Annotated in this window: 108 protein-coding genes, 1 pseudogene and 1 riboswitch (1 of these 110 cut by a window edge); of the genes and pseudogenes, 59 read left to right on the forward strand and 50 right to left on the reverse strand. The window is 67.1% G+C overall.

The window, feature by feature from the left end; all coding sequences use genetic code 11:
- Positions 1–85 precede the first annotated feature (85 nt).
- From CK944_RS04915 to CK944_RS04930, 4 genes are all read right to left on the reverse strand, one after another.
- Positions 86–709: a sulfite oxidase heme-binding subunit YedZ gene (locus CK944_RS04915; RefSeq protein ID WP_103171938.1), complete on the reverse strand. Its 624-nt coding sequence runs from the start codon at positions 707–709 to the stop codon at positions 86–88.
- Positions 709–1605, reverse strand: coding sequence for a protein-methionine-sulfoxide reductase catalytic subunit MsrP (gene msrP, locus CK944_RS04920; protein WP_103171939.1), 897 nt, complete (start codon positions 1603–1605; stop codon positions 709–711). Before msrP ends, CK944_RS04915 begins: the two co-directional genes overlap by 1 nt.
- 87 nt (positions 1606–1692) lie before the next feature.
- Entirely contained in the window at positions 1693–3738 is a 2046-nt protein-coding gene (gene recQ / locus CK944_RS04925; RefSeq protein ID WP_103171940.1) for a DNA helicase RecQ, read from the reverse strand.
- Entirely contained in the window at positions 3738–4031 is a 294-nt protein-coding gene (locus CK944_RS04930; protein WP_103172122.1) for a YggT family protein, read from the reverse strand. Before CK944_RS04930 ends, recQ begins: the two co-directional genes overlap by 1 nt.
- Positions 4032–4168: 137 nt before the next feature.
- On the opposite strand from CK944_RS04930, the gene CK944_RS04935 reads away from it, so the two are divergent.
- From CK944_RS04935 to CK944_RS04960, 6 genes are all read left to right on the forward strand, one after another.
- Complete coding sequence (locus tag CK944_RS04935; protein ID WP_103171941.1) at positions 4169–4729, forward strand: acyl-CoA thioesterase; 561 nt, start codon at positions 4169–4171, stop codon at positions 4727–4729.
- A gap of 44 nt (positions 4730–4773) precedes the next feature.
- A complete protein-coding gene (locus CK944_RS04940) occupies positions 4774–6144 on the forward strand; it encodes an MFS transporter (protein ID WP_103171942.1) in 1371 nt (456 codons plus the stop codon).
- Positions 6141–7004 (forward strand): penicillin-insensitive murein endopeptidase, encoded by an 864-nt coding sequence (gene mepA / locus CK944_RS04945; protein WP_103171943.1) that lies wholly within the window; start codon positions 6141–6143, stop codon positions 7002–7004. Before CK944_RS04940 ends, mepA begins: the two co-directional genes overlap by 4 nt.
- Positions 6977–7870 carry an esterase-like activity of phytase family protein gene (locus CK944_RS04950; protein ID WP_103171944.1) on the forward strand — a complete coding sequence of 298 codons (894 nt, stop codon included), beginning with the start codon at positions 6977–6979 and terminating at the stop codon, positions 7868–7870. The genes mepA and CK944_RS04950 overlap by 28 nt, the downstream gene beginning before the upstream one ends.
- Before the next feature lie 91 nt (positions 7871–7961).
- Positions 7962–8564: a queuosine precursor transporter gene (locus CK944_RS04955; protein ID WP_103171945.1), complete on the forward strand. Its 603-nt coding sequence runs from the start codon at positions 7962–7964 to the stop codon at positions 8562–8564.
- A 320-nt stretch (positions 8565–8884) separates the two neighbouring features.
- Positions 8885–9787 (forward strand): DMT family transporter, encoded by a 903-nt coding sequence (locus CK944_RS04960; RefSeq protein ID WP_205049006.1) that lies wholly within the window; start codon positions 8885–8887, stop codon positions 9785–9787.
- A gap of 1 nt (position 9788) precedes the next feature.
- Here the strand turns inward: CK944_RS04960 and CK944_RS04965 are convergent, their stop codons facing one another.
- The gene (locus CK944_RS04965; RefSeq protein WP_103171946.1) at positions 9789–10967 is read right to left on the reverse strand and encodes an acetyl-CoA C-acyltransferase family protein; all 1179 of its coding nucleotides are present in this window, start codon (positions 10965–10967) and stop codon (positions 9789–9791) included.
- A 121-nt stretch (positions 10968–11088) separates the two neighbouring features.
- On the opposite strand from CK944_RS04965, the gene CK944_RS04970 reads away from it, so the two are divergent.
- From CK944_RS04970 to CK944_RS04985, 4 genes are all read left to right on the forward strand, one after another.
- On the forward strand, positions 11089–11448 hold the full coding sequence (locus CK944_RS04970; RefSeq protein ID WP_103171947.1) for a winged helix-turn-helix domain-containing protein: 360 nt from the start codon (positions 11089–11091) through the stop codon (positions 11446–11448).
- Positions 11445–12920, forward strand: coding sequence for a glycerol kinase GlpK (glpK, locus tag CK944_RS04975; protein ID WP_103171948.1), 1476 nt, complete (start codon positions 11445–11447; stop codon positions 12918–12920). Before CK944_RS04970 ends, glpK begins: the two co-directional genes overlap by 4 nt.
- A 70-nt stretch (positions 12921–12990) precedes the next feature.
- Positions 12991–13572, forward strand: a complete 582-nt coding sequence (locus CK944_RS04980) for a lytic transglycosylase (RefSeq protein ID WP_103171949.1) — start codon at positions 12991–12993, stop codon at positions 13570–13572.
- Positions 13573–13628: 56 nt separating this feature from the next.
- Positions 13629–14039 (forward strand): PaaI family thioesterase, encoded by a 411-nt coding sequence (locus CK944_RS04985; RefSeq protein ID WP_103171950.1) that lies wholly within the window; start codon positions 13629–13631, stop codon positions 14037–14039.
- 6 nt (positions 14040–14045) lie between these two features.
- On the opposite strand, the gene CK944_RS04990 is transcribed toward CK944_RS04985, so the two are convergent.
- The 6 genes from CK944_RS04990 to CK944_RS05015 all read right to left on the reverse strand — a co-directional run bounded on the left by CK944_RS04990 (position 14046) and on the right by CK944_RS05015 (position 20167).
- The gene (locus tag CK944_RS04990) at positions 14046–14264 is read right to left on the reverse strand and encodes a hypothetical protein (RefSeq protein ID WP_103171951.1); all 219 of its coding nucleotides are present in this window, start codon (positions 14262–14264) and stop codon (positions 14046–14048) included.
- Positions 14265–14350: 86 nt separating this feature from the next.
- Complete coding sequence (locus CK944_RS04995; protein ID WP_103171952.1) at positions 14351–15559, reverse strand: TIGR03862 family flavoprotein; 1209 nt, start codon at positions 15557–15559, stop codon at positions 14351–14353.
- The gene (gene holA, locus CK944_RS05000) at positions 15556–16581 is read right to left on the reverse strand and encodes a DNA polymerase III subunit delta (RefSeq protein ID WP_103171953.1); all 1026 of its coding nucleotides are present in this window, start codon (positions 16579–16581) and stop codon (positions 15556–15558) included. Before holA ends, CK944_RS04995 begins: the two co-directional genes overlap by 4 nt.
- A gap of 7 nt (positions 16582–16588) precedes the next feature.
- Positions 16589–17080, reverse strand: coding sequence for an LPS assembly lipoprotein LptE (gene lptE, locus CK944_RS05005; protein WP_103171954.1), 492 nt, complete (start codon positions 17078–17080; stop codon positions 16589–16591).
- On the reverse strand, positions 17067–19604 hold the full coding sequence (leuS, locus tag CK944_RS05010) for a leucine--tRNA ligase (protein ID WP_103172124.1): 2538 nt from the start codon (positions 19602–19604) through the stop codon (positions 17067–17069). Before leuS ends, lptE begins: the two co-directional genes overlap by 14 nt.
- Positions 19605–19693: 89 nt before the next feature.
- Complete coding sequence (locus CK944_RS05015) at positions 19694–20167, reverse strand: DUF3576 domain-containing protein (RefSeq protein ID WP_103171955.1); 474 nt, start codon at positions 20165–20167, stop codon at positions 19694–19696.
- A gap of 255 nt (positions 20168–20422) precedes the next feature.
- Between CK944_RS05015 and CK944_RS05020 the strand changes: the two genes are divergently transcribed.
- The 7 genes from CK944_RS05020 to hspQ all read left to right on the forward strand — a co-directional run bounded on the left by CK944_RS05020 (position 20423) and on the right by hspQ (position 26821).
- Positions 20423–21457 (forward strand): porin, encoded by a 1035-nt coding sequence (locus CK944_RS05020; RefSeq protein WP_103171956.1) that lies wholly within the window; start codon positions 20423–20425, stop codon positions 21455–21457.
- A 69-nt stretch (positions 21458–21526) separates the two neighbouring features.
- The gene (locus CK944_RS05025) at positions 21527–22180 is read left to right on the forward strand and encodes a YggS family pyridoxal phosphate-dependent enzyme (RefSeq protein ID WP_103171957.1); all 654 of its coding nucleotides are present in this window, start codon (positions 21527–21529) and stop codon (positions 22178–22180) included.
- An 87-nt stretch (positions 22181–22267) separates the two neighbouring features.
- On the forward strand, positions 22268–23416 hold the full coding sequence (locus CK944_RS05030; protein ID WP_103171958.1) for a phosphoserine transaminase: 1149 nt from the start codon (positions 22268–22270) through the stop codon (positions 23414–23416).
- 108 nt (positions 23417–23524) lie between these two features.
- The gene (gene serA, locus CK944_RS05035; protein WP_103171959.1) at positions 23525–25114 is read left to right on the forward strand and encodes a phosphoglycerate dehydrogenase; all 1590 of its coding nucleotides are present in this window, start codon (positions 23525–23527) and stop codon (positions 25112–25114) included.
- 57 nt (positions 25115–25171) lie between these two features.
- A complete protein-coding gene (locus tag CK944_RS05040) occupies positions 25172–25909 on the forward strand; it encodes a metallophosphoesterase (RefSeq protein WP_103171960.1) in 738 nt (245 codons plus the stop codon).
- Positions 25900–26364 (forward strand): CreA family protein, encoded by a 465-nt coding sequence (locus CK944_RS05045; protein ID WP_103171961.1) that lies wholly within the window; start codon positions 25900–25902, stop codon positions 26362–26364. The genes CK944_RS05040 and CK944_RS05045 overlap by 10 nt, the downstream gene beginning before the upstream one ends.
- A 124-nt stretch (positions 26365–26488) precedes the next feature.
- A complete protein-coding gene (gene hspQ, locus CK944_RS05050; RefSeq protein WP_103171962.1) occupies positions 26489–26821 on the forward strand; it encodes a heat shock protein HspQ in 333 nt (110 codons plus the stop codon).
- Here the strand turns inward: hspQ and CK944_RS05055 are convergent.
- Complete coding sequence (locus tag CK944_RS05055; RefSeq protein WP_239985964.1) at positions 26818–27240, reverse strand: ATP-binding protein; 423 nt, start codon at positions 27238–27240, stop codon at positions 26818–26820. The two genes, hspQ and CK944_RS05055, sit on opposite strands and share 4 nt — an antisense overlap.
- A gap of 70 nt (positions 27241–27310) precedes the next feature.
- On the reverse strand, positions 27311–27637 hold the full coding sequence (locus tag CK944_RS05060) for an STAS domain-containing protein (protein ID WP_103171964.1): 327 nt from the start codon (positions 27635–27637) through the stop codon (positions 27311–27313).
- Between the two features lie 274 nt (positions 27638–27911).
- Between CK944_RS05060 and CK944_RS05065 the strand changes: the two genes are divergently transcribed.
- From CK944_RS05065 to CK944_RS05085, 5 genes are all read left to right on the forward strand, one after another.
- Positions 27912–29321, forward strand: a complete 1410-nt coding sequence (locus CK944_RS05065) for a circularly permuted type 2 ATP-grasp protein (RefSeq protein ID WP_103171965.1) — start codon at positions 27912–27914, stop codon at positions 29319–29321.
- Between the two features lie 11 nt (positions 29322–29332).
- The gene (locus CK944_RS05070; protein WP_103171966.1) at positions 29333–30289 is read left to right on the forward strand and encodes an alpha-E domain-containing protein; all 957 of its coding nucleotides are present in this window, start codon (positions 29333–29335) and stop codon (positions 30287–30289) included.
- Positions 30289–31131: a transglutaminase family protein gene (locus CK944_RS05075; protein ID WP_103171967.1), complete on the forward strand. Its 843-nt coding sequence runs from the start codon at positions 30289–30291 to the stop codon at positions 31129–31131. The genes CK944_RS05070 and CK944_RS05075 overlap by 1 nt, the downstream gene beginning before the upstream one ends.
- A 134-nt stretch (positions 31132–31265) precedes the next feature.
- Positions 31266–31991, forward strand: coding sequence for a peptidase (locus CK944_RS05080; RefSeq protein WP_103171968.1), 726 nt, complete (start codon positions 31266–31268; stop codon positions 31989–31991).
- Between the two features lie 95 nt (positions 31992–32086).
- Entirely contained in the window at positions 32087–34366 is a 2280-nt protein-coding gene (locus tag CK944_RS05085) for an NADP-dependent malic enzyme (RefSeq protein WP_103171969.1), read from the forward strand.
- Between the two features lie 6 nt (positions 34367–34372).
- On the opposite strand, the gene CK944_RS22815 is transcribed toward CK944_RS05085, so the two are convergent.
- Both CK944_RS22815 and CK944_RS05105 read right to left on the reverse strand, forming a co-directional pair.
- Positions 34373–35521, reverse strand: a complete 1149-nt coding sequence (locus CK944_RS22815) for a calcium-binding protein (protein ID WP_146038606.1) — start codon at positions 35519–35521, stop codon at positions 34373–34375.
- Positions 35522–35563: 42 nt separating this feature from the next.
- Positions 35564–36475, reverse strand: coding sequence for a rhodanese-related sulfurtransferase (locus tag CK944_RS05105; RefSeq protein ID WP_103172126.1), 912 nt, complete (start codon positions 36473–36475; stop codon positions 35564–35566).
- A gap of 97 nt (positions 36476–36572) precedes the next feature.
- On the opposite strand from CK944_RS05105, the gene pncA reads away from it, so the two are divergent.
- Positions 36573–37169, forward strand: coding sequence for a bifunctional nicotinamidase/pyrazinamidase (gene pncA / locus CK944_RS05110; protein WP_103171972.1), 597 nt, complete (start codon positions 36573–36575; stop codon positions 37167–37169).
- Between the two features lie 6 nt (positions 37170–37175).
- Complete coding sequence (gene pncB, locus CK944_RS05115; protein ID WP_103171973.1) at positions 37176–38468, forward strand: nicotinate phosphoribosyltransferase; 1293 nt, start codon at positions 37176–37178, stop codon at positions 38466–38468.
- Between the two features lie 5 nt (positions 38469–38473).
- On the opposite strand, the gene CK944_RS05120 is transcribed toward pncB, so the two are convergent.
- From CK944_RS05120 to CK944_RS05145, 6 genes are all read right to left on the reverse strand, one after another.
- Positions 38474–39913 (reverse strand): inorganic phosphate transporter, encoded by a 1440-nt coding sequence (locus CK944_RS05120; protein ID WP_158247960.1) that lies wholly within the window; start codon positions 39911–39913, stop codon positions 38474–38476.
- 10 nt (positions 39914–39923) lie between these two features.
- Positions 39924–40376 carry an NUDIX hydrolase gene (locus tag CK944_RS05125; RefSeq protein WP_239985965.1) on the reverse strand — a complete coding sequence of 151 codons (453 nt, stop codon included), beginning with the start codon at positions 40374–40376 and terminating at the stop codon, positions 39924–39926.
- Positions 40373–40795 carry an alternative ribosome rescue aminoacyl-tRNA hydrolase ArfB gene (gene arfB, locus CK944_RS05130; protein WP_103172128.1) on the reverse strand — a complete coding sequence of 141 codons (423 nt, stop codon included), beginning with the start codon at positions 40793–40795 and terminating at the stop codon, positions 40373–40375. Before arfB ends, CK944_RS05125 begins: the two co-directional genes overlap by 4 nt.
- A 64-nt stretch (positions 40796–40859) precedes the next feature.
- Positions 40860–41717 carry a carbon-nitrogen hydrolase family protein gene (locus tag CK944_RS05135; protein ID WP_103171975.1) on the reverse strand — a complete coding sequence of 286 codons (858 nt, stop codon included), beginning with the start codon at positions 41715–41717 and terminating at the stop codon, positions 40860–40862.
- On the reverse strand, positions 41714–42298 hold the full coding sequence (locus CK944_RS05140; protein WP_103171976.1) for a GNAT family N-acetyltransferase: 585 nt from the start codon (positions 42296–42298) through the stop codon (positions 41714–41716). Before CK944_RS05140 ends, CK944_RS05135 begins: the two co-directional genes overlap by 4 nt.
- A complete protein-coding gene (locus CK944_RS05145) occupies positions 42295–42696 on the reverse strand; it encodes a ketosteroid isomerase-related protein (protein ID WP_103171977.1) in 402 nt (133 codons plus the stop codon). Before CK944_RS05145 ends, CK944_RS05140 begins: the two co-directional genes overlap by 4 nt.
- A 140-nt stretch (positions 42697–42836) precedes the next feature.
- Between CK944_RS05145 and CK944_RS05150 the strand changes: the two genes are divergently transcribed.
- Positions 42837–44225 carry a phosphomannomutase gene (locus CK944_RS05150; RefSeq protein ID WP_103171978.1) on the forward strand — a complete coding sequence of 463 codons (1389 nt, stop codon included), beginning with the start codon at positions 42837–42839 and terminating at the stop codon, positions 44223–44225.
- On the opposite strand, the gene CK944_RS05155 is transcribed toward CK944_RS05150, so the two are convergent.
- The 8 genes and pseudogenes from CK944_RS05155 to cysQ form a co-directional block, all read right to left on the reverse strand.
- Positions 44222–45619: a hypothetical protein gene (locus CK944_RS05155; protein ID WP_103171979.1), complete on the reverse strand. Its 1398-nt coding sequence runs from the start codon at positions 45617–45619 to the stop codon at positions 44222–44224. The two genes, CK944_RS05150 and CK944_RS05155, sit on opposite strands and share 4 nt — an antisense overlap.
- Positions 45616–47304, reverse strand: a complete 1689-nt coding sequence (locus CK944_RS05160; protein ID WP_103171980.1) for a beta-1,6-N-acetylglucosaminyltransferase — start codon at positions 47302–47304, stop codon at positions 45616–45618. The genes CK944_RS05155 and CK944_RS05160 overlap by 4 nt, the downstream gene beginning before the upstream one ends.
- A pseudogene (locus tag CK944_RS05165) lies at positions 47301–48300 on the reverse strand (glycosyltransferase family 2 protein). The gene CK944_RS05160 and the pseudogene CK944_RS05165 overlap by 4 nt, the downstream one beginning before the upstream one ends.
- Positions 48301–48420: 120 nt before the next feature.
- Positions 48421–49470, reverse strand: coding sequence for a glycosyltransferase family 2 protein (locus CK944_RS05170; RefSeq protein WP_103171981.1), 1050 nt, complete (start codon positions 49468–49470; stop codon positions 48421–48423).
- The gene (gene galE, locus CK944_RS05175) at positions 49467–50453 is read right to left on the reverse strand and encodes a UDP-glucose 4-epimerase GalE (RefSeq protein ID WP_103171982.1); all 987 of its coding nucleotides are present in this window, start codon (positions 50451–50453) and stop codon (positions 49467–49469) included. The genes CK944_RS05170 and galE overlap by 4 nt, the downstream gene beginning before the upstream one ends.
- A gap of 3 nt (positions 50454–50456) precedes the next feature.
- A complete protein-coding gene (locus tag CK944_RS05180) occupies positions 50457–51353 on the reverse strand; it encodes a UTP--glucose-1-phosphate uridylyltransferase (RefSeq protein ID WP_103171983.1) in 897 nt (298 codons plus the stop codon).
- A 184-nt stretch (positions 51354–51537) separates the two neighbouring features.
- Positions 51538–52338 carry a 3-deoxy-manno-octulosonate cytidylyltransferase gene (locus tag CK944_RS05185; protein WP_103171984.1) on the reverse strand — a complete coding sequence of 267 codons (801 nt, stop codon included), beginning with the start codon at positions 52336–52338 and terminating at the stop codon, positions 51538–51540.
- Position 52339: 1 nt separating this feature from the next.
- Positions 52340–53137, reverse strand: coding sequence for a 3'(2'),5'-bisphosphate nucleotidase CysQ (gene cysQ, locus CK944_RS05190; protein WP_103171985.1), 798 nt, complete (start codon positions 53135–53137; stop codon positions 52340–52342).
- Between the two features lie 129 nt (positions 53138–53266).
- Between cysQ and CK944_RS05195 the strand changes: the two genes are divergently transcribed.
- From CK944_RS05195 to CK944_RS05230, 8 genes are all read left to right on the forward strand, one after another.
- Complete coding sequence (locus CK944_RS05195; RefSeq protein ID WP_103171986.1) at positions 53267–54088, forward strand: ABC transporter permease; 822 nt, start codon at positions 53267–53269, stop codon at positions 54086–54088.
- Positions 54089–54254: 166 nt separating this feature from the next.
- On the forward strand, positions 54255–56171 hold the full coding sequence (gene dnaK, locus CK944_RS05200) for a molecular chaperone DnaK (protein ID WP_103171987.1): 1917 nt from the start codon (positions 54255–54257) through the stop codon (positions 56169–56171).
- A gap of 80 nt (positions 56172–56251) precedes the next feature.
- Entirely contained in the window at positions 56252–57409 is a 1158-nt protein-coding gene (gene dnaJ / locus CK944_RS05205; RefSeq protein ID WP_103171988.1) for a molecular chaperone DnaJ, read from the forward strand.
- Positions 57410–57457: 48 nt separating this feature from the next.
- Positions 57458–58225, forward strand: coding sequence for a DNA repair protein RadC (gene radC / locus CK944_RS05210; protein WP_103171989.1), 768 nt, complete (start codon positions 57458–57460; stop codon positions 58223–58225).
- Positions 58226–58499: 274 nt separating this feature from the next.
- Positions 58500–59060 (forward strand): ubiquinol-cytochrome c reductase iron-sulfur subunit, encoded by a 561-nt coding sequence (gene petA, locus CK944_RS05215; RefSeq protein ID WP_103171990.1) that lies wholly within the window; start codon positions 58500–58502, stop codon positions 59058–59060.
- Between the two features lie 12 nt (positions 59061–59072).
- On the forward strand, positions 59073–60395 hold the full coding sequence (gene petB, locus CK944_RS05220; protein ID WP_103171991.1) for a cytochrome b: 1323 nt from the start codon (positions 59073–59075) through the stop codon (positions 60393–60395).
- 679 nt (positions 60396–61074) lie between these two features.
- Positions 61075–61836: a cytochrome c1 gene (locus CK944_RS23945; protein ID WP_229665092.1), complete on the forward strand. Its 762-nt coding sequence runs from the start codon at positions 61075–61077 to the stop codon at positions 61834–61836.
- 109 nt (positions 61837–61945) lie between these two features.
- Positions 61946–62821, forward strand: coding sequence for a ribokinase (locus CK944_RS05230; protein WP_103171993.1), 876 nt, complete (start codon positions 61946–61948; stop codon positions 62819–62821).
- Here CK944_RS05230 and phoB read toward each other — a convergent pair.
- From phoB to mutS, 8 genes are all read right to left on the reverse strand, one after another.
- Positions 62818–63507, reverse strand: a complete 690-nt coding sequence (phoB, locus tag CK944_RS05235; RefSeq protein ID WP_103171994.1) for a phosphate regulon transcriptional regulator PhoB — start codon at positions 63505–63507, stop codon at positions 62818–62820. The two genes, CK944_RS05230 and phoB, sit on opposite strands and share 4 nt — an antisense overlap.
- Positions 63508–63512: 5 nt before the next feature.
- Entirely contained in the window at positions 63513–64235 is a 723-nt protein-coding gene (gene phoU / locus CK944_RS05240) for a phosphate signaling complex protein PhoU (protein WP_103172129.1), read from the reverse strand.
- Between the two features lie 19 nt (positions 64236–64254).
- A complete protein-coding gene (gene pstB, locus CK944_RS05245; protein ID WP_103171995.1) occupies positions 64255–65052 on the reverse strand; it encodes a phosphate ABC transporter ATP-binding protein PstB in 798 nt (265 codons plus the stop codon).
- Positions 65053–65072: 20 nt separating this feature from the next.
- On the reverse strand, positions 65073–66431 hold the full coding sequence (gene pstA / locus CK944_RS05250; protein ID WP_103171996.1) for a phosphate ABC transporter permease PstA: 1359 nt from the start codon (positions 66429–66431) through the stop codon (positions 65073–65075).
- Positions 66428–67633, reverse strand: coding sequence for a phosphate ABC transporter permease subunit PstC (gene pstC, locus CK944_RS05255; RefSeq protein ID WP_103171997.1), 1206 nt, complete (start codon positions 67631–67633; stop codon positions 66428–66430). Before pstC ends, pstA begins: the two co-directional genes overlap by 4 nt.
- Positions 67634–67702: 69 nt before the next feature.
- A complete protein-coding gene (locus CK944_RS05260) occupies positions 67703–68731 on the reverse strand; it encodes a substrate-binding domain-containing protein (RefSeq protein WP_103171998.1) in 1029 nt (342 codons plus the stop codon).
- Between the two features lie 124 nt (positions 68732–68855).
- A complete protein-coding gene (gene aroC / locus CK944_RS05265) occupies positions 68856–69971 on the reverse strand; it encodes a chorismate synthase (RefSeq protein ID WP_103171999.1) in 1116 nt (371 codons plus the stop codon).
- Entirely contained in the window at positions 69968–72604 is a 2637-nt protein-coding gene (gene mutS / locus CK944_RS05270) for a DNA mismatch repair protein MutS (RefSeq protein ID WP_103172130.1), read from the reverse strand. Before mutS ends, aroC begins: the two co-directional genes overlap by 4 nt.
- Positions 72605–72663: 59 nt before the next feature.
- Positions 72664–72760: riboswitch (TPP riboswitch) on the forward strand.
- 31 nt (positions 72761–72791) lie between these two features.
- Between mutS and CK944_RS05275 the strand changes: the two genes are divergently transcribed.
- The 3 genes from CK944_RS05275 to thiQ are packed head-to-tail and all read left to right on the forward strand — an operon-like array spanning position 72792 to position 75980.
- Positions 72792–73772 (forward strand): thiamine ABC transporter substrate binding subunit, encoded by a 981-nt coding sequence (locus CK944_RS05275; RefSeq protein WP_103172000.1) that lies wholly within the window; start codon positions 72792–72794, stop codon positions 73770–73772.
- Positions 73748–75295 (forward strand): thiamine/thiamine pyrophosphate ABC transporter permease ThiP, encoded by a 1548-nt coding sequence (locus CK944_RS05280; protein ID WP_103172001.1) that lies wholly within the window; start codon positions 73748–73750, stop codon positions 75293–75295. Before CK944_RS05275 ends, CK944_RS05280 begins: the two co-directional genes overlap by 25 nt.
- A complete protein-coding gene (thiQ, locus tag CK944_RS05285) occupies positions 75288–75980 on the forward strand; it encodes a thiamine ABC transporter ATP-binding protein (RefSeq protein ID WP_103172131.1) in 693 nt (230 codons plus the stop codon). Before CK944_RS05280 ends, thiQ begins: the two co-directional genes overlap by 8 nt.
- Here thiQ and truB read toward each other — a convergent pair.
- Genes truB through rbfA form a run of 3 tightly spaced genes read right to left on the reverse strand, consistent with a single transcriptional unit; the run spans position 75968 to position 78082 of the window.
- The gene (gene truB, locus CK944_RS05290; RefSeq protein ID WP_103172002.1) at positions 75968–76870 is read right to left on the reverse strand and encodes a tRNA pseudouridine(55) synthase TruB; all 903 of its coding nucleotides are present in this window, start codon (positions 76868–76870) and stop codon (positions 75968–75970) included. The genes thiQ and truB overlap by 13 nt on opposite strands.
- Before the next feature lie 53 nt (positions 76871–76923).
- Positions 76924–77679, reverse strand: coding sequence for a phosphodiester glycosidase family protein (locus CK944_RS05295; RefSeq protein ID WP_103172003.1), 756 nt, complete (start codon positions 77677–77679; stop codon positions 76924–76926).
- Positions 77669–78082 (reverse strand): 30S ribosome-binding factor RbfA, encoded by a 414-nt coding sequence (gene rbfA, locus CK944_RS05300; RefSeq protein ID WP_103172004.1) that lies wholly within the window; start codon positions 78080–78082, stop codon positions 77669–77671. Before rbfA ends, CK944_RS05295 begins: the two co-directional genes overlap by 11 nt.
- Before the next feature lie 70 nt (positions 78083–78152).
- Here rbfA and dapB point away from each other — a divergent pair, with 70 nt between their 5' ends.
- Positions 78153–78989: a 4-hydroxy-tetrahydrodipicolinate reductase gene (gene dapB, locus CK944_RS05305; protein WP_103172005.1), complete on the forward strand. Its 837-nt coding sequence runs from the start codon at positions 78153–78155 to the stop codon at positions 78987–78989.
- 27 nt (positions 78990–79016) lie between these two features.
- Here the strand turns inward: dapB and CK944_RS05310 are convergent, their stop codons facing one another.
- Complete coding sequence (locus CK944_RS05310; protein ID WP_103172006.1) at positions 79017–79619, reverse strand: COG3650 family protein; 603 nt, start codon at positions 79617–79619, stop codon at positions 79017–79019.
- Positions 79620–79721: 102 nt separating this feature from the next.
- Here CK944_RS05310 and tsaE point away from each other — a divergent pair, with 102 nt between their 5' ends.
- The 6 genes from tsaE (at position 79722) to hslV (ending at position 89192) form a co-directional block, all read left to right on the forward strand.
- Positions 79722–81122: a tRNA (adenosine(37)-N6)-threonylcarbamoyltransferase complex ATPase subunit type 1 TsaE gene (tsaE, locus tag CK944_RS05315; RefSeq protein WP_103172007.1), complete on the forward strand. Its 1401-nt coding sequence runs from the start codon at positions 79722–79724 to the stop codon at positions 81120–81122.
- Positions 81110–81778 (forward strand): nucleotidyltransferase family protein, encoded by a 669-nt coding sequence (locus tag CK944_RS05320; protein WP_239985966.1) that lies wholly within the window; start codon positions 81110–81112, stop codon positions 81776–81778. The genes tsaE and CK944_RS05320 overlap by 13 nt, the downstream gene beginning before the upstream one ends.
- A complete protein-coding gene (gene addB, locus CK944_RS05325) occupies positions 81771–84719 on the forward strand; it encodes a double-strand break repair protein AddB (protein WP_103172008.1) in 2949 nt (982 codons plus the stop codon). Before CK944_RS05320 ends, addB begins: the two co-directional genes overlap by 8 nt.
- The gene (addA, locus tag CK944_RS05330; RefSeq protein WP_103172009.1) at positions 84706–88107 is read left to right on the forward strand and encodes a double-strand break repair helicase AddA; all 3402 of its coding nucleotides are present in this window, start codon (positions 84706–84708) and stop codon (positions 88105–88107) included. The genes addB and addA overlap by 14 nt, the downstream gene beginning before the upstream one ends.
- A 59-nt stretch (positions 88108–88166) precedes the next feature.
- Entirely contained in the window at positions 88167–88487 is a 321-nt protein-coding gene (trxA, locus tag CK944_RS05335) for a thioredoxin (RefSeq protein WP_103172010.1), read from the forward strand.
- Positions 88488–88634: 147 nt separating this feature from the next.
- Positions 88635–89192, forward strand: coding sequence for an ATP-dependent protease subunit HslV (gene hslV, locus CK944_RS05340; protein WP_103172011.1), 558 nt, complete (start codon positions 88635–88637; stop codon positions 89190–89192).
- 78 nt (positions 89193–89270) lie between these two features.
- Here the strand turns inward: hslV and CK944_RS05345 are convergent, their stop codons facing one another.
- Both CK944_RS05345 and CK944_RS05350 read right to left on the reverse strand, forming a co-directional pair.
- Positions 89271–89762 (reverse strand): pyridoxamine 5'-phosphate oxidase family protein, encoded by a 492-nt coding sequence (locus CK944_RS05345; protein WP_103172012.1) that lies wholly within the window; start codon positions 89760–89762, stop codon positions 89271–89273.
- A 73-nt stretch (positions 89763–89835) separates the two neighbouring features.
- Positions 89836–90366 carry a GNAT family N-acetyltransferase gene (locus CK944_RS05350; RefSeq protein ID WP_103172133.1) on the reverse strand — a complete coding sequence of 177 codons (531 nt, stop codon included), beginning with the start codon at positions 90364–90366 and terminating at the stop codon, positions 89836–89838.
- Between the two features lie 114 nt (positions 90367–90480).
- Between CK944_RS05350 and hslU the strand changes: the two genes are divergently transcribed.
- From hslU to CK944_RS05365, 3 genes are all read left to right on the forward strand, one after another.
- On the forward strand, positions 90481–91788 hold the full coding sequence (gene hslU, locus CK944_RS05355; RefSeq protein WP_103172013.1) for an ATP-dependent protease ATPase subunit HslU: 1308 nt from the start codon (positions 90481–90483) through the stop codon (positions 91786–91788).
- A gap of 47 nt (positions 91789–91835) precedes the next feature.
- Complete coding sequence (locus CK944_RS05360; protein ID WP_103172014.1) at positions 91836–92021, forward strand: PLD nuclease N-terminal domain-containing protein; 186 nt, start codon at positions 91836–91838, stop codon at positions 92019–92021.
- 67 nt (positions 92022–92088) lie between these two features.
- Entirely contained in the window at positions 92089–93156 is a 1068-nt protein-coding gene (locus CK944_RS05365; RefSeq protein WP_239985967.1) for an alpha/beta hydrolase, read from the forward strand.
- A gap of 17 nt (positions 93157–93173) precedes the next feature.
- On the opposite strand, the gene CK944_RS05370 is transcribed toward CK944_RS05365, so the two are convergent.
- On the reverse strand, positions 93174–93755 hold the full coding sequence (locus CK944_RS05370) for a Smr/MutS family protein (protein WP_103172015.1): 582 nt from the start codon (positions 93753–93755) through the stop codon (positions 93174–93176).
- Entirely contained in the window at positions 93755–94411 is a 657-nt protein-coding gene (locus tag CK944_RS05375) for a Tim44/TimA family putative adaptor protein (RefSeq protein ID WP_103172016.1), read from the reverse strand. The genes CK944_RS05370 and CK944_RS05375 overlap by 1 nt, the downstream gene beginning before the upstream one ends.
- Before the next feature lie 110 nt (positions 94412–94521).
- On the opposite strand from CK944_RS05375, the gene CK944_RS05380 reads away from it, so the two are divergent.
- From CK944_RS05380 to CK944_RS05390, 3 genes are read left to right on the forward strand one after another with little or no spacing between them, the layout of a single operon-like run.
- Positions 94522–95058, forward strand: coding sequence for an FxsA family protein (locus CK944_RS05380; RefSeq protein WP_103172017.1), 537 nt, complete (start codon positions 94522–94524; stop codon positions 95056–95058).
- 57 nt (positions 95059–95115) lie between these two features.
- The gene (gene secB / locus CK944_RS05385; protein ID WP_103172018.1) at positions 95116–95631 is read left to right on the forward strand and encodes a protein-export chaperone SecB; all 516 of its coding nucleotides are present in this window, start codon (positions 95116–95118) and stop codon (positions 95629–95631) included.
- Between the two features lie 6 nt (positions 95632–95637).
- Entirely contained in the window at positions 95638–96246 is a 609-nt protein-coding gene (locus tag CK944_RS05390) for an HD domain-containing protein (protein WP_103172019.1), read from the forward strand.
- Positions 96247–96288: 42 nt separating this feature from the next.
- On the opposite strand, the gene CK944_RS05395 is transcribed toward CK944_RS05390, so the two are convergent.
- From CK944_RS05395 to CK944_RS05405, 3 genes are all read right to left on the reverse strand, one after another.
- The gene (locus CK944_RS05395; RefSeq protein WP_103172020.1) at positions 96289–96600 is read right to left on the reverse strand and encodes an H-NS family nucleoid-associated regulatory protein; all 312 of its coding nucleotides are present in this window, start codon (positions 96598–96600) and stop codon (positions 96289–96291) included.
- Positions 96601–96677: 77 nt separating this feature from the next.
- Entirely contained in the window at positions 96678–97238 is a 561-nt protein-coding gene (locus CK944_RS05400) for an ActR/PrrA/RegA family redox response regulator transcription factor (RefSeq protein WP_103172021.1), read from the reverse strand.
- 67 nt (positions 97239–97305) lie between these two features.
- Complete coding sequence (locus CK944_RS05405) at positions 97306–97935, reverse strand: SCO family protein (RefSeq protein ID WP_103172022.1); 630 nt, start codon at positions 97933–97935, stop codon at positions 97306–97308.
- 89 nt (positions 97936–98024) lie between these two features.
- Between CK944_RS05405 and CK944_RS05410 the strand changes: the two genes are divergently transcribed.
- Positions 98025–99326: an ActS/PrrB/RegB family redox-sensitive histidine kinase gene (locus CK944_RS05410; RefSeq protein WP_103172023.1), complete on the forward strand. Its 1302-nt coding sequence runs from the start codon at positions 98025–98027 to the stop codon at positions 99324–99326.
- Between the two features lie 61 nt (positions 99327–99387).
- Positions 99388–100962, forward strand: coding sequence for a PAS-domain containing protein (locus CK944_RS05415; protein ID WP_103172024.1), 1575 nt, complete (start codon positions 99388–99390; stop codon positions 100960–100962).
- A 3-nt stretch (positions 100963–100965) separates the two neighbouring features.
- Here CK944_RS05415 and CK944_RS05420 read toward each other — a convergent pair whose 3' ends face one another.
- A complete protein-coding gene (locus tag CK944_RS05420) occupies positions 100966–101613 on the reverse strand; it encodes a GntR family transcriptional regulator (protein ID WP_103172025.1) in 648 nt (215 codons plus the stop codon).
- Between the two features lie 267 nt (positions 101614–101880).
- Here CK944_RS05420 and CK944_RS05425 point away from each other — a divergent pair, with 267 nt between their 5' ends.
- The 5 genes from CK944_RS05425 to CK944_RS05445 are packed head-to-tail and all read left to right on the forward strand — an operon-like array spanning position 101881 to position 107980.
- Complete coding sequence (locus CK944_RS05425) at positions 101881–103113, forward strand: NRAMP family divalent metal transporter (RefSeq protein WP_103172026.1); 1233 nt, start codon at positions 101881–101883, stop codon at positions 103111–103113.
- A 13-nt stretch (positions 103114–103126) separates the two neighbouring features.
- Positions 103127–103894: a LamB/YcsF family protein gene (locus CK944_RS05430; protein WP_103172027.1), complete on the forward strand. Its 768-nt coding sequence runs from the start codon at positions 103127–103129 to the stop codon at positions 103892–103894.
- Entirely contained in the window at positions 103894–104676 is a 783-nt protein-coding gene (locus tag CK944_RS05435) for a putative hydro-lyase (protein WP_103172028.1), read from the forward strand. The genes CK944_RS05430 and CK944_RS05435 overlap by 1 nt, the downstream gene beginning before the upstream one ends.
- 2 nt (positions 104677–104678) lie before the next feature.
- Positions 104679–106220, forward strand: a complete 1542-nt coding sequence (locus tag CK944_RS05440) for an urea amidolyase family protein (RefSeq protein ID WP_103172029.1) — start codon at positions 104679–104681, stop codon at positions 106218–106220.
- A complete protein-coding gene (locus CK944_RS05445; protein WP_239985968.1) occupies positions 106217–107980 on the forward strand; it encodes a biotin carboxylase N-terminal domain-containing protein in 1764 nt (587 codons plus the stop codon). Before CK944_RS05440 ends, CK944_RS05445 begins: the two co-directional genes overlap by 4 nt.
- Positions 107981–108023: 43 nt before the next feature.
- On the opposite strand, the gene CK944_RS05450 is transcribed toward CK944_RS05445, so the two are convergent.
- Complete coding sequence (locus tag CK944_RS05450) at positions 108024–109283, reverse strand: Nramp family divalent metal transporter (RefSeq protein ID WP_103172030.1); 1260 nt, start codon at positions 109281–109283, stop codon at positions 108024–108026.
- A gap of 279 nt (positions 109284–109562) precedes the next feature.
- Here CK944_RS05450 and CK944_RS05455 point away from each other — a divergent pair, with 279 nt between their 5' ends.
- The 3 genes in view from CK944_RS05455 to CK944_RS05465 are tightly spaced (at most 32 nt apart) and all read left to right on the forward strand, a layout consistent with a single transcriptional unit that may run on beyond the window.
- The gene (locus CK944_RS05455) at positions 109563–111437 is read left to right on the forward strand and encodes a TRAP transporter large permease subunit (RefSeq protein ID WP_103172031.1); all 1875 of its coding nucleotides are present in this window, start codon (positions 109563–109565) and stop codon (positions 111435–111437) included.
- A 32-nt stretch (positions 111438–111469) separates the two neighbouring features.
- A complete protein-coding gene (locus CK944_RS05460; RefSeq protein WP_103172032.1) occupies positions 111470–112486 on the forward strand; it encodes a TRAP transporter substrate-binding protein in 1017 nt (338 codons plus the stop codon).
- Positions 112486–112756, forward strand: the start of a protein-coding gene (locus CK944_RS05465) for an IclR family transcriptional regulator (protein WP_103172033.1). Its footprint extends 518 nt past the window's final position; the window shows 271 of its 789 coding nt (coding positions 1–271); it begins with the start codon at positions 112486–112488; the stop codon falls past the right edge of the window. The genes CK944_RS05460 and CK944_RS05465 overlap by 1 nt, the downstream gene beginning before the upstream one ends.

Here is a 112756-nt window from a genome sequence, read left to right on the forward strand (position 1 = left end):
GAGAGAGAGGGAGGGCAAGAGGGTCAGGCGAAGTTTTTTCGCAGAACGGTCATATTTCATGCAACCATCTGCTTTTAGAGGATAATTATTTCACCGCCGCGGCTTGGCCCCAGCGGATCGGCCGAGGCACGGCGACTCGCAGGCCCAGAAGAACCAGAATCGCCGACAGCCACAGGACCGGCTCCAACGGAAAGGTCTTCAGCGCCCAGATCCAGTGCAGCGTCACGAGGGGGGCTGCGACATAGGCCAGCTTGTGCAGCCTGCGCCACGCCGCCCCGCCCATCCTGCGGATCGAGGCGTTGTTCGAAGTGACCGCAAGCGCCAGAAGCATCAGGAAGGCCGCCATGCCGAAGACGAGGTAGGGCCGCTTGACCACGTCGCGCGCCATCGCCCCCCACAGCAGCGCCATGTCCATCACCACCCAGGACAGCACATGCAGCCCCGCATAGGTGAAGCACAACAACCCGAGGGCACGGCGGAACCGCATGAAGATGATCCCCGTGATGCGCAGGACCGGCGTCACGGCAAGGCTGGCGACCAGGAAGTACAGCGCGGTGCGTCCCAGCCGGTGTTCGATATCGCGGATCGGGTCGATGCCCAGGCCGCCGTTCAGCGTGTCCCAGAGCAGCAGCGCCAGCGGCACCAGCCCACCCAGCCACAGCGCCCAGACCGGGATGCCTCGCAGCCATCCGTTCACGGCGGCCCGCATCAGTAATCCCTTGCCAGATCCATCCCGGCATAAAGCGAGGCGACCTGATCCCCATAGCCGTTGAACATCTGCGTTTCCTCTCGTCCGCCGAACAGGCCCGCGCCGATGCGGCGTTCGGTGGCCTGGGACCAGCGGGGATGGTCAACCTGGGGGTTCACGTTCGCATAGAAGCCGTATTCAGACGGCTGCATCGCCTGCCAGGTCGAGACCGGCTGCTTGTCGGTCAGCGTGATCTTGACGATCGACTTGATCGACTTGAAGCCATACTTCCACGGCACCACCAGCCGGATTGGTGCGCCGTTCTGGTTGGGCAGCACGTCGCCGTAAAGACCGGTCGCCAGGATCGTCAGCGGATGCATCGCCTCGTCGATGCGCAGGCCTTCCTTGTAGGGCCAGTCCAGAAGCGGACGCGACTGGCCGCGCATTTCTTCGGGGCGATAGAGGGTCTCGAAAGCCGCGAATTTCGCGCCGGGCTGCACCCCGGCCTTGTCCAGCACGCCTGCCAGCGGCACGCCGATCCAGGGGATCACCATGGACCAGGCCTCGACGCAGCGCAGGCGATAGATCCGCTCCTCGAGCGCGTTGGCGGGGGCGAGGTCATCGACGCCATAGCTGCCGGGGCGGTCCACCATGCCGCCGATCTCGACCGACCAGGGATCGGTGGTCATGGCGCCCGCGTGACGCGCGGGATCGGTCTTATCCAGGCCGAATTCGTAGAAGTTGTTGTAGTTGGTGATCTCTTCCAGCGTGTTCGGCTTTTCCACGGTGGAATAGGCCGATGGCTTGCCGGTCAGGGCCCAGGCGGGCGCGGCCATCGCCACGGCGCCTGCCGCGATGAAGGTCCGGCGGTTGAGGTAGTCGGCTTTCGGGGTGACGTCGGACCAGCGAAGTTTCATGACTCTCTCCCAAGGATGCCGCATCAGGATAGTGACGCAGAAACGCCCCGGGCAGGGCATCACGTTCACTTTACACTGACACTTCCATCAAGCCGCTGCGATTTCGCGCAGGAAGGCCGCGCCGAAACGGTCCAGGCGCGCCTGATCCAGATGCCGCGCCAGACCGGCCTGATCCAAGGGCCTTGCCTCGGCGATGCGGCGGATCTGGGCGGTGGAACAGGATAGCGGCTTTTCCGTCCCGTCCGGCCCGCGCAGAAGGTCCGCCTGCACCGCAACCAGCCGGTCGAACAGCGCGCCTTCCGGGCGGCCCGCCAGCTTGCGGCGCTGCGGGTGCATGTCGGGCACCTCGCCTGCGATCACCGACAGGAAGTCGCGGCCATAGCTTTCCAGCTTCTTCGCGCCCACCCCGCCGACCTGGGCCATCTGGTCCAAAGTCTGAGGGCGCTTCTCGGCCATCTCGATCAGGGTGCGGTCGGGGAAGATGACATAGGCAGGCACGCGCGCGGCCTCGGCAAGCGCCCGGCGCTTGGCCTTCAGCGCGGACAGCAGCGGCTCGTCCTCCTCGCTGACCTGGGTGCGCAGGACGGTGGCGGGCTTCGACGCGGTGGTGTCCTGGCGCAGGGTCACGCTTTCCTCGCCGCGCAGGACGGGATGGGCGGCCTCGGTCAGGTGCAGGGCGCCGTGGCGTTCGGGATCGGGCCGGCAGAGGTCGCGGCCCATCATCTGCCGGAAGATCGCCTGCCATTGCGCGCGGCTGTGGTCGCGCCCCACGCCGAAGGTCGGCAGGTTGTCATGGCCGCGTTCACGCACCTTTTCGGTGGTATTGCCGGTCAGGATGTCGATCAGATGCGTGGCGCCGAACCATTCGCCGGTCCGAACGATGGCCGACAGCGCCTTGCGTACCGCCTGGGTGGCGTCGAACAGCTTCGGCGGCACCTGGCACAGGTCGCAATTGCCGCAATCCTCGGCCAGATCCTCGCCGAAATAGGCCAGAAGCTTGCGGCGGCGGCAGCCGGTCGCCTCGGCCAGGCCCAGGAGCGCGTTCAGCCGGGCGTGGTCGGCGGCCTTGCGGGCAGGCTCGGCCAGACCCTCGTCGATCTGGGTGCGGCGCAGGCGGATGTCGTCGGGGCCGTAAAGCGTCAGCGTGTCGGCGGGATCGCCGTCGCGGCCGGCGCGGCCGATTTCCTGGTAATAGCCTTCGATGGTCTTGGGCAGGTCGGCGTGCAGCACCCAGCGGATGTCGGGCTTGTCGATGCCCATGCCGAAGGCCACGGTGGCCACGACGATCAGCCCGTCCTCTCGCTGGAAGCGGGCCTCGGCCTCGCGCCGGGCATCGGGATCAAGGCCCGCGTGATAGGCGATGGCGGGGTGGCCCGCCTCGCGCAGCGCCTGGGCCAGGGTCTCGGTCCGGGCGCGGGCGCCGCAATAGACGATGCCGGACTGGCCGCGCCGCGCGGCGACATAGGCCAGCACCTGGCGGCGCGGGCTGTCCTTGGGCTGGAAGGCCAGGCGGATGTTCGGGCGGTCGAAGCCGCGCAGGAAGCTGACCGGTTCCCGCCCGTCGAACAGGCGCGCCACGATCTCGGCCCGCGTTTCCACATCGGCCGTCGCGGTGAAGGCCGCCAGCGGCACGTCCAGCGCGCGCTTCAGGTCGCCGATGCGCAGGTAATCCGGGCGGAAGTCGTGGCCCCACTGGCTGACGCAATGCGCCTCGTCCACGGCGATGGCGGTCACGCCCGCGCGCCGCAGCAGGGACAGCGTCCCGCCCGAGGCCAGCCGTTCCGGCGCCATATACAGGAGTTTCAACTCGCCCCGCGACAGGGCCTGGAAAACCGTGTCCGTTTCCTCGTCCGTGTTGCCGCTGGTCAGCGCGCCTGCCGCCACGCCCGCCTCGCGCAGGGCGCGGACCTGGTCGCGCATCAGCGCGATCAGCGGGGAAATCACCACCGTCACCCCGTCGCGCATCAGCGCGGGCAACTGGAAGCACAGCGACTTGCCGCCGCCCGTGGGCATGATCGCCAGCACGTCGCGGCCCTGGGCCACCGCCTCGACGATCTCTTGCTGGCCGGGGCGGAAGCCGTCGAAGCCCCAGACCTGTCGCAGCAGGTCGCCAGATGGATCAGGGGCGGTCATCAGAACCCGTAGAAGAAGCCCGCGTTGTTCGCCAGGGCGCGCTGCAGGATGATGATGATGATGAACAGGACCAAGGGTGCCAGATCCAGCCCGCCGGTGTTCGGCAGCACGCCCCGGATCGGGCGATAGATGGGTTCCAGAAGACGGTTCAACCCGTCCCACAGTTGCGCGACAAGCGGCTGGCGCAGGTTCAGCACCTGGAAATTGATCAGCCAGGACATGATGATATGGACGATCATCACGAACCACACCACCTGCAGGATCAGTTGCAAGGCCTCGTAAAGCGTTCCCATCACGTCCCTCTTTTCGTGTTCGGGCTTGTTATGGGGATGCGGGCGGTGCTTCGCAAGCAAGTTGCCGCAGCGTTCCCGGTTGACGATCGCGTGGGCCGGGGCCACGCCCATGGCCCAGTCAACCCGAAGGATCCGCGATGTATCCCCTGTTCCGCTTCGCCAAGGAGATGGTCAAGTTCCGCAACGCCCCGAAGCTTGGGGTGACGGGGACGCATGTCTCGACCCATGTCTGCTGGCCCTGGGATCTGGACCCGTGGATCGAACTGAACAACGGCCGCACCCTGACTCTGTTCGACCTGGGCCGCATTCCGATGGCGCAGCGCAGCGGGCTGATCCCGATCCTGCGCGACCGCAAATGGGGCATCACCGTGGCGGGCAGTTCGGTGCGCTATCGCCGCCGGATCCGCGCCTTCGAACGCTTCACGATGATCTCTCGCGTGGTGGGATGGGACAGCCGCTTCATCTACATGGACCAGTCGATGTGGAAGGGCGGCGACTGCTGCAACCAGGTTCTGATCCGTTCGGCCATCACCTCGGCCCAGGGGATCGTTCCCCCGGCCGAGGTGATGGCCGCGCTTGGCGCCCCGCCCGAAAGCCCGCCCCTGCCCGACTGGATCGGCGCCTGGATCGAGGCTGACGGACAGCGGCCCTGGCCGCCCGTGCTTCCCCCTGACGCAAAAGCCCACTTGCCAGCCTGACGCCGCTTCGGCCTTATGGCCGCGAACGGCGCGCGCGAGGGGGGATGGATCGCAAACGGATCTGGGGCTGGTGGTTTTTCGACTGGGCCAGCCAGCCTTTTCATACGCTTCTGCTGACCTTCGTCTTCTCGGTCTATTTCGCCGAGGTCGCGCAGCGCCATTTCCTGCACATCAGCGGCGACCTGCGGGTGGCGGGGGCGCAGGCGCAGGCGCTGTGGGGATATGGGCTTTCCGTCACCGGCATCATCATCGCGATCTGCGCGCCGGTCCTGGGGGCCATCGCCGACACCTCGGGGCGGCGGATGCCCTGGATCTGGGTCTTCTCGGTCCTTTATGTCGCAGGCTCCGCCGGGCTGTGGTTCCTGATGCCGCAGCAACCGGCCCTGGTGCAGGCGGTGGTGCTGTTCGGCATCGGCCTGATCGGGGTCGAATTCGCGACGATCTTCACCAACGCCCTTCTGCCGGGCCTCGCCCCGCGGGATGAGATCGGACGCCTGTCGGGATCGGGCTATGCCTTCGGATATCTGGGGGGCGTGCTGTCGCTGGCCGTGATGCTGGCGCTGTTTCAGGAAACGCCGGGCGGCAGGACGCTGATCGGGATCAACCCGCTGTTCGGCCTGGACCCCGCGCAACGCGAGGGAACCCGCTTTGTCGGTCCCTTCGTCGCGATCTGGTATGCCCTGTTCATGATCCCCTTCTTCCTGTGGGTCCGCGAACCGCGCGGGCCGCGACAGCCGGTCCGCATCGGCGCCGCGATGGCGGATTTATGGACGCTGATCCGCAGCCTGCGCCACCGCCACAGCCTGGCGGCCTGGCTGGCATCGTCGATGCTGTCGCGCGATGCGCTGAACGCGCTTTACGGCTTTGGCGGGGTTTATGCGGCGACCGTGCTGGGCTGGCCCGTGTTCCTGGCAGGCGTCTTCGGCGTGGTCAGCGCCATCGCGGCGGCCATCGTCAGCTGGGCGGGCGGGCGCGCGGACCGTGCCTGGGGTCCCAAGCCCGTCATCATCGGCACCATCCTGATCCTGACCGGCGTCTGCATCGTGGTGGTCGGCATGGACCGCCAGACCCTGTTCGGCCTGGCGGTGCCCTCGAACCCTGTCTTCGGGCGATTCTATGTCCCGGATCTGGTCTTCTTCGGATGCGGCGCGCTGATCGGCGGCGCGGGCGGCGCGCTGCAGGCCGCCAGCCGCACGATGATGGTCCGCCACACGACCGAGGCACGCGCGACCGAAGGCTTCGGCCTTTACGCCCTGTCCGGCAAGGCCACCGCCTTCCTGGCGCCCCTGCTGATCGCCGTGGTCACCGACATCAGCGGGAACCAGCGTCTGGGCATCTCTCCGCTGATCGTGCTGTTTATCCTGTCGCTTGTTCTGCTAGTCTGGGTCAAACCCGAGGGAGAGGTAGAGCAGTGATCCGCAAGTTCCTGACCGCCGCCGCCATCGTGGCCGGCCTTGTCATGCCCGCATCGGCCGACCCGCTGGCCAAGGACGTCTTCGGCAGCTTCCGCAGCGCCTCGCAGGGGCCGGCCGTGTCGATCGGCTTCTATTCCAAGGGCTGCGGGCAGGGATTCGTGCAACTGCCCGAAAGCGGGCCAAGCTGGCAGGCCATGCGCCTGTCGCGCAATCGCAACTGGGGCCACCCTGACCTGGTGAATTTCCTGATCGGCCTGTCGCAGGCCGCCCAGCAGGCAGGCTGGCGCGGGCTTTACATCGGCGACATGAGCCAGCCGCGCGGCGGGCCGATGACATCGGGACACGCCAGCCACCAGCTGGGGCTGGACGCCGATATCTGGATGCTGCCGCCCTCGTCGCTGAACCTGTCGCCCGCGCAGCGCGAAAGCATCTCGTCGGTGTCCATCACCGACCGGCGGGGCGTGGGCCTGACGAATGTCTGGAACGGCGGGCACATGTCGATCATGCGGGCCGCCGCCCGCGACCCGCGCGTGGAACGCATTTTCGTCGATCCGGTCGCCAAGGTCGCCATGTGCCAGATGGAGCGCGGAGACCGCAGTTGGCTGCGCAAGGTCCGCCCGATCAACGCCCATAACTATCACTTCCACGTCCGGATGGCCTGCCCGCGCGGGTCGATCTGCGACCGCCAGGATCCGCCCCCGCCGGGCGACGGTTGCGCCGAGGCCGCCGAATGGATCAAGAACCGCATCGACCCCAGCCGGGTCCAGCCGACGCCGCCCGATCCGGACTATCGCCATCCCCGGACCTTCCGTCTTTCCGAATTGCCCAGCCAATGCCGAACCGTCGCCGGCGCGCCCTAGGCGGGCTGTTATCGCTGTTGCTGATCGCGGCCGGCGCCCCTGCGCCGGCCGCGTCGCTGGAATATGTCGGCACCTTCGTCTGGACCGGCGACGACGACCGTTTCGGCGGCTTTTCGGGGATCGAGATCAGCCCCGACGGCACGGGCTTTCACGCCCTGACCGACCGCGCCCATCTCTACTGGGGCAGCATCGACCGCGATTCGCAGGGCGTGATCCGCGCCATGAACATCGGCGGGCGGGCGCATCTGAAGGATCGCCAGGGCGTTCCCCTCCAGCCCGGCTATCACGGCGACAGCGAGGGGCTGGCCATCGGCGAAGACGGCCGGATCTGGATCAGCTTCGAAGGGCTGAACCGCATCGCGCTTTACGAAGACCCCGATGCGGTGCCCAGCCGCAGGCGCCTGCCGCCCGAACTGCCCTGGATGCGGCTCAATTCCGGGATGGAGGCCATCGCGATCCGCGGCGACACGGTTTTCGCCGTGCCCGAGCGATCCGGACAGGAAGGCGATCCCTTCCCGATCCTGACCTTCCGCGACAACCAGTGGGGCCAGGCCGGGGAAATCCGGCGCGACCCGCGCTGGCTTGCGGTCGGGGCCGATTTCGGGCCGGACGGCTGGTTCTATCTTCTGGAACGCGACTTTCGCGGCATCCTGGGATTCGCCTCGCGCGTGCGGCGGATGCAATTGACCGACGACGGCCCCGTGTACGAGGAAATCCTGCTGACCACCCGCGCCCTGCAATACGACAACCTGGAAGGGCTGGCGGTCTGGCACGATGGGCAGGGGATCCGGCTGACCATGATCTCGGACGACAATTTCCTGGCCTTGCAGCGCACCGAACTGGTCGAATACCGGCTGCGCGATTGACAAGCCCCCAAAGCTGCGCCTAAGGCCCGCGCTGTCCCGCAAGGCGCGGGGCCGAGTTGTTCCGCGACCTTGTAAAACGGAAAAAGCATAAATGACCCGCTATCTGCCCGGCATCCTTGCCATGGCCATCATCGTCGTGGCCTCGAACATCCTTGTGCAATTCACGGTAGGCCTCTGGCTGACCTGGGGTGCCTTCACCTATCCCTTCGCCTTCCTTGTCACCGAGGTGATGAACCGCGTCTATGGTCCCGCCGCCGCCCGCCGGGTGGTGCTGACGGGTTTCGTGGTCGGCGTGCTGTGTTCGGTCGTGGCCGCCGGCCTGGACAAGACCACGCTGCGAATCGCGGTGGCGTCCGGCGCGGCCTTCCTGGTCGCGCAGCTTGTGGACATCGTCGTCTTCAACCTGTTGCGCAAACGCCGCTGGTGGGTCGCGCCGCTGACCTCGTCATCGGTCGGGTCGGTCCTGGACACCGCCATCTTCTTCACGGTCGCCTTTACCGCGGCCCTGCCCCATGACGCCAATACCGGCTGGGCGAACGAGGCCGTTCCGCTTCTTGGTCAGGGGCCGGTCACCGCCCTGTGGGTTTCCTTGGCAACTGCCGACTGGATGGTCAAGATGGGCCTGGCCATACTGACCCTTGTGCCCTTCCGCATCATCGTGCGCAATTTGTTGCGAAGTGAACGAACAATCTGATTGACTCGCCCCCGATCTGTGGCAGGCTTTCCTTATACGGCAACCAATTGAAAGGAGGTGGTCCAGTGTCGAGAGTGATATTGGAGAGAGGTGTCGGAACAGTCAGGGGGGCCGTGGCCTGAGGGCAGCCCCAAGGGTCGTAAACCCTGGTTGGGACCGGATGCTTACCCATCCCTAACCGGACCATCTCCGTGGATCTCGCGGGCCGCCTTGATCTGGGGCGGCCCGTTCCTTTTGATGACCTCCTGCCGCCTCGGCTTGCCTTGGCGGTGCCGATGGGGGACTGCTTGGCCGGTTCGCCGCAGACAAGGTCCCTCCCCATGCCCCATCGCCATTCCCGCCTCGGGCCTGCCTACAACCTGCGGGGCGCCGTCTTCATGGTGCTGTCCATGGCCGGTTTCGCCGTCGAGGATTCGCTGCTGAAGCTTGCGGCCGTCAGCCTGCCGCCGGGGCAGGTGCTGATCACCTTCGGCATCCTGGGCACGGCAACCTTTGCCGCCCTGTCGGTCCTGGCGGGAGAGCCGCCCGTCACCCGCGCCATGCTGGGCCGCGCCATGGTGCTGCGGTCGCTGTCCGAGGTGACGGGCCGGCTGTTCTACATGCTGGCCATCGCGCTGACGCCGCTGTCCACGGCCTCGGCCATCCTGCAGGCGACGCCGCTGGTGGTGATGGTGGGCGCGGCGATGCTGTTCGGGGAACGGATCGGGCCCCGTCGCTGGCTGGCCGTTGCATTGGGTTTCGGGGGCGTGCTGCTGATCCTGCGGCCGGGGACCGACGGCTTCGGGCCGCTGTCGCTGCTGGCGATCATGGCGATGCTGGGCTTTGCCGGGCGGGACCTCGCGACCCGCGCCGCGCCCGTGTCGCTGTCCTTCCGGCAACTGGGCGTCGCCGGCTTTTCCATGCTGATCGTGGCCGGGCTGATCGTCCTGCCTTTCGGCGGCCCGCCGGTCGCGCCGGATGCCGCCACCTGGGCGGGCCTTGCGGCGGCCTCCGTCACGGGGGTCTGCGCCTATACCTTCCTGACGGTGGCGATGCGGACGGGCCAGGTCGGCGCGGTGACGCCCTTCCGCTATACCCGGCTGATCTTCGCGATGGTGGCAGGGATCGCGCTGTTCGGCGAAAACCCCGACCGCTGGACGATCATCGGCAGCGCCGTGATCATCCTGGCCGGGATCGCCGCCCTGCGCCTGTCGCGGCAACCCGCGACAGTGCAGCCGGCCTAGGTCACATCAATTCGATCGCAAGGGCGATCCCCTGGCCGCCGCCGATGCACATGGTCACCAGCCCGCGCTTGCCGCCGATGCGCTCCAGTTCATACAGCGCCTTGACGGTGATGATCGCGCCGGTCGCGCCGACCGGATGGCCCAGCGCGATGGCGCCGCCGTTGGGATTGACCTTCGCGGGGTCCAGCCCAAGCCCCTTGTTCACCGCAAGCGCCTGGGCCGCGAAGGCCTCGTTCGATTCGATCACGTCGAAGTCGCCCGCCGACAGGCCGGTCCTTTCCAGCAGCTTCTGCACCGCCGGGATCGGGCCGATGCCCATCACCTCGGGCCGCACGCCCGCCACGGCCCAGCCCAGGATCCGCGCGCGGGGCGTCAGGCCCGCCGCCTGCGCCGCATCCGCCCGCGCCAGCACCAGGGCCGCCGCGCCGTCGTTGATGCCGCTGGCATTGCCTGCCGTGACGCTGCCATCCTTCTTGAAGACCGCCTTCAGCCCCGCCAGCTTGTCCAGGCTGGTTTCCTTGGGATGTTCGTCCGTGTCGAAGGTGACCGGCCCCTTGCGGCCCTTCACCTCGACCGGAACGATCTGGTCGCGGAAATGCCCGGCCGCAATGGCCGCCGCCGCGCGGCGCTGCGATTCCATCGCGAATTCGTCCTGCGCCTGCCTGCCGATGTCATGTTCGGCTGCGACGTTTTCCGCCGTGACGCCCATGTGGCCGGTTCCCATCGGGCAGGTCAGCGCGCCGGTCATCATGTCCATCATCTTCTGGTCGCCCATCTTCGCCCCGAACCGGGCCGAGCTGACGGCATAGGGCGAACGGCTCATGCTTTCGGCGCCGCCCGCCACGGCGAAATCGGCATCCCCCAGCATCAGCGCCTGCGCGGCCGACACGATGGCCTGCGCGCCTGACCCGCAAAGCCGGTTCACGTTCATCGCGGGCGTGGTGTCGGGAATGCCCGCATCCAGCATCGCCACGCGCGACAGGTACATGTCGCGGGGTTCGGTGTTGATGACATGGCCGAAGACCACCTGCCCGATCTTCTCGGGGGCGACGCCCGCCCGTTCCATCGCGGCGCGGGTCACGGTGGCGGCAAGCTGGATCGGCGGAATGGCGGCCAGGCTGCCGCCGAAGGTGCCGATCGCGGTGCGCGCGCCGGACAGGATGACGATATCGGTGGACATGACGAACCCTTCCCCTTGGTTGCCCGGCCAGCATAGGCCCGGCCCGCCCCTCTGGCCAAGCGCGCCGTGGCGTCGCGCGGATGCTGCGGCTAACCTGCTGCAAAGACAGGAACCGAATCGGATGGACAGGGACGGACCCCGGATCAAGCTGCGGCTGGAATACGACGCGCCGCTGGTGCTGGGTCCGGGCAAGGCGCAGCTTCTGCGGCTGATCGGGCAGCATGGCTCGATCTCGGCCGCCGGGCGGCAGATGGGGATGAGCTACAAGCGCGCTTGGTCCCTGGTCGAGGAAATGAACGCGGCCTTTGTCGCGCCCCTGGTGGACAGCAGCCGAGGCGGGGCGGGCGGCGGCGGCGCGACGGTCACGCCCACCGGCCTTGCGGTGCTGCGCCACTACGAATCGCTGGAACGGCTGCTGACCGACAAGGGCGCGGCGGACCTGGCCGCCATCGGCGCCCTGATGAAAACGGAGGAACCATGACGATACTGGCGATGGATCAGGGGACGACCTCGTCCCGCGCGCTTGTCTTTCGCGACGACCTGACGGTGCAGGCCACGGCCCAGCACGAATTCCCGCAGCATTTCCCGCGCTCGGGCTGGGTGGAACACGAACCGGGCGACATCTGGACCAGCAGCGCCGGAACCGCCCGCGCCGCCATCGAAAAGGCCGGCGCCCCCCGCATCGACGCCATCGGCATCACCAATCAGCGCGAGACGGTGGTGATCTGGGACCGCAACACCGGCGAGCCGATCCACCGCGCCATCGTCTGGCAGGACCGCCGCACCGCCGAGATCTGCGACCGACTGCGCGACGAAGGGGTCGAGGATCAGGTGACCGACACCACGGGCCTGCTGCTGGACCCCTATTTCAGCGCCACCAAGATCGGCTGGCTGCTGGATCATGTGGACGGCGCGCGGGACCGTGCGCGGGCAGGCGAACTGGCCTTCGGCACCATCGACAGCTTCCTGATCTGGAAGCTGACCGGCGGGCGGTCGCATGTGACGGATGCCACCAATGCCAGCCGCACCCTGCTCTACGACATCCGCAAGGGCGAATGGTCGGACGACATGTGCCGCCTGTTCGGCGTGCCCCGCGAACTGCTGCCCGAGGTCAGGGACAGCGCCGACGATTTCGGCACCACCCGCGCGGATCTGTTCGGGCGGGAAATCCCGATCCTGGGCGTGGCGGGCGACCAGCAGGCCGCGACCGTGGGCCAGGCCTGCTTCCAGCCGGGCATGATGAAATCCACCTATGGCACCGGCTGCTTCGCGCTGCTGAACACGGGCGACCAGGCGGTGCGGTCGCAGAACCGGCTGCTGACCACCATTGCCTACAGGTTGGACGGCAAGACTACCTATGCCCTGGAAGGGTCGATCTTCATCGCAGGCGCCGTGGTGCAATGGCTGCGCGACGGGCTGAAGCTGATCCGAGAGGCGAAGGAAACCCAGGCCTTGTCCGAACAGGCCGATGACAGCCAGCAGGTCATCATGGTCCCTGCCTTCACCGGCCTTGGCGCCCCCCATTGGTCGCCCAATGCCCGGGGCGCGGTCTTCGGCCTGACCCGCAACACCGGCCCCGCCGAATTCGCCCGCGCCGCGCTGGAAAGCGTGGGCTTCCAGACCCGCGACCTGCTGGAGGCCATGCGGGCCGATTGGCCGCAGGCGGGCGATGCGGTGCTGCGCGTGGATGGTGGCATGACCGCCAGCGAACCGGCGATGCAGTTCCTGTCCGACATCCTGGGCGCCCCCGTGGACCGGCCGAAGAACACGGAAACGACGTCCCAGGGCGCGGCCTGGCTGGCAGGCTATCGCGCCGGTCTTTGTCCCGCGCCCGACGAATATGCCCGCGCCTGGCAGCTTGACCGGCGCTTCGAACCCGCGATGTCCGACAAGGATCGCGACCGGCGCTATTCCGCTTGGCAAAGGGCGGTGCAGGCGGTCCTGGCGGTGTGATCTTCCGGCTTTGTGATTTCACCCGGCCGTGATTTTCCGTAAGATCGCCCGAAAACGACAAGAGGGCAGGATGAGCAGGCTTCTGAAACTCGCGATTGTCGGGCTGGTCGCGTCATGCGGCGGCGGCAATTATTCCGCACCCCGGCAACTGGACAACGCCTGCGCCATCGTGGCGGAACGACCGGCCTATTACCGGGCGATGAAGGCGTCGGAGCGCAAGTGGGGCATCCCGATCCATGTGCAGATGGCCGCGATCCACCAGGAATCGAAGTTCATCGGCGATGCGCGCACCCCCCATCAATACGCGCTTGGGGTGATCCCCATCGGCCGCCAGTCCAGCGCCTATGGCTATTCCCAGGCGCTCGACGGCACATGGGAGGAATACCAGAAGGAAACCGGCAACCGCCGCGCCAAGCGCGACAACATCCGTCATGCGACGGATTTCATGGGCTGGTACATGCACAATTCCTCGCGCCGCCTGGGCATCTCGAAATGGGACGCGACGGGGCAATACCTGGCCTATCACGAAGGCCGGTCGGGATTCGCGCGCCAGTCCTATCTGGGCAAGCCCTGGCTGGTGCGGGTCGCCAACCAGGTCGGCCAGCGGGCGCAGATGTATCGCGCGCAACTGGTGTCCTGCCGCAAGGCATGACGCTTGCCCTTGCCCCCCTGCCTGGTTGATATGGCCGGGCAGCGGAAGGACATCCCATGGACGAACACATCAGGCGCGAGGCCGACGACCAACCCGAATTCGCCATCCATATCGGCGCCCGGCTGGTCAGCGCCACGCCTGAACGGGTCGAATTCGAAATGCCGGTCACCCAGGCCCTGGCCAACCGCAACGGCGTGCTGCATGGCGGCGCCATCATGGGCCTGGCCGACAATGCCGGCGGCACCGGCACCTTCCTGAACCTGCCCCAAGGCAAGACCACCACGACGCTGGAAAGCAAGACCAACTTCCTGCGCCCGATCCGCCTGGGCGACGTGGCCCGCGCGGTCAGCCTGCCCCTGCATATCGGGCGAACCACGCAGATCTGGCAGACCACGATCACCCGCGGCGACGGCAAGGCCGCAGCCATCGTCACGCAGACGCAGGTAGTGATCGACTGGAAGGACTAGGCCCGGTCAGATCCAGGAGGTGTCGCGGAACACATGCCCCACGATCCGGTCGCGCGTCAGCCCCATGCCAGCCAGTTCGGCCTCGGTCCTTGCCTCCAGCGCCTCGATCTGCGCGGATCGCGCCCGCGCTTCAAGGCAGGCACTCACGCCTTGGTCACCGCGATTGAAGAAGGCGTCGATGCGGTCGCGCGTCTCGGGTGCGAAATGGGTGATCGTATAGGCCACTGGAAACCCTTTCCATGGCAACGCGTGGCTTCCTCCCCTCCGGCCAGCATGGATCAGGCGCCCTTGGCCATCCATCGCCCGAGGGGTCAACCTGCCGACATCGCGGCCAGCCGCGCAGCCGCTGCCCGCCCGGCATGCAGCCCGCTGCCCAGACAGGCGGTCAGAAGATAACCGCCGGTCGGCGCCTCCCAGTCCAGCATCTCTCCGGCGACGAAAACACCCGGCATCGCCCGCAGTTCCTGCGCCCCGGTCAGCGAATCCCAGGTCACACCCCCGGCCGAGGAGATCGCCGTCTCGATCCTCATCGGTCCCTGGTGGCGCAGGGGCAGCGCCTTCGCCAATGCCGCCCAGCCTGGCGCATCCACGGGCAGCGGCCTGCCCCATTCCAGCAGCAAGGCCACCTTGACCGGATCGTCCAACACGCGGCGCAGCCAATTGCCAAGCGACAGCTTGTCCTTGGGCCTTGCGAATCGTCCCGCCAGGGCGCTGCAATCCAGGTCCGGCGCCAGATCGACATGACCTGCCGCGCCATCCCGCAGCGGGGCCGAGATCTCGTAAACCCCGCCGCCCTCGATCCCGTGGCGGCCGATGATCCATTCGCCCCGGCTGGTCAGATCCCCCGCCCGCAACGCGGTGCCCTTGACCGCCATTCCGAAGTGCCGGGACATCTGCGCCGACCATGCCACGCGAAACCCCATATTCGCAGGTCGGAACGGCGCGACGCCAACGCCCACGCCTTCAAGCCACGGAACCCAGGCCGCGTCCGATCCCAGGCGCGGCCAGCTTGCCCCGCCAAGCGCAAGAACCGTGACGGCTGGCCGGATCTCGCGCGGTCCTTCGGGGGTCTCGAACCGGAATCCCTCGCCGGTCCACCGCCAGCGGGTCCGCAACTCGACCCCTCCCCCGCGCAACCGCGACAGCCAGGCCCGCAGCAGCGGAGAGGCCTTCATGCCCACCGGAAACACCCGCCCCGTCGATCCCGTGAACAACTCGATCCCCAGGCCCCGCGCCCAGGCCATGACCTCGGCAGGACCAAAGGCCGCTTCTCTGTTGCCCAAATACCCCGGGGTCCGGGGCAGCGCCCCGGTCCCAAGGCTGAACCTTTGCGCAAAGGCCTCAAACGGCTCGTCCTTGGTCAGGTTCAACCCCGACTTGCCCGCCATCAGGAACTTGCGCGCAGGCGTGGGCATCGCCTCGGCCACCACGACCCTGCGCCCCGGCGCCATCAGCGCCTCGGCCGCCATCAGCCCGGCCGGGCCTGCGCCGATGACCAGCGCATCGACGGCCTCGCTCACCGCCGTCCCCGCGTCATCGCCAGGCGGATCAGCGCGCGCTCGACCAGCGCCATCTGCGGCGCGCGGGTAGAACTGCGCAGGCTCAGGTCGCAATCCAGCAGCGCGCGGACGGCTTCCTCCAGCGGGCCCATGCCCCAGGCCTGCGCCTGCCGCGCCATGCGGTCGCGCCGGGGACCGAAGACCGGCGGGCGCATCCGCGACAGGGCCGCGCCCGGCCCGGCGGGATCGGCGGCAGCCAGGTGGAGGGCGCGGAAATGGCGCAGCGCGGCAATGCACAGCGTGACGGGGTTCACCCCCTGCCCCTCGATCCGGCGCATCATGGCGCCGAACTCGGCTTCGCGGCGCTCGGCCACGATGTGGATCAACTCGTCCAGGTCGGCCTCGATCGTGGCAGGGGCCATCAGCGCGATCTCGTCGCCGGTCAGGGGCGTGTCGTCGCCGTGCTTGTAAAGGCCGATCTTCTCGATCGTCTGGCGCAGGTCGCCCGGATCCAGAGCGCGGGCCAGGACCATCATCTCGCGCATCGCGAGCGGCGGGACCTGGCGCAGCCCGGCCTCGGCCAGCCAGCGGGCAACCTCGTCCTCGCCCGGCGGGTCGTCATAGATGGGCGCGGTCACGGCGCTCGGATGCGGCTCGAACAGCTTGCGCAGCGCGGATGCCTTGCCCAAGGCACCCGCCGTCACCACCATCGCCGCATCGCCCGGCCGCCAGTCCGCCAGCGCGGCACGGATGGCATCGGCCGCCGTGTCGGGCGCATCCTCGACCAGCACGACCCGCTGACCGGGAAAGAAGCCGACCTCCTTGACCGCGTCCAGCAATTGCGCGGGATCCTTGCGCAGCCCCACGCCGGGCAAGCGGGTCAGGCGCATCTCCTCGTCGGCCTTTTCGCCCACCAGGGCCTTCACGGCCTCGGCCCGCTTCATCGCGACGCGCATGGCGTCCTGGCCATAGATCAGCAGGGCCGGGCGCGAGGGATCGGGCCGCGCCAGATAGCGCGCGATTTCCGCGCCCTTGAGAATCATGGCAGGATCATCCGGGCAGTTGGCTTGACGCCGCCAGCAGCCGGGTGACGACCTGATCGGCCAGCATCTCGGCCAGGCGGGTCCGGGCATCGCCCTCGGCGGCCAGCGTGGCGATGGTGGTGCCGGTGGTCGAATAGGAGGTGAAGTTGCTGACCCGCCCCTGCGCCAGCACCCGGCCCGCCCGGTCGGTCAGCACGAAATCGGCGGTGCCGTTCAGGGAATAGCGGTTCGTGACCTCGTCCGTGGTGATCGCCTGGGGCACGACGCCCACATTGATGCGATAGTCCAGATCGTAATCCGTCCCCTCGCCGCCCAGGCGTTCGCCAAGTCGGCGGTTGAAGGCGAAATCCTGATAGGTCTGGGGATCGCGCGGGCGGACCTTGCCGAACAGCCGCCGGCCCGCGCCGTTAGGGCCATAGACCGGCGTCAGCCCGCAAGCCCCCAGCGCCAGCAGCCCCAGAAGGGCCGCCCGGCGGGAAAGGCGGTCAGGCGACCACATTGACGATCCGCCCGGGCACGACGATCAGCTTCCGGGGGGCCGCGCCTTCCAGGAAACGCTGCACGGTCTCGTCCGCCAGCACCAGGGCCTCGATCTGGTCCTTGGGCATGTCCTTGGCCACGCTGATCTCCGCCCGGCGCTTGCCGTTGATCTGGATGGGCAGGGTGACGGTGTCATCCTCCAGCATCGCCGGATCCGCCTTGGGCCAGGGCGCATCGACCAGAAGGCCCTGCCCGCCCGCCATGGACCAGACATCCTCGGCCAGGTGCGGCACCATCGGCCCCATCAGCTGCGCCATGATCCGCAGCACCGCCCGGCGCGATTCGCCGCCCGCCTTCGACTTGCCCACGGCATTCGCCAGTTCATAGATCTTGGCGACCGCCTTGTTGAAGGCAAAGCCCTCGATGGCCTTGGTGACATCATTGATCGCGCGATGCGCCGCGCGGGTCAGGTCGGGATCGTCGGCGTCCTCGCCCGCTTCCTCGGCCAGGCGCCAGACGCGGGCCAGGAACTTGTTCGCGGCCTCGGCCCCGGCCGAGGTCCATTCCACGTCGCGTTCGGGCGGGCTGTCGGACAGCATGAACCAGCGCGCGGTATCGGCGCCGAAGGACTGCACGATATTGACCGGATCGACGACGTTCTTCTTGGATTTGGACATCTTGGCCGAGGGGATAACCTCGACCTCGGTGCCGTCGGCCAGCCTGCCGTCGGTCACGTCCTCGGGCAGGTGATAGACCGGGCGGCCCCGGTCGTCGGTGGTCTTGTAGATCTCGTGCGTGACCATGCCCTGTGTGAACAGCGCATCGAAGGGTTCCTTGGCGCTTTCCGGCAGATGCCCGGTCTTGACCATCGCCCGGGCGAAGAACCGCGAATAAAGCAGGTGCAGGATCGCGTGTTCGATCCCGCCGATATACTGGTCCACGTTCATCCAGTAGTCGGCATCGGCCCGGTCGGTGGGCGTTGCCGCATGGGGGCTGGTGAAGCGCGCGTAATACCAGGACGAATCGACGAATGTGTCCATCGTGTCCGTCTCGCGCCGCGCCGCGCCGCCGCATTGGGGGCAGGTCGCCTGCCGCCAGGTCGGGTGGCGGTCCAGCGGGTTGCCCGGCACGTCGAAGGTCACGTCCTGGGGCAGCAGGACAGGCAGGTTTTCCTTGGCCTCGGGGACGGTGCCGCAGGTGTCGCAATGCAGGACCGGGATCGGGCAACCCCAATAGCGCTGGCGCGAGATGCCCCAGTCGCGCAGGCGGAACTTGGTCACCCCCTCGCCATAGCCATTGGCCTCGGCATGGGCGATGGCGGCGTCCACGGCGGCCTCTCCGGTCTGGTCCGCCGCGCCGCTGAAGCCGCGCACATAGGTCACGGTCTCGGATTTCAGCGGCACATAGGGCGCCTTGGCGACCATGGCATCGGCCTGGTCCAGCGACATGCCGCGTTCGCCAAAGGTCGCGCGGATCGGCAGCCCGTATTTCGTGGCGAATTCGTGGTCGCGTTCGTCATGGGCGGGGCTGCCGAAGATCGCCCCGGTGCCATAGTCCATCAGCACGAAGTTCGCGATCCAGATCGGCAGGTGCCAGCCTTCGTCCAGCGGATGCTTCACGGTCAGGCCCGTGTCGAAGCCCAGCTTGGGCGCGGTCTCGATGGCTTCCTCGGTCGTGCCGATGCGGCGGCATTCCTCGACAAAGGCGGCGACCCTGGGATCGGCGGCGGCCAGATCCTTGACCAGCGGGTGATCGGGCGACAGCGCCACGAAGCTTGCGCCCATCAGCGTGTCGGGTCGGGTGGTATAGACCTCGATCGCGGCGAATTCCTCGGGGGCGTCCACGGTTTCGAACCGGAACTGCAGCCCGCGCGACTTGCCGATCCAGTTCGACTGCATCAGCCGCACCTTCTCGGGCCAGCCGGTCAGCCCGTCCAGCGCGGCCAGCAATTCCTCAGAATAATCCGAGATCTTGAAGAACCATTGCGTCAGTTCGCGCCGTTCGACCGGGGCGCCGGACCGCCAGCCCTTGCCGTCGATGACCTGTTCGTTAGCAAGCACGGTCATGTCCACCGGATCCCAGTTCACCTGGGCCGACTTGCGGGTGATCAGCCCCGCCTCCAGCATGTCCAGGAACATCGCCTGCTGCTGGTGGACGTAAGCGTCGTCGCAAGTCGCGAATTCGCGGGACCAATCGATGGACAGACCCAGCGGCTTCAACTGGTCGCGCATGGTGGCGATATTGGCATAGGTCCAGTCGCGCGGATGGCCGCCCTGTTCCATCGCCGCGTTCTCGGCCGGCATCCCGAAGGCATCCCAGCCCATCGGGTGTAGGACGCTGAACCCCTGCGCGCGCTTGAAGCGGGCCACCACGTCGCCCATCGTGTAGTTGCGCACATGGCCCATGTGGATGCGCCCCGAAGGATAGGGGAACATCTCCAGCACGTAATACTTGGGGCGGCTGTCGCGCGTGGCGGTGAAGCTGCCGGCCTTGGCCCAGGCGGCCTGCCACCGGGATTCGCTGCTGGAGGGATCATAGGGCATCGTGCGGACCTTCGTCATTCGTCGCGCCGGGTTTATACGGCGCGCCATGGCGGGTCCAGCCTGTAGGGCGGGGTTCTACCCCGCCGACGTCACAGCCGCCCGTCCTGGATCCGCAACTGCCGCGCGCGGGTCAGGATCGCGTCCTCGACCGCGCGGACGGTTCCCGGCTCGACCGCTGCGCCACCCGGCCCTTGCAGGGACAGTTTCAGGCTGCGGGCGTCCAGCGCCGGATCGGCGATCTTGATGGTGGCGCGATAGGACCGGCCCCCGCCCGGGGGCGTGCCGTATCCGGTCTGGATCACCCCGGTGAAGGGATCGACGGTCTGCACCGGCAGGAAGTTCAGCACCTCCAGGCTGGCGTTCCACAGGTACTTGTTCACGCCGACGGTGGTGTTGGGGTTTTCCGAACTGCGAAACGCGTCCCAGATGGTGGTGCGGCGAACCTCGGGGCGCATGTCAGGGCTGTCGGTCGGTCCGGCGTTCCGCCCCCCGCCCCCGCAGGCAGCCAGTCCGGCGCAAAGCCCGGCTGCGATCATCAGGCGCGCGGCGCGTGCGATTTTCATGCGGTCCCCCGTTTTTCGCGTCAGGCCACGCTTTAGCGCGGATCGCCCCTGCCCGACAAGCGCCTTGGGCCGCGGCCCGGCATGTCTCGCGCAGGGGGATCACAGAAAGGTGTGGCCCTTGTGCATCACAGAATCCGCCAAGGCTGAGGCAGGGGCGCGATTCCGTTGCATCGTGGCAGCGGACAGGGGAAACAAGCTGCATACCCAAGGCGGTAATGCCGGTTTGGGCATCAGAGAGACAAGAGGGAACTTGACATGAAAAAGGCTCTTATCGCCTCCACCGCGCTGGTCCTGACCGCTGGTGCGGCTGCTGCCGACGTCACCATCTCGGGTTACGGCCGTACCGGCGTGATCTATTATGAAGACGCGCAACAGACCGGCACCGACCTGCTGGGCCGTGGCGGCAGCGATACCCAGGTCATCTCGCGCCTGCGGATGAACATCGATGCCGCGACCTCGACCGACCAGGGCGTGGACTTCGGCGCGCGCTTCCGCCTGCAGTGGGACCAGAACAGCGGTTCGCGCGGCGATGGCGGCGTTGTCAACGCCGGCAAACTGTTCGTGACCTCCAGCGGCCTGACCGTCGAAGTCGGTAACGTCGATACCGCCCTGGACTCGGCTGGCCTGCTCTATGCCACGGAACTGGGTTCCTATGACCGTTCGGTCGGCGGCAACGCCCTGGGCTCGTTCTTCGCTTACGAATCCTCGAAATACAGCAACGTGAACCGTCTCGGCATCGCTGCAAAGTACTCGATCGCTGGTGCGACGGTTCGTGCGTCCTACGTCGACCCGGACCAGACCAACCTCGACGAAGATCTGGTCGACGAACAGGAAGAATTCAGCCTCTCGGTCGACTACACCTGGAACGAGCGTCTGGAACTGTCGGCTGGTCTGGCGCTGAACGGCGCAGGCAACGACGATCACGACGTGTACTTCATCGGTGCCCGCTATGCGGTCATGGAAAACGCCCGCATCGGTCTGAACTGGATCGACAACGGCGATGCAGGCAGCCCCGTCGGCCTGACCTCGTCCGACGCTGACTTCGACCCGCTGAATGACGACCTGGGCAACACCGTCGCCCTGTACGGTGACTATACCCTGGCCGACGGCCTGACCAACATCGAAGCCTATATCGCCAACAACAGCGGTGACTGGGCAGCGAAAGAGACCGACAACGCGTTCGGTATCGGCGTGAACTACGACCTGGGCGGTGCTCGTCTGGGCGCCTCGCTGCAGCGCGACTATCAAGAGCGCGTGACCGCCGACATGGGCGTGCGCTTCGACTTCTGATCCCCGGATCGGACGTCAGACTTGAGAGCGGGCCTTGCGCCCGCTCTTTTCTTTTTGTCTTGTCGCCTCATGGGACTGGATGACATCAAGCGCCGCATCAGCGCGGCAGAAGAAAAGGCAGGGCGCGCACCCGGCAGCGTCACGCTGATCGCGGTCAGCAAGGTGCAGCCCGAGGACCGCGTGACCGCCGTGCTGGATGCGGGTCACCGCGTCTTTGGCGAAAACTATGTGCAGGAAGCGCAGGGCAAATGGCCCGGCTGGCGCAGCCGCTGGCCCGGCGTGGACCTGCACATGATCGGGCCGCTGCAATCCAACAAGGCCAGGGCCGCGGTCGAGCTGTTCGACGCCATCCACACGCTGGACCGCATGAGCCTGGCCCGCAAGCTGGCCCAGCAGATCGCCCAGCAGGGCCGCAGCCCGCAGCTGTTCATCCAGGTCAACACCGGGGACGAGCCGCAGAAGGCAGGCATCCTGGCCGACGAATTGCCGGTCTTTCTGTCATCCTGCCGCGACCTTGGCCTGTCGGCGCAGGGCTTGATGTGCATTCCGCCCGAGGGCGAAGATCCCCTGCCCCATTTCCGCCTGCTGCGCGCCTTGGCCGCCGATCACGGGTTGCCGAACCTGTCGATGGGCATGAGCGCGGATTTCGAAACCGCCATTGCCGAAGGCGCCACCCATGTCCGCGTCGGTTCCGCCATCTTCGGGGCGCGCGACTACGGCTGATTTCTTCTTGCGCAATGCCCTGGCCCCGCGTATTCCCGGCGGTGGGACACCCTTCCCCAACGAAGGGCTTTTAGCTGGAAGGCTGACATGAAGGATCTGACGATCCCGGCTGCGCGCCCGGTCAATCCGCGCTTCTCCTCTGGCCCTTGCGCCAAGATCCCCCATTACACCCTGGACCTGCTGTCGGACGCCCCGCTGGGCCGCTCGCATCGTGCCGCCATCGGCAAGGCGAAGCTGGCCGAGGCCATTGACCTCACGCGCGAGGTCCTGGGCGTTCCCGCCGATTACCGCATCGGCATCGTCCCCGGTTCCGACACCGGCGCGGTCGAGATGGCGATGTGGTCCCTGCTGGGCGCTCGCCCTGTCGAGATGCTGGCCTGGGAAAGCTTTGGCGAAGGCTGGGTCACCGATGCCGTGAAGCAGTTGAAGCTGGACGCGACCGTCCGCAAGGCCGATTACGGCAGGATCGTCGATTTCGCGCAGGTCGATTTCGACAAGGATGTCGTCTTTACCTGGAACGGCACCACCAGCGGCGTACGCGTGCCGAACGGCGACGCGATCCCGGCCAATCGCGCGGGCCTGACCATCTGCGACGCGACCAGTGCCGCCTTTGCCATGGACCTGCCCTGGGACAAGCTGGATGTGGTCACCTTCAGCTGGCAGAAGGTGCTGGGCGGTGAGGGCGCGCATGGGATGCTGATCCTGTCGCCGCGCGCGGTCGAACGGCTTGAGAGCTATACCCCCGCCTGGCCCCTGCCCAAGATTTTCCGCCTGACCAAGGGCGGCAAGCTGATCGAGGGCATCTTCAAGGGCGAGACGATCAACACGCCCTCGATGCTGGCGGTCGAGGATTACCTGGTCGCGCTGAAATGGGCACAAGGCCTGGGCGGCGTGAAGGCGCTGATCGCGCGGGCCGATGCCAATGCCAGGGCCGTGCGGGACTTCATCGCCAACAAGGACTGGATCGCCGACCTGGCCGAGGATCCGGCCACGGCATCGAATACCAGCGTCTGCCTGCGCTTCACCGATCCGGCCATCAAGGACGGTGCGGCCTTTGCCAAGGCCGTGGCCAAGCGGCTGGAGAAAGAGGGCGTGGCGCTGGATGCCGGCGCCTATCGCGATGCGCCGGCGGGTCTCCGGATCTGGTGCGGATCGACGGTCGAGACCAGCGATGTCGCGGCGCTGATGCCCTGGATCGAATGGGCCTATCGCGCCGAATTGGCCGCGCAGGCGTAAGCGAAGCCGGGGGACTTTGCGTCCCCCGGACTCCCTGCAGGATATTTCCACACAGAAGATGAACAGCGCCCTGGGGTGAAGGGTGCCGCATGAGAAGGATGAACTGACATGCCGAAGGTTCTCGTGTCCGACAAGCTGTCGGAAACCGCCGTCCAGATCTTCCGCGACCGCGGGGTCGAGGTGGATTATCTGCCCGACCTGGGCAAGGACAAGGAAAAGCTGGCCGCCGTGATCGGTCAGTATGACGGCCTGGCAATCCGGTCCGCGACCAAGGTCACCGAAAAGCTGTTGCAGAACGCCACCAACCTCAAGGTGATCGGCCGCGCAGGGATCGGGGTGGACAACGTGGACATTCCGGCGGCCTCGAAGAAGGGCGTGATCGTGATGAACACGCCATTCGGCAACAGCGTCACCACCGCCGAACACGCCATCGCCATGATGTTCGCCGTGGCGCGCCAGCTGCCCGAGGCCAGCGCCAGCACCCATGCCGGGAAATGGGAAAAGAACCGCTTCATGGGGGTCGAGCTGTTCAACAAGACCCTGGGCGTGATCGGCGCGGGCAATATCGGGTCGATCGTGATCGACCGCGCCCTGGGGCTGCACATGAAGGTGCTGGCCTATGATCCGTTCCTGTCGCCCGAGCGCGCCAAGGAGATCGGCGTCACCAAGGTGGAACTGGACGAGTTGCTGGGCCGCGCGGATTTCATCACCTTCCACGTTCCCTTAACCGAGAAGACGAAGAACATCCTGTCGCGCGAGGCCATCGCCAGGCTGAAGCCGGGCGTGCGCATCATCAACTGCGCCCGCGGTGGGCTGGTCGATGAGGAAGCCTTGGCCGAGGCGCTGAAGGAAGGCCGCGTCGCGGGTGCCGCCTTTGACGTCTTCGCGGTCGAACCCGCCACCGAAAGCCCGCTGTTCAACCTGCCCAACGTGGTCGTCACCCCGCATCTGGGCGCATCGACCACCGAGGCGCAGGAGAACGTGGCCCTGCAGGTGGCCGAGCAGATGTCGGATTACCTGCTGACGGGCGCGGTGCAGAACGCGCTGAACATGCCCTCGGTCACGGCCGAGGAAGCCGCCGTCATGGGGCCGTGGATCAAGCTGGCCGGCCATCTGGGCGCCTTCGTGGGCCAGATGACGGACGAGCCGATCAAGGCGATCAACGTGCTGTATGACGGCGTTGCCGCGACCATGAACCTGAACGCGTTGAACGCGGCGGTGATCGCGGGCGTGATGAAGGCCACGAACCCGGACGTGAACATGGTATCCGCCCCGGTGATGGCCAAGGAACGCGGCGTTCAGGTGGCCACCACCACCCAGGACAAGGCCGGCGTCTTCGAGGGCTATATCAAGCTGACCGTTGTCACCGACACGCGCGAACGGTCCATCGCAGGCACCGTCTTCAGCGACGGCAAGCCGCGCTTCATCCAGATTCGCGGCATCAACATCGATGCCGAGGTCGGGCAGCACATGCTCTATACCCGCAACAAGGACGTGCCCGGCGTGATCGGGGCGCTTGGCATGACGCTTGGCGATCTGGGCGTGAACATCGCGAACTTCACGTTGGGCCGGTCGGCACAGGGGAACGACGCCATCGCGATCCTGTACCTGGACGAGCCGATCAGCGACGAGGCCCTGGCCACGCTGCAGAAGACCGGCAAGTTCCTGCAGGCCCGCCGCCTGCAGTTCGAGGTTTGACGATCCCGCCGCGTCCCCTTACGCAGGGGGCGCGGCTTTTCATGCAGCGGGGCGGTGATGCGGCTTTACGTCATTGGCGATGTCCATGGGCATCTGGACAAGCTGAAGGCCGCGCATGACCGCGTCTTTCGCGATGGTGGCCGGAATGCGGTCATCGCCCATGTAGGCGACCTGATCGACCGGGGGCCGGATTCGCGCGGTGTTGTCGAATACCTGATGACCGGTCAGGCCCAGGGGCGGCCCTGGACGGTGACGCGGGGCAATCACGACCGCTTTCTGCCGCAATATGTAATGCAGCCCGACTGGGTCGATCCGGGCCTCAGTTCCAGGCTGCACTGGACCCTGCATACCGCATTGGGTGCGCCCGAGACGCTGCGGTCCTATGGCGTCGATCCCACCCTGGCCCCGGATCGGATGCTGGCCGAGGCCAAGCGCGCGGTGCCGGGCGCCCATGTGGCCTATCTGGCATCGCTGCCGCTGTATTTCCTGCATCCGCTGGCCCTGGTCGTTCATGCGGGCGTCCGGCCGGGCGTCGATCTGCAAGACCAGGCCGAGGAGGATCTGGTCTGGATCCGGCAGGATTTCCTGAACAGCCCCCTGGATCACGGGCCGCTGGTCGTCCATGGCCATACCGCGATCCAGACTGCCACCCATTACGGCAACCGCCTGAATGTCGATGGCGGCGCGGCCTATGGGCGCCCCCTTTGCGCGGTCGTGATCGAACGGAATGGCGTGCATCTGCTGACCGACGACGGCCGCCTGCCCCTGGAACCGGAGAACCTGCCATGCGGCTGACCGCCCTTGCCCTGCTGATGCTGCCCACCTTGGTCGGGGCCGAGGAGATCGCCCAGGTCGGCGTCGATTGGATCGGCAACGACATCGTCATCGAGGCGGTCGCCGATCCGGTCGTCGGCGGCGTCACCTGCCACCTGGCCTATTTCGAACGCTCCGTTCTGGACCGTCTCAGCCAGGGCAACTGGTTCGAGGATCCCTCGAACAGCGCCATCCAATGTGCGATGACCGGCCCGGTCGAAGTCGGCACGCTGCGGCCCGGCCGCCCCGAGGACGTGTTCAGCGAGGGCCGGTCGCTGCTGTTCAAGTCCTTGCGCGTCAAGCGGATCTATGACGACAAGAACCGGGTGCTGATCTATCTGGCCCATGCCAGCGAGTTGAGCGAGGGGTCCGCCAAGATGTCGATGTCCACGGTGGCCCTGCCGCCCGACGCCTCCGGCGGGCCAGGGGCGAATTAGGATCCGCTTGCAGTCGCCGCCGAAGCGCGGCAGCCGCGGAAATCGTGCAAATGCTGGTGATCTGGTGGACAGAATCGCGCTGCGGGATTAAAACAGCCGGCAGGCCCGAAGCAGTGGAACATTCATGCAGCTGAACAATCGAATTGCCAAATTCAGCCTGGGTCAGGTCGTCCGCCATCGGAACCGTCCGTTTCGCGGCGTGATCTTCGATGTGGATCCCGAATTCGCCAACACCCAGGAATGGTACGACTCCATTCCTGAAGACGCGCGCCCTGCCAAGAACCAGCCCTTCTATCATCTTTATGCCGAAACGGAGGCGACCTATTACGTCGCCTATGTCTCGGAACAGAATCTGGTGCCGGACCAGTCCGGCGAACCCCTGGACCACCCCGACATGTTCGAGATGTTCGGCGACTTCGAAGACGGGCGCTATCCCTTGATGGGTCCGCTGAACTAGGCGTGATAGGGCACCGTGAATGCCAGGCAGTTGCGCTGGCCTTCGCGGTAATAGCACAGCGATTGCGTCAGCCCCTGGATCAGGCACCAGCCAAACCCCCCTTCCGGCAAGTCGAGCGGATCAAGCGCCGGCAGGGTCCGTGGCAGCAGGCAGTCGGCGGGCAGCTTGCCGCCATCGTCGGTGATGGCGCAGGACAACCCGTTGTCGTGCATGACCACGCACAGATGCATCGACCGGGCGTCCGGCGCGGGCATGGCCGTGGCGCTTGCATGTTCGGCCACGTTGTTCATCACCTCGGCCAGAACCAGTTCCAGCCGCCCCATCGCATCGGCGCTCACCTCCTTGGCGAAGCGGATGCGCAAATCCTCCAACGTCTGCCGCACGTCCTGGGGTTCGGCCTGCAGCACGCGGTGAAACATCGGCTGCGTCCGGATCGCTGGACGGGGCTTGGGTCCGGCATTCTGCCGTTCGCTGGAACTCATGAAACAACTACTCCTGTAAGGTGGTGGCCGGTCGTATGTCGAAGACGCTGTCCATCCGCGTCAGCCTGAAGACGCGTTCCACGTTGGGGGTCAGCCCTTCCAGGACCAGCGGAAGGGATTCGGGCAGGGCCTTTCGCACCGCGATCATCGCGCCAAGGCCCGAACTGTCCATGAAATCGACACGCCGCATGTCCAGGCGCACAGGCTTGCGACCGCGCAGCACGATTTCCCGCAACCGGTCCTTGAACCGCGTGGCGATGGCGGCATCGATGCGCGCTTCCTCCACGACCACGATCAACTGGGTTTCGGTTTCGTTGACGATCAATGTCGGCATGTCGTTCCCCTGCGCTTCCTGAAACCAGCCTTAAGGGCAAAAGATTACGATCCGGTAAGCGCCACGACATGTCCCGAAGGATGGGGCCGGCGCCTTCACATTGCCCGAAATCACGGCAGCGGCCGCGTGGCGGATGCCCTGTTGCCCAAAACACGGCCCTCGCCTGCGGAACTTTCGCGCAACGACCGCTATTCCTCTGTGGACTTGGAAAAAACCGTCTCCGATCATCAGCGGAAGAAGGCCTGCGAAGGGTCCGGGATCAGCGGGTGGACGAATGAGCTATTACAACGAGATGTACGAAGGATCGCGGGTCCGCGAACCCTATGCCCGGCTCAGCCAATGGGTCGAGACGATGCCCGCCGATTTCCGGCAGATGAAGCAGGCCGAGGCCGAGGCCCTGTTCCGGCGGATCGGCATCACCTTCGCCGTTTATGGCGAAGGCGGCGACCCCGACCGGCTGATCCCCTTCGACATGATGCCCCGCGTCTTTGAACAATCCGAATGGCGCAAGCTGGAACGCGGCATCAAGCAGCGGGCCCGCGCCCTGAACGCCTTTTTGCGCGACGTCTATGGCCGGGCCGAGATCGTGCGCGCGGGCCGCATTCCCGCCCGGCTGGTTTACCAGAACGACGCCTATGAGAAGGCCGTGGTGGGCGTCGTGCCCCCGCGCGGGGTTTATTCCCATATCATCGGCATCGACCTGGTGCGCACCTCCAAGGACGAGTTCTTCGTGCTGGAGGACAACTGCCGCACCCCGTCAGGCGTCAGCTACATGCTGGAAAACCGCGAGATCATGATGCGGATGTTCCCCGGCCTGTTTCGCGGCAACCGGATCGAGCCGGTGGACCAGTATCCCGACCTTCTGCGCCGCACGCTGGAATCCGTCGCGCCCGCCAAGTGCAACGACCGGCCGACCTGCGTGGTCCTGACGCCGGGCCATTTCAACAGCGCCTATTACGAGCACAGCTTCCTGGCCAACCTGATGGGCGTCGAGCTGGTCGAGGGGGCGGATCTGTTCGTGGACGGCGAATTCGTCTTCATGCGCACGACCCAGGGGCCGAAGCGCGTCGATGTCATCTATCGCCGGATCGACGACCCGTTCCTGGATCCGCTGTGCTTCCGCCCCGATTCGATGCTGGGCGTGCCGGGGCTGATGGATGTCTATCGGTCCGGGGGCGTGTCGATCTGTTCCGCGCCGGGCGCGGGCGTGGCGGACGACAAGGCGATCTATACCTTCGTGCCGGAAATGGTCCGCTTCTATCTGGGCGAGGAACCGATGTTGCAGAACGTCCAGACCTGGACGCTGTGGAAGGACGACGATTACCGATACGTCATGGAAAACCTGCCCGACCTGGTGGTGAAGGAGGTCCACGGATCGGGCGGATACGGCATGCTGGTCGGCCCGAAGTCCACGAAAGAGGAGATCGAGATCTTCCGCAAGAAGATCGAGGCCGATCCCGGCAACTATATCGCCCAGCCAACGCTGGCCTTGTCCACCTGCCCCACCTTCGTCGCCGAAGGGCTGGCGCCGCGCCATGTGGACCTGCGCCCTTATTGCCTGTGCGGCGACCGGATCGAACTGGTGCCGGGCGGGTTGACCCGCGTGGCGCTGCGCAAAGGCAGCCTTGTCGTGAACTCGTCGCAGGGCGGGGGCGTCAAGGACACCTGGGTCCTGTCGGAATAAGGGGGTCAGAGATGCTCAGCCGCACCGCCGCGAACCTGTTCTGGATGGGCCGCCACTTGGAACGCGCCGACACCGCCGCGCGCCTGCTGGACGTGGGCCAGCGGATCACACTGCTGCCCAATACCGCCTCGGGCTATCAGAACGAATGGAATTCCCTGCTGCAGGCCTCGGGCACGGCCAGCCTCTTCGCCGACAAATACGGCGAGATCAGCCAGGAGAACATCGAGGAGTTCATCTTCTTCGACCGCGACAACCCGTCATCCGTCATGTCCTGCATCGAACGCGCGCGCGAGTCCGGCCGGATCGTGCGCACCGCGCTGACCAGCCAGGTCTGGGACGCGCTGAACATGGCCTATCAGGAACTGCGCCGGATCCAGAAGATGCCGCGCGACAAGATCGACACCGCGGCGCTGACCGATGTGACGACCAGCCACACCTCGACCGTCAGGGGCGCGATCAATGCGACCCAGCTTCGCAACGACGGCTGGCATTTCATGAACCTGGGCTATGGGCTGGAACGGGCGGACGCGACGGCGCGGCTCTTGGACGTGAAATACTATGTCCTGCTGCCTCGGATCGAATTCGTGGGATCGGGTCTGGACACCTATCAATGGCAGGTGATCCTGCGGGCGCTGTCGGCGCATCGGGCCTATCACTGGGCCTATGGGGGCGACATCACGGCGGGACGGGTCGCGGATTTCCTGATCCTGAACGGGGAAAGCCCGCGGTCGCTGATCACCTCGCTTTACGAGGCGGTGTGGAACCTGGAAGGGCTTGCCAAGCGATATGGCGAAACGGTGCCGACCAATGCCCGCGACAAGGCGCGCGAGGTGCTGAGCCGTTTGCAGGCCCATGACATCGACATGGTCTTCGACGAGGGGCTGCACGAATTCCTGACCTGGTTCATCGGGGAAATCGGCACGATCTCGACCCTGGTCCATGAGGATTACCTGCTGGGGGGATCGTGATGAAGCTGCGGATCTTTCATCAGACCGTCTATCGCTATGACCGGCCGGTCCGGAACCTGGTGCAAAGCCTGCGCCTGACGCCTTCGGTGTTCGAAGGGCAGCGCACGCATGACTGGGCGATCACCGTGTCGGGGGGCACCCGCGGCCCCGGTTTCCGCGACGGGGCGGGCGACTGGATCGAAGGCTGGACCGTGCGCGGCCCGACCGAGGAGGTGACCGTCACCGTCACCGGCCGGATCGAGACGCGCGACACGGCGGGCGTCCTGCGGGGACATCGCGAACTGATCCATCCGCTTGCCTATCTGCGCGACACCGTGGCGACGGAACCGGAGGCAGGGCTGCGCGATCTGGCGGGTTCGGTGACGGACGCGGCCGATCCCCTGGCCTTAGCGCATCGGCTGTCGGCCAGCGTGTCGGACGCGATCGCCTATGCCCCAGGCCAGACGGAATTCCATACCACCGCCGCCGAGGCGCTGGCGCAGGGGCAGGGCGTCTGCCAGGACCATGCCCATGCGCTGATCGCCGTGGCACGGTTGCGCGACCTGCCCGCCCGCTATGTCTCGGGCTATCTGCGCAGCACCACGGAGGGAGAGCCGCACGAGGCAGCCCATGCCTGGGCCGAGATTCATGTGCAGGGCCTGGGCTGGGTGGGCTTCGATCCCGCCAACCGCTGCTGCCCGGACGAACGCTATGTCCGGCTGGGTTCGGGACTGGACGCGTCGGACGCGGCCCCGATCCGGGGGATCGCGGCGGGCCAGGGGATCGAGACCCTGGATGTCGCCGTGAGTGTCGAGGAGGTGGAGCGCTTCCAGAACCAGAGCCAAAGCCAGACGCAAAGCTAGGGGTCTGCCGACCCCTCTTGGCCTTCGGCCAATTCACCCCGGCGGATATTTGAGCCAAAGTGAATGGAAAGGCCGATTGCGGCCTTACCCCGTCGCCTTTAGATTGCGGCCATCATGACGGGGAAGACGCAGCCATGACCTATTGCGTCGGCTTGAAGCTGAATGCCGGACTTGTGCTGCTGTCGGACACGCGCACCAATGCCGGGCTGGACAACATCGCCTGCTATCGCAAGATGTTCTTCTTCGAGGAACCGGGCGAACGCGCCATCGTGGTGATGACCGCCGGGTCCCTGTCGGTCACGCAGACCACGCTGGCCCGCCTGAACGAGGCCATCCATGACGAAATGGCGGACGAGACGACCTCAATCATGAAGGCTCAGACGATGCTGCAGGTCGCCACGATCATCGGCGACACGCTGTCGCGCACTCGGCGCGAGATCGCCGAACAATGCCGCGACCTGCGCCAGCAGGCATCCGCCAGCATGATCGTCGCGGGCCAGCGGCAGGGCGGCGACATGCGCATGTACCTGATCTATCCCGAAGGCAATTTCATCCAGGCGACCGACGACACCCCTTTCCTGCAGATCGGCGAACACAAATACGGCAAGCCGATCCTGGACCGCGTGGTGACGCCGGACACCAGCCTGGCCGATGCGCAGAAGGCCGTGCTGCTGTCGATGGATTCGACCCTGCGGTCGAACCTGTCGGTGGGCATGCCGCTGGATCTGGCGATCATCGAGGAAGGCGCCTGCGCCGTCACGCATCGCCGCCGGATCGAGGAAGGCGACGCCGATTTCGCCCGGATGAGCGCGGCCTGGTCCGCCGCCCTGCGCGACAGCTTCGTCAGGGTGACGATCTGAATTCCGCGCCCTGCGGCAACACAGATTTGTCGCTGATCCATGTTGAGCCGGACGTGACGTAACGTTAAACGGGACCACCACCCCCGGAGGATCCCATGAGCGAAAAGACCAGCCCCCGCGCCCGCATCACCCCCGAGGAGGCGCTGGCCTATCACATGGAGCCGCGTCCGGGGAAATTCGATATCGTCGCCTCCACCCCCATGACCACGCAGCGCGACCTGTCGCTGGCCTATTCGCCGGGCGTCGCGGTTCCCGTGCAGGCCATCGCCGACCGGCCCGAAACCGCCTATGACTATACCACCAAGGGCAACATGGTGGCCGTGATCACCAACGGCACGGCCATCCTGGGGATGGGCAACCTGGGCGCCTTGGCATCCAAGCCGGTGATGGAGGGCAAGGCGGTCCTGTTCAAGCGCTTCGCCGACGTGAACGCCATCGACATCGAACTGGATACCGAGGACGCGGACGAATTCATCAATGCCGTCAAGCTCATGGGGCCGACCTTCGGGGGCATCAACCTGGAGGACATCAAGGCGCCCGAATGCTTCATCATCGAGCAGCGCCTGAAGGAGATGATGGACATCCCCGTCTTTCACGACGACCAGCACGGCACGGCGGTGATCTGCGCGGCGGGCCTGCTGAACGCGCTGGAACTGTCGGGCAAGCGCATCGAGGACGTGAAGATTGTCCTGAACGGCGCGGGCGCCGCCGGGGTCGCCTGCCTGGAACTGCTGAAGGCCATGGGCGCGCGGCATGAAAACTGCATCATGGCCGACACCAAGGGTGTCATCTACCAGGGCCGGACCGAGGGGATGAACCAGTGGAAATCGGCCCATGCGGTCGCGACCGATGCCCGCACGCTGGAGGAGGCGATGCGCGGCGCTGACGTCTTCCTGGGCGTCAGCGCCAAGGGCGCGGTGACGCAGGCGATGGTCGAAAGCATGGCCGACAACCCGGTCATCTTCGCCATGGCCAACCCCGATCCCGAGATCACCCCCGAGGATGCCCATGCCGTCCGCCCCGACGCCATCGTCGCCACGGGGCGCAGCGATTATCCCAACCAGGTGAACAACGTCCTGGGCTTTCCCTATCTGTTCCGTGGCGCGCTGGACATCCACGCCCGCGCCATCAATGACGAGATGAAGATCGCCTGCGCCGAGGCGCTTGCGAAACTGGCGCGCGAGGATGTCCCGGACGAGGTCGCCGTGGCCTATGGCCGCAAGCTGCAGTTCGGGCGCGACTATATCATCCCGACGCCCTTCGACCCGCGCCTGATCCATGTCGTGCCGCCTGCCGTGGCCCGCGCGGGCATGGAGACCGGCGTCGCCCGCCGCCCGATCATCGACATGGAGGGTTACGTCCAGGCGCTGAAGAACCGCATGGACCCGACCGCCGCGATCCTGCAGGGCATCCATGCCCGTGCCCGCCAAAGCCAGGCGCGCATGATCTTCGCCGAGGGCGACGACCCCCGCGTGTTGCGCGCGGCCGTCGCCTGGCAGCGCGGCGGCATGGGCCAGGCCCTGGTCGTGGGGCGCGAGGCCGATGTGAAGGAAAAGCTGGAAGCCGCGGGCCTGGGCGACGCCGTGCGCGAGCTGACGGTCGTCAACGCCGCCAATTCCCGGCATCTGGAAACCTATCACGAGTTTCTCTATGCCCGCCTGCAGCGCCGGGGCGTGGACCGAGAGGACGCGCACAAGCTTGCCAACCGCGACCGCCATGTCTTCGCCGCGCTGATGCTGGCCCATGGCCATGGCGACGGGCTGGTGACGGGTGCGACCCGCAAGAACGCCCCGGTCCTGGCGCAGCTTGGCAAGGTCTTCGACCTGCGCCCGCAGGACGGTGCCGTGGGCATCACCGCCGTGCTGCACAAGGGCCGGATCGTGCTGATCGGCGACACGCTGGTCCATGAATGGCCCGAGGCCGAGGATCTGGCCGACATCGCCACCCGCGGCGCGGGCGTGGCGCGCGGCCTGGGCCTTGAACCCCGCGTGGCCTTTCTGTCCTTCTCGAACTTCGGCTATCCGGTCAGCGAACGGGCCGTGAAGATGGCGAAGGCCACCGAGGTCCTAGACCGGCGCGGCGTCGATTTCGAATACGAGGGCGAGATGACCGTGGACGTGGCGCTGAATCCCGAATCGGCCGCCCGCTATCCCTTCAGCCGGCTGACCGGGCCCGCCAACGTCCTGGTCGTGCCTGCGCGGCATTCGGCATCCATCAGCGTCAAGCTGCTGCAGGAAATGGCGGGGGCCACGGTGATCGGCCCGATCCTGACCGGCGTGCCGCAAGCGATCCAGATCTGCTCGACCACCTCGACGGTGAACGACATCCTGAACATGGCGGCGATTTCCGCCGGGGGGCTGGGGAACGCCCGCTGAGGGCCCTTATACGAAGATGAAATCCGCGACCCCCAGAAGGGCGTGATCGACATTGGACAGGATGACGGTCACGTCGCCGAAGGTGATGCGGGCATCCGCACCCAGGTCGGCGATCCTGACCTGGGCAAATGTCTCGGCCCCGCTGTCGATCACGATACGGTCGATGCGATCGGTGAAATCCATGATCCTGTCAGTGCCGCCGCCCTTGGAAAACAGGAACTGATCGGCCCCGTCCCCGCCGGTCAGAACATCGTTCCCTGCCCCGCCTTGCAGGCGGTCGTTGCCCGCCTGCCCTGACAGGCGGTCATTGCCCGCCATTGCGGACAGCACGTCATTGCCCGAACCAGCGACCAGGACGTTGGCGAAGGCATTTCCCAGGATGCGGTCGTTCCCCGCGCTCGTGACCACGTTTTCCACATGGCGGATGATGTCTGTGCCCGCACCGGTGTTCTGCGCCAGAACCGTTCCCAGGTTGACGGAAATCGCGGTGTTGGTGGTGAACCTTGCCGTGTCCACCCCCTCGCCCCCGTCCAGGATGTCATTGCCCAACCCGCCGTCCAGCGTGTCCGCGCCCCCGCCGCCTTTCAGGATGTTGTTGCCCCCATTGCCGATGATCGCATTGGACAGCGCGTTCCCGGTGCCGTTGATCGATGCGCTTCCCATCAGGACCAGATGTTCCAGATTCGCGCCCAGGATCCAGTCCACCGTCGTCTTGACCTGATCGACGGGATTGGGATCGTTGTGATAACGGGGCCGATAGTGTTCCACGATCACGTCGCGCCGATGATCGACGACATAGATGTCGCCGCCATCGCCGCCGGTCATGCTGTCCGCCCCGGTCCCGCCATCCAGAACCGCGCCGCCCCATCCCGCGGTGATCCTGTCGTTTCCGGCACCGCCGCGCAGGATCGAATGATCCCCCTGCCATGCATTCAGGATGTCGTTTCCGTCCCCGCCGTCCAGCAGGTTGGTGTCCGCGCCGCCATGAAGCGTATCATCCCCCGCCCCGCCGAAAATCCGGTTCGGGTTGAGAAAGCCGCCCGACAGTTCGTCATGCCCCCCATGACCCTGCATCTGGATGACGTCGCGATAGGGAAAGACGCTTTTGGCGGTCAGCCGGTCAGCCGCCGCAGTGCCGTTGTAGATAATCGCCATTGTGGACCCGGATTGACATATCGGTCCCTGGTTACGTCGGGGTCACCCTTCTGACGAGGGTGAATTTCCTTCGAATTTTAGCTCTCCGGCCGCGATCTGCCGCTGGCGTTCGCGGAAGCGGTTGCGGTCGGCCTCGTCATATTCGCCGAGGCAGCGATGGCAACTGACGCCTTCCTCGTATTCCGGGCGGACGCGATCCTCGGGCGCCAGGGGGCAGCGGCAGGCGTGGCAAAGGCCGTGGCGGCCGGGCTGCAGGCCATGGGTCAGGCTGACGCGGCCGTCGAAGACGAAGCATTCGCCCTGCCACAGGCTGTCGCTTTCGGGAACATCCTCAAGGTATTTCAGGATGCCGCCCTTCAGGTGGAACACATCGCTGACGCCTTGGGACAGCAGCCAGTTCGTCGATTTCTCGCAGCGGATGCCGCCGGTGCAGAACATCGCCACCCGCTTGCCCGCGAAGCGGTGGGCATTGGCCTGCCACCAGCCGGGGAAATCGCGAAAGCTGCGCGTGCCGGGATCGACCGCGCCGGCAAAGCTGCCGATGGCAACCTCGTAATCGTTGCGGGTGTCGATCACGGCCACGTCGGGGGCGCTGATCAGCGCGTTCCAGTCGCCCGGTTCGACGTAATGGCCGACGGAAGCGGTCGGATCGACATCGGGCTGGCCCATGGTGACGATTTCCCGCTTCAGCCGCACCTTCATCTTGCCGAAGGGCATCGTCTCGGCCGGGCTTTCCTTCCATTCCAGCCCGTCGCACCCCGGCAGGGCCCGGATATGGGCCAGCACCGCGTCGATGCCCTGGCGCGTGCCGGCGATGGTGCCGTTGATTCCCTCGGGCGCAAGCAACAGCGTGCCGCGCACGCCATGGGCGCAAGCCACCCTGGCCAGCGGCGCCTTCAGCGCGGCGGGATCGGCAAAGCGGGTAAAGTGATACAGCGCGGCGACGGTCAGCATGGCGGCGGCCTTAGCCAGCAATGCCCGGTCTTGCAAGCCATTGACCCGGCGCGCCGCAGTTTCTAGGCATGACTATCCTTGGAGGGGGAGGAAAACGATGCCGCGCGCCCTGATCGTCATCGACATGCAGGCCGATTTCTGTCCCGGCGGCGCCTTGGCCGTGGCAGGGGGCGACGGGATCGTGGGACCGATCAATGCCATGATGCGCGACTTCGACGCGGTGGTGCTGACCCAGGACTGGCATCCCGCCGATCATGCCAGCTTTGCCGCCAATCATCCGGGGGCGGAACCCTTCAGCCTGACCCGGATGCCTTATGGCCCGCAGGTGTTGTGGCCCAGCCATTGCGTCATCGGCACGCCGGGTGCGGATTTCCATCCCGGCCTTGATCTGTCCTGCGCCGACCTGGTGATCCGCAAGGGTTTCCGCCCGCAGATCGACAGCTATTCCGCGTTCTTCGAGAACGACCGTCGGACGCCTACCGGCCTTGCCGGATACCTGCGCGACCGGGGGCTTTCGGATCTGACCTTCGTGGGCCTGGCCCATGACTTCTGCGTCGCCTGGAGCGCGATCGACGCCGCGACCCTGGGCTTCACCGCCACCGTGGTCCAATCCGCGACCCGCGCCATCGACCTGGACGGCAGCCTGGATCGCGCCCGCGCCGACATGCACGCCGCCGGCGTCAATCAGGAGTAAGGGCCGATGGTCGATATCGCCACCCGCGTTTACAACCACAAGTGGAAGATCGACCCGATCGTCCGGTCCCTGATCGACACCGACTTCTACAAGCTGTTGATGTGCCAGTCGATCTTTCGCAACCGGCCCGACACGGTGGTCCAGTTCCAGTTGATCAACCGTTCGACCGACATCCGGCTGGCCGACCTGATCGACAAAGGCGAATTGCGCGAACAGCTGGACCATGTGCGGGGACTGCGGCTGACGCGTGGCGAATCCACCTGGCTGCGCGGCAATACCTTCTATGGCAAGCGCCAGATGTTCCGCCCCGATTTCATGGAGTTCCTGGAGAACCTGCGCCTGCCCCCCTATCACCTGGAAAAGCGCGACGGACAGTACGAACTGACCTTCGAGGGCAAGTGGCCCGAGGTGATGCTGTGGGAAATTCCGGCGCTGGCGATCCTGATGGAACTGCGGTCGCGCGCCGTTCTGGCAACTCTGGGGCGGTTCGAACTGCAGGTTCTTTACGCCCGCGCCATGACCCGCCTGTGGGAAAAGATCGAGGTTCTGCGCACCCTGCCCGACCTGCTGATCGCCGATTTCGGCACGCGCCGCCGCCACAGCTTCCTGTGGCAGGACTGGGCCGTCCAGGCCATGATCGAGGGCTTGGGCGAACGCTTCACCGGCACCTCCAACTGCCTGATCGCCATGCGCCGCGACATCGAGGCCATCGGCACCAATGCCCATGAACTGCCGATGGTCTATGCCGCGCTGGCGAATACGGACAAGGAACTGCGCGAGGCCCCCTACGAGGTTCTGGCCGACTGGCACGAGGAACATGACGGCAACCTGCGCATGATCCTGCCCGACACCTATGGCACTGACGTTTTCCTGAAAGGCGCGCCCGACTGGCTGGCGGGCTGGACCGGCATCCGCATCGACAGCGGCGACCCCGCCCTGGGGGCCGAAACCGCGATCCGCTGGTGGCAGGACCGGGGCGAGGATCCGAAGAAGAAGCTGGTGATCTTTTCGGACGGGCTGGATGTCCAGAAGATCGTGGAACTGCATCACCAGTTCCACGGGCGCATCAAGGTCAGCTTCGGCTGGGGCACATTGCTGACCAACGATTTCCGCGGGCTTGTCGCAGGCGACGGGCTGGCGCCCTTCAGCCTGGTCTGCAAGGCCGTCTCGGCCGATGGCCGTCCCACGGTCAAGCTGTCCGACAACCCCGCCAAGGCGACCGGTCCGGCCGATGAGATCGCGCGCTATCGCCGGGTCTTCGACGTGGGACAGCAATCCCGGATGGATGTGGTGGTCTGAGGGCCTTACACCCCCGTCACCCACAGCATCCCCAGGCAGCACAGCGCCCCCAAGGCGGCTGTGATCGGCACCGTGACCACCCAGGCCACCGTGATCGTGGCCACATGGCTGCGGCGGATCAGCATCCGGCGGCGGCGTTCCTCGGGCGGAAGGGGGGCGGCGCGCCGGGCGTTGCTGCGCCGGTCCAGCATCTCGCGCACGAAGCCCACGCCGAAGACGCCGCCCACGGCCACATGGGTCGATGACACCGGCAAGCCCAGGCCCGACGCGAACAGCACGATCATCGCGGTGGCCAGCGTGATGCAGAAGGCCCGCACCGCGTTCAGCCGGGTGATCCCCTCGCTGACCATGCCGACCAGGCGGCGGCCGAACAGCAGCGCGCCAAGCGCGATCGTCGCCCCCGCGACGGCCAGCATCAGCAGCGGCACCTGCGACGCCCCCTCCTGCGACGGCGTCAGGATCACCAGCAGCGGCCCGGCGACATTGCCCGCATCGCCCGCGCCATGGGCAAAGCCCATCATCACTGCGGCAAACAGCAGGGGCTGGCGCAGGATCCGCTTCATGCCGGGCTTTTCGCCCGCCTCGACCAGGGTCTGGACCAGGCGGCGGCGCATCATCAGCGCCACGGCAAGACCCGCCCCCGCCCCGGGCAGCAGCGCCAGGGGCAGGCGCAGGGAAAGGCCGGGCAGCAGGGTCGCGACATAGGCGACGAACAGGCCGACCATCGTGCCGATCAGCGGCGGCAGCCATGCCTTCGCGGCACGCGCGCGGTCCGGCGCCTCGGCCACGCGGATGCGCAGCAGGGCCAGAAGGGCGCCTGCCAGCACCGCCGCCGCAAAGGGCGTGACGACCCAGGCAAGCGCCATGGCCAGGATCCCGCCCCAGGACAGGGCCGATGCCCCCGCCGCGACCAGCCCCGCCCCCGCGATCGCCCCCACGATGGAATGAGAGGTCGAGACCGGCAGGCTGGCACCGGTGGCGACGGTGATCCAGGCCGCCGCCCCGATCAGCGCGGCCAGCATCATGACCTGGCCCCGCACCCCGTTTTCCAGGACGGCGACATGGACGATGCCGTCGGCCAGCCGATGCGTGACCGCGTGGCCTGCAAGCGCCGCCCCGGCGATCTCGGCCAATCCGATCAGGACCAGGCCCGGCCCGATGGCGATGGCCCCCGCCCCCACGGCCGGACCAAGCGAGTTGGCGATGTCGTTCGCCCCGATCGACAGGCCCAGCCAGCCCGCCACCACGAAGCCCACGCCGGTGGCGATCAGGCCGGGCTGTTGTCCGGTGACACCCAGGGCCAGAAAGATCAGCGCGACCCCCAGAAGGATCGCGGCACCCAGCCGCAGGACGGGACGTATGGCATGGAACTGGGCGGATTCCGCAACGGTGATCCGCCGCAAATCCTTGTCCAGAACGTCGTATTGGCGGTCGGGTGGCGTCATGCCCCCGATGTCAGCCGGACACCTCGGGCAATGCAAGCAGGATTTCCCGCAACCCCGGTTCGGCCACAAGGCGCGCGGCATCCTGGGGCGCGAACCAGCGGCGCCGGCGCTGCCTGGATTCAGGAAAATCGACCCGTTCGCGGTCCGCATCCATCAGGAAGACCCGGACCTCGACCGGGACGGAATAGCCCCGGTCCTGTTCCTTGTCATAGCGATAGCGGCCCAGTTCGGTTTCGTGCATCCGCCCCTCGACGCCCGCCTCCTCCCAGGCTTCGGTCGCGGCGGCGGCGGGCAGGGTCTTGCCCTCCATCGGCCAGCCTTTCGGGATCACCCAGCGGCCTGTGCCCCTGCTGGTGATCAGGACAACCTCGCCCGTTCTGACGCAGCGACAGACGGCGCCGACCTGCATGGCGGGGGGACGGCGCCCGAACAGCATGCCCAGGGAACGCAGCAGGGCGGTCATTCGCCCTCCCCCACCTTGCCCCGCATCGCCTTGACCTCGCCCCGAACGGTCTTGGCCTTCAGGCGGCGCAACTGGCTGCCCCAGGTCGGCTTGGTGGCGACCCGACGCTTGACGGGTTCGGCGGCACGGCCGATCAATTCGGCCAGCCGTTCGCGCGCGATTTCCCGGTTGCGGGCCTGGCTTCGGGTTTCCTGGGCCAGGATCACCACCGCGCCGTCGCGGGTCCAGCGCCGCCCCGCCAGCCGTTCCAGGCGGCGCTTCACGGCATCGGGCAGGTTCGGGGACCGCGCGGCTTCGAACCGCAGTTCGACTGCGGTTTCGACCTTGTTGACGTTCTGCCCGCCCGGCCCCTGGGATCTGGTGAACTGCTCGGTCAGCTCCCACTCCTCGATGGTGATGGTGTCGTTGATATGCAGCATGGCCGCAGGATATGGCACGGAATGAGGCCGCGAACAGCCTTTGTCGTCCATAAAACGCAGGCGCTCAGGAAATGGTTTCTGCGCCTTCGCTTTCCGGCCAATGGGCAAAGGGCAGCACCGCGCCGTTCCGGCGGCTGTCCGCGACGCGGGACAGATCGACCTCGGCCATGACCCAGCCGGGCTGGTCCATCGGGCCTTCGGCGATGATCCCGGTTTCCGGCCAGAACCCGTCGGGGGGGCCATAGATCGCCGCCCGGCCCCGGTTCTCGTCCAGGGCGGGCATCCAGTCGCAGGCGCCGACCGTGGGCGATTGCACCACGACGCACTGGCTTTCCAGCGCGCGGGCCATGGCGCCGATGCGCACGCGGTTGAACCCCGCCACCGTGTCGGTGCAGCTTGGCACCAGAAGCAGTTCCACCCCGGCGCGCGCCAGCACACGGCCCAGCAGGGGAAATTCGCTGTCATAGCAGATCAGGATGCCGATCCGGCCAAAGGCCGTATCGAAGACCCGCAGGCCGGGGGCACCGGTCACGTTCCAGTCCTCGCGCTCGAACCGGGTCATGATCTGCTTGTCCTGGTGGCCGATGATGCCCTGGGGACCATAAAGGATCGCGCGATTGACCGGGCGCCGCCCGTCGAAGACGGGACCGGAGGCGCCAAGGATGTGGCAGCCATGCCTTGCCGCCAGACGCTCATGCACGGCCTGGATCTGCGGCCAGTGCCGCGCGACCTCGTGCAGGGACGCCTCCAGATCGCCCGCGACGTCGCGCCCGCCCAGCGAGGCAAGCTCCATCGCGCCATATTCGGGGAACACCAGCAGGTCGGCGCCCTGGGCGTCGGCGACCCATCGGGACAGCTTGGCCTCGTAATTGGCGAAGCTGTCGAACCAGTCGATCGGATAGGCGGCGGCGGCGATCTTCACAGGCTTCGCATCCAGAATTGCAGGTCTTTTTCGGTCTCGGCCTTGTCGCCCAGATCCTTCCAGGAAAACTGCGCGACGACGCCGGGCAGCGGCTGGTATCCCCGCTTGCGCCAGAAATCGTCCAGCGGACGGTAACCCGCAGGCCGGGCGGGGTGATCGGCAGGCCGGATCACACTGCAGAAGGCGCTGAAGGTCAGGCCAAGGTCGCGGGCATGGGATTCGCGGGCGTCGAAGAAGGCATGGCCGATGCCCTGGCCGCGATATTCGGGCAGCAGGACCGATTCCGCGCAATAGAAGATCTGGTCCAGCGGTTCGGGCCTGCCTTCGAAGGCGGCGGCGAAATCGGCGGCATGGTCCGCCATGGGCGCGCCGGTCGCCGCCCCCACGACCGCCGTGCCGTCAAGCGCCGCCACGACCACCGCGCCGGGCGACTGATAGGCGCGCAGGTAATCGCGTTCGTAATCGGCATCCCCATCGTAAAGATAGGGGAAATCCCGGAAGACCCGGATCCGCAGACGCGCGACGTCTTCCAGCGCGGCGGCCAGCGCCTCTCCGGTCAAGACGCGCGTCGTGACACTCATTGGCTGACCTGCCGCGTCCAGTCGGCCAGGTTGTAATAGGTGGTGACGCGCGCGATCTTGCCGTCGCGGATGGTGAAGAAGCTGCCGGCGGGCAGGCGATAGGTCTGGCCCTTCGCCTCGGGCAGGCCTTCGTCGGTCTTCAGATAGGTGCCGTTCACCACGAATTCCGCCGCCGCGCGGTCGCCCGCTTCATTGGCGAAGATCACCATGTCGGTCAGCGTTTCCTTGTAGCTTTCCGTCATGTGCCGGTTGAAGTCGGCAAACAGCGCCTTGCCCTTGCGGATGCCGCCTTCGTTGACGTGATGCTCCACCTCGTCATGCAGCAGGGCCAGCATCTCGTCGGTGCGGCCCGCGTTGAAGGCGTCGTAATAGGCGGCGATCAGGGTCTTGGTGTCCATGGGCATCTCCTTCGTCGGGAACGTTCTATCGCCCTTCGCGTTGCGCGTCACCTAGACCAGAGGGACCAGATGCGCCTTGAATTTCCAAGGCGTCCTGTTAGCGCTTGGTCAATTCGACCGTTTCAGCAAGGATCATGCCCATGAGCGACAAAGGCAATCTCGGCCATCGCGACATCACCTGCTTCAAGGCCTATGACGTTCGCGGCGAACTGGGCAAGAACCTGGACGCGGATGTCGCCTATCGCATCGGCCGCGCCTTTGCCCAGGCCCGCCAGGCCAAGCGCGTGGTCGTGGGCCGCGACAGCCGCGAATCCTCGCCCGAACTGGCCGCCGCGCTGATCGAGGGGCTGACGGATGGCGGCGCCGACGTGCTGGACCTGGGCCTGGCCGGGACCGAGGAGGTTTATTTCCACACCGGCTTCCACGACACCGATGGCGGGATCGAGGTCACGGCCTCGCATAACCCGATCAACTACAACGGCATGAAGATCGTGGGGCGCGGGTCGGCCCCGCTGGATCCGGCGACCGAACTGCCGCCCATCGTGGAACTGGCGACCGGCGGCAGCTTTGCGCCCGCGACCAAGGGCAGCGTCACCGATTTCAGCGGTGCCCGCGCGGATTACGCGCGTGCCATGGCGGATTTCGTGGACGTGTCGGTCCTGAAGCCGATGAAGATCGTGGTGAACGCCGGCAACGGCACCGCCGGCCCGACCTTCGACGCCATCGCCGCCGAACTGGAAAAGCGCGGCGCGCCACTGACCTTCGTGCGGATGCACCACGACGTGGACAGCAGTTTCCCCAACGGCATCCCCAACCCGCTGCTGGACGAGAATCAGCCCCCCACCGTGGAAAAGGTCAAGGCCGAGGATGCCGATCTGGGCGTGGCCTGGGACGGCGATTTCGACCGCTGCTTCTTCTTCGACGAAAACGGCCGCTTCATCCCCGGCGAATATATCGTGGGTCTGCTAGGCGCGGCCTTTCTTGAAAAATCGCCGGGCGAGAAGATCGTCCACGATCCCCGCGTGATTATGAACACCCGCGCCATGATCCAGGAAGCCGGAGGAGAGCCTGTGGTCAGCAAGACCGGCCATGCCTTCATCAAGCGCAAGATGCGCGACGTGGGCGCCATCTATGGCGGCGAGATGTCGGCGCATCACTACTTCCGCGACTTCTATTACTGCGACAGCGGCATGATCCCCTGGCTGCTGATGATCGAATTGCTGTCGCGCAAGGGCAAGACCCTGGCCGAACTGCTGGAGGAACGGATGCGGCTTTACCCGTCCTCGGGCGAGACGAACTATCACATCGACGACCCCGATGCGGCGATCGCCCGGCTGATCGAGAAATACGAACCCCAGGCGCAAGGCCGCGACGACCTGGACGGGGTGTCGCTGGATTTCGGCAAGTGGCGCTTCAACCTGCGCAAGTCGAACACCGAACCGGTGGTGCGGCTGAACCTGGAATCCGATGGCGATATGGCCCTGGTGCGCGAAAAGCAGGCGGAACTGGCCGCCCTGCTGCAAGCCTAGGGCATCAGGTCGAAGCCGAAGGTGACATAGTCGCGCCCGTATGCCGCCTGCGCGGCCTCGGCCAGACCGGGGTCGCGCAAGGCGTCGGGCACCTGCGGTGGCTGAACCCCGTCCAGACGGGCGTTCTTGACCCCCGCCGCGCGGGCAAGATGGTCCAGATCCTCGGCCAGCCGATCCTCTCGCACCACCATGTCTGGCAGGGCAAAACGGGCAAAGCCCGCCAGAACCTCGGTCTGGCTGGCCCAAGCGGGCTGGGTGGGCAGCGATGTCTGGCCATTCAGGTTCCGGCGCAGGAAGGCCAGGAAATCGGCAAAGACGGCGATGCGCGCGTCCCCCGCCAGACCGGGCAACGCATCCTCGGGCGGCAGGGCGACCCGGTGCAGGCGGCGCAGGACCTCTCTCTGTTCGCGATTGTCGCGTGTCAGAAGAATGTCGAAGGCTGTCCAGGCCCGCAGCAACGGATGGCGCAGGACGGTGAAGCTGCGGTGGCCCGGCCTGGCACGCTTCCACTGGCGCAGGGTCGATTGGGTGAAATCCCCCTGGGTCGCCCCCAACCTGCCCAGCCAGTCCCGCACGGTCCGTTCCGGTCCGCCCTTGACCGGCATGAACAGCAGCCCCCGCCCGCCGTCCGCTGCGACGAAGCTTGGCACCGCCGGTCCGCGCCGGGGTTCGAACAGCGGCAGGCGGTGCAGCAGGAACGGGTCAATATCCTGCAGATCGGCTTGCATGGCATCGAAATTCGCGACCTTTCGTGCCAGTTCCTGCGGGTTCTGGGGCACCTGGTCGCGGGCGGGTTCCACCCGGTCCAGATCGCTGCGGCCCAGCCAGTGCAGCAGCCCGGTCATCACGGCGGCATCGCGCAGATCGTCATAGTCCAGGTGAAAGGCCACCTGGCCCGTCGCCTGCAGGCGGCCGACGACATGGCTGCGGAATTCGCCCATGGCCGACAGCATCTGCCGGAACTCGGCCCCGTCATAGGTGATGCGCGCGGGGATCGGCGTCTCCGACTCGTTCAGCTTCCACTGGTTCGTTTCCCAGGCCAGCCGGGTCGAGACATAGCTGTCCAACGGATTGCGCGTCAGGATGATCTTGGCGCAGCGGCGGTCCTGGATGATCGGCTCCAGCACCCGCGGATCGTGGTCGTGGAAATAGCGAAAGCCCGGCAGATGCCCCGGCCGGTCGGTCAGCTTGGCCAGCAGCGGCAGGGGGTCGGCCTCGCGCGCCTCGCGCGTGACGCCCATCATCTCGTCCTTGTCGGGCCAGCCCATCATATAGGGGTTGAACGCCTCGCCAAAGCAGGTGACGCCACGGATGCTGTTCAGCGTCGCTTCCAGCAGGTTGGACCCGGTGCGCATCTCGGCGAAGATCACGAAGCTGCGGAATCTTTCGGTCATTCGGCGGCCTTCCTTTCGGTGGTCAGAAGCTCGACAGGGGGCAGATCCTCGCCCGTCAGGCGCGGGCGCAGGCCGGAATTACGCAGCCGCCGCAGCATTCCGTCCAGCCCGGTCAGGTCGCGCATGGCGGGCAGCGTGGTGATGGGCAGGGAATGAGGGTCGATCTGCAAGAGGAAATCCTGAAGGATCGTCCGGGGGTTCAGCAGGAATTCGCCCAGGTCGTGATGGTGCAGCCTGGCCCGGACCCAAAGGGAATTCAGCACGTCCAGTTGTTCCAGTTCGATCCGCTGCAACTGCGCGAAGATGCGGCGCACGTCGTCGAAGGGCATCCCGGAATGCAGCAAGGGCAGCTTCCACGCGCCGGACACGACCAGCATATGCGCGTGGGGATCGGTCGCCATGAACCAGTTCAAAGCCTGATTGTCGCGCGGGCTGAACTGAAACACCTGCATCGGGTCCGCGATGCGGATCAGGGATGTCAGGAAGCCCTGCGGGTCGCGGTCGCGGATCAGCGGATCCGACGAGATCGCCCCCGGCCCGACGCGCGGGCGGCCGGCGAATTCGGCTCCCTCGGGGCTGAACAGGTGGCCATGGACATGGCAGGACAGATGCCCCCGCAGCCAGTCCTCGAAGCCGGGAAAGATGTCGGTCAGCCCCTGGATCACCGCATAGGGGGCCGAGGTCTTGCCGTTCTCCGCATCCTTGCGGGGAAAGCGGCTTTGCATGTAAAGCCCCGGCCTGCCCAGGACGCGCCGGCGCACGGTTTGGTTGATGATGCGGGAAATCCGCGCCGGCTGGGGCGGATCGACCTGCGGGCGCCCTTCGTCGGGCAGGGGAAAATGCGACAGCAGATGCGCGGCGCCTGGCCAGACCTTGCGCGCGACGAAGCAGCGCGATTCGGCCAGCATGGCGACATGGTCGTCGTAAAGGCAATAAGGCCGGCCGGCATGGTCGAACTTGGCCATGGTCAGCGACCAGCTTTCCACCGTTGTCGAATGCAGCCGCACCAAGGTCTGGAAATAGCTTTCGTCGGGTATCCAGACAAGGCGGAAGAACCGGTCGAACTCTGCCCGCCGCGGATCCTCCAGGATCGCGCGCAGGGTCCGCGCGGTCAGGCACCACCATTGCGACCCAAGATGCGGGGACAGCCCGGCCGGCATCCGGCGGCGGATGCCGCGCCTGCGCTGCCAGGCGACGAAGCGGTCGAACAGCCAGCGGTGCCGTTTCCAGTCGAAGGGAAAGAACAGGGTAAAGCGTTCGTGGTTCAGACCGCCGACGGTCCAGCCCACGTCATGGGTGCTGACGCTTTCGATATGATCGCGATCAGGATCGGCCGCCAGATAGGCGGTCAGGTCCGATATGGGCCGCAGCGGCAGGCATGCCCCCGAGGCCAGATAGACATGGGTGGTGTCGGGGAACCGCTGCAACAGTTCGGCGGCGGCATCCTGGGTCGCGCGGACCAGGCTGAAGCGCCCCCAGGAACAGCGGTGGCGCCTGCTGAAGATGATCTGGTCGCAATCCTGCAACGACCGGCGAAGCCCGGCGACCTTGGCAGCCGACACCTTGGCATCGACATGAAGCGCCACCCGCGCCCCGCCGCTTGTCCAGATCCGCGCCAGCCGCGCCACCAGGTCCAGATCGCCATGGCAAAGCAGCACCACGCCAAGGCGCACCGCCGCCTTCATGCCCAATTCCCCCGGGAAATCAGGCCCAGATCCTCGAGCTGTTGCCAGTCACGGTATTCGCGCGATTCGCTGCACCACAACTGGACGCCGCGATGCAGGCCGGCGTGATAGGCGCGGTATTCCTGGCTGCCGCCGTAATGCTGTCGGCGGTCCAGTTCCTCGGCCGACTTGGCGGAAAAGCTGGACAGGAACTTGGCGTGCAGCAGACAGCCCGAGATCAGTTCGCCCCCATCCTCGTCATAGACAAGGTTCAGCCCGCGCGGCAGCAGCATGTGCGTGGAACTGACATAGGCATAGCGCGCTCCACTTCACCAGCGGGATCTTGTTCAGCGCCGGTCCCGCCAGGGGATCGTGGGTAAAGAATGCCCGTGTGCGCGGCCCGCCCTGGATCCACAGGTTGCCGAAATACTCGTTCTTCTGGATCGAGTAGTTGGCGGGGTCGAACCAGCGGGCCACGTCGAAAGGATCCTGGCCTTCGGCGCAGACCGCATCCTCGATCGGGCCCTTGGGATACATGTCCAGAAGCATCGCCGGAAAGGACCGGCGCCCGATCGCATCCAGCCAGCTGGTCAGCGCCGGCAGAGGGCGCCGATCATGATGCGGATAGACCAGGAACTCGTCGGGATCGACGGTCAGGCACCAGTGCCCCCGGCCATGCCTCAGCAACAGCCAGTTGATCCAGTCCATCCCGAAGCGCGCAGCCTTGTAGCCGTGATCGGTCCACCACAGCGACACATCCGGCTGGGCACGCAGATAATCGCCGCTGCCGTCTTGGCTGGCATTGTCCACGATCAGGAAATGCCGCACCCCCATGGCCCGATAATAGGACAGGAACCAGGGCAGCCGCGCCCTTTCGTCCCGCAGGGTGACGAAACACAGGATATCGCCGCGTTCGATCCGGCGCGTGCGGTCGGAGATCGCGCGCAAGGCGGTGCGGCTGCGCAGGCCCCGCGCGATCAGGCGCTGCCGTTCCGCGCGCCGGCGCAGGCGACCGATGATCGGAAGCGCCCCCAGCCTTCTTCGAATCCCCGCCCCTGTCACCACCTGTAATGCCTGCAGATCAAAAATACATTGCCGGGCCGGATACACGCCCTTGGTAAAAACACCATTAACAATTCAACCGTCACCGGGGAGCCATTGTCCCGCCCCCATCAGCCCGAGGCCAAGAAGTTGCCCCCATCCCTCGTACCTGACCGAACCTTCGTGCCAGAGGGTCGGGGCCTCGGCGATGGCCGCGTGATAACCGCGATACTCCTGTGGGGCAACGAAATGTTGGCGCCGGACCAATTCCTCGGACGCACGGGCGGGGCTGTCGGGCAGGAACTTGCCATGAAGCAGCACCCCGGACAGGCGGGGGTCGCCGGGACCGTCATATTCGTCGTTCAGCCTGGGGGGCAGCAGCGAATGGGTCGAATTGACATAAACGTATCGCCGGTTCCAGCGCACCAGCGGCAGCTTGTTCAGCGTCGGACCCCGGTCGGGGTCGTGGGGAAAGAACACCCGTTCCCGGACGCCGCCATGCAGGATGCGGTTGCGTTTCGGGGCGACCACGCGGCAGCGATAAGGGGACGGATCGAACCACGGCAGCCGTTCCGTCCACGTCGCCTGCGGACCCGCATCGGCCCGATCCAACGGCCCGCGCGGATACAGATCCAGCATCATCGCCCCCATCGCAGGGCGCCCGACCGCGTCCAGGTGGGCCGTCAGTTCCGGCAGCGGGCGGCGGTCCCAATCGGGATAGACCAGCAGTTCATCGGCATCGACGGTCAGGCACCAGTGCCCATGCCCATACCGGAAAAGCAGCGCCCCCAGCCAGGTCATGCCGAACCGTGCCGCCCGATAACCGCCTGTCGCACGCCACACAGACACATCCGGCTGATCCCTCAGGAAGCCGTCGGTGCCGTCGGTGCTGGCATTGTCAACGATCAGGAAGGCCGTGACGCCCAGGCGGCGGTAATGGTCCAGAAACTGCGGCAAGCGCAGCATTTCATTGCGGACAGTGGCAAGGCACAGGATGTCCCCCGGCCGGATCGCTGCCGTGCGGTCGGACAGCGGGGCAAGGTCGCGCGCGGCCCGCAGGCAGCGCCACAACAGCTTTCGCCGCTTCCAGCGCAGGCGCCAGGCCGACCAGGCCCGGCGCCATGCGGGGGGCCTGTCGGCAGTCACGCCTGATAGGATCCGTTCTGATGCCACCGCCAGGCATCCCCGATCATCTGCTGCATGGTGGACCGCAGGGGTTGCCAGCCCAGTTCGGCCTTGGCCCGCGTGCTGCCGCAGACCAGCTTGACCGCATCGCCACCCCGGCGCGGGCCATCGACCATCGGCACCGGGCGGTTGGTGACATGGCGGGTCGCGTCCACCACCTCGCGCACCGAAAAGCCGTCGCCGGTGCCCAGGCAGAAGACCCGGCTGCCCTTGCCGGCACGCAGCCATTCAAGGCCCCTCACATGCGCATCGACCAGATCCATGACATGGACGTAATCGCGGATACAGGTGCCGTCGGGGGTGGGATAGTCGGTCCCATGAACCGTCAGCGCCGCGCGCTTGCCATCGACCGCATCCAGGATCAGCGGGATCAGATGGGTCTCGGGGCGGTGATGTTCGCCGACCTCGCCCTCTGGATCAGCGCCCGCCACATTGAAATAGCGGAAGATGACCGAGCGCAGCCCATGCGAGGCGCCGAAATCGACCAGCATGTCTTCGATCGCGCGCTTGGAGGCGCCATAGGCGTTCAGCGGCGCCTGGGGGGTATCCTCGTCCAGAACCTCTCCGTCACGGTCGCCATAGGTCGCGCAGGTGGAACTGAAGACGAAATCCAGGCAGCCCGCGTCGATGGCGGCCTCGATCAGGTTCAGCGATCCGCTGACATTGTTGCGCCAGTACTTGCCAGGTTCGGCCATCGCCTCGCCCACCTGGCTCAGCGCGGCGAAATGCAGCACGGCGGCGGGTCGGTGTTCGGCGAATGCCGCATCCAGGGCCGCACGGTCCAGAAGGTCGGCCTGCACGAAGGGACCGAACTTCACCGCATCGCGCCAGCCTGTCGAAAGGTTGTCCAGCGTCACCGGCACATAGCCAGCCGCAGCCAGGGCCTTGCAGGCGTGCGAGCCGATATAGCCCGCACCCCCCGTCACCAATACCGTCCGGGACATGGATTATTCGGCCGCCCGGCGCATCGACATGATGTCGTGCAGGTATTCGGCGAATTCTTCCTTCAACTCGTCGCGTTCCAGGCCGAAGGCGACCGTCGCCTGCAGGAAGCCGGCCTTCGATCCGCAGTCGAACCGCTGGCCGCGGAAGCGCAGGCCGAAGACGTCGCGCCCCGCGGCGATGTCGTCGGCGATGGCGTCGGTCAACTGGATTTCCCCGCCCGACCCGGCTTTCAGCTTGTTGAGGTTCTGCATGACCGTCGGCGCCAGGATATAGCGCCCGATCACCGCCAGGTTCGACGGCGCCGTGCCCAGCGGGGGCTTTTCGACCATGCCGCGGACCTTGACGATGGCGCCCATGTCCTCGGCCACGTCCAGCACGCCATAGGCCTGGGCCTTTTCGGGCGCGACCTCCATGGTGGCGACCATGCTGCCGCCGGTTTCGCCATAAGCCTCGATCATCTGCTGCAGGCAGGGCGGGTCGCCCATGATCACGTCGTCCGTCAGCACCACCGCGAAAGGTTCGTCATCGGCCACCAGGCGGCGCGCGCACCAGACCGCGTGACCCAGGCCCAGGGCCTTGTGCTGGCGGATATAGGCGATGGCGCCCGATTCCATGTTGGTGGTGCGCAGGACTTCCAGCAGGTCGTTCTTGCCGGATTTCTTCAGGCTGCTTTCCAGTTCATGCGCATGGTCGAAATAATCTTCCAGGGCACCCTTGCCGCGCGAGGTGACGAAGATGAATTCGGTGATGCCCGCCGCCCGCGCCTCGTCGATGGCGTATTGGATCAGGGGCCGGTCAACCAGCGTCATGATCTCTTTCGGGATGCTTTTCGTGGCGGGAAGAAAGCGTGTCCCCAGACCAGCTACGGGGAAGATGGCCTTGGTTACTTTACGAGTCATGTGCTGACACCTTTTTCGATCTTTCGGGGCCATCGAGGGCCGAACGCAGCTTAACGCAAAGTCACCCGCAAAGGCTGCATTGTTCAAGCGCAATCATAGCGTCCTCGGCAGTTTGGTGCCAATGCAATTGCAGAAAAACACGCCTGATTTTCGGCAAATGCTCTTTATCGGCGGTTGCGGGGCTTCAGTCCAGGTTCATGGTCCGCATCATCTCCTCCAGGCGGGGCACATCCTGGGGGTTGTTCAATTCCCAGAACAGCCGGCCGCGCGATTCGACCTCGACGCACAGGATGCGGCGGCCGCGTTCCAGGAAGCGCAACTGTTCAAGCCCTTCCAGCCCTTCCAGGCGGCCTTCGTCCCAGGTCGCATAATCCGCAAGCGCCCCGGGGCGATAGGCATAGACGCCCACGTGATGAAAGACCGGGCTGGGGTCTTCATTGCCGAAATCGCCCGCCGCGAAGGGGATGACTTCCTTTGAAAAATACAGCGCCTGTCCGTCATGACCGAAGACCGCCGTGGTGCCGCCCACGCGGCCCGCATGGCGGTCCGCGACAAGATCCGCACGCATCCGGCCCGTGCAGCGCAGGACCGGCGTCGCCACATCGAAGGCGGGACCGGCGCGCAGGCCCGTCACCAGATCCTCGACGAACCAGGCAGGGGTCAGGGGCGCGTCGCCCTGCAGGTTCACCACGATCTCGGGCGTCAGGCCCAGGTTCGCCACCGCCTCGGCGCAGCGTTCGGTGCCATTGCGGCACAAGGCCGAGGTCATCACCACCTCGGCCCCGAACCCTTCCGCGTGCTCGCGGATCCGGTCGTCGTCGGTGGCCACCACCACCCGGTCCACGCCCGAGACCGCCATGGCCGCGTCCCAGCTGCGCCGGATCAGGCTTCGCGCCTGGCCCGACGCGCCGCGCAGATCGACCAGCGGCTTGCCCGGATAGCGGGTCGAGGCATGGCGGGCGGGAATGACGATCACGACCGACATGTCAGGCCCGAACCAGCAGCACGCCCGGCGCGAAGGCGATAAAGAACGGGTTCTCGAACCCCGGCTTGCCATAGGTCAGGGGGGTATGGTCGTCGAACCGGACCACTTCGCCGCCGGCCCCGCGCAGCACGGCATCGCCCGCCGCCGTGTCCCATTCCATCGTCCGGCCCAGCCGGGGGTAAAGATCGGCCTCGCCCGTCGCCACAAGGCAGAACTTCAGCGACGACCCGGCACTGGTCATGTCGCGCACCGCGTATTGGGCAATATAGTCGTCGGTCGCGGCGTCGCGATGGGATTTCGACGCCACCACCATCAACCCGCGGTTGTCGGGGATCGGGTTCACGCCGATGGGGACGGTTTCGCCCGGAACCTCGCCGAAGGGGCCGTGCTCCTCGACCGAGCGCCCGTCGGCGGTGGTATAGAACAGCCGTCCCTTGGCCGGGGCATAGACCACGCCATGCAGCGGCACGCCGTCCTGGACATAGGCGATGTTGACCGTGAAATCCCCGCGCCGCTGCACGAATTCCTTGGTGCCGTCCAGCGGATCGACGATCAGGAAGGTTTGCGCGGCCTGGCCATGGCTCGCGGCCTGCTCCTCGGTGATCAGGGGGATGTCCGGGAAGGCCTCGCGCAGCCCGGCCGAGATCAGCGCATCGGCGGCCTCGTCTGCAGCGGTGACGGGCGAATCGTCGGATTTCGCCCGGATTTCGAAATCATCGGCCTGATAGATTTCCATGATCCGTGCCCCCGCCTGCAGGGCCAGTGTCCGCATCAGGGCGGTCAGTCGTTCAAATTCCATCTAGTTTCCTTCCCTGACGGCCCTTTCGGCACGGCCCTGTCGATTGTGAGGGGGGCCGGACACTCTTATGATCGCGGCGGACGGCTTGGGCAAGCGCCCGTCGGACAAGGCAGCAGGCGGGCAGGGACTTTGTTCAACCAGCGAAAGAACAGCACGATCATCCAGGCGGGCGGAACGACGCTTGGCCTGATCTATCACCAGACCGTCTACAACCTGCGCAACGATCATCGCAACGCGGTCATGGGCCTGCTGCTGACGATCCTGCAATCCGCGATCTTCATGATGGCGTTCCTGCTGATCTACCTCGTCATGGGGGTGCGCAACTCGCCCATTCGCGGCGATTTCATGCTGTATCTGATGTCGGGCATCTTCATGTTCATGGTCCATGTCCAGGCCTCGGGCGCGGTGGCGGGCAGCCATTCGGTCTCGGGCGGGCTGGTCAAGCACGAACCGCTCAACCCCGCGATCCTGATCGCCTCGGCGGCCCTGGCGGTGCTTTACCGCCAGACGGTCAGCTGCATCGCGATCCTGTGGCTGTATCATGTGGTGATCGCGCCGATCCGGTTCGACTTCTGGCCGGGATCCCTGGGGATGTATCTGCTGTCGTGGTTTTCGGGGGCCTGCATCGGGCTGGTGTTCCTGGGGATCCGGCCCTGGTCGCCGCGCGGGTCCAAGCTGCTCACCACAGCCTATCAGCGGATCAACATGTTCGCCTCGGGCAAGATGTTCGTGGGCAACCTGGTGCCCAATGCCCTGCTGCCCTGGTTCATCTGGAACCCGCTGTTCCACATCATCGACCAGCAGCGCGGCTTTCTGTTCATCAACTACACGCCCCTGAAGACCGATCCGCTTTACGCGCTCTGGTTCTCGCTGGCGGCCATGATGATCGGGCTGCTGATCAACTTCACCACCCGCAAATACGAATCCATCAGCTGGAGCGCGGCTGATTGAGCAGGCGCAAATTGCCCGCATCCGGCGCTTGCGGGGCTTCAAACCATCCCTATATACACCCCCGAAGCGTCCGGGTTCCCGGACCTGAAGAGTGTTTTTGGGATCGGGCCTCGGGGGCCGTAACGGACCCGAAGTCCAGTGTAATCGCCGCAAGAAGGAAACAAGCATGTCAAAAGTCATCGGCATCGACCTCGGCACCACGAACAGCTGCGTCGCGATCATGGACGGCAGCCAGCCCAAGGTCATCGAGAACAGCGAAGGCGCGCGCACCACGCCCTCGATCGTGGGCTTCACGGAAAGCGAGCGTCTGGTCGGCCAGCCTGCCAAGCGCCAGGCGGTCACGAACCCCACCAACACCGTCTTCGCCGTCAAGCGCCTGATCGGCCGCCGCATCGGCGACGAGGCGGTTGAAAAAGACAAGAAGCTTGTCCCCTACAACATCGTGGACGCCGGCAACGGCGACGCCTGGGTCGAGGTGCGGGGCGAGAAGTATTCCCCCGCCCAGGTCAGCGCGATGATCCTTCAGAAGATGAAGGAAACCGCCGAATCCTATCTGGGCGAGACGGTGACGCAGGCCGTCATCACGGTTCCCGCCTATTTCAACGACGCGCAGCGCCAGGCGACCAAGGACGCGGGCAAGATCGCGGGCCTGGAAGTCCTGCGCATCATCAACGAGCCGACTGCGGCCGCCCTGGCCTATGGCCTGGACAAGAAGGACAGCAAGACCATCGCGGTCTATGACCTTGGCGGCGGCACCTTCGACATCACCATCCTGGAAATCGACGACGGGTTGTTCGAGGTGAAATCGACCAACGGGGACACGTTCCTGGGCGGCGAAGACTTCGACATGCGCATCGTCAACTATCTGGCGGACGAGTTCAAAAAGGAACACGGCGTCGATCTGACCAAGGACAAGATGGCCCTTCAGCGCCTGAAGGAAGCCGCCGAGAAGGCCAAGATCGAACTGTCCTCGGCCAGCCAGACGGAAATCAACCAGCCGTTCATCAGCATGGACAAGAACAGCGGCACCCCGCTGCACCTGGTCATCAAGCTGACGCGCGCCAAGCTTGAAAGCCTGGTGGGCGACCTCATCAAGCGCACCATGAAGCCGGTGGCCGACGCCATCAAGGACGCGGGCGTGTCGAAATCCGACATCGACGAGATCGTCCTGGTCGGCGGCATGACCCGGATGCCCAAGGTGATCGAGGCCGTGACCGAGTTCTTCGGCAAGGAACCCCACAAGGGCGTCAACCCCGACGAGGTCGTGGCCCTGGGCGCGGCCATCCAGGCGGGTGTGCTGCAAGGTGACGTCAAGGACGTGGTCCTGCTGGACGTGACGCCGCTGTCGCTGGGCATCGAAACCCTGGGCGGCGTGTTCACGCGCCTGATCGACCGCAACACCACGATCCCGACCAAGAAGTCGCAGATCTTCTCGACCGCCGAGGACAACCAGAACGCCGTGACGATCCGGGTGTTCCAGGGCGAACGCGAGATGGCGGCCGACAACAAGCTTCTGGGCCAGTTCAACCTTGAGGACATTCCGCCCGCGCCGCGCGGGTTGCCGCAGATCGAGGTGACCTTCGACATCGACGCCAACGGCATCGTGTCCGTCAGCGCCAAGGACAAGGGCACCGGCAAGACGCAGAACATCACCATCCAGGCCTCGGGGGGTCTGACCGACGAGGACATCGAGCGGATGGTGAAGGACGCGGAAGCCAATGCCGATGCCGACAAGCAGCGCCGCGAACTGGTCGAGGCCAAGAACCAGGCCGAAAGCCTGATCCATTCGACCAGGAAGTCGCTGGAAGAACACGGCGACAAGGTCGATGGCTCGACCGTCGAGGCGATCGAACTGGCCGTGGGCGCCCTGGAAGAAGCGGTCAAGTCGGACGACGCGGGCAAGATCCGCGGCGGCATCCAGAACGTTATGGATGCGTCCATGAAGCTGGGCGAGGCGATCTACAAGTCGCAGCAGGCGTCGCCGGAGGCCGGTGACGACGATGGCGACCGCGCGCGCAACGTGGACGACGACATCGTGGATGCCGATTTCGAGGATCTCGGCGAAGACAAGAAGCGCGGCTGATCCGGGCCGCACCCTTTCGGGGCCGGTCCGCGGAATGACGCGGGCCGGCCGTTTCGTTGGGGAACCAGACAGGACAAAAGATGGCCAAGCGTTGCTATTACGAGGTTCTGGGCGTGACGCGCGGGGCATCGGCCGAGGAAATCAAGAAGGCCTATCGCCAGAAGGCGAAGGAACTTCATCCCGACCGCAACAAGGACAACCCCCAGGCCGAAGCCCATTTCAAGGAAGCCAACGAGGCGTATGACTGCCTCAAGGACGACCAGAAGAAGGCGGCCTATGACCGCTTCGGCCATGCGGCATTTGACGGCGGCATGGGCGGCTTCAACGGACGCGGCGCGCATCCGGGCGATTTCGGCAGCGCCTTCGCCGATGTGTTCGAGGATCTGTTCGGCGACATGATGGGCCGCCGGGGCGGCGGGGGGGGCCGTTCGCGGGCGCAACGGGGCCAGGATCTGCGCTATAACCTGCGGGTCAGCCTGGAGGACGCCTATGCCGGGCTGAAGAAGTCGATCACCGTTCCCGGCTCCATCGCCTGCGAGGAATGCCAGGGCACCGGCGCCGAAGGCGCGACCCAGCCCGCCGCCTGCCCGACCTGCGCCGGCATGGGCAAGGTCCGGGCGCAGCAGGGCTTCTTCACCGTCGAACGCACCTGCCCCACCTGTGGCGGCCAGGGCCAGATCGTCAAGAACCCCTGCAAGGCCTGCCATGGCGCCGGCCGCATCGAACGCGAACGCACGCTGTCGGTGAACATCCCCGCCGGCGTGGAAACCGGCACCCGCATCCGCCTGGCCGGCGAGGGCGAGGCAGGCCTGCGCGGCGGCCCGGCGGGCGATCTTTATATCTTCATCGAGGTGCAGGACCACGCGATCTTCCTGCGCGACGGCAAGGTCCTGGCCTGCCAGGTGCCGGTCAGCATGGCCACCGCCGCCCTGGGCGGAGAGGTCGAGGTGCCGACCATCGACGGCGGCCGTGCCCGAGTCAAGGTTCCGGCGGGCAGCCAGTCGGGCCGGCAGATGCGCCTGCGCGGCAAGGGGATGCCGCCCCTGCGCCACGGTCCTGGCGCCGCGGGCGAGCCGGGGGACATGCTGATCGAACTGGTCGTCGAAACCCCCGTGAACCTGACCGCCCGCCAGCGCGAATTGCTGCGCGAGTTCGAGGCCGAACAGGCCGACAACAGCCCGCAATCGGACAGCTTCTTCAACAAGGTCAAGAACTTCTGGGAGGGGATGCGCGGCTGATCCCGCGCGTTAACCTTTCCTTCACCGCTGCGGGTCCATGCTGGCGCCATGGACCCGAATCGCACCTTTGGCGAAATGCCCCTGCCCTTGTTCCAGCCCGCCCCCGACGAGGCGGCCCTGATCGCGGTTCCTGGCGGCAAGGCGCCGTCCTATCTGGCCGATCACCGCGCCCGGTTGCGCGACCGCTTCATGAAGGGCGGCGCCAGCGCCATGCCGGATTACGAGATGCTGGAACTGGTCCTGTTCCGCGCCATTCCCCGCCAGGACGTGAAACCCCTCGCCCGCCGCCTGATCGAGACCTTCGGCGACTTCAACCGCGTGCTGACGGCCCCCGCCACCCGGCTAGAACAGGTTGCGGGCGTCGGCCCGGCCGTTGTCACCGAACTCAAGATCGTCGAGGCTGCGGCGCAGCGCATGGCGCGGGCCAAGGTCATGCACCGCCCCGTGCTGTCAGGATGGGACGCGCTTCTGGATTATTGCCACACCGCCATGGCGCATCGCGAGATCGAACAGTTCCGCGTCCTCTATCTCGACCGCAAGAACGTTCTGATCGCGGACGAGGAACAGGCGCGCGGCACCGTCGATCATGTCCCCGTCTATCCCCGCGAAATCATCCGGCGGGCCCTGGAACTGAACGCCTCGGCCCTGATCCTGGTCCACAACCACCCTTCGGGCGATCCCACGCCCTCGGATGCCGATATCACCATGACGGCCCGGATCGCCCAGGCCGCCGACAGCATGGGAATCACCATCCACGACCACCTGATCATCGGCAAGTCGCGCGAACTCAGCTTCCGCAGCCAGGGCCTTTTGTGAAATTCTTCTTCATTCAAATATCCTCGGGGGTGAAGGCCGCGTGCAGCCAAGGGGGCTGAAAGCCCCTTGTCTTGCCCGGCCCTTGCCCCAGGACCTGCGACGAAATGCCCGCGACAAATTTCCAACATCGGCTGGGCATCGGGGCCGCCTGCAGGGGCTTACCCGCTGGACTGACAGATAATTGAAGGCTAGAACCGCCCCCGCGAAGGCTGCGACAATGCGCGGCCCGGATTGTCGTATCGGCCGGTCCCCGGCCCGAATTGGAGAATGACCCGTGTCCCACGCAGATGACCACGTAGGCACCCGGAGGGATTTCCTCTATTATGCCACGGCGGGCGCAGGCACGGTGGCCGCCGGTGCCGCCGCCTGGACGCTTGTGAACCAGATGAACCCCTCGGCCGATGTCCAGGCGCTCGCCTCGATCCAGGTCGATGTCAGCGGGGTCGCGGAAGGCACCCAGCTGACCGTCAAGTGGCTGGGCAAGCCCGTGTTCATCCGCCGCCGCACCGCCGAAGAGATCGAGGCCGCCCGCGCGGTCGATGTCAGCGAACTGATCGACCCCAGCGCGCAGAACGCAAACGACCCCACCGCCCCCGCCACGGACGAGAACCGCACCCTGGACGAGGCCGGCGAATGGCTGGTCCAGATCGGCGTCTGCACCCACCTGGGCTGCGTTCCCATCGGGGACGGCGCGGGCGATTTCGGCGGCTGGTTCTGCCCCTGCCACGGTTCGCATTATGACACCGCCGGACGCATCCGCCGCGGCCCCGCGCCGCAGAACCTGCACATTCCCGTCGCCGAATTCCTCGACGACACCACCATCAAGCTGGGCTGAGGAGGGATCTCGATGGCCGGAATTCCGCACGACCATTACGAGCCCAAGACGGGCTTTGAAAAGTGGCTTTACCGCCGCTTGCCGATCGCAGGCGTGATCTATGACACGATCATGATCCCCACGCCGAAGAACCTGAACTGGATGTGGATCTGGGGCATCGTCTTGATGTTCTGCCTGGTCCTGCAGATCGTCACCGGCATCGTCCTGGTGATGCATTACACGCCGCATGTGGACATGGCCTTCGCATCGGTCGAACACATCATGCGCAACGTGAACGGCGGCTACATGCTGCGCTATCTGCACGCGAACGGCGCCTCGCTGTTCTTCGTGGCCGTGTATCTGCACATGTTCCGCAACCTTTACTACGGCAACTACAAGGCCCCGCGCGAGGTCACCTATATCATCGGGATGCTGATCTACATCCTGATGATGGCCACCGCCTTCATGGGCTATGTGCTGCCATGGGGCCAGATGTCCTTCTGGGGCGCGACCGTGATCACCGGCCTGTTCGGCGCGGTCCCGGGCGTCGGCGGCGCGATCCAGCAATGGCTGCTGGGCGGACCGGCCGTGGACAACGCCACGCTGAACCGCTTCTTCTCGCTGCACTACCTGCTGCCCTTCGTCATCCTGGGCCTTGTGATCGTCCATATCTGGGCCTTCCACACCACCGGCAACAACAACCCCACCGGGGTCGAGGTGCGCCGCACCAGCAAGGAAGACGCGCAGAAGGACACCCTGCCCTTCTGGCCCTATTTCGTGATGAAGGACCTGTTCGCGCTTGGCGTGGTGCTGGTCGTGTTCTTCGCGGTCGTGGGCTTCATGCCGAACTATCTGGGCCACCCCGACAACTATATCGAGGCGAACCCGCTGGTGACCCCGGCCCATATCGTGCCGGAGTGGTACTTCCTGCCCTTCTACGCGATCCTGCGCGCCTTCACGGCCGATGTCTGGATCGTGCAGATCGTCCAGTTCCTGTCCTTCGGCATCATCGACGCCAAGTTCTTCGGCGTGCTGGCGATGTTCGGCGCGATCCTGGTCATGGCGCTTGTGCCGTGGCTGGACACCAGCCGGGTGCGCTCGGGCCGCTATCGTCCGCAGTTCAAGTGGTGGTACTGGCTTCTGGCCCTGGACTTCGTGCTGCTGATGTGGTGCGGCGCCATGCCGGCCGAGGAACCCTATGCCACGATCTCGCTGATCGCCTCGGCCTATTGGTTCGCCTATTTCCTGGTCATCCTGCCGCTGCTGGGCGTGATCGAGAAGCCCGAGCCGATGCCCGCCACGATCGAGGAAGACTACCTTGCGCATTACGAATCGCCCACGCGCATGGCCGAGTAAGGAGAGCCAGACGATGACCCTGAGAACCAAGACGCTCACGGCCGCGCTGGCCCTGGCCATCTTTGCGGGCGGCGTCGCCCTTGCGCAGGATGCGGCCACTCCGGTTCCCGCCCCCCAGGGGGGGACCGGTGCGCAGCAGTCGACCGAACCCGCCGCCACACCGGCGGAAACCCCTGCCCAAGCCCCCGCCGAGGCGCCCGCCGCCCCGGTCGAGGCAGGATCAGGAGAAACCCCGGCTGGGGAAAGCGCAACCGCGCCGGCCCAGTCGTCCGAGCCGTCAACAGCTCCCGCCGGGGCCGAGCAGACGCCGATGGAGGCACCGGAAACGCCTTCGGTGACCGCGACGGACGGCGAAACCCCGGCGGAACCCCAGGCAGAGGGCGCGGCTGAACAGCCCGCCGCCCCGGCCGAGCCGGCAACGGAAGCCGGTGCCGAGGAACCCGCTGCCGTGCCCGCCGAAGATGCGGCGGAACCGGCTGCGGCGGAACCCGCCACCGACGCGCCCGCCGAAGGCGCCAGCGATGCTGGCGAACCGGCTGCGGACGCGGTCCAGGTCACGGAAGGCGACGAAGCCGCCGCCCCGGCGGAAACCACCGGCACAGTGGTGGCCGAGGAAGGCCATGACGACATCGAGGGCACGCCCGAGGATGACGCCAGCGAAGCCGAGGGTCACACCGCGATCGAGGGCGAGGAAGAGCATGCCGACAGCCACGGCGCCGTCCATATCGAGGACATCGCCTTCAGCTTCGAGGGTCCCTTCGGCAAGTTCGACCAGTTCCAGCTTCAGCGCGGCCTTCAGGTCTATACCGAGGTCTGCGCGGCCTGCCACGGCCTGAAGTTCGTGCCGATCCGCACGCTGCATGACGACGGCGGCCCCGGCCTGCCCGAGGACCAGGTCCGCGCCTATGCCGCGAACCTGACCCCGATCCTGGATCCCGAAACCGGCGAGGAACGTGCCCGTCTTCCGACGGACCATTTCCCCACGGTCACGGGCGACGGCATGGGACCGGATCTGTCGTTGATGGCCAAGGCCCGCGCGGCGTTCCACGGCCCCTACGGGACGGGCATCAGCCAGCTGGTCAACGGCATCGGCGGCCCGGAATACATCCATGCGCTTCTGGTCAGCTATACCGGCGAGGAAGTCGAACAGGCGGGCACGGTGCTTTACGAAAACACCGCCTTTGCCAGCGGCAACATCGCCATGCCGCCGCCCCTGTCGGACGATCTGGTCACCTATGAGGACGGCACCCCCGCCACGGTCGACCAGATGGCCCGCGACGTTTCGGCCTTCCTGATGTGGACCGCCGAACCCAAGCTGACCGACCGCAAGCAGGTCGGCCTGGTGTCGGTGCTGTTCTTGATCGTGCTGACCTCGCTGCTGTATCTGACGAACAAGCGGCTGTGGGCGCCGCACAAGCGGAAGCTTCACAAGAAGCACTGATCCACGATCCTGCGATCTTGGCGCGCCCCCCTGCGGGGCGCGTTTTTCGTTACTGGACAATCCTCGCGCGCCCGCCACCATGTCCAGAAGGCATATCGAAAGGAAGTTCATGGCGATCTGGAACCTGGGGTCGATCAATATCGACCACGTTTATCGGCTGGATCACCTGCCCAGGCCGGGCGAAACGCTGGCCTCCCGCAGCTATGCGCAGGGTCTGGGCGGCAAGGGCGCGAACCAGTCGATCGCGGCTGCGCGTGCGGGCGCGATCACCCACCATGTCGGGGCCATGGGCACCGGCGACGACTGGGTGATCGCCCGCCTGCGCGACCGGGGCGTCTGCACCGCCGATATCCTGCGCCTGTCCGGCCAGGCGACGGGCCATGCCATCATCCTGCTGGACCAAGAGGCCGAGAATTCCATCGTCATCCATCCCGGCGCGAACCGGGCGATCACCCCGGCGATGCTGGAAAAGCCGCTATCGGCCATGAAGGCGCAGGATACGCTGCTGATCCAGAACGAAACCTCGGGCCAGACCGAGGCGGCCCGGATCGCGCGGCGGGCGGGCGCGCGTGTCGTCTATTCCGCGGCGCCCTTCGATATCGAGGCGGTTCGGCCGATGCTGCCCCATGCGACGATCCTGGCCATGAACGCGGGCGAGGCCGAGGCCCTGTTCGCGGCCATGCCGGGGAACCTGCCGGTCCAAGGCCTGCTGATCACGCGCGGGGGCGACGGCGCGGAATACCGGGATCTGGTGACGGGCGAGGTTCACCGCCAGGCCGCGTTCCCGGTCAATCCGGTCGATACGACCGGGGCGGGCGACACCTTCACGGGCTATTTCGCCGCCGCCCTGGATCGGGGCGACGCGATCCCTGCGGCACTGCGCCTGGCAGCGGGCGCGGCGGCGCTGAAGGTCACGATCCCCGGTGCGGGCGATGCCATTCCCGGGATCGAGGAAGTGATCTCCTTCATCGCCAACCGGGCCTAGCCCAGCGAATATCCCGTGCCGCGCACGGTGCGCACCGGGTTGTCGCCGCCGTTCTGCATCAGCGCCTTGCGCAACCGGCCCACATGCACGTCGATGGTGCGCGTATCGACATAGATGTCGCGCCCCCAGACCCGGTCCAGCAGCTGTTCGCGCGTCCAGACCCGGCCCGGCTTTTCCATCAGCGTGGACAACAGCCGGAATTCGGTCGGGCCCAGATGCAGCGGCTGGCCCGCGCGGAACACGCGATGTTCGGCGGCGTCCAGGATGATGTCGCCGAAGGACAGCCGTTCGCCCATGCTGGCGGGCCGGGTGCGGCGCAACTGCGTGCGCAGCCGGGCCATCAGCTCGACCACGGAATAGGGCTTCACGACATAATCGTCGGCCCCGGTTTCCAGGCCCCGCACGCGGTCGCTTTCCTCGCTGCGGGCGGACAGCATGATGATGGGGATGGACCGGGTGGCGGGGTCCGCCTTGACCTGGCGGCAGACCTCGATCCCCGAGACCTTGGGCAGCATCCAGTCCAGCACCATCAGGTCCGGCTGTTCTTCCTGGACCAGCAGCAGCGCGTCCTCGCCATTGTCGGCCACCACGACGGCGAAGCCCTCGGCCTCCAGGTTGTATTGCAGCACCTCGCGCTGCGCGCCCTCGTCCTCGACCACCAGGACGCAGGGGGATTGCCGCGCCATCGCCGTCAGGCCTCTGCCGCGCCGGAACCCAGGCCCGGCACGTTGTTGTCCTTGGGGCGGCTTTCCTCGGGCATCTCTCCGGTCACAAGATAGATCACCTGTTCGGCGACGGCGGTGGCAAGATCGCCCATCCGTTCGACGTTCTTGGCGATGAAATGCAGGTGCATGCAGGCGGTGATGTTGCGCGGGTCTTCCATCATGTGGGTCAGGAATTCGCGGAACAGCGCGTTGTACATCTGGTCCACCTCCAGGTCGCGCTGGCGCACATCCTCGGCCAGGCCGGCGTCCCGGCGGATATAGCTGTCAAGCGCGTCCTGGACCATCTTGCCCACCGCCGTGCTCATCCGGCGCAGGGCCAGGCCCGCGCCGTCGATGGGCGGCATCTGCGACAGCACATGGGTGCGCTTGGCCATGTTCTTGGCGTAATCGCCCACCCGTTCCAGCGAATGGGCGATCTTCATCACCGCGAGCACCATGCGCAGGTCGGTGGCCGTGGGCGCGCGCAGGGCGATCAGGCGGGCCGCGTCCTCGTTGATCTGCATTTCCAGCGCGTCGATGGCCTTGTCGCGGCGGCGCACCTGTTCGGCCAGTTCCACATCGCTGGTTTCCAGGGCGGTGGCGGCATCCGAGATGGCGGCCTCAACCATGCCTCCCATCTTGACGGCCAGGGCCTGGATCGTTTCCAGATCGCGGTCGAAAGCCGACGAGATATGCTTTTCGCGGTTCATCATTCCTGCCCTTGTCCTGTCAGCCGATCCGGCCCGAGATATAGGCCTCGGTCCGGCTGTCTCTCGGCCTGGTGAAGATGTCGTCGGTGTCGCCGTATTCGACCAGGTTGCCCAGGTGGAAGAAGGCGGTCTTCTGGCTGACGCGCGCGGCCTGCTGCATCGAATGGGTGACGATCACCACCGAGAACTGGCTGCGCAACTCCTCGATCAGTTCCTCGACCTGGGCGGTGGCGATGGGGTCGAGCGCCGAACAGGGTTCGTCCATCAGCAGGACCTCGGGGCTGGTGGCCACCGCGCGGGCGATGCACAGCCGCTGCTGCTGGCCGCCCGACAGGCCGGTGCCGGGTTCGGACAGCCGGTCCTTGACCTCGTTCCACAGCGCCGCGCCGCGCAGGGCCTTTTCGACGATGCCGTCCAGTTCGGCGCGGTTGCGGGCAAGCCCGTGGATGCGGGGGCCGTAAGCCACGTTGTCATAGATCGACTTCGGGAAGGGGTTCGGCTTCTGGAAGACCATGCCCACCTTGGCGCGAAGCTGCACCGGATCGACGCGGCGGTCATAGACATCCTCGTTGTCCAGCAGGATCTGACCTTCGACCCGGGCGATGGGAATGGTGTCGTTCATGCGGTTGATGCAGCGCAGGAAGGTGGACTTGCCGCAGCCCGACGGGCCGATGAAGGCGGTCACGGTCTTGTCCAGGATGTCCACGTCCACATCCTTCAGGGCGTGCTTGTCGCCGTAATAGACCTGCACCTTGCGGGCGGAAATCTTGGTCTCTATCTGGGACACGGCTTTCTCCGGGCGGTTCATATCGTACATATTGGCCTCCAACGGACCGATTACCAACGGCGTTCGAACTTGCGGCGCAGCCAGATGGCCAGCACGTTCATGCAAAGCAGGAAGATCAGCAGCACGATGATCGCGCCCGAGGCCCGTTCGATGAAGGCCGGGTCCGACCGCTGCGTCCAGTTATAGACCTGCACCGGCAGGGCGGAGGCCGGGTCGAACAGGCCGCCGGGCAGCCCGTCGGGGTGGTCGCGGATAAAGGCCACCATGCCGATCAGCAGAAGCGGCGCCGTTTCCCCAAGGGCCTGGGCCAGACCCAGGATCACCCCGGTCAGGATGCCGGGGGTCGCCAGCGGCAGGACATGGTGAAAGACCGACTGCATCTTGGACGCGCCCACGCCCAAGGCCGCGTCGCGGATCGACGGCGGCACGGCCTTCAGCGCGGCGCGGGTGGGAATGATGATGCGCGGCAGCGTCATCAGGGTCAGCACCAGCCCGCCCACGATGGGCGCCGATTGCGGCAGACCCGCGAAGTTGATGAAGGCCGCCAGCCCCAGGATGCCGAAGACGATCGACGGCACGGCGGCCAGGTTCGAGATGTTGACCTCGATGATGTCGGTGATGCGGTTCTTGGGGGCGAATTCCTCAAGATAGATGCTGGCAGCGATGCCGATGGGCACCGCAAGCGCCAGCACCACCAGCATCATGTAGAACGACCCCAGGATCGCCACGCCCACGCCCGCCGCCTCGGGGCGCTGATCGGATGCGTCGGCATTGGTGAGGAAGTTCCAGTTGAAGCGGGTGACCATTTCCCCGCGATCCGCCAGTTCCTGCGCAAGAAGAAGCTGCTGGGGCGAGGTGTTGCTGTCGCGTTCCGCGCTTTCCATCGTCACGCGGCCCTTGAAGTACCCGTCGATGCGCCCGCCGGTCAGCACGTCGAATTCGACCGTCTGGCCGACCAGATCCGGATTGGCCAGCACGCGGTCGCGCACCTGGGCCGAAGCCTCCTTCGAGATCAGGCCGTCGATGTCCTTTTCCGTCAAGCCCTCGATCTGGATGCCGTGGCGGGCGACCGTGGCCTCGACCGCGGCGTCCAGGACGCGGCCATAGGACAGGGTCAGCACCTTGGCCATCTCGGCCGGGTCGCGGTTGCCCTTGGGGTCCAGCACGGCGGCGTCAAGCGTCACGGGGATGTTCAGATAGGTCTGGCGAAAGGCGCCCGCCCCGCCCGTCAGGATCGTCGCCAGCAGCACCACAAGCGCGATCATGGAAATCGCGATGGCGGCGACGCCATACAGGCGAAAACGCTTCTCGGCGGCGTTGCGGGCCTTGGTGCGCGCATCCTGTTCCAGAAGCGAGGCAGGCTTGCGGTCCGGCAGGGCGGCCGACGAGGACAGCGGCATATCGGTCATTCGTATTGCTCGCGATATTTGCGCACGATGTAGAGCGCGACCACGTTCAGGGCCAGGGTGATGACGAACAGCGTCAGCCCCAGGGCAAAGGCCACCAGCGTCTCGGGCGAGTTGAAGTCGCTGTCGCCGGTCAGTTGGCTGACGATCTTGACGGTGATGGTGGTCATCGCCTCCAGCGGGTTGAGGCTCATCTGCGCGGCGGCGCCCGCGCCCAGCACCACGATCATCGTCTCGCCGATGGCGCGGCTGGCGGCCAGCAGAACCGCGCCCACGATGCCCGGCAGGGCCGCGGGCAGGACCACCTGGCGCACGGTTTCCGAAGGCGTCGATCCAAGGCCTAGGGCGCCGTCGCGCAGGGATTGCGGCACCGCGTTGATGATGTCGTCGGACAGCGAACTGACAAAGGGGATCAGCATGATCCCCATGACCAGCCCGGCGGTCAGGACCGAGGTGCCCGAATTGCCCAGGCCCAGCGGCTGCGCAAAGTAATCGCGCAAAAGCGGCCCCACGGTGATCAGGGCGAACAGGCCATAGACGATGGTGGGGATGCCGGCCAGAACCTCGATGGCGGGCTTGACGAAGCCGCGCACCCGGCGCGACGCGTATTCCGACATATAGACGGCGGCGAACAGCCCGATGGGCACCGCCACCAGAAGCGCGATGGCCGACACATACATCGTGCCCCACAGCAGCGGCACGATCCCCAGTTGCGAATTGCCCTGGAAGCGCGGCGTCCATTCGGTGCCGAAGAAGAAGGTCTTCCAGTCATAGACCCGGAAGAAATGCCCCGTCTCGAAGACCAGGGACAGCACGATCCCGGCGGTCGTCACGATGGCGATCAGCGAACACAGCATCAGCAGGCCCAGCACCATGTGTTCGACCACGTTGCGGGCCTGGTATTCCCGGCCGATGCGCATGACGCCGAAGCCCAGCCCCGCGATGGCCGCGATCAGGGCGACGATGCCGATGATCGGGCCGGTGTCGCTTGACAGGACGCCAGCCAGGCGCAGGATCGCCCCCGCAGCCAACACCGCCAGCGCGGGCAGCAAGGCCGCCAGCCCGACGCTGGCCCCGTGATAGGCGGGGCGGCTGTGCAGCTTGCGGACATCGGGGCCGGCGGTGGCGAAGGCGCGGCTGCGGCCGACGATGTAACCGGCCGCGGCCAGCAGGAAACTTGCAAACAACGCCCATGACAGCGGCATAAAGGGCAATCCTTCAGGGAAGAACGAAAGGGTCGGGACGGCGCGCAAGACGCGCACCGTCCCCCGGCATTACTGCATCGTGGTGCCGGCGGCGACGGCTTCCTGGGTCGCGGCCAGTTCGGGATCGGACACCAGCCCGTATTCGGCCAAGGGGCCGTCGGGACCGGCGATCTCATCGGCCACGAAGAATTCCACGAATTCCTGCAGGCCCTGGATTTCGCCCAGATGGGCCTTCTTCACATAGAAGAACAGCGGGCGCGACACCGGGTATTCGCCCGAGGCGATGGTCTCGGTGGACGGCGTGACGCCATTGATGGTGCCCACCTTCAGCTTGTCGGTGTTGTTTTCATAAAAGGACAGGCCGAAGACGCCGATCCCGTTGGGCGAGGATTCGATGCGCGCCAGCGTTTCGGTGTAGTCGCCGTCGATGTCCACGGCACGGCCATCGGTGCGCAGCGTCATGCAGGCCTGCTCGGCCGCGTCCTCGTCCATGCCCGAGGCGACAAAGGCCTCCATGGCGCCCGATTCCTCGCAGCCGGCCAGAATGACCTTCTCCTCGAAGACCTCGCGGGTGCCGTGCTTTGTGCCGGGCACGAAGGCCAGGATTTCCTGCTGGGGCAGGTCCGGATTCACCTCGTTCCAGTTGGCGGCCGTGTTGTCCACGATCTGGCCGTCGCGGACCACCTTGGCGGACAGGGCGTTGAACCAGTCGGCGGGGGTATAGGCGAAGTCCGGGCCATTGGCGGAATTGGCGAAGACGATCCCGTCATAGCCGATGCGGACCTCGATGATGTCGGTCACGCCATTGGCGGTGCAGGTCTCGCGTTCGCCGTCGCGGATCGGGCGGCTGGCATTGGCGATGTCGATGGTGTTGGCGCCCACGCCCTCGCAGAATTTCTGCAGCCCGCCGCCGGTGCCGCCGGATTCCACGACCGGAACGGGGAAGTCCATGTTCTCGCCGAACAGTTCGGCCACGATGGTGGAATAGGGCAGCACGGTGGACGAACCCGACACCTGGATCTGGTCGCGGGCGGCCGCAGTTGTGGCCGAAGCGGCGATCACGGCCAGGGCCGAGACGGTGAATTTCACGGTGGACATGGATCTCTCCTGTTTTCTTCACGCCCAGTGCGGGGCTGTGCGTGACCTAAGCGCCCGTGGTGACGCTTGTGCGAAAGAAGCATGACCCTTTTATGACAGACAGGGGTTTTTTGAACCTTTCGCGTCAGTTTTGCGGCAATTCGCCGATCCGGCCCCGCCGTCCGCCGGTCTGCGCCCTGTCCATCAGCAGGTGGTCCAGGATCACGCAGGCCGCCATCGCCTCGGCCACGGGAACCGCGCGAATCCCCACGCAGGGGTCGTGTCGGCCCTTGGTGATCAGGTCGATTTCGTTGCCGTGACGGTCGATGGCGCGGCGCGGCGTGGTGATGGAACTGGTCGGCTTGACCGAGAAGCGGACCACGATCGGCTGGCCGGTGCTGATGCCGCCCAGGATGCCGCCCGCGTGGTTCGAGAGGTAAATCGGACCGTCGTTGCCCATGCGGATCTCGTCGGCATTGTCGGTGCCGGTCAGGGCGGCCGCCGCCATCCCCTCGCCGATCTCGACGCCTTTCACGGCGTTGATCGACATCATCGCGGCGGCAAGATCGGTATCCAGCTTGGCATAGACCGGTGCGCCAAGGCCCGGCGGGCAGCCTTCGACCAGAACCTCGATGGCGGCGCCGACGCTGTCCTGCGCCTTGCGGATCGTGTCGAGGTAGTCGGACCACTGGTCCACGGCCGTCGCATCGGGCAGGAAGAAAGGGTTGTCGTCGATGGCCGTTGCGTCGAATTTCGCGCGATCCAGATGCAGCGCGCCCATCTGCACCATGTATCCGGTGATCCGCAGGTCGGGCAGAAGGTCGCGCAGCACCGCCTGCGCCACGCCCCCGGCCGCCACCCGGGCCGCCGTTTCGCGGGCGCTTGACCGCCCGCCGCCGCGATAGTCGCGATGGCCGTATTTCAGGTGATAGGTGATATCGGCATGGCCGGGGCGGAAGGCCTGCGCGATCTCTCCGTAATCCTTGGACCGCTGGTCGGTGTTCTCGATCATCAGCTGGATCGGCGTGCCGGTGGTGCGTCCCTCGAAGACGCCCGACAGGATGCGGACCTGGTCGGGTTCGCGCCGCTGCGTGGTGTGCTTGGAGGTGCCGGGACGGCGGCGGTCCAGGAATTGCTGGATGAACCCCTCGTCCAGGGCCACGCCCGGCGGGACGCCATCGACGGTGGCGCCAAGCGCGGGCCCATGGCTTTCGCCCCAGGTGGTGAACCGGAACACGCGGCCAAAGGTGTTGAAGCTCATGCGGTTTCCTTGCTCAGGGCTTTCAGTTCATAGATCAGGTCCAGCGCCTCGCGCGGGGACAGGGCGTCGGGATGGATGTCCTTCATCCGCGCCTCAAGCGGGCTTTCCTTGGCCCTTGGCGCAACAGGCGCGGGCGGCACGGCGCGGAACAGGGGCAGGTCGTCGATCAGCGCGGCGGGGCGGGCCGCGCCCTCGCGTTCCCCCGATTCAAGCGCGTCCAGCACCGCGCGGGCGCGTTCGACCACGGATGCGGGCAGCCCCGCCAGCCGAGCCACCTGCACGCCATAGCTGCGGTCGGCGGCGCCTTTCCTGACCTCGTGGAGGAAGATCACCTCGCCTTCCCATTCGCGGACAGTGACGGTGGCGTTTTCCACGCCGTCCAGCTTGGCGGAAAGCGCCGTCATCTCGTGGTAATGGGTGGCGAACAGCGCGCGGCAGCGGTTCATCTCGTGCAGATGCTCCATCACCGCCCAGGCGATGGACAGCCCGTCCCAGGTCGCGGTGCCGCGCCCGATCTCATCCAGGATCACCAGGGCGCGGTCGTCGGCCTGGTTCAGGATCGCGGCGGTCTCGACCATTTCCACCATGAAGGTGGACCGGCCCCGCGCCAGGTCGTCGGCGGCGCCCACGCGAGAAAACAACTGGCTGACCAGACCGATATGGGCGCGGCGGGCGGGCACGAAGGCCCCCGCCTGGGCCAGCACGGCGATCAGCGCGTTCTGGCGCAGGAAGGTGGACTTGCCCGCCATGTTCGGGCCGGTCAGCAGCCAGATCGCCGGGGTCTGGCCTTCGGTCAGCGCGCAGTCATTGGCGACAAAGCTTTCCGCCTTGCGCTTCAGGGCGCGTTCCACGACCGGGTGGCGGCCGCCCTCGATGACAAAGGCGCGGCTGTCATCGACCAGCGGACGCGTCCAGCCTTCGCCCGTGGCGATGTCGGCGAAAGCGGCGGCCAGGTCGATCTCGGCCAGGGCGCGGGCGGCCTGGGCGATGGCTGCGGCCCGGTCCAGCACGGCGGCGCGCAGGCGGTTGAAGATGCCCCGCTCGATCTCCAGCGCGCGGTCGCGGGCGTTGAGGATGCGCGTCTCAAGCTCCGACAGATCGACGGTGGTGAAGCGGATCTGGTTGGCCGTGGTCTGGCGGTGGATGAAGGTCGCGTTCAGGGGCGGGGCCATCATGCGTTCGGCATGGGTGGCGGTCGTCTCGATGAAATAGCCCAGCACATTGTTGTGCTTGATCTTCAGGCTTTGCACCCCGGCAAGCGCCGCATAATCGGCCTGCATCCCGGCGATCACGCCCCGGCCTTCGTCGCGCAACCGGCGGGTCTGGTCCAGATCCGCGTCAAAGCCCGCTGCCACGAAACCGCCGTCGCGGGCCAGCAGCGGGGGTTCGGCCACCAGCGCATCGTCCAGCAGGCCGATCAGCGCGTCATGGCCGGTCAGGTCGCGCGCGGCATCCGCCAGCACCGGCGCCGCATCGACCGGCAGCCGCGCCGCGATGGCCGCGCCCTGCGCCAGTCCCGCCCGGATCGCGGCCAGATCGCGCGGCCCGCCCCGGTCCAGCGCCAGCCGCGACAGCGCCCGGTCCATGTCGGGCACGCGCGACAGCGCCGTTCGCAGATCGCCCGTCAGGCGGGGATCATCGACCAGCATCGCCACCGCGTCATGGCGCGCGTGGATCAGCGCCAGATCGCGCGATGGGGCGCCGATGCGTCGTTCCAGCAGCCGCGCGCCCGCCGCCGTCACCGTCCGGTCGATGGCCGACAGCAGCGATCCCTCGCGCCCGCCCGACAGGGCCTGGGTCAGTTCCAGGTTGCGCCGGGTGGCCGCGTCGATCCCCATCGCCCCGCCCGCGCGTTCGCGCACCGGCGGGCGCAGCAGGGGCAGTTTCCCCTTCTGCGTCAGGTCCAGATAATCGACGATGGCCCCCATGGCCGACAGTTCCGCGCGGCTGAACGACCCGAAGCCGTCCAGCGTTTCCACGCCGTAAAGCCCGCAAAGCCGCCGCTGCCCCGCCGCGCTGTCAAAGGCACTGGCGTGCAGGTCGGTCAGCGCCGCCCCGGCATCCGCCGCCAGATCGCCCAGGCCCGATCCGTCGCAGGCCAACAATTCGCGGGGCGCAAGGCGCGCCAGTTCGGGCGCAAGTCGCGGCAGCGGGCATTCCATCACCTGGAAGGCGCCGGTGGAGATATCCACCCAGGCCAGCGCGCAATCATCCCGCACCTGCGCCCATGCCGCCAGATAGTTGTGGCGCCGCGCCTCCAGCAGCGATTCCTCGGTCAGGGTGCCGGGCGTCACCAGCCGCACCACGTCGCGGGCGACGACCGATTTCGACCCACGCTTCCTGGCCTCGGCCGGATCCTCCATCTGCTCGGCGATGGCCACGCGAAAGCCCTTGCGGATCAGCGTCAGCAGATAGCCCTCGGCCGCATGGACCGGCACGCCGCACATCGGGATGGGTTCGCCCCCATGGGTGCCGCGCTTCGTCAGCGCGATGTCTAGGGCGCTTGCGGCGGCCACGGCGTCGTCGAAGAACATCTCGTAGAAATCGCCCATGCGATAGAACAGCAGGGCGCCGGGGTTCGCCTCGCGGATCGCCAGGTATTGCGCCATCATCGGCGTGGGCTGATCGGTCATGTCCTTCGTCATGGCGGCGTTTCTAGCCGCTTGCGGCGGGCTGCGAAATCCCTACATTCAAGGCCACCTCGGGGGGCCATGTGGCTGAGACGCGCAAGCGGACCCGTTGAACCTGATCCGGCTAACACCGGCGGAGGGAAGGTGACGCTGTCCTTTCTTTCGTGACCCATATGGAAAGGAGACAGCGATGAAACTGCCCCTGATGCTTGTTCTGCTGGCGGCGACCCCGGCCATGGCGCAGGACAAGCCCGTCCTGACCGTCTATGCGGGCGAATCCATCACCAGCGAATGGGGCCCCGGCCCCAGGATCGAGGAAGGGTTCGAGGCCTTCTGCAACTGCGACCTGCGCTTCGTCACCGGGGACGAGTTGTCCCGCGTGCTGATGGAGGGCGAACGGACCGAGGCCGACATCGTCTTCGGCCTGAACACCGACGTGACCGCCCGCGCCCGCGCATCCGGCCTTTTCGCGCCGCATGGGCAGGATACGTCCGGCTTGTCGCTGCCCGTCGAATGGACCGACGACATCTTCCTGCCCTATAACTGGGGCGAGACGGCCTTCGTCTATGACGAAACCCGGCTGCAGAACCCGCCCGCCAGTTTCGTCGAACTGCTGGAGGCGCCCGACGACCTGAAGATCGTGATCCAGGATCCGCGATCGTCGGTCAGCGGCCTGGCGCTGCTCTTGTGGGTGAAGTCGGTCTATGGCGACCAGGCGCCTGACGCCTGGGCCAAGCTTGCCCCCAAGGTGCTGACCGTGACCAAGGGCTGGTCGGAATCCTATGGGATGTTCACCGAGGGCGAGGCCGACATGGTCCTGTCCTACACCACCTCGCCCGCCTATCATATCGAGGCCGAGGGCGACGCCACCAAGAAGGCCGCGATCTTCCCCGAAGGCCATTACCTAATGGCCGAGGTCGCGGCACAGGTCCGCACCACCGACCAGCCGGAACTGGCGCAAGCCTTCATGGACTGGATCCTGACGCCCGAATTCCAGGCCACCATCCCGCTGGCCAACTGGTCGCTGCCCGCCAAGCTGCCGCAGGACGACTGGCCCCAGGTCATGCGCGACCTGCCCCGACCCGAAAAGACCCTGTTCTATTCCGAGACCGAGGCCGAGGCGCTGCGTCAGCCCGCGCTTGACGAATGGCTGCGGGCGTTCTCGGGCTGACGCGGGCCGAGGCCGGGGGCGCCATCGCCGCCGGCGGCCTGGCCCTGCTGATCCTGGGGACGCTGGCGGCGGTCGCCTGGGTTGCGCAGGGCCTGTCCGGGCTTGGCCCCTGGGACTGGCGCGCGGTCCGGTTCACGCTGTGGCAGGCCGCGCTGTCCGCCACGCTGTCGGCCCTGCTGGCGGTGCCCGTCGCCCGCGCCTTGGCCCGGCGGCGCTTTCCGGGTCGGGCGGCCCTAGTCACGCTGCTGGGTGCGCCCTTCATCCTGCCGGTGATCGTGGCGATCATGGGGCTGGTCGCGGTCTTTGGCCGCAACGGCGCGGTCAACGACGCCCTGCGCCTTGCGGGCCTGCCCGAGGTCAGCATCTATGGCTGGCAGGGCGTGATCCTGGCGCATGTGTTCTTCAACCTGCCCTTGTCGGTGCGGCTGATCCTGCAAGGCTGGCAGGCGATCCCCGCCGAACGCTTCCGGCTGGCCGCATCGCTGGGCTTTGGCCCCCGCGACGTGGCGCGGCATCTGGAACGGCCGATGCTGCGGGCGGTGCTGCCGGGCGTCTGGCTGGCGGTGTTCCTGGTCTGCCTGACCAGCTTCACCGTGGCCCTGGCCCTGGGCGGCGGCCCGCGCGCGACCACGGTGGAACTGGCGATCTATCAGGCCTTCCGCTTCGACTTCGACCTGGGCCGGGCGGCAAGCCTGGGGCTGATCCAGATCGGGCTTTGCTTGGCCGCGATGGCGCTGGCGCGCTGGATCGCCATCCCCGCCGCCTTCGGGGCCGGTCTGGATGCGGACCACATGCCCGCCGCGCCCGGCGGATGGCACCGGATCAGCGACGCGCTTGTGATCACGGGGGCGGCAGGCTTCCTGATCTGGCCTATGGCGGCTGTTACCTTGCGCGGGCTGCCGCAGATCCCCGACCTGCCGCCCGAGGTCTGGAAGGCGGCGGGGCGGTCGGTGGTCATGGCGCTGATCTCGGCCCTGCTGGCGCTGGCCTTGTCGCTGACCCTGGCCCTGTCGCTGGCGCGCGGACGGATGCGCTGGGTGGAAACGGCGGGGATGCTGCCGCTGATCGCCTCGCCCCTGGTGCTGGGAACGGGGCTGTTCATCCTGCTGCGCGGCTGGTTCCTGCCGCAGACGCTGGCGCTGCCGGTGACGGTGGCGATCAATGCGGTGATGGCCCTGCCCTTCGGATTGCGGGCGCTGATTCCCGCCGCGCGGACGCTGCATCGGGATTATGGGCGGCTGGCCGATTCGCTGGACCTGCACGGGCTTGCCCGGCTGCGCTATCTGATCCTGCCCCGGCTGGCCCGGCCGCTGGGCTTTGCAGGCGGCTTGGCGGCGGCGCTGGCGATGGGGGATCTGGGTGTGATCACATTGTTTGCCAGCGACCGGCCGACCCTGCCCCTGCAGCTGTTCCAGTTGATGAATTCCTATCGCATGGCCGATGCTTCGGCCTGCGCGGTGCTGCTGATGGCGATCAGCTTCGGCCTGTTCTGGATCTTCGACCGTGGGGGTCGCCTTGCTTGAATTCGACGGCATCCATGTCACGCGCGGCAGCTTCACCCTGTCCGCCGACCTGACCGTTTCCAAGGGCGCGCGGGTGGCGGTGATCGGCCCGTCCGGGTCGGGCAAGTCCACGCTGCTGTCGCTGGTCGGGGGGTTTCTGGCCCCGGATCGGGGGCGCATCCGACTGGGCGGGCAGGACATCACCGCCCTGCCGCCGGGCCGGCGGCCGGTGTCGATGCTGTTCCAGGACCAGAACCTGTTCCCGCACCTGACCGTCGCGCAGAACGTGGGCCTTGGCCTGCGCCCGGACCTGCGCCTGTCGGACCCGCAGCGCGCCCGCGTGACCCAGGTGCTGGCCGAGGTCGGCCTGGAAGAGATGGAAACCCGCCGCCCCGCCAACCTGTCGGGCGGCCAGCAAAGCCGCGTGGCCCTAGCGCGCGTCCTGCTGCGCGCGCGGCCCGTGCTGCTGCTGGACGAACCCTTCGCCGCGCTTGGACCCGCCTTGAAGGGGGACATGCTGGCCCTGCTGGCGCGGATCGCCGACCAGACCGATGCCACGGTGCTGATGGTCACGCATGATCCCGACGACGCCCGCAGCTTCGCGCCCCGGACGATCCTGGTCGATGGCGGCATGGCGCATCCGCCGGTGCCGACCGGACCGCTGCTGGACAATCCGCCGCCGGGGCTGCGCGCCTATCTGGGCTGAAGGTTGAAGACCCGTTCCGGCTGCACCAGGCCGCCCTGATAGCGGCCGATGCAGACCGGACCCGTGGCATCCGCGACCCAGACCAGATCGCCCCATTCCGCCGTGCCCGTCACCTGGCCGGGATTGCCGTTGCGGATGCGGACCGCGCCTTCGGGCGTGGCGCGCAGCATGGGCAGGTCGGCCAGGGCGACCTCCAGCGGCAGAAGCTGCGTATCCAGCCAGTCCTGCGCCGCGCGGTCGATCTTGTCGAAGGGCACGCCCTCGCTGGCATCGAAGGGCCCGGACCAGGTGCGGCGCAGATGCGCCACATGGCCTAGGCAGCCCAGCGCGCGGCCCAGGTCGCGGGCGATGGAACGGACATAGCCCCCCTTGCCGCAGACCATCTCCAGCCGGGCGGTGCCGGCATCGCAGTCCAGCAGGGTCAGGCTTTCGACCCACAGGGGACGAGCGGCCAAGTCCAGTTCCTCCCCCTCGCGCGCCAGGTCATAGGCACGTTCGCCATCGACCTTGACGGCGGAAAAGGCCGGGGGAACCTGCATGATGTCGCCGGTGAATGCGGGCAGCGCGGCCTGGATGGCGGCCCGGTCCGGGCGGATGTCCGAGGTCCGCACGACCTCGCCCGAGGCATCGTCGGTCGTCGTCTCGGCCCCCCAGTTGACCGTGAAGTCATAGCATTTCAGCGCGTCGGTGACGGTGGCGACGGTCTTCGTGGCCTCGCCCAGGGCCACGGCCAGCACGCCCGTCGCGTCGGGGTCCAACGTGCCCGCATGGCCCGCCTTCTTGGCATCCAGCGCCCAGCGCACCTTGGCGACGACGGCGGTCGAGGTGACGCCCGCGGGCTTGTCCACGATCAGCCATCCATTGACGTCGCGGCCCTTCTTGCGTGCCATCGGCAACCCCCTTGAAATCGAAGGCGGCGGCATAGCCAGCCGCCCGCGCAAGGTCAACCGGCGCTTTCGACCAGTCCGATGATCGGCCCCAGCGAACGCCCGAAATCCGCCCGGTTCATGCCCGGCGCGTAAAGCCGGCTGATCGAGCCGTCGAAATAAAGCGCGTCCCGCACCCCCAGCCCGTCCCGGAACAGCCGCCCGAATTCGTGGAAGGTGACCGCCCGGTCGGAAATCGCGAACCAGGCCGTCTGCCCGTCGGGCGAGACGCCGACGCCGTTCCTGACATAGCGGCTGTCGGAATCGACCAGGAAGCGCGGGTGCAGGTCGCCGTCGATCACCAGCATCGGCCCCGATTGCGTGGCAAGGCGGCATTCGGGCCGCGCCTGCGCAAAGGCGCGGCTTTCGATCACCTGGAAGGGACGCGCCCCGCCCGTGCAGAAGACGCCGTTCGGCAGCATTCCGAAATTGTCGCGGCTGGCCCCGGTCACGATGGGCTGCAGTTCCACCCCGTCGATGACCAGAATGCCGACGGGCCGGTAATCGGCGTGATACATGCCCGCGTTCATGGCAAAGGCCAGGCTTTCGCCCGGTCCCAGCGTGGCGCGGACATTGTTGAAGTTGCGCAGCGGCTGGCCGTTCGCATCGTCCTGCCACAACCGCAGCGCGGCTTCGCGGTCGGCCGAAACCTCGCAGACGACATAGCCCTGGCCGTCATGGCTCATGCGGCTGCACCCGTCGGCGGCAGCCGGGATGGCCATCGCCACCAGCATCCCCAGGGCCACGCCCAGGGGGCGCAGGTCAATCCTCATCGTCATCCGCGCCCTCGACATCGCGGCGGACGCGTTCGTCGGCGAACATGCGGCGGGTGTCGTCCAGGCGGTCGAAGGTCTCGTCCAGTTGGAAGCGCAGTTGCGGCGCGTATTTCAGCGTCATGGCCTTGGCGACCAGATGGCGTAGCTCGGCCGAGTTGCGGCGCAGGGCGGCCAGGGCCTCCTCGGCATCGTTGCCGCCCAGGGGCAGCACATAGGCGGTCGCCACCTTCAGGTCGGGCGAGGTGCGAACCTCGCCCACGGTGATCGAATGGCGGTTCAGGTCCGGGTCATGCACGTCGGCGCGCAGCAGCACGTCGGACAGGGTGCGGCGGATCAGTTCGCCCACGCGAAGCTGGCGCTGCGAGGGGCCGGAGCCATGGGAAAAGCGGTTCTGTGCCATGCGTCCCGATGTAGGGGGTCGCGAGGCGCGCCGCAACGGGATAAGAGGCGGGAAAACATCGGAGGCACCCATGAGCGACTTGCAGAACACCGACACCCCCGTCCTGCCGGGGATCGTGGTCACCGGCGCCTCGGGGCGGATGGGACAGATGCTGGTCCGGCTGATCGCCGAGAACCCCGAAGTGCGGCTGGTGGGCGCGCTGGAACGGGCGGGACACCCCTGGATCGGCCGCGACGTGGGGGAAGCCATGGGCGGCGCGGGCCTGGGCGTGACGGTCAGCGACGACGCGGTGGCGGTGATCGCGCAGGCGCAGGCGGTGATCGACTTCACCGCCCCTGCAGCAACGGTGGCATTCGCCGAACTGACCGCGCAGGCCCGCGCGGTCCATGTGATCGGCACCACGGGGCTGGAACAGGCGCATCTGGATTACCTCAAGGCCGCCGCCCGCCACGCGCCCATCATCCGCGCAGGCAACATGAGCCTGGGCGTGAACCTGCTGACGGGTCTGACCCGCAAGGTCGCCGCCGCCCTGGGCGAGGATTGGGACATCGAGGTGGTCGAGGCCCATCACCGCATGAAGGTCGATGCGCCCTCGGGCACTGCGCTGATGCTGGGCGAGGCCGCCGCCGAAGGGCGCGGCAGGACGCTTGCCGAACTGCGCACGCCCGCGCGCGAAGGCATCACCGGCGCGCGCGCGCCCGGCAGCATCGGCTTTGCCGCAATCCGGGGCGGCGACGTGGTGGGCGAACATGACGTGATCTTCGCGGGCGCGGGCGAACGGATCGTGCTGCGGCACCTGGCCACCGACCGGGCGATCTTCGCGCGCGGCGCCATCCGCGCGGCGATCTGGGGCCAGGACAAGGGGCCGGGCGAATACGACATGCAGGACGTGCTGGGGTTGAACTGACCGACAGTGGCGGCGCGAACCCTGGCCCTAGGGCTGGATCGTGCAGCATCCCGACAGCATCGACGGCTGTTCCCCATGCAGCACCAGCATGGCCGACAGCCCGAACAGCCGGTCCGACATGCCGTCCGAACAGATCTGCGGATGCGAGAACAGCGTCATGTCCTGCGCCACGACCACGCGCGACGGATCGCGGAAGACGCCGGTGTCCAGCACCGCCCGGACCGCGCGACGGTCGCCCCCCTGGTTTTCGGGGCTGCGCAGGACCAGATTGTCGCCTTCCACCTTGGCGTCCCAGAAGGGCTCGGTCCCCAGGCAGCGAAAGGCGGGCGGCAGTTGCCCCGGCTGCCAGACATCGACCCGATAGGACAGGTATCGCGCCGAGATCCAGCCGGTCCCTTCGCCCGTGTTGACCCGCGCCCAGCCGCGGCGTTCCTCGACCACCTCGATCCGGGTGGCATCGGGGGCCAGGGTGCCGATGATGGCGGCCCTGGCATTCGGCTCGGCCCGGATGTTCAGCACGTCGTCGGGCGCGACCCCCGACACGTCGAACAGGGTGGGCAGGATGTATTCCTGCGTGGCCGATGCGGGACCGGCAAGGGCAAGGATCAGGGCAAGGGCTGTGCGGAACATAGCAATCCTCCTGCATCCCAGTCTAGCGGCTTTGGCGCCACATGCCACCGCATCCGTCCACGGATGGTTCCCCCCGCGCCGCGAAGCCGCTAGAACGAAGCCATGACCATGCGCCTGACCGCAGACCAAGACCTGACCGCCGCCCTGGCGCGGATGCTGGCCGCCACGGCGCGGCCCGGCCAGACGATCCTGCTGGACGGGCCGGTGGGCGCCGGCAAGACCCATTTCGCCCGCGCCTTCATCCGCGCTCGCCAGGGCGATGCGGCCGAGGACGTGCCAAGCCCCACCTTCACGCTGGTCCAGACCTATGACGACCCGCTGGGGACGGAAATCTGGCACGCGGACCTGTATCGCCTGACCGATCCCTCGGAACTGGACGAACTTGGCCTGGAAGAGGCGCTGGCGGACGCCATCTGCCTGATCGAATGGCCCGACCGGCTGGACCGCCTGCCGGGCAGCGCGATCACGCTGGCGATTGCCCCCCATGCCGATCCCGATCTGCGCGACATCGCCCTGATCGCCCCCGATGGCCCCCGCATCGCCGCGCGCGCGGCTTTCGTGGCGGGGGCGGGTTGGGCGGATGCGCGGGTGCTGCCGCTGGCGGGCGATGCCTCGGCCCGGCGCTATTTCCGGCTGGTCGGGCCGCAGGGCAGCGCGGTGCTGATGGACGATCCCTCGGGCGCCTGCGCGCCCTTCGTGGCGATGACGGAGTGGCTGCGCGGCCACGGCCTTGGCGCGCCCGCGATCCTGGCGCAGGACCAGGCGGCGGGACTGCTGCTGGTCGAGGATCTGGGCGACGACCTTGTGGCCCGCGTGCTGGAGCGCGATCCCGCCATGGCGCCCGCGATCTATGACCGGATCACCGACCTGCTGGTGGACCTGCACCACCATCCGGTGCCCGGTTTCGTGGCCCCGCTGGACGGGCCGACCCTGGCCGAACAGGTCGGGCTGTTCGCCGAATGGTATCCGCAGGCGGCGGGTGCCAATGGCGGAGAGGAGATCGCCCCCCTGATCGCCCGCCTTCACGCCGATCTTGCCGCCGATGTGCCGCCGGTCCTGTCGCTGCGCGATTTCCATGCGGAAAACCTGATCTGGCGGGGCGATGCGCCCCTGGGCCTGATCGACTATCAGGACGCGGTGGCCTGCCATCCGGCCTATGACCTCGTGTCCGCGCTGCAGGACGCGCGCCGCGACGTGGACCCCGGGGTCGAGGCCGCCTGCATCGCGCGCTATCTGGCCGCCACCGCCATGGACGAGGCCCGCTTCCGCGCCGCCTATGCCCTGCTGGGGGCGCAGCGGAACCTGCGGATCCTGGGCATCTTCACCCGGCTGTGCATCCGCGACGGCAAGCCGCGATACCTGGATTTCATGCCCCGCGTCTGGGGATATGTCCGGCGCAACCTGGCCCATCCCGTGCTTGCGCCCTTGGCCGATGCCGTCGCCGCCCTGCCTGCGCCCGATGCCGCCGTCATCGAAAGGATCCGCGACCGATGCGCCCGCTGATGATCTTTGCCGCGGGGCTTGGCACGCGGATGCGCCCCTTGACCGACAGCCTGCCAAAGCCGCTGATCCCGGTCGCGGGCCGGACCCTGCTGGACCGCGCGCTTGACCTGGGCCGGGCTGCGGGCGCGGGGCCGGTCGTGGTGAACACGCATTACCTGGGCACCCAGATCGCCGACCACCTGGCCGGGCAGGACGTGGCGATCAGCGACGAACCGGGCACGATCCTGGATACCGGCGGCGGGCTGCGCCATGCGCTGCCGCTGCTGGGTGCGGGGCCGGTGATGACGCTGAACCCCGATGTCGTCTGGACGGGGCCGAACCCGCTGGCCGCGCTGGATGCCGCATGGCGCGACGACATGGACGCGCTGCTGATGCTGGTGCCGCTGGACCGCGCGGCGGCGCGGCAGGGGACGGGGGACTTCTCACGGGACGCGGAAGGCCGCATCGCCCGCCGGGGCGATTACGTCTATGGCGGGGCGCAGATCATCCGGCCCGATCGGTTGGCCGAGATCCCCGACCGGGTGTTTTCCCTCAACCGCCTGTGGGATCTGCTGATTGCCGAAGGGCGCGCCTTCGGCATCGTCCATGCAGGCGGCTGGTGCGACGTGGGCTATCCCGAAGCCATCCCCCTGGCGGAAAGGATGCTGCATGGCTGAACCCGTCCTCCGCGGCCTTTACGCCCTGCCGCCCGGCACCGACTTCGCCCGCGAGTTCGTGGAAGGCTTTCTGGACCGCATGGCGGGCCAGCCGCCCGAGGCCATGGCCCGCGTCACCATCTATGCCAATGCCTCGCGCACCCTGGCCGAGATGAAATGCGCCTTCGACAAGCGCGGCCCCCTGCTGCTGCCGCGCCTTTTGCCGGTCACGAACCTGGAAACGCCCACGATGCTGGGCCAGGCCGAGGCCGCGCCCCTGGTCCGGCGGCTGCAACTGGCCCGGCTGGTGGCCCGGCTTCTGGATGCGCGGCGCGATCTTGCGGCCGGTCATTCCATCGCCAGCCTGGCACGGTCGCTGGCCGGCTTGATGCAGGAAATGCAGTACGAGGGGCTGGGGCCTGACGCGCTGGAAGGCATCGACACCGGCGATCACGCGCGCCACTGGCAGAACGCCCTGGCCTTCCTGCGCATCGCCGCGCAGTTCCACCTGGAGGGTGCGCCGGTGGACCGGGCGGCGCGCCAAAGGCTTGCGGCGGAACTTATCGCCCAGGACTGGGCGCAGGGGATCAACCTGCCCCCGGGCCCGGTGATCGTCGCCGGATCGACCGGATCGCACGGCGCCACGCGCCTGTTCATGGAGGCCGTGGCAAGGCTGCCCGAAGGCGCGGTGGTGCTGCCCGGCTTCGATTTCGAACAGCCGCAATCGGTCTGGGACAGCCTGGACCAGGGGACCGAGGATCACCCCCAGTCCCGCTTCGCGCCCCTGATCCGCAGCCTGGGCCGCCCGGCGCGATGGACCGGCACGACCCCGCCGGTGCCGCAGCGCAACCGCCTGATCTCGCTGGCGCTGCGGCCCGCGCCCGTGACCGACCAGTGGATCGCCGAAGGCCCGCGCCTGCCCGACCTGATGGCGCCCACCGAAGGCCTGACCCTGATCGAGGCCGACCAGCCGGGGGCCGAGGCCGAGGTGATCGCCCTGATCCTGCGCGACGCGGCCGAACGCCACGAGGCGGCCACCCTGATCGCGGCGGACGGCAACCTGATCCGGCGCGTGAACGCCGCCCTGGACCGCTGGCACCTGCGGCCCGACGAAAGCGCGGGCCAGCCCCTGACGCTGACCGCGCCCGGCCTGTTCCTGCGTCAGGTCGCGGCGCTGTTCGGCCAGCCCCTGACCATCGACCGGCTGCTGGTGCTGCTGAAGCATCCGATGACGATCACCGCATCCCCCAGGGTCGGCGTGAACGAGGCGCGGCTTCTGGCGCGGCAACTGGAACTGGAACTGCGCCACAACGGCCCGGCCTTTCCCGACGGCAAATGCCTGCGCGACTGGGCCAGCCGGGGCGACGGGCTGCGCAAGGTCTGGGCCGAATGGCTGGCCGATCTGCTGGACCGCATCACGCCCCTGGCCCGCGACCGCGCGCCCCGCCCCCTGCCTGACCGCCTGCGCGACCTGCTGTCGCTGGCCGATGCGCTGGCTGCGGGCCCGGACGGGAATGCGGCGGCGTCCCGGCTGTGGACCGACCGGGGGGGTCCGCTTCTGCGGGCGACCATCGACCATCTGGCCGAACATGCGGGCCACGGCCCAAGCCTGAGCGCCATTGAATTCTGCGCCCTGCTGCTGGACGAGATGGGCCAGCAATCCGTGCGCGTCGAAGGCGACGCCCATTACCTGCATATCCGCGGCCCGCGCGAGGCGCGGATCGTGGGCGACGGCCTGGTGATCCTGTCCGGCCTGAACGAGGGCGGCTGGCCGCAGGCGCTGAAGCCCGATCCCTGGCTGTCGCGGCAGATGCGGTCGGCGGCGGGCCTGCCCCTGCCGGAAACCCTGATCGGTCTGGCGGCCCACGACTTCCAGCAGGTGATGGGCCTGCCCCAGGTGATCCTGACCCGCGCCCGCCGCGATGCCGAGGCGGAGACCATCCCCTCGCGCTGGCTGAACCGGCTGACGAACCTGATGGGCGGCCTGCCCGAACGGCGCGGCCCGCAGGCCCTGGCGGCGATGCGCGCGCGGGGCGACCTGTGGCTGGCGCGCGCCCGCGCCGTGTCCCATCCCGCGGGCGCGGTCAGGCCGGCGCCCCGCCCCTCGCCCGTGCCGCCCGCGCTGCCGTTCCGGGAACTGCCGGTCACGGACGTGTCGCTGCTGATCCGCGATCCTTATGCCGTCTATGCCAAGCGCATCCTTGGCCTGCGCCCGCTGCCGCCCTTGCGCCCCGAACCGGACGCGTCCCTGCGCGGCCAGACGCTCCATTCCATCGTCCAGGCCCTGCTTGAGGCGAAGCCCGCGCCCGATACCCCGCATGCCGTCCTGAAGGCCCAGTTCCTGCGCCTGACGGAAACCGTGCTGGAACGCGACGTGCCCTGGCCCGCCGCCCGCGCCTTCTGGGCCGCGCGCATGGAACGCATCGCCGACCGGATCGTCGCGGACGAGTTGGACCGGCTGTCCCAGGGGCGCCCGGTGGTGGTGGAAAAGCGCGGCCGGGTGACGCTGTCGGGGATGGATTTCACCCTGACCGCCCGGCCCGACCGGATCGACCTTCTGCATGACGGGCGGGTGGTGATCTATGACTACAAGTCCGGCAAGCCGCCCACGGACAAGCAGATCGCGGCCTTCGACAAGCAGCTGATCCTGGAGGCCGCGATGGCCCGGCGGGGCGGCTTCGATTCGCTTGGCCCGGTGGATGTGGCGGGCATCAGCTATATCCAGCTTGGCGGCGAGGGAGAGACCCATCCCCGCGACTATTCCCCCCAGCTTGAAGCCGAGAACTGGGACGGCTTCCTGCGCCTGGTCGCGGCCTATCTGGCGGGGGGGATCGGATTTGCCTCCATGCGGGCGCCCGAACAGACCAGCTATGCGGGCGATTACGATCATCTGGCGCGATACGGCGAATGGTCGCTGGCCGACGCGCCGCATCTGACGAAGGTGGGCGATGGGCATGGATGAAGCCTCTCTCAACCAGATCGCGGCGGCCGATCCCGCCCGCTCCACCTGGCTGACGGCCAATGCCGGATCGGGCAAGACGCGCGTGCTGACCGACCGGGTGGCGCGCCTGCTGCTGGCGGGAACCGCGCCCGAACGCATCCTGTGCCTGACCTATACCAAGGCCGCCGCGACCGAGATGCAGAACCGCCTTCTGCGCCGCCTGGGCCAATGGGCCATGCTGCCCGAACCCGACCTGCGGCGCGAACTGGCCGAACTGGGCGAGGACGAGACCTCCGGGCCGGGGCCGGATCTTGCCCAGGCGCGGCGCCTGTTCGCCCGCGCCATCGAGACGCCGGGCGGGCTGAAGGTCCAGACCATCCACAGCTTCTGCGCCTCGCTTCTGCGCCGCTTTCCGCTGGAGGCGGGCGTGCCGATGGGGTTCATGGAACTGGACGACCGGTCCGCCCGGGCGCTGCGCGCCGATATCGTCGAAGGAATGGCGGCCGAAGGCGCGCCCTCGATCCGCGACCTGACCGCCCTGGTCACGGGCGACAACCTGGACGCCTTCCTGGCCGGCCTGTCCGAGGCGGATTTCCCGCGCGAACCCCAGGCCGCGCCGATCTGGCGGTCGATGGGCCTGCCGCCCGACCTGGACCAGGCCACCTTGCTGTCGCGCACCTTCCTGGGCGACGAGGGCGATCTGGTGACGGCCCTGGTGCCGATCCTGCGGGGCGGCGGGGCGACGGATGCCAAACTGGCCGAACAGCTTGCCCGCTGCAACTGGCGCAGCCCCGGCCTGCCCGATCTGCATCTTCTGTGCAAATGCCTTCTGTTCGGCGCGACCGCGCGCGTGCCCTTCGGCCCCAAGATCGGATCGATTCCCACCAAGGCGCTGCGCGAAGGCCCCTGCGCGGCCTTCATGGCCGATCTCGAGGCGCTGATGAACCGCGTGGCCGATGCCCGGTCCCTGTCCATGGGCCTGGCCTTGGCGGAAAAGACGCTGGCCCTGCACCGCTTCGCGCATGATTTCACGCGCCGCCTTGCCATCGAGAAGGCCACCCATGGCTGGCTGGATTTCGACGACCTGATCCGCCGCACCGCCGACCTGCTGGACGAATCCAGCATGGCGCAATGGGTCCTGTACCGGCTGGACGGCGGCATCGACCACATCCTGGTCGATGAGGCGCAGGACACCAGCCCCGAACAATGGCGCGTGATCCGGCGGCTGACGGATGAATTCACCAGCGGCCAGGGGGCGCATGACCGGCCCCGCACGCTGTTCGTGGTGGGCGATCCCAAGCAGTCGATCTATTCCTTCCAGGGGGCCGACATCGCCGTCTTCGAATCCGTGCGCGACAGCTTCCGCCAGGATTTCGAGGCCGTGCGCCAGCCCATGCAGCAGCGCGGGCTGGCCCATTCCTTCCGGTCCTCGCCCGCGATCCTGTCTCTGGTCGATACGGTGTTCCAGGGCGACGCGGCCCAGGGCCTGGGCGATCCGCCCCGCCACATCGCCTTTCGCGCGGCGATGCCCGGCCGCGTCGATGTCTGGCCGCCCCTGCCCGAACCCGAAAAGCCCGACCACGGCGACTGGACCACGCCGGTCGATGCCCCGGCGGAAAACGCGGCAGACACCCAACTGGCCCGCGCCGTGGCGCGCGAGGTCAAGGCGATCATCGGCACGCCCATCACCGATGCCAGGACGGGCCAGGTCCGCGCCATCGGGCCGGGCGACATCCAGATCCTCGTCCAGCGGCGGGCGGGGCTGTTCGACGACCTGATCCGGGAACTGAAGGCGGCGGGCCTGCCCGTGGCGGGGGCCGACCGGCTGAAGCTGGCCGCCGAACTGGCGGTGCGCGACATCACCGCGACGCTGTCGGTCGCCTCGACCCCCGAAGACGACCTGTGCCTGGCGGCGGTGCTGAAATCGCCCCTGTTCGGGCTGTCCGAGGATGATCTTTACCGCCTCGCCGCGGGCCGGGGGCGAGAGCATCTTTGGCAAAGGCTGCGGAATTCGCGGCACCGCGAAGCCTATGAAGTTCTGAACGACCTGCTGACCCAGGCCGACGTGCTGCGCCCCTATGACCTGATCTCGCGGCTGCTGGTCCGGCATGGCGGGCGCGCCGCCCTGCTGGCCCGGTTGGGGCCGGAAGCCGAGGACGGCATCGACGAGCTTCTGTCCCAGGCGCTTGCCTATGACAGCGTGGAAACGCCGTCGCTGACGGGCTTCCTGGTCTGGCTGGGCAGCGATGACGTGCAGATCAAGCGGCAGATGCCGGGCGGCGCGAACGGGCTGATCCGGGTGATGACCGTGCATGGATCCAAGGGCCTGGAAAGCCCGGTGGTGATCCTGCCCGAAACGCGCAAGCGCAGGCCGGGCCGGGGCCAGCCCCTGATCCGGCTGGGAGACATTCCCGCCTGGCGCGGCCTGTCCGTGGACCGTCCCGACCCCGTGGCCCTGGCCGTGGCCGATCTTGAGCAGCGGCAGGAAGAAGAACGGCGGCGCCTGCTTTATGTGGCGATGACGCGGGCGGAAAGCTGGCTGATCGTGGCGGCGGCGGGCGATTGCGGATCGGGGCTGGAGTCCTGGCACTCGATGATCTCGGTCGGCGTCGAACGCTGCACCCTGGACCGCTGCACGATCGAGATCGACGGGATCGGCAGCGCGCAACGGCTGTCCTTCGGCACCTGGCCCGAGGGGCCGGTCGCGTCCGAGGTGACGCTGGCCTCGACCGCGCAGGCCCCCGAATGGGCGGCCCGCCGCGCGCCCCCGGCCCCGCCGCGCCCATTGGCGATCGCCGCCACCGCCCTGGGCGGGGCCAAGGTGATCGGCGCGCCCGCGCCCGGCGCCGACCCCGATGCCGCCATGCTGCGCGGCACGCGGCTGCACCTTCTGCTGGAACATCTGCCCCACCATCCCGCTGCCGACTGGCCGCGTGTTGCGCGCGCCCTGCTGGCCGGGGCCGAGGGGGGCCTGCCCGACGCGGCCGAACTGGCGGACCTGCTGGCCGAGGCCGCGGGCGTCATCACCGCCCCCGACCTGGCCGAGATCATGACCCCCGACCCTGCCGCGCAGGTCTTGTCCGAAGTGGAACTGACCGCGCCCCTGCCGGGCATCGGCACCGTCCACGGCAGCATCGACCGGCTGATCGTGACCGATGCGCGGATCCTGGCCGTGGACTACAAGTCGAACGCGGTCGTCCCCAATCGCCCCGAGGACACGCCCGAAGGCATTTTGCGGCAAATGGGGGCCTATCGCGCGGCGCTGCGGATGATCTGGCCGGACCGCCCTGTCGAGCTGGCGATCCTGTGGACCGCCACGCGCAGCCTGATGGCGATCCCCGATCCAGTGCTGGACCGGACGATGGCCGCGCTTGACCCGGCCCTTGACCGGGGGGCCATGGCTTCATAGCTGTTGGGTGACTGTTTTCGCCGCATCCCGTCGGCGCCATCCCTGAAGGAGCGTTTCCCATGGCCACCCAGCCCGTCACCGACAGCCAGTTCGACGCCGAAGTCCGGCAGTCCGATACCCCCGTGATCGTGGATTTCTGGGCGGAATGGTGCGGACCCTGCAAGCAGATCGGCCCCGCGCTGGAGGAATTGTCCGAAGAATATGCGGGCAAGGTCAAGATCGTGAAGGTCAACATCGACGAGAACCAGGAACAGGCCGCAGCCCTTGGCGTGCGCGGCATTCCGGCCCTGTTCATGTTCAAGGGCGGCGAGGTCGTGTCGAACCGCATGGGCGCCGCCCCCAAGGCCGCGCTGAAAAGCTGGATCGACGAATCGATCTGATCGCGTCCCGACAGCCAAGGGGCGGCGGCCTGCGGGCCGGCCGCCCTTTTTCATGGCTTGAAGCGGTCGCAGGCAGGGCAATGGGGCCATGGGTTGCAAGGCGGTGGCCCTGCCCATATCTGCAAGCCGAAATGGAAGGAACTTCTTATGGCGGATGACAGGTTTCCCGGCTGGCACGGCACCACGATCCTGGCGGTGCGGCGCGGCGGCAAGGTGGTGGTCGCGGGCGACGGTCAGGTCAGCGTCGGACAGACGGTGATGAAGGGCACGGCCCGCAAGGTGCGTCGCCTGTCGCCGGGCGGGCGCGACGTGGTGGTGGGCTTTGCCGGATCGACCGCCGATGCCTTTACCCTGCTGGAACGGCTGGAAAAGAAGCTGGAAGCCGCGCCGGGCCAACTGCAGCGCGCCTGCGTCGATCTGGCCAAGGACTGGCGCATGGACAAGTACCTGCGCAACCTGGAAGCCATGCTGATCGTCACCGACGGGCAGGGCCTGTATGTCGTGACGGGCGCGGGCGACGTGCTGGAACCCGAACATGACGTGGCCGCCATCGGATCGGGCGGAAATTTCGCCCTGGCCGCCGCGCGGGGGCTTATGGAAACGGATCTGGATGCGGAAGACGTGGCGCGCCGGGCCATGGCGATCGCCGCGGACATCTGCGTCTATACCAACGGCAAGCTGACGGTCGAGACCCTGGCGGGCTAGGCTGCGGCAGAACGGCAAAAGACCGCGCCGAAGCGCGGTCTTGGCCCTGCGGGCTGGCGTGGGCCGTTCAGGCGGATGTCACAACCGCACAGTCGCCACGTTGTCCTTGTAGCTTTCCTTGGGATCGCTGATGCCAAGCGCCACCATGGCGCCCGCGACGATGCTTGACGCATCCAGCCAGATCTCGGCCTTTTGCGGATCGAAGCGCAGCAGGACCAGCTTGGGGTCGTCCTTGCCTTCCTCGTACCAGGCGGCGACATGGCTGTTCCACAGCCGGTCCACCACCGCCCGGTCGGTATCCTCGGTCAGCGACCCTTCGATCGAGGCCCAGAGATCGTGGCCCTTGGACACGAAATGCGCCGCTGCGTCCTGCGCGCCACCCGCCAGCTTTTCCACCAGGGCATTGTCGCGCGACGTGAAGAACCACAGCGGCCCGTTGTCCCCTTCCTCGATCTGCGAGGTCATGGGCCGGGTATGGCCATGTTCGCCGCCGACCAGGCCCAGCATCACGGTCATGTCAGAGCGAAGGGCCTTCCACAGGCGGGCTTTCAGTTCGTCAGGCGTAGGCATGTCTTGTCCTCCGGTGTTCGGGTGCCGGGGGCAACGTGGCGCTCCGCCGATTGTTCCCCGGGACTAATGGCGCCTAGGGTTCCTCGTGACGCATCAGAAGACAGTCGCCCGTCCGGCCGGCCAGGGCCGCGATGGGGCGAAACCCGGCCTTCCAATAGGCCCGGATCGCCCGCAGGTTCGTCTCGTCCGGGTCTATGATGATGGTGTCATGCCCTTCCGACCGCAGCAGCGCCACGAAGGCCCGCAAGACACGCGACCCCAGGCCCCGCGACAGAAGATCGGGCGGTCCGATGGACAGATCGACGCCCACCGCATCGTCGGGCAGGTCCATCACCCAGGGCGCATCGGACAGCCAGGGCTCCACCCGCGCGTCAGCGATCCGCCAGACCTGGATATAGCCGGTGGGCTGCCCGTCCAGACGGAACAGGAAGGCCCGGGTGCTGTCGCGCCCTTCGACGATGTCGCGAAGATAGCCAAGTTCGGTCTCGACATCGCTGCTCCACCACTCGCGCCAATGGGGCTGGTCCATCCAGCCCGCGATCAGGGGAAGATCCGCGGCGGTGACGGGGCTGAAGGACAGGGCGGGCGGGGTCGTCGGCGTCATGACCGCCATCATGCCGACGGGCGGACCCGCCGATCAAGCACAGTCTGTCGGCGGCATCCCTTCAAATTGCGTGTCCAAGCCTATATCTGCCGCTTCAAACCGAAAGGCAGACCCATGACCGACCTGACCCCGCGCGAAATCGTGTCCGAGCTGGACCGCTTCATCATCGGCCAGAAGGACGCCAAGCGCGCCGTGGCGGTGGCGCTGCGCAACCGCTGGCGCCGCAAGCAACTGGGCGACGACCTGCGCGACGAGGTGTATCCCAAGAACATCCTGATGATCGGGCCGACCGGCGTCGGCAAGACCGAGATCAGCCGCCGCCTGGCCAAGCTTGCCAACGCCCCCTTCATCAAGGTCGAGGCGACCAAGTTCACCGAGGTGGGCTATGTCGGCCGCGACGTGGAACAGATCATCCGCGACCTGACCGATGCGGCGATGATCGACACCCGCGAACGCATGCGCGAGGCGGTCAAGGCCCGCGCCCACAAGTCGGCCGAGGACCGCGTGATCGAGGCTTTGGCCGGCAAGGACGCCCGCGACGGCACCCGCCAGATGTTCCGCGACAAGCTGAAGCGGGGCGAGCTGGACGACACCGTGATCGAGCTTGAGGTGCAGGACCATTCAAATCCGCTGGGCGCGATGGAGATTCCGGGCCAGCCGGGCGCCAGCCTGGGCGGGATGATGGACCTGTCGGGGCTGATGAAGGCCTTCGGCGGGCGTCGCGTGCGGCGCAAGCTGACGGTCGCCGAAAGCTATGACCTGCTGATCGCGGAAGAAGCCGACAAGCTGCTGGAGGACGATGCCGTCAAGGCCGCCGCCCTGGACGCGGTGCAGCAGAACGGCATCGTCTTCATCGACGAGATCGACAAGGTCTGCGCCCGCGCCGATGCACGCGGCGGCGATGTCAGCCGCGAGGGCGTGCAGCGCGACCTGCTGCCCCTGATCGAGGGCACGACGGTTTCCACCAAATACGGCCCGGTGAAGACCGATCACATCCTGTTCATCGCCTCGGGCGCCTTCCATGTCGCCAAGCCCAGCGATCTGTTGCCGGAACTGCAGGGCCGCCTGCCGATCCGGGTGGAACTGCGCGCCCTGACCGAGGAGGACTTCATCCGCATCCTGACCGAGACCGATAATGCCCTGACGCGCCAATACACCGCCCTGATGGCGACCGAGGGCGTGACCGTGGGCTTTGCCGACGACGGGATCGCCGCCCTGGCCCGCATCGCGGCCGAGGTGAATGCATCGGTCGAAAACATCGGCGCCCGCCGCCTTTACACTGTGATCGAGCGGGTCTTCGAGGAACTGTCCTTCAGCGCCCCCGACAAGGGCGGCGAGACGGTCGAGGTCGATGCGGCCTATGTCGAACGCCATCTGGGCGATCTGGCGCGGTCCACCGATCTGTCGCGTTACGTCCTGTAAGGAACCGCCCGGCGCGGTTGGGGGTTGGCACCGAAAGGGGGACTGGCATGGGTTACGTTTTCGGAATCATCATCTTCGTGCTGGATGTCTGGGCCATCGCGTCCGTCATCAACACGAATGTCAGCATGGGCACCAAGATCCTGTGGATCGCCCTGATCGCGATTCTGCCCGTGGTCGGGTTGATCCTGTGGTACTTCATGGGCCCGAAGGCGAATTACGGCGGTCCCGCCTGATGCCGGGACTGGCCTGGCGCCGGTTTCTCTGACAGGTTCGCCGCAACCGTTTCCCTGAAGGTGACGCTTGCGGCGTTTTCTTTTGTGTCTTGTACTGATCCTTGCTGCCTGCGCCCCGCGCGGCACCCTTGTCATGGCGCCCGAAGGATACCGGCCCCCCATCCTGGAAACCGTCTGGATCGCATCCCAGCGCACCCCTGACGGGCAGCATGTGCCGCAGCCGTGGTTCTCGCGCATCGACGTTTCGGTTCCCCCCGAACGGGCCGCCGGAGATCTGGCCTATCCCCGGCCCGACGGCGACCCCGCCGCGCAGTTTCTGGTCAGCGGCGGCGGGCGCCTGGCAGGCGCCGACGCCTTTCGCCGCGCCATCGAAGCCGACCTGGCCGGCCGCGCGCCCGACGACCGGGACATCATCCTGTTCGTGCATGGATACAACTACAGCTTCGCCGAAGGCGTCTATCGCACCGCGCAACTGGCCCATGACCTGCGCCTGCCGGGGGTCCACGCGCATTTCTCCTGGCCCTCGCGGATGAAGCCCTATGCCTATTCGGGCGATCGGGATGGCGCGCTTTATTCGCGCGACGGATTGGTGCAGACGATCGACCTGCTGGCCCGGACGCGCGGCCGCGGCAAGATCGTGCTGATGGCCCATTCGATGGGCAGCCAGTTGCTGATGGAAGGGTTGCGCCAGATGGCCCTGTCGGGACGGCGCGACCTGATCGACCGGGTGGACGGCGTGGTCCTGATCTCGCCGGACCTGGATCTGCGGCTGTTCCGGTCGCAGGTCCGCGCCATCGGGCCGCTGCCCTGGCCTTTCGTGATCCTCACCTCGCCCCGCGACCGGGCGCTGCAACTGGCGGCGCTGATCTCGGACGAGCCGGTCCGGCTGGGCAACATCCCCGACGCGCGCCCGGTGGCGGATCTGGACGTGATCGTGGTGGATACCGGCGCGTTCGACACAGGCATCGGCCATTTCAACCTGGCCGATTCACCCACCTTGCAGCAGATCCTGCGGCGTGCAGGGGATCTGGACAACATCCTGCCCCAGGAAGGCGGCGTCGCGCCGGGCCTGATCGGCGGGGCGGTCAGCCGGGTGGAACAGGCGGTCCAGGTGGTGCTGTCGCCGGCCTTCTAGGGGCGATGCGGCGCCCTCTAACCCCTGCGGCGCAGATAGACGTAATAGGCCCCCTCGCCCCCGTGTCGGTAATGCGCCGCCGTGACCTGCTGGACCACGCCCGACAAGGGCGGCATGTGCAGCCAGTGCGGCACCTGATGGCGCAGCGCGCCGGACCGCGTGGGCAGGGGACCGTGATCGCCCTTGCCCTTGCCGGTGATCACCAGCACCAGGCGCCGTCCCTGGGCGTGGCAGGACAGGATAAAGCCGATCAGTTCGGGATGCGCGGCCGCCAGCGTCAGTCCATGCAGATCCAGCCGCGCCTCGGGCACCAGCTTGCCCTGGGCCATGCGGCGGTGGGTCTTGGGGTCCATGCGCAGGGGTTGCTGGGACAGGCGCTGCGCGGGGGTGGGGGAATGGGAAACGGAAAGGGGCCGCGACGGGACCATCTGGCCGATCTGGAATTCCGGCACGGCCGCCCGCAGCGGGACGGGCTTGGGCGCCGGACGCATTTCGGGATCGGCGGCCTTGGGCCGTTCGGGGTGCAGGGGCACGGCGCTGCGGGCGACGCGCGCCCACAAATCCTTGTCTTCAGGGGTCAGACCCCGGCGACGGGCCATCAGCCGGTCGCGACCAGCTGCCAGTTCGGATCGTCCTGCCCCATGCGCCGGGCAAAGGTCCAGGTGTCGCGCTGCTTGCGCGGGGCCTTGGGATCGCCTTCGACCACGTTGCCCGCCGCATCGCGGGTGGCCGCGATCAGTTCGCCCACGAAGCGGACCGTCACCATGCCCATGCCTGTGGCCGGATCGTATTCCGCCCCCGCCAGCGCGGTTTCGCGCGTGCCGATATACTGCGCCGTGACCGTATGGCCATGGGCGGCGCGGGCGTCGATCACCGACTGGAACGCCTCGGCCACCGGCTCGGACAGGAAGGGCCGCACATCGGACAGGTCGCCGCGCTCAAAGGCCATCAGGATCATCTCATAGGCCGATTTCGAACCGTTGAGGAAATCCATCACGCCGAAGGACGGCTCGACCGCCTTCATCGCGGCCAGGGCATGGGCGGTCGGGCTGCCGGCCTCGGCATGGTCCAGGATGTCGTGATCGGCCTCCTCGGCCGTGCCCTCGATCACGTCGAAGCGCGGACGGGGGGTGCTGGGAGCCTCGACCTGCGGAGGTTCGTAGCCGTCGCGCGTCCCAAGGACATTGCGCAGCCGCAGGATCAGGAAAATCGCGATCCCGGCCAGGACAAGCAACTGCAACAGCGGGTTGTTCATGCGATTTGGCCTCTTATCCGACTTGGCTGGTATCTGCGATCTGGGCCATTATGTAGGGATTGGACCGGGGCAAGTCCAGTTATCCCCTGGTCCGCAAGGAGGGATTCCCCATGCGGCTGTTGTGGCTGTTCATCGTGCTGCCGATTGTTGAGATCGCGCTGTTCATCCAGGTCGGCGGGCTGATCGGGGTCTGGGCCACGCTGGGGCTGGTGGTCCTGGCCGCGGTCTCGGGCGTGGCGGTGATCCGTTCGCAGGGGACGCAGGCCTGGATGCAGGCGCAGCGCAGCCTGGCCGAATTGCGCGATCCGTCCCGGCCGCTGGCCCATGGCATGATGCAGATCCTGGCGGGCGCGCTGCTGATCGTGCCCGGCTTCCTGACCGACATCGTCGCCCTGCTGCTGCTGATCCCGCCGGTGCGCGACCTGATCATGCGGCGCGCCGTGCGCCGGATGGGGGTCAGGACCGTGCAGATGAACACTCCCCGGCGCGAAACCTATCGCCCGCCCTATGCCGACGGGGTGATCGACGCGGATTACGTGGTCGAGGACGTGCCCCCCGCGCGCAATGCCCGCCCGCCCCTGGACCTGCCAGAGGATCTGGGGGACGACCCCGCCCGGCGCGGCCATTCCGGCTGGACACGCCATTGAGGCACCGCCCCGCGCCTGCTAGAACCGGCGAAACGATGATCCGACAAGGGAAAACCCATGGCCGACGAAACCACCCCCAACGGCACGGCGCCCGCAGCCCCGCAGGTGCGGATGCAAATCCTGGCGCAGTATATCCGCGACCTGTCCTTTGAAAATGCCGTCGCCACCAAGGGCGCCCCGCAGGGCGAGGTGCAGCCCGAGATCACCGTCCAGGTCAGCCTGGATGCCCGCAAGCGCGCGGGCGATCATCAATACGAGGTGATTTCAAAATTTCGTGTCACCTCGACCAACAAGGCCGACAATTCGACCCTGTTTCTGGCAGAACTGGATTACGGCGGGGTCTTCATGATCGAAGGCGTTCCAGAGGAACAGTTGCACGCCTTCCTGATGATCGAATGCCCGCGGATGCTGTTTCCCTTCGTGCGGCGCATCATCGCTGACGTGACGCGCGACGGGGGCTTCCCGCCCTTCAACATGGATCCGGTGGATTTCGTGGCGCTGTATCGCCAGGAACTGGCGCGGCGCGCGCAGGTCCAGCAGGCGGGCGCACCCGCGGATCAGCGGCTGTCCTGAAACATCATGGCCGCCCGACAGCGCCGCGCCTGGCAGCGGATGCTGTCGGGCCGGCGTCTGGATCTGCTGGATCCGACGCCGCTGGACATCGAGATCACCGATATCGCCCATGGACTGGCCTTCGTGGCCCGGTGGAACGGCCAGACCCAGGGGGATTGGCCCTATTCCGTGGCCGAGCATTCCTTGCTGGTGGAAGATATCCTGACCCGCCTTTATCCCGGCATCGAAATCCGCTGGCGGCTGGCCGCGCTTTTGCACGATGCGCCGGAATATGTGATTGGTGACATGATTTCGCCCGTCAAGGCGGCGCTTGGATCCGAATATGGCCGCATGGATGAACGCCTGACCGCCGCGATCCATCTTCGTTTCGGGCTACCTGCTGTTTTACCGGCGGCGATCAAGTCGAAAATCAAGGTCGCGGACCGGATTTCAGCCCGGCTGGAAGCCGTTCAAATCGCGGGATTTACGGAATCCGAGGCAAGGCGCCTGTTTCCCATGCAAAACAACGCCATTTTGTCTGTATTGCATATTGAATTGCGGCCGCCTGCCCAGGTACGCGCGGCCTTTCTGGACCGTTTCCAGATGCTGATGCGTTCCCCGGACGGTACGGCCTGACAAAAGGCCGCCCCGGGGGACGGCCTTTCCGTAAAAACGCGGTCAGATCAGCAGGTCGTCCAACTGCTTGCCGCCTTCCAGGTTTTCCTGCACCCAGCGAGGCTTGCGGCCCCGTCCGGTCCAGGTCATCGTCGGATCTTCGGGATTTGCGTATTTCGGGGGGACGGAACCCGACTTGCGCGGCTTGGCACCGGTCAGGTCGGTCAGGTTGAAACCATGTTCACGCGCCGCTTCCTCGATCGCAGCCAAGGCCTCGCGCCGTTTCCGGTCTTCATAGGAATTAATCGCCCGGTCCAATTTTGCCCGAAGATCACGCAGTTCTTTGAGCGTCATCTTGTCGAGATCGAAGTTCATTTCTTTTGTATCCACATTGAATTGCTAATTAGCAATTTGATACAAGACGATCCCAATTACAAGATAGCTCGAATATGTTAACGCGGTCCTCTTTTGGCGAGAATTCGCTGAAGTGTCCGGCGATGCATATGCAGCCGTCGCGCGGTTTCACTGACATTGCGGTCGCATTGTTCATAAACGCGCTGAATATGTTCCCATCTCACGCGGTCTGCGGACATCGGATTGTCGGACGGCGGGGGAAGGGATTCCCGGCTGGACAGTAACGCAGACGTTACGTCATTTGCATCTGCGGGCTTTGCCAGATAATCGGTCGCGCCCATCTTCACGGCGGCGACGGCGGTGGCGATGGCGCCATAGCCGGTCAGCACGATGATGCGGGCATCGTCCCGAAGCTCGCGCAGCGCCTCGACCACATCAAGGCCGTTGCCGTCCTCCAGCCGCAGATCGACCACGGCATAGGCGGGCGGCGCCTCTCGGATCATGGTCAGGGCATCGGCCACGCTGATGGCGGTGCGGGCGGCAAAGCCGCGCTTTTCCATGGCGCGGGCCAGCCGGGTCACGAAGATCTCGTCGTCATCGACCAGCAGCAGCGACGGATCGGGTCCGGGATTCATCCGGGAAAGGGTATCGTCTTCCATGACGCGCGTATCCCACCTTGGGTAAACAGCAACACTGCCGCAAGGATGGAACGGGGGCAATCACTTCTCAGCCAAGGGCATCCACGAAACATCCGACCCGTTCGGCCATCACCTCGGGCGGAGTGTCGCGTCCGAAGAAGGCCACCGTCCGGTTGCCGGGCATGACCAGATAGGTGTTGGTCATGTGATCGACCAGATAGTATTCCTGATCTTCCTCGTCATTGGCCTTGTAATAGTTTCGCCAGCCCTTGTTGACGGCGGCGATCTCCTCCTCGGATCCGGTCAGGCCCACCATGTCGTCGGAAAACAGGCTGGTGAAGTCGGCCACCACCTCGGGCGTGTCGCGCTTGGGATCGACGGTGACGAAGACCGTCTGCACGTCCTTGCCCTGTTCCTGCAACAGGGTCGCGGCCTCGGCGTTGCGGGCGCTGTCCATGGGGCAGACATCCGGGCAGAAGGTATAGCCGAAATAAAGCAGGGAGGGCTTGTCAAAGACCTGGTCGGCCGTGACGCGCTGCCCGTCCTGGCGGGTCAGGGTGAAATCGGTGCCGAAGCTGTCCATGCCGCCTGCAACGGCGCTGCCCTGGCATTCGGCAAGGGGATCGCCGGACTGGCGCGCCGCCAGCCAGGCGCCGCCCGTCCCCAGAAGGGCCAGGGCTGCCACGCTTCCAATCAGCAGGATCCTGCGGTCGGCCATGATCGATCTCCTTCGTTGCGGCAAGGCGGCGCATTGATCGCCCATCCCGCCCCGCGTATCAAGGTCCGCATCGTCGCACCCTGGTGGCCATGTCCGATCCCTTCCTTTCCCCCGCCACCCCGGCCGAGCCGATCCGGCTGCGCACGCTGGTCCTGTTGCGGTGGTTCGCCATTGCGGGCCAGCTGGCCGCCGTGGTCGTTGCCAAGCTGATGGGCATCGCCTTTCCGGTCATACCGGTCCTGGCGCTGATCGCGGCGGCCATCGCCATGAACCTGTGGCAGGGCCTGGGGCCGATGCGCCGCACCTCGGCCCGGATGGCGGTGGTGCACCTGACCTTCGACGTGATCCAGATTTCCGCCCTGATGGCCCTGACCGGGGGGCTGGCCAATCCCTTTGCGCTGCTGGTGCTGGCGCCGGTGACGGTGGCCGCGACATCGCTGGACACCCGGCAGACGGTGACCCTGGGTGCCGCGACGATGATCCTGATCTCGCTTGTCTCGCTGTTCGGGCTGCCGCTGCACGACAACACAGGGCGGCAGTTGGTGCTGGCGCCGGTCCTGACGCTGGGGCACTGGACGGCGCTGATGATCGGCGTGGTGTTCTTCGCGGGATATGCGCACCGGGTCACGGCCGAGTTGCAGGCCACCTCGAACGCGCTGTTCGCGACCCAGATGGCGCTGGCGCGCGAACAGCGGCTGCAACATCTGGGAGGCGTGGTCGCGGCCGCCGCCCACGAGATGGGCACCCCCCTGGCCACCATCAAGCTGATCGCGGCGGAACTGGCGGACGAGTTGGACGACCGCCCCGAATTGCAGGCCGATGCCATGGCCCTGCGCGATTCGGCGGTGCGCTGCGCGGAAATCCTGCGCAGCATGGGCCGGGCGGGCAAGGACGACCTGCACCTGCGCATGGCCCCCCTGCGCACCGTGCTGGAGGATGCGGCCGAACCCCATGCCGGGCGCGGCCCCGCCGTCGAAATCCGCGCCGACGGTCCCGATATCCGCCGCGATCCCGCCATCATCCATGCCTTGCGCAACCTGATCCAGAATGCCGTCGATTTCGCGGCCAGCCGCGTGGTGATCGAGGCGGAAACCGATGAAAGCTGCCTGACGGTGTCGATCCGCGACGACGGGCCCGGCTATCCCCCCGCCCTTCTGGCCCGGATCGGCGATCCCTACCTGACCAGCAAGCGCGGCGGCGCGCAACGGGCCGGTTACGACGGCATGGGACTGGGGCTGTTCATCGCCAAGACCCTGCTGGAACGGTCGGGCGCGCGGCTGAGCTTTGACAATGGCGGGCCGGGCGCGGTCGTGACCGTCCGCTGGCCGCTGGACCGGATCGCCACTGACGCGCGCGCGCCACTGGGCGCCAATCCCCAGCACCGTTTCTGAGGTTTTAACTGTTCGTTAAGCCTGCTCCCGCTATGGTTGTCCAAACGCGAAGGAGCTTGGGATGTCTCTCCACGGTATCGGCCTGGTCTTGCTGGCGGTCCTGACGGGCACCCTCTCGGTCCTGCTGGCGGTGGGGCTGATCCGCTGGTGGGATCGCGGTCCCGGACGACGCGGGCCGCGCCTGCCGCAGGGCATGGACGGCAGCCTGAAGCCGATGGTGCTGCTGTTCCGCAACCAGGTCCTGGTGGACGCCACACCCTCGGCCCGGGCCTTGCTGGACCGCATTTCCGCGCCCGAAGGCGAATGGGCGCGGCTGCTGCAATGGATCGGGCCGCGCTTTCCCGACGCGATCGAAGGAATGTCGCGCATCGACCGCACGGGCCGGTTCGAATGCCTGGGCCAGTCCGGCACCGGCAGCGCCGCCCTGCGCCTGCTGGCCGAACAGGTCGATTCGGGCCTGCTGCGGATCACCCTGACCGACCCGCAGGCGGAACATGCGGGCATCGTGGTCGATTCGATGTCCCAGCAGGCGATGGAGGAGGAACTGGACCTGCTGCGCCGGTCACTGGACCAGACGCCCATGCTGGTCTGGCGCCAGGACGCCGAGGACCGCGTGACCTGGGCCAACGCCGCTTATCTTCGCAAGGCCGAGGCGCAGGCCGACGAACCCATCGGCTGGCCGCTGCCGCGCCTGCTGGATTCGCCGCGCCCCGTCCCGGGCGCCGGAACGCGGACGCGCCGCGCATCGCTGAACCAGAACGGCGCGGTCTTCTGGTATGACTGTCACAGCCACCAGATCGGCGACCAGGTGATGATGTTCGCCCTGCCCGCCGATGCCGCCGTGCGGGCCGAACGGTCCTTGCGCGAATTCGTCCAGACCCTGACCAAGACCTTCGCCGACCTGCCCATCGGCCTGGCGATCTTCGACCGGCAACGGCATCTGCAACTGTTCAACCCGGCGCTGATCGACCTGACCAACCTGCCCACAGGCTTCCTGACCGCGCGGCCCACGCTGTTCGACCTTCTGGACAAGCTGCGCGAATTGCGGATGGTGCCCGAACCCAAGGATTTCCGAAGCTGGCGCCAGCAGATGAGCAATCTGGAAAGCTCGGCTGCCACCGGACACCATGTCGAGGAATGGTCCCTGCCCGGCGGGCAGACCTATCGCGTCACCGGCCGCCCCCATCCCGACGGCGCCGTGGCCTTCCTGTTCGAGGACATCACCTCGGAAATGACCCTGACCCGCAAGTTCCGGGCCGAACTGACGCTGGGCCATTCGATCCTGGACAACCTGGGCGAGGCGGTGGCGGTCTTCGCGCCCGGCGGGCAGGTGGTCATGTCCAACCGCGCCTATCGCGACCTGTGGCCCGGCGCCGACAGCCTGGGCGATGCGATGGCCTGCTGGAACGCCCATGCCGAGGCCGGGCCCGGGGTCGAGGCGCTTGCCGCCCGGCTGATCCAGCCCGGTGAAGGACTGCGCGACAGCGGGCTGATGGTTGGGCCGCAGGGGCAGTTGCTGGGATGGGCCGTGGCGAAGCTGCCGGCTGGCCGGCAGATGGTCCGGTTCCGCCTTCCCGATGCCGCCAGCCCTTCGCAGGCGGGGGACCAGCCCCTGCTGGCGAATGCCGCCGGCTAGCCTTCAGCCCAGCCGGGCAAAGGCTTCCAGCACCACCCGTTCGGAATTGTCCAGATACGCCGCCAGAACCTCTGCCGCCCTGGCCTGCTGGCCTGCCGCCAGAAGGTCCAGGATCTCGCCGTTGCGGTCGATATAGGGTTCGTGCAGCCGTTCGGGGCTGTCCAGCAGCCCGAAGGCCAGCCGCAGTTCCGCGATGACCTGGGCAAAGAAGCCCTGCAGCCTCGTGCTGTCGGTCAGGGCCACGATGGCCGCGTGAAACTCCATGTTGGCGCTGCCGACGCTGCGCCAGTCCTGCTCCTCGCGCGCGGCACGGGCCTTGGACACGGCCGCCTGCATCCGCGTCACCGCCTCGTGCCGGGGCCAGGCATGGGCAAGGGCCGGCACCTCGATCAGCCGGCGGACGCGGTAGATGTCCACGATCGTCGCCATCGAGGGCGCGGCCACGAAGACCCCCCGGTTCGGCTCGTGCCGCAACAGCCCTTCGCGGGTCAGCAACCGGAACACCTCGCGCAGGGTATTGCGCGACACGCCCAGATCGGCCGCCAGCCGGGTTTCCGACAGTCGATGCCCCGGCGGCAGGCTGCCGCCGATGATGTCGTTGCGCAGGCGCGATGCCGTTTCCTCGGCCAGGCCCGGAGGTTCGATGACCATGTGATGCCCTTGTCTTGCCGCCGGAGAATGGCCCTGGCCCCGGTCAGAGGCAAGCCGGCAGGTGCGAATCGGTCTTCAGAACTGCCCGTTGATCAGACAAGCCCCCGTCTTTCCGCCCGTCAAAACAGCAGATGATCCTTCTGCAATCCCCTTGTTGTTCAACAATCATTGCCTTTGTGTCAAATAATCGTTGACAGGTTGTCGCCCTGCCGCCACGTTTCGACCATTCGAAAAGCGTCAACCACCCTTGCAGCAGGAGCATGACGGATGAGCGCATCCCCCACTGCCACGGCCGCCAATGCCACCCTGCGGGGCGGATTTCTGGCGGCGATCTTCCTGATGGCCACTTCGGCCATCGGGCCGGGCTTCATCACCCAGACCGCGACCTTCACCGCCAAGCTGGGCGCGGCCTTCGCCTTCGCGATCCTGGCCTCGATCCTGATCGACTTCGTGGTGCAGCTGAACATCTGGCGCATCACCGCGCTGACCCGGCGCAATGCCTCGGAAACCGCCAATGCCGCCATTCCCGGCGCGGGCTATCTGCTGGCGGTGCTGGTGATGGTGGGCGGGCTGGCCTTCAACGTGGGCAATATCGCGGGCGCGGGCCTGGGCATGAACGCCATGTTCGGCCTTGATCCCAAGATCGGCGGCGCGATCTCGGCGCTGCTGGCGATCGGGGTGTTCCTGTCGAAACGCGCAGGCCTGCTGCTGGACCGGTCGCTGATCGGCCTGGGCATCCTGATGATCGTGATGACGCTGATCGTGGCCGTCACCTCCAACCCGCCGGTGGGCGATGCGCTGCGCCAGACGATCTTGCCGGACGTGATCGACTTTCCGACCATCACCACCATCGTCGGCGGCACGGTCGGCGGATACATCACCTATTCGGGCGCCCACCGGCTTCTGGACAAGGGCCTGGTCGGCGAACAGCACCTGGCCGCCGTCACCCGCGCCTCGCTGACCGGGATCGCGGTCACCGGCGTGATGCGCTTCGTGCTGTTCCTGGCGATCCTGGGCGTGGTCGCCTCCGGCGTCACGCTGGATCTGTCCAGCCAGGCCGCGAACCCGGCGGCGCAGGCCTTTGCCTTCGCACTTGGCGACTGGGGGATGCGGATCTTCGGCGTGGTGCTGTGGGCGGCGGCCATCACCTCGGTCATCGGGGCGGCCTATACCTCGGTCAGCTTCCTGGTGGCCTTCATGGCCATGACCGACCGCAGCCGCAACATCGCCACCGTGATCTTCATCACCGTGTCGCTGGCCGTCTTCATCACCATCGGCACCGCACCCGCCGCGCTTCTGGTCTTCGTGGGCGGCTTCAACGGCTTGATCCTGCCCATCGGCCTGACGATCTTCACCTATGTGGGCCTTGCGCGGTCCGACCTGATGGGCGGCCACCATTACAACCGGCCGCTGCTGATCCTCAGCGCGATCGTCTGCGCGCTGACCTGGTACATGGGCTATCGCTCCATCGGCCCGATCTTCGCCTTCCTGGGCCTGTAAAAGGGGAAAACACATGCGCACCATCGACCTGAACAGCGACCTGGGCGAAGGCTATGGCGCCTGGACCATGGGCGACGACGACGCCATGCTGGGCATCGTCAGTTCCGCCAACATCGCCTGCGGCTTTCACGCGGGCGATCCGCTGACCATCCGCGCGACAGTGGACGGGGCGGCCACGCGCGGCGTGGCGGTGGGGGCGCATGTGTCATACCCTGACCGCGTAGGCTTCGGGCGCAGGCCCATGGACGTGACCTCGGCGGAACTGACCGCCGATGTGATCTACCAGATCGGCGCCCTGCAGGGGATCGCGCGCGCCGCCGGCACCCGCGTCGCCTATGTGAAACCGCATGGCGCGCTGTACAACACCATCGCCAATGACGCGCGCCAGGCGGATGCCGTGATCGCGGCGATCAGGGAAATCGACCCTTCGCTGGTGCTGATGGGCCTTGCCGGCACGCGGATCCTGGACCGCGCCGCCGATGCGGGCCTTGCCACCGTGGCCGAGGCTTTCGGCGACCGCGCCTATACGCCCGACGGCCAGCTTGTGTCGCGCCGGGAAAAGGGCGCGGTGCTGCATGACGCCGATGCCGTGGCCGCCCGGATGCTGCGGCTTGCCACCGAAGGCGTGATCGAGGCCGTCGACGGATCGGTCCTGCGCCTGAAGGCCGACAGCATCTGCGTGCATGGCGACAGCGCCGGCGCGGTCGAGATGGCCCGCCGCATCCGCGAGGAACTGGTTTCAGGCGGCGTGACCATCGCCCCTTTCGCAGGGACCGCCTGATGCGCCCGGACGTGGAAACCGCCCGCGCCGCCCGGCTGGCCTGCCGCGGCACGGTCGCGCCGACGGCCGGCATGGCGCCGGGCTTCACCCAATGCAACATGATCTCGCTGCCGCGCGACTGGGCTTGGGATTTCCTGCTGTTCGCGCAGCGCAATCCCAAGCCCTGCCCGGTCCTGGACGTGACCGACCCCGGCAGCTTTGAAACCGCGCTTGCGCCCGGCGCCGACCTGCGGACCGACATCCCGCTTTACCGGATCTGGCGCGACGGGGCCCTGGCCGAGGAGGTCGCCGATGCGACCGCCGCTTGGGCCGAACATCCCGACCTCGTGACCTTCCTGATCGGCTGTTCCTTCACCTTCGAGACGCCCTTGCAGGCCGCCGGGATCGAGGTGCGCCACATCGCCCAGGGCTGCAACGTGCCGATGTTCCTGACGGACCGCGCCTGCCGCCCCGCCGGACGGCTGCATGGGCAGATGGTGGTGTCGATGCGCCCCATCCCGGCCGACCGTGTGGCCGAGGCCGCGATGATCACCGGCCGCTTCCCGGCGGTCCATGGCGCCCCCGTCCATATCGGCGCGCCCGAGGCGCTTGGCATCGCCGATCTGTCGCGCCCCGATTTCGGCGACCCGGTCAAGATCCGCGAAGGCGAGGTGCCGGTCTTCTGGGCCTGCGGGGTGACGCCCCAGGCCGCCGTCATGGCCTCGAAGCCGCCCTTCGCGATCACCCATGCGCCCGGCCACATGTTCGTCACCGACATTCCCGACAGCCGGTGGCAGCTGTGACGATGCGCTTTCTTCCCGTCGGCCCGCGCACGCTGCTGGTGGAACTGGCCGATCTGGACGCGACGCTGGCGCTGTTCGACGCGCTGCTCGCCAATCCGGTCGAGGGTATCGCCGAGATCATCCCGGCCGCCCGCACGCTGATGATCCGCGTGGGCCCCGGCTTTGCCGCCGATGGCGCGCTTGCGGCGCAGATCATGGCGCGCCAGCCCGCGCCAGGGACAGTCCGTCGGGAAACCCAGGTCGAAACGGTCGAGATCCCCATGGCCTATGACGGCCAGGATCTGGCCGATGTGGCGGCCCATATGGACCTGACCGTGGCCGAGGTGATCGCCGCCCATCAGGCCGCAACCTGGGCCGTGGCCTTTTGCGGCTTCGCGCCGGGTTTCGCCTATATGACGGGCGACGACCCGCGCTTCGACCTGCCCCGCCGCCCCGCGCCGCGCACGCGGATTCCGGCGGGATCGGTGGCCTTGGCGGCACGCTTCTGCGGCATCTATCCGCAGGATACGCCGGGTGGCTGGCAGTTGATCGGCACGACAAGGGTGCCGATGTGGGATCTGTCCCGCGACCCGCCTGCCCTGCTGCGTCCCGGCGTTCGGGCGCGTTTCGTGGAAGGCGTGGCCGAAGTCCATCCCTCGGCGGCGATCCCCCAACCGCAGGGCCAGCCCGCGCTGACTGTTGTGCAGACCGCCTTTCCCATCGTCTTCCAGGACGAAGGCCGTCCCGGCCAGGGCGGGCAAGGGGTCTCGGCATCCGGCGCGCTGGACATGGGCGCCATGCGGCGGGCGAACCGCGCGGTCGGCAATCCCTCGGGTGCGCCGGTTCTGGAAATCACGCTTGGCCCGGTGCGGCTGCGGGCGGACCAACCGGTGACCTTGGCGCTGACCGGCGCGGGCCGGGCGATGGTGGAAGGGCAGGCGATGCCCGCCGCCTTTGCCCTCGATGCAGGCGACGAAGTCATGATCCCGCCCCCGCCTGCCGGGATGCGCAGCTATCTGGCGCTGCGGGGCGGTTTCGACGTGGCCCCGGTGCTGGGGTCCGCCGCGACCGACACGCTGGCCTTTGTCGGACCCCAGGCGCTGACCAATGGCGCGCGCCTTTACGCCGCGAACAACCCCGCCACGGCCATCGCCGTGCCGGAGGATCAGCCCCCGCTGCCCAAACCGGGCGAGGTGGTGGAACTGCCCGTGACGCTTGGCCCCCGTGCCGACTGGTTCTCGGACGACATGATCCAGCATTTCCTGTCCCAAGACTGGCTTGTTACCCCGCAATCCTCGCGCGTGGGCATCCGGCTGGAGGGCGATGCCATCACGCGCGACGATGCCCGCGAACTGCCCTCCGAGGGCACGGAAACCGGCGCCATCCAGATCCCCCATTCCGGCCAGCCAGTGCTGTTTCTGGCCGACCATCCGCTGACCGGCGGCTATCCGGTGATCGCGACCCTTCTGCCGTCCGCGCTGGATCTGGCGGGCCAGATCCCGCCCGGCGCGCGCATCCGCTTCACCGCCGCCGCACCCTTTCACGACATGAAGGTCCAGCCATGACCCTTTTCGCCACCGGCCCGACCCTGCCCCTGCGCCGCCTGCTGATCGCCAACCGGGGCGAGATCGCCGTCCGCATCATCCGCGCCTGCCGGGACGAGGGCATCGAAACCGTTGCCGTCCATGCCGATGCCGACCGCGATGCGCCCTTCGTGGCCATGGCCGACCAGGCCTTCGCGCTTGGCGGCGACACACCGGCCGAGACCTATCTGGACGGCGGCAAGATCATCGCCATTGCGCAACGCGCGGGCGCCGATGCGATCCATCCGGGCTATGGCTTCCTGTCCGAAAACGCCGCTTTCGCGCAAGCCGTGCAGGACGCGGGCCTGATCTGGATCGGCCCCGACCCCGCCGTCATCACTGCCCTTGGCGACAAGATCGAGGCCCGCCGCATCGCCGAGGCCGTGGGCGCCCCCCTGGTCGCCGGCACCCCCGGTCCGGTGGAAACGCCCGGCGACGCCCTGGCCTTCGCCCGCCAGCACGGCCTGCCCATCGCCATCAAGGCGGCCTTCGGCGGCGGCGGGCGCGGCATGAAGGTCGCTTGGCGCCTGGAGGAGGTCGAGGAGCTGTTCCAATCCGCCACGCGCGAGGCGCTGACCGCCTTCGGTCGCGGCGAATGCTTCATCGAGCAGTTCCTGGACCGCCCCCGCCATATCGAGGCGCAGGTGCTGGCGGACCGCCACGGCACCGTCAAGGTGATCGGCACCCGCGACTGTTCCCTGCAACGCCGCAACCAGAAGCTGGTCGAGGAAGCGCCCGCGCCCTTCCTGACCGACGAACAGCGCCAGCGCATCCACGACAGTGCGCGGGCGATCTGCGCCCATGCGGGATACAGCGGCGCGGGAACGGTGGAATACCTGCTGTCGGCCAATGGCACGATATCCTTCCTCGAGGTGAACACGCGCCTTCAGGTCGAACACCCGGTGACCGAGGAAACGACGGGCATCGACCTGGTGCGCGGCATGATCGCGGTCGCGCGGGGCGCAAGGCTGGCCGACGACGCGGTGCCCGCCCCGCGCGGCCATTCCATCGAATTCCGCATCAATGCCGAGGATGTGGGCCGGGGCTTCCTGCCCACCCCCGGCCCCATCGACATATTCGCCGCCCCGTCCGGTCCCGGCATCCGGCTGGACAGCGGCGTGGTCGCGGGATCGACGGTGCCCGGCAGCTTCGATTCCATGATGGCCAAGCTGATCGTGACCGGCAGCACGCGCACCGAAGCCATCGCCCGCGCCCGCCGTGCCCTGGCCGAATTCCGCATCGAAGGCGTGGCAAGCGTCCTGCCCTTCCATCGGGCGGTGCTGGAACAGCCCGAATTCCGGGCCGAGGATGGCAGCTTCGGCGTCCATACCCGCTGGATCGAGACCGACTTCGCCGACCGGCTGGCCCAGGCCGCGGCCCCCCATGCCCGCGTGGCCCCGGCGGGCGGCCCGCCCCTGCTGCGCCTTGCCATCGAGATCGACGGCAAGCGCCACGAACTGGGCGTGCCCGCGAACCTGATGGCGATGGCCCCCGGTGCGCCTGCTGCTGAGGCCGCCCCGGAAGCTGACGATGCCACCGTGACAGCCCCCGTTCCCGGCACCCTGACCGCCTGGCAGGTCGAGGACGGCGCCCAGGTCGAGGCAGGTCAGGTGATCGCGGTGATGGAGGCGATGAAGATGGAAACCCGCGTCGAGGCCCATCGCGCGGGCCGCATCAGCCAGACCGCCAAGGCGGGCGAGGTGCTGGGCTTCGGCGCCCCCCTGGCCCGGATCGAGGGCTGAGCAACCGGCGCGCGGTGTTGGTGCCGCGCGCCGTGCCGGTCTTTTACAGCACCCGCATGAGGGCGCCGCGCAGCTGGTCCGCCGCCAGCGCGGCGAAGGCCAGCGTGCAAAGCCCCATCATGATGTTGGTCAGCGTCCCGTTGCGCCATTCGGCGGGCGTGCGGGCGGTGTTCAGGATCCACAGCAGCGTCACCGACATGAAGGGCATGAACAGCGCGCCCAGCACGCCATAGGCCAGGATCAGATAGACCGGCTGGCCCAGGAACAGCATGATCATGGGCGGAAAGGTCAGCCAGAAGATATAGAACTTGTAATAGCGCCCGCCCGACAGCCGGTCGGGATGGTCATGCGGCTTGCCCTGCACATGGCCGAAGAAATCCGCGAACATCAGGCTGACGCCGTTCCAGACGCCGACCAGCGACGACATGGACGCCGCCCAGAAGCCCACCAGGAACAGCTTGCCCATCCAGTCGCCATAGCGATCCGCCAGCACGCCCGCCAGATCCACCATCCCCTGATCGCCGCTGCCGATGGCGATCTGGGCGGAAAACAGCAGCTCGGCCCCGACGATCAGCGTGGCGATCACGAAGATGCCCGTGACAAGATAGGCGATGCCGTTGTCCAGCCGCATCACCTTCATGAAGCGCGGCGTGTGCCAGCCCTTCTCGCGCAGCCAATAGCCGTAAGCCGCCAGCGTGATCGTGCCGCCGACGCCGCCCGCCACCGACAGCACGTTGATCATCGCGCCCTCGGGGATGACGGGCACCAGGCCCGCGGCGATTTCCCCAAGATTGGGCAGGGTCAGCGCGGCCGCCAGAACCATGGTGACGAACATCAGGATCACCATGGCCGTCAGGACCTTCTCGAACAGGTCATAGCGGCCGGACCAGACCAGCGCCATGCCCAGCAGGCCCGAAACGATCCCCCAGGCCGCCACGCTGCCGAAGGGCAGCAGCGAATAAAGCGCCAGTCCCGTGCCCGCCATCCCGGCCGCGCCATAGACGAAGCCCCAGATCACGATATAGGGGCCGAAATACCAGTGCGTCCACCGGCCCAGGCTGGACCAGCCCTCGAAGATGGTGTTGCCGGTCGCCAGGCTATAGCGGCCCGCCCCCTCGACCAGGATCACCTTCATGATGCAGCCCGCGACCACCGCCCACAGCAGCGCATAGCCGTATTTGCTGCCCGCCACGGTGGTGGCGATCAGATCCGCCGCGCCCACGCCCGTCGCCGCCACGACAAGGCCGGGGCCGACCAGGTTCCATTTCGGCTCGGCCGGGGAAATGTCGGGTCGCTGTGTCATCTGTGTCTCCTTGAGGTTCCTTCCGGTTTGACGGGCGAAGCCGGGGATGGCAACCTTTGCAGGCCGAATTTCCGGTTCCGCCGGGCCATCATTCCATATTGCGGAACGATTTTCGCGCCAGTCGATTAGGCGGATTGCCGAAAAATCGTGTACAATGCGAATTTCCAATTGCCAGACCCTATGCCTTGGCCCTATCCCCTTTTCCAAAGGGCAATCCGCGTCCACATGGTGAACACGGACCCGGCGGGGAGGCCGGGCTGCCCCGACGGGGGACAAAGGATGCACCACACGGATGTGCAGGACGCCGAGCTGGCGCTTGGCGGGATCGAGGCACTGGCCGAGCCGAAGCGCGCCGAGGCGTGGATGCGCCCCGTGGAAATCGCGGCGGCGGGCCTTTTGGTGGTGATGATCGTCACCGTGCTGGCCAACGTCTTCTTCCGCTATGTCCTGGCCAAGCCCTTGATCTGGGGGGACGAGGTCGCGTCCCTCAGCTTCATCTGGATGGCGATGCTGGGCGCGGCCCTGGCCGTGGACCGGCACGAACACATGCGCCTGACCGCCTTCCTGCCGCTGCTGCCCGAACGCCTGGCCCGCGTGGCCGAGGTCGCGGGCAGCGTGCTGGTCTGCGTGCTGCTGGTCCGGCTGTTCCCCGTGGCGCTGGAATACGCCTATGAGGAATCCTTCGTCACCTCGCCCGCGCTGCAACTGCCCATGTCCTGGCGCGCATCCGCCCTGCCTGCGGGGATCGGGTTGATGGCCGCCCTGATGGTGCTGTCGGTGATCCGCACTCGCGAATGGGGCGTGATCCTGGGCACGCTGGTTTTGGCGGGGCTGCTGGTGGCGTTGCTGTGGTATGCCAAGCCGACGATCCTGTCCTTGGGCAACTGGAACCTGCCGCTGTTCCTGGGCCTGTTCGCGGGCTTTCTTCTGATCATCGGCGTGCCCATCGCCTTCTGCTTCGCGCTGGCGACGCTGGGATATTTGACCTTCGCCACCAATGCCCCTGTCTTCGTGATGATGGGCCGCATCGACGAAGGCATGTCCTCGCTGATCCTGCTGTCGGTGCCGGTCTTCGTGCTGCTGGGCTGCATCCTGGACGCGACCGGCATGGGCCGGGCCATCGTGGGTTTTCTCGCCTCGCTCTTCGGCCATGTGAAGGCGGGGATGAGCTATGTGCTGCTGGGATCCATGTTCCTGGTGTCCGGGATTTCCGGGTCCAAGGTGTCGGACATGGCGACCGTCGCCCCCGCCCTGTTCCCCGAGATGCGCCGCCGGGGCCATTCCGCGCCGGAAATGACCGCCCTGCTGGCGACGGGGGCGGCGATGGCGGATACCGTGCCGCCGTCCATCGTGCTGATCGTGCTGGGCTCGGTCGCGGGCGTCTCCATCGCCGGGCTGTTCACCAGCGGCTTCGCCATCGCCATGGTGCTGCTGATCGTGCTGGCCGTGCTGGCCCGCTGGAAGGCGCGGGCCGAGCGGATGGAGGGCGTGCGCCGCGCGCCCCTGTCCGTGATCGGCAAGACAGCCCTGATCGCCGCGCCCGCCCTGGTGCTGCCCTTCATGATCCGCAGCCTGGTGGGCGGCGGCGTCGCCACCGCGACCGAAGTATCCACCATCGCCACGCTTTATGCCTTCATCATCGGCGCGGTGCTCTATGGCGGCATCCCCCTGCGCCGCACCGGCACGATGCTGGTGGAAACCGCCGCCATGTCTGGGGCGATCCTGCTGATCCTGGGGGCGGCGTCTTCGATGGCCTGGGCGCTGACGCAATCGGGCTTCGCGCGCGACCTGATGACCCTGGTCACCGGCCTGCCGGGCGGCTGGGTCGTCTTCATGCTGGCATCCATCGCGATCTTCCTGATCCTCGGCTGCGTGCTGGAAGGCCTGCCCGCCATCGTGCTGCTGGCGCCGATCATGTTCCCCATCGCCCGCGGCCTGGGCATCCACGACATCCACTACGCCATGGTCATCGTCACGGCCATGAACATCGGGCTGATGGCCCCGCCCATCGGCATCGGCTTCTACATCGCTTGCAAGATCGCCAATGTCCCCGCCGAACAGGTCATGGCGAAGATCTGGCCCTATCTGGCCGCGCTGATGGTGGGCCTGCTGGCCATCGCCGCCGTGCCCTGGTTCTCGACCGCATTGCTGTAACCGTTTCTGACACCTCAGGGAGGAGGAGTTTCATGAGCATCACCCGCCGCACCATCCTGCTGGGCGCCGCCGCAGGCGCGCTTGCCACGCCGTTCATCCGGGTCCGCCCGGCCATGGCCGCCGAATTCAGCTACAAGGTGGCCAACAACCAGCCGTTGGACCATCCCAGCAACGTCCGCCTGGCCGAGGCGCAGAAGGCGATCCTGGAAGCCACGTCCGGCCGCTTCGACCTGCAGATCTTCCCGTCGAACCAGTTGGGCGCGGATACCGACGTGCTGGGCCAGCTGCGGTCAGGCGGGGTGGAGTTCTTCCAGCTGTCGCCGGTGATCCTGTCCACGCTGGTCCCCAACGCCTCGATCAACGGCGTGGGCTTCGCCTTCCCGGACTACGATACCGTCTGGAAGGCCATGGACGGCGAGTTGGGCGCCTATGCGCGCGGCCAGATCGAGGGCGCGGGCCTGGTGGTGATGGAAAAGATCTGGGACAACGGCTTCCGCCAGATCACGTCCTCCACCAAGCCCATCACGACGCCCGCCGACCTGGAAGGCTTCAAGATCCGCGTGCCCGTGTCGCCGCTCTGGACCTCGCTGTTCACGGCCTTCGGATCGGCCCCTGCCTCCATCAACTTCGCCGAGGTCTATACTGCGCTGCAGACCGGCATCGTGGACGGGCAGGAAAACCCGCTGGCGATCATGAAAGTCGCGAAATTGTGGGAGGTGCAGAAATACTGTTCCATGACCAACCACATGTGGGACGGCTTCTGGATGCTGGGCAACCGCCGCGCCTGGAACGCCCTGCCCGAGGACGTGCAGCAGGCCGTGGCCGACAACTTCAACGCCGCCGCCGTGAAACAGCGCGAGGACATCGCCCAGATGAACGCCACGCTGAAGACCGACCTGGAAGCCCAGGGCTTCGTCTTCAACGACGTCGATCCCAAGGCCTTCGAGGACAAGCTGCGCGAGGCGGGCTTCTATCAGGAATGGAAGACCACCTATGGCGACGAGGCCTGGGCCATCCTGGAAGCCGCCATCGGCAGGACGCTGGCCTGATGAAGGACGGCGCCGCCCCCCTGGATACCGGCGGCACGCAGGCGGTGGCGCGTGCGCTGTCGCTGCTGTCGCTGGTGGGGCGGGGCGGCGCGCAGGGCATGGGGCTGGCGCAGCTTGCCGCCGCCTCGGGCCTGGCGCGGCCTACGGTGCGGCGGCTGCTGCTGGCCCTGGGTGCGGCGCGGATGGTCGAACAGGACCGCTTGACGCGCCGATACCACCTGGGGCCGGAAACCTATCTGCTGGCGGGATTCGCGACCGAACGCCACGGCA

This window comes from Paracoccus sp. SY (assembly GCF_002901215.1).
Classification (GTDB): domain Bacteria; phylum Pseudomonadota; class Alphaproteobacteria; order Rhodobacterales; family Rhodobacteraceae; genus Paracoccus; species Paracoccus acridae.

Bases quoted from the DNA above. Each gene is read 5' to 3' on its own strand.
- CK944_RS04915 (WP_103171938.1), bottom strand. From the start codon at position 709: ATGCGGGCCGCCGTGAACGGATGGCTGCGAGGCATCCCGGTCTGGGCG.
- msrP (WP_103171939.1), bottom strand. From the start codon at position 1,605: ATGAAACTTCGCTGGTCCGACGTCACCCCGAAAGCCGACTACCTCAAC.
- recQ (WP_103171940.1), bottom strand. From the start codon at position 3,738: ATGACCGCCCCTGATCCATCTGGCGACCTGCTGCGACAGGTCTGGGGC.
- CK944_RS04930 (WP_103172122.1), bottom strand. From the start codon at position 4,031: ATGGGAACGCTTTACGAGGCCTTGCAACTGATCCTGCAGGTGGTGTGG.
- CK944_RS04935 (WP_103171941.1), top strand. From the start codon at position 4,169: ATGTATCCCCTGTTCCGCTTCGCCAAGGAGATGGTCAAGTTCCGCAAC.
- CK944_RS04940 (WP_103171942.1), top strand. From the start codon at position 4,774: ATGGATCGCAAACGGATCTGGGGCTGGTGGTTTTTCGACTGGGCCAGC.
- CK944_RS04950 (WP_103171944.1), top strand. From the start codon at position 6,977: ATGCCGAACCGTCGCCGGCGCGCCCTAGGCGGGCTGTTATCGCTGTTG.
- CK944_RS04955 (WP_103171945.1), top strand. From the start codon at position 7,962: ATGACCCGCTATCTGCCCGGCATCCTTGCCATGGCCATCATCGTCGTG.
- CK944_RS04960 (WP_205049006.1), top strand. From the start codon at position 8,885: ATGCCCCATCGCCATTCCCGCCTCGGGCCTGCCTACAACCTGCGGGGC.
- CK944_RS04965 (WP_103171946.1), bottom strand. From the start codon at position 10,967: ATGTCCACCGATATCGTCATCCTGTCCGGCGCGCGCACCGCGATCGGC.
- CK944_RS04970 (WP_103171947.1), top strand. From the start codon at position 11,089: ATGGACAGGGACGGACCCCGGATCAAGCTGCGGCTGGAATACGACGCG.
- glpK (WP_103171948.1), top strand. From the start codon at position 11,445: ATGACGATACTGGCGATGGATCAGGGGACGACCTCGTCCCGCGCGCTT.
- CK944_RS04980 (WP_103171949.1), top strand. From the start codon at position 12,991: ATGAGCAGGCTTCTGAAACTCGCGATTGTCGGGCTGGTCGCGTCATGC.
- CK944_RS04985 (WP_103171950.1), top strand. From the start codon at position 13,629: ATGGACGAACACATCAGGCGCGAGGCCGACGACCAACCCGAATTCGCC.
- holA (WP_103171953.1), bottom strand. From the start codon at position 16,581: ATGATTCTCAAGGGCGCGGAAATCGCGCGCTATCTGGCGCGGCCCGAT.
- lptE (WP_103171954.1), bottom strand. From the start codon at position 17,080: ATGTGGTCGCCTGACCGCCTTTCCCGCCGGGCGGCCCTTCTGGGGCTG.
- leuS (WP_103172124.1), bottom strand. From the start codon at position 19,604: ATGCCCTATGATCCCTCCAGCAGCGAATCCCGGTGGCAGGCCGCCTGG.
- CK944_RS05015 (WP_103171955.1), bottom strand. From the start codon at position 20,167: ATGAAAATCGCACGCGCCGCGCGCCTGATGATCGCAGCCGGGCTTTGC.
- CK944_RS05020 (WP_103171956.1), top strand. From the start codon at position 20,423: ATGAAAAAGGCTCTTATCGCCTCCACCGCGCTGGTCCTGACCGCTGGT.
- CK944_RS05025 (WP_103171957.1), top strand. From the start codon at position 21,527: ATGGGACTGGATGACATCAAGCGCCGCATCAGCGCGGCAGAAGAAAAG.
- CK944_RS05030 (WP_103171958.1), top strand. From the start codon at position 22,268: ATGAAGGATCTGACGATCCCGGCTGCGCGCCCGGTCAATCCGCGCTTC.
- serA (WP_103171959.1), top strand. From the start codon at position 23,525: ATGCCGAAGGTTCTCGTGTCCGACAAGCTGTCGGAAACCGCCGTCCAG.
- CK944_RS05040 (WP_103171960.1), top strand. From the start codon at position 25,172: ATGCGGCTTTACGTCATTGGCGATGTCCATGGGCATCTGGACAAGCTG.
- CK944_RS05045 (WP_103171961.1), top strand. From the start codon at position 25,900: ATGCGGCTGACCGCCCTTGCCCTGCTGATGCTGCCCACCTTGGTCGGG.
- hspQ (WP_103171962.1), top strand. From the start codon at position 26,489: ATGCAGCTGAACAATCGAATTGCCAAATTCAGCCTGGGTCAGGTCGTC.
- CK944_RS05055 (WP_239985964.1), bottom strand. From the start codon at position 27,240: ATGTTTCACCGCGTGCTGCAGGCCGAACCCCAGGACGTGCGGCAGACG.
- CK944_RS05060 (WP_103171964.1), bottom strand. From the start codon at position 27,637: ATGCCGACATTGATCGTCAACGAAACCGAAACCCAGTTGATCGTGGTC.
- CK944_RS05065 (WP_103171965.1), top strand. From the start codon at position 27,912: ATGAGCTATTACAACGAGATGTACGAAGGATCGCGGGTCCGCGAACCC.
- CK944_RS05070 (WP_103171966.1), top strand. From the start codon at position 29,333: ATGCTCAGCCGCACCGCCGCGAACCTGTTCTGGATGGGCCGCCACTTG.
- CK944_RS05075 (WP_103171967.1), top strand. From the start codon at position 30,289: ATGAAGCTGCGGATCTTTCATCAGACCGTCTATCGCTATGACCGGCCG.
- CK944_RS05080 (WP_103171968.1), top strand. From the start codon at position 31,266: ATGACCTATTGCGTCGGCTTGAAGCTGAATGCCGGACTTGTGCTGCTG.
- CK944_RS05085 (WP_103171969.1), top strand. From the start codon at position 32,087: ATGAGCGAAAAGACCAGCCCCCGCGCCCGCATCACCCCCGAGGAGGCG.
- CK944_RS22815 (WP_146038606.1), bottom strand. From the start codon at position 35,521: ATGGCGATTATCTACAACGGCACTGCGGCGGCTGACCGGCTGACCGCC.
- CK944_RS05105 (WP_103172126.1), bottom strand. From the start codon at position 36,475: ATGCTGACCGTCGCCGCGCTGTATCACTTTACCCGCTTTGCCGATCCC.
- pncA (WP_103171972.1), top strand. From the start codon at position 36,573: ATGCCGCGCGCCCTGATCGTCATCGACATGCAGGCCGATTTCTGTCCC.
- pncB (WP_103171973.1), top strand. From the start codon at position 37,176: ATGGTCGATATCGCCACCCGCGTTTACAACCACAAGTGGAAGATCGAC.
- CK944_RS05120 (WP_158247960.1), bottom strand. From the start codon at position 39,913: ATGACGCCACCCGACCGCCAATACGACGTTCTGGACAAGGATTTGCGG.
- CK944_RS05125 (WP_239985965.1), bottom strand. From the start codon at position 40,376: ATGACCGCCCTGCTGCGTTCCCTGGGCATGCTGTTCGGGCGCCGTCCC.
- arfB (WP_103172128.1), bottom strand. From the start codon at position 40,795: ATGCTGCATATCAACGACACCATCACCATCGAGGAGTGGGAGCTGACC.
- CK944_RS05140 (WP_103171976.1), bottom strand. From the start codon at position 42,298: ATGAGTGTCACGACGCGCGTCTTGACCGGAGAGGCGCTGGCCGCCGCG.
- CK944_RS05145 (WP_103171977.1), bottom strand. From the start codon at position 42,696: ATGGACACCAAGACCCTGATCGCCGCCTATTACGACGCCTTCAACGCG.
- CK944_RS05150 (WP_103171978.1), top strand. From the start codon at position 42,837: ATGAGCGACAAAGGCAATCTCGGCCATCGCGACATCACCTGCTTCAAG.
- CK944_RS05155 (WP_103171979.1), bottom strand. From the start codon at position 45,619: ATGACCGAAAGATTCCGCAGCTTCGTGATCTTCGCCGAGATGCGCACC.
- CK944_RS05160 (WP_103171980.1), bottom strand. From the start codon at position 47,304: ATGAAGGCGGCGGTGCGCCTTGGCGTGGTGCTGCTTTGCCATGGCGAT.
- galE (WP_103171982.1), bottom strand. From the start codon at position 50,453: ATGTCCCGGACGGTATTGGTGACGGGGGGTGCGGGCTATATCGGCTCG.
- CK944_RS05180 (WP_103171983.1), bottom strand. From the start codon at position 51,353: ATGACTCGTAAAGTAACCAAGGCCATCTTCCCCGTAGCTGGTCTGGGG.
- CK944_RS05185 (WP_103171984.1), bottom strand. From the start codon at position 52,338: ATGTCGGTCGTGATCGTCATTCCCGCCCGCCATGCCTCGACCCGCTAT.
- cysQ (WP_103171985.1), bottom strand. From the start codon at position 53,137: ATGGAATTTGAACGACTGACCGCCCTGATGCGGACACTGGCCCTGCAG.
- dnaK (WP_103171987.1), top strand. From the start codon at position 54,255: ATGTCAAAAGTCATCGGCATCGACCTCGGCACCACGAACAGCTGCGTC.
- dnaJ (WP_103171988.1), top strand. From the start codon at position 56,252: ATGGCCAAGCGTTGCTATTACGAGGTTCTGGGCGTGACGCGCGGGGCA.
- radC (WP_103171989.1), top strand. From the start codon at position 57,458: ATGGACCCGAATCGCACCTTTGGCGAAATGCCCCTGCCCTTGTTCCAG.
- petB (WP_103171991.1), top strand. From the start codon at position 59,073: ATGGCCGGAATTCCGCACGACCATTACGAGCCCAAGACGGGCTTTGAA.
- CK944_RS05230 (WP_103171993.1), top strand. From the start codon at position 61,946: ATGGCGATCTGGAACCTGGGGTCGATCAATATCGACCACGTTTATCGG.
- phoB (WP_103171994.1), bottom strand. From the start codon at position 63,507: ATGGCGCGGCAATCCCCCTGCGTCCTGGTGGTCGAGGACGAGGGCGCG.
- phoU (WP_103172129.1), bottom strand. From the start codon at position 64,235: ATGAACCGCGAAAAGCATATCTCGTCGGCTTTCGACCGCGATCTGGAA.
- pstB (WP_103171995.1), bottom strand. From the start codon at position 65,052: ATGTACGATATGAACCGCCCGGAGAAAGCCGTGTCCCAGATAGAGACC.
- pstA (WP_103171996.1), bottom strand. From the start codon at position 66,431: ATGACCGATATGCCGCTGTCCTCGTCGGCCGCCCTGCCGGACCGCAAG.
- pstC (WP_103171997.1), bottom strand. From the start codon at position 67,633: ATGCCGCTGTCATGGGCGTTGTTTGCAAGTTTCCTGCTGGCCGCGGCC.
- CK944_RS05260 (WP_103171998.1), bottom strand. From the start codon at position 68,731: ATGTCCACCGTGAAATTCACCGTCTCGGCCCTGGCCGTGATCGCCGCT.
- aroC (WP_103171999.1), bottom strand. From the start codon at position 69,971: ATGAGCTTCAACACCTTTGGCCGCGTGTTCCGGTTCACCACCTGGGGC.
- mutS (WP_103172130.1), bottom strand. From the start codon at position 72,604: ATGACCGATCAGCCCACGCCGATGATGGCGCAATACCTGGCGATCCGC.
- CK944_RS05275 (WP_103172000.1), top strand. From the start codon at position 72,792: ATGAAACTGCCCCTGATGCTTGTTCTGCTGGCGGCGACCCCGGCCATG.
- CK944_RS05280 (WP_103172001.1), top strand. From the start codon at position 73,748: ATGGCTGCGGGCGTTCTCGGGCTGACGCGGGCCGAGGCCGGGGGCGCC.
- truB (WP_103172002.1), bottom strand. From the start codon at position 76,870: ATGGCACGCAAGAAGGGCCGCGACGTCAATGGATGGCTGATCGTGGAC.
- CK944_RS05295 (WP_103172003.1), bottom strand. From the start codon at position 77,679: ATGAGGATTGACCTGCGCCCCCTGGGCGTGGCCCTGGGGATGCTGGTG.
- rbfA (WP_103172004.1), bottom strand. From the start codon at position 78,082: ATGGCACAGAACCGCTTTTCCCATGGCTCCGGCCCCTCGCAGCGCCAG.
- dapB (WP_103172005.1), top strand. From the start codon at position 78,153: ATGAGCGACTTGCAGAACACCGACACCCCCGTCCTGCCGGGGATCGTG.
- CK944_RS05310 (WP_103172006.1), bottom strand. From the start codon at position 79,619: ATGTTCCGCACAGCCCTTGCCCTGATCCTTGCCCTTGCCGGTCCCGCA.
- tsaE (WP_103172007.1), top strand. From the start codon at position 79,722: ATGACCATGCGCCTGACCGCAGACCAAGACCTGACCGCCGCCCTGGCG.
- CK944_RS05320 (WP_239985966.1), top strand. From the start codon at position 81,110: ATGCGCCCGCTGATGATCTTTGCCGCGGGGCTTGGCACGCGGATGCGC.
- addB (WP_103172008.1), top strand. From the start codon at position 81,771: ATGGCTGAACCCGTCCTCCGCGGCCTTTACGCCCTGCCGCCCGGCACC.
- addA (WP_103172009.1), top strand. From the start codon at position 84,706: ATGGGCATGGATGAAGCCTCTCTCAACCAGATCGCGGCGGCCGATCCC.
- trxA (WP_103172010.1), top strand. From the start codon at position 88,167: ATGGCCACCCAGCCCGTCACCGACAGCCAGTTCGACGCCGAAGTCCGG.
- hslV (WP_103172011.1), top strand. From the start codon at position 88,635: ATGGCGGATGACAGGTTTCCCGGCTGGCACGGCACCACGATCCTGGCG.
- CK944_RS05345 (WP_103172012.1), bottom strand. From the start codon at position 89,762: ATGCCTACGCCTGACGAACTGAAAGCCCGCCTGTGGAAGGCCCTTCGC.
- CK944_RS05350 (WP_103172133.1), bottom strand. From the start codon at position 90,366: ATGACGCCGACGACCCCGCCCGCCCTGTCCTTCAGCCCCGTCACCGCC.
- hslU (WP_103172013.1), top strand. From the start codon at position 90,481: ATGACCGACCTGACCCCGCGCGAAATCGTGTCCGAGCTGGACCGCTTC.
- CK944_RS05360 (WP_103172014.1), top strand. From the start codon at position 91,836: ATGGGTTACGTTTTCGGAATCATCATCTTCGTGCTGGATGTCTGGGCC.
- CK944_RS05370 (WP_103172015.1), bottom strand. From the start codon at position 93,755: ATGGCCCGTCGCCGGGGTCTGACCCCTGAAGACAAGGATTTGTGGGCG.
- CK944_RS05375 (WP_103172016.1), bottom strand. From the start codon at position 94,411: ATGAACAACCCGCTGTTGCAGTTGCTTGTCCTGGCCGGGATCGCGATT.
- CK944_RS05380 (WP_103172017.1), top strand. From the start codon at position 94,522: ATGCGGCTGTTGTGGCTGTTCATCGTGCTGCCGATTGTTGAGATCGCG.
- secB (WP_103172018.1), top strand. From the start codon at position 95,116: ATGGCCGACGAAACCACCCCCAACGGCACGGCGCCCGCAGCCCCGCAG.
- CK944_RS05390 (WP_103172019.1), top strand. From the start codon at position 95,638: ATGGCCGCCCGACAGCGCCGCGCCTGGCAGCGGATGCTGTCGGGCCGG.
- CK944_RS05395 (WP_103172020.1), bottom strand. From the start codon at position 96,600: ATGAACTTCGATCTCGACAAGATGACGCTCAAAGAACTGCGTGATCTT.
- CK944_RS05400 (WP_103172021.1), bottom strand. From the start codon at position 97,238: ATGGAAGACGATACCCTTTCCCGGATGAATCCCGGACCCGATCCGTCG.
- CK944_RS05405 (WP_103172022.1), bottom strand. From the start codon at position 97,935: ATGGCCGACCGCAGGATCCTGCTGATTGGAAGCGTGGCAGCCCTGGCC.
- CK944_RS05410 (WP_103172023.1), top strand. From the start codon at position 98,025: ATGTCCGATCCCTTCCTTTCCCCCGCCACCCCGGCCGAGCCGATCCGG.
- CK944_RS05415 (WP_103172024.1), top strand. From the start codon at position 99,388: ATGTCTCTCCACGGTATCGGCCTGGTCTTGCTGGCGGTCCTGACGGGC.
- CK944_RS05420 (WP_103172025.1), bottom strand. From the start codon at position 101,613: ATGGTCATCGAACCTCCGGGCCTGGCCGAGGAAACGGCATCGCGCCTG.
- CK944_RS05425 (WP_103172026.1), top strand. From the start codon at position 101,881: ATGAGCGCATCCCCCACTGCCACGGCCGCCAATGCCACCCTGCGGGGC.
- CK944_RS05430 (WP_103172027.1), top strand. From the start codon at position 103,127: ATGCGCACCATCGACCTGAACAGCGACCTGGGCGAAGGCTATGGCGCC.
- CK944_RS05435 (WP_103172028.1), top strand. From the start codon at position 103,894: ATGCGCCCGGACGTGGAAACCGCCCGCGCCGCCCGGCTGGCCTGCCGC.
- CK944_RS05440 (WP_103172029.1), top strand. From the start codon at position 104,679: ATGCGCTTTCTTCCCGTCGGCCCGCGCACGCTGCTGGTGGAACTGGCC.
- CK944_RS05445 (WP_239985968.1), top strand. From the start codon at position 106,217: ATGACCCTTTTCGCCACCGGCCCGACCCTGCCCCTGCGCCGCCTGCTG.
- CK944_RS05450 (WP_103172030.1), bottom strand. From the start codon at position 109,283: ATGACACAGCGACCCGACATTTCCCCGGCCGAGCCGAAATGGAACCTG.
- CK944_RS05455 (WP_103172031.1), top strand. From the start codon at position 109,563: ATGCACCACACGGATGTGCAGGACGCCGAGCTGGCGCTTGGCGGGATC.
- CK944_RS05460 (WP_103172032.1), top strand. From the start codon at position 111,470: ATGAGCATCACCCGCCGCACCATCCTGCTGGGCGCCGCCGCAGGCGCG.